A 115,343-nucleotide genomic window follows, 5' to 3' on the forward strand; every position below is an offset into this window, starting at 1 on the left:
GGACGCCGGTGTTGTATCCGGCGTTGGTCACGGCCGAACCGGCGGCCAGGGAGAGGTAGTTGCGGTTGCGCGCGTTGAGCCGGCCGTCGTCGTTCACGACCTGTCCGGTGCCGTCGACGGTCCAGGAGGTGAGGGGGGTGTACGAGCGGTTGTCGTCCGTGGAGTACTCGAAGGACCGGTTCTGGACGAGCTCGGCGTACAGGCCTCCGTCGGCGGCCCGGTTGATGTCCTCGAAGAAGACGCCGTACATCGTGTCGTCGATCTTCGCCCCCTTGGCGGTGGGGTCGACGGTGATGGCGTAGTCGGCGGTGTCCTCGGCATGGGCGGGGGCCGGCATGAGACCGGCCGTCACCAGGAACGCGGTGGCGGCGAGGCCGAATCTCCAGCGGGTGCGTGACATGGATGCTCCGCGGCTCGATCGGGGGTGCTGTTCGACATATCAGACGCTGATCAACACTTCGAACGGCAAGATAGGGAGGAGGATTCGCGAGGTCAACGGGTCGCGCGGTACCGAAAGTGTCGGAAGGGAGGAACGAGTGGGCGGATTCTGGCCAGTGCCGGAGGTACTGACGTACCTGGCCGGGAGTTGGCGGGTCGAACGTTCCGTGCGGGACCTGGCGAGCGGGGACGCCGGGCACTTCTCGGGCACGACGGTTTTCGGCCCATGGGACGGCGAAGGGCTGCTGCACCAGGAATCCGGCACCTTCACCTGGCAGGGCGTCACCCGCCCCGCCGAGCGCACCTTGCGCTTCCTGCCCGGGACTTCGCCGTCCGAGGCCGAGGTCCGCTTCACCGACGGCCGCTACTTCCACGACCTGGACCTGACCTCCGGCCACCACATCACCGACCACCCCTGCGCGGCCGACCTCTACCGCGGCGAGTTCACCGTCCTCGACCAGCACCACTGGCGCACGGTGTGGCGAGTGGGCGGCCCCACCAAGGACCTCGTCCTCACGACCGAGTACGCACGCGAGACGCGCGCCGGATCAGGCGAAGGCTGAGCGCTGAACTCACGGGCCACGGACACGCGTCGCGACCCGAGGGCAACGCCTGCGAAGGCCGGACCGCGAGCGCGCGGCACGCGTCACGTCCCCAAGGAAAGGCCGAGGCCACACTCACAAGCCTGGCTTCACACCCGCGAGGGCCGGGCCTGCACCGCACCGAACGGGGGATGCGGACCCCACCCACGACGACCCGAGCCACACCCGCAAGGCCCGGCTTCACGCCCGCGAGGCCAGGGCGCACAAGCCGTCGGGCGGAGTCAGAACCACATCCCCGAGGGCCCCAGCCACATCCCCGAGGCCTGACTTCACACCCGCGACGGCCGGGCCGGCTCCGCACCGAACGGGGCCCCGGACCCCACCCGCGACGACCCGAGCCACGCCCGCAAGGCCAGACTTCACGTCCACGAGGCCTGGGCGCACAAGCCGTCAGGCGAAGTCAGAACCACATCCCCGAGGGCCCGAGCCACGTCCCCAAGGAAGGGCCGAGGCCACACTCACAAGCCTGGCTTCACACCCGCGAGGACCGGCACCGCACCGAACGGGGCTACGGACGCCACCCGCGACGACCCGAGTCACGCCCGCAAGGCCTGGCTTCACGTCCGCAAGGCCTGGGCGCACGAGCCGTCAGGCGGAGTCAGAACCGCATCCCCGATGCGACGACTCGGGGCACGGCACCGCGGGCGGAGCACCCGCCGAGCTCACGCCCGTGTCGGCTGGGCCTGGGTGCCGTCGAAGCGCAGGTTCCAGCGGCGCGCGTGGCCGGTGACGGTGGTCGTGGAGAGGGGGCGGACGTCGATGTTCCAGTACGTCGACGGCGGCGCCTTGAGGGCGTACACCACCGCGGCGCGGACCACCGAGGGCTCGGCGACGGCGACGATACGGCCGCCGTCGTCCACGGGCCGGGTGTCGAGCCAGCCGCCGACGCGGGAGATGAAGGCCAGCAGCGACTCACCGCCGTGCGGGATGCCGCGCGGGTCGGCCAGCCAGGCGTCCACCGCCTCCGGTTCGCGCGCCATCGCCTCGCCCAGTGTCAGCCCGCGCCAGCGGCCCATGTCGCAGTCCCGCAGGGCGAGTTGCACGAGCGGGGCGTAGCCGAGCGCGTCCCCGGTCGCACGGCTGCGCGGGGTCGGTGAGCAGTAGCGCAGTTCGGCCGCGGCCAGCGGCAGCAGGTTCCCCGCGGCGCGCTGCACCTCGTCCCAGCCGGCCTGGTCGAGCGGCCGGTCGTCCTCGAAGCGCTCCGCGAGCAGCGGGGAGCTGCGGGCGGCTGCGACGAATGTGACCCGAAGTGACATGCGGCGATGGTGAGTGGAGAAAGTGCGCAGGTCAAGAGGTGTTACCCGGGAGTTACGCAGGGTTGGCGGAACCTTACTGCAAGGTCAGGACCTGCCGGACAACTCACCAGAAACGAGGGACCTTAGTAGAGGTAGGCCATCCAGTGATCGGGGTTCGCGAGCGGCGCGAAGCCGGCCTTCTCGTACACCCCGTGCGCGTCATGCGTGGCGAGCAGGATGCGGCGCAGCCCGTACGGCCGCAGCTCCTCGCGTACGGCATCGACGAGCGCGGTCCCGATCCCCTTGCCCCGCACGGACGGATCGACGTACACATCGCACAGCCACGCGAAAGTGGCCCGGTCGGTGATGATCCGGGCATACGCCACCTGCTCCCCCGAAGCCGTCTCATAGACCCCGAAGTTGAGCGATCCCCCGATCGCCCTGTCCTGCTTCTCCCGGGGGCGGCCGAGCGCCCAGTACGCGTCGGTGGAAAGCCAGTGGTGGACGCGGGCGGCGTCGATACGATCGGGGTCGGTGGAGATCTCGTAGCCGGCGGCGAGGTCGTTCATGCCGGGATCCTCGCAGGGCGGGAGGTCCGGGTCGAACGGTTTCCCGGGGGCGTTGTCAGTGCCGGATGCGAGGCTGAGTCCATGACCGAGATCACGGGCCCCGCCGACTACACGTGGCTGAAGGAGCGGTACGAGCTCCTGATGCAGGCGTACTGCGTCACCCTGGTCCGGGGGCTCACGGCCGACGAACTGCTGGAAGAGCTCAAGGCCGAGCCCGCGGGCCGGCTGACCGGCGTCGACCTGCTGGCCGACCCGTCTTATGACGCGTCCGACGACGGCGGGCTATTCGTGGGCGCGGCGACCCTGGACGGCTGGGCGCTGATGCTCGAGTTCAACGGCTACCTTGGCGTCACTCCCGAGGCCATGCTCCCCGTCTCGCGCGGGCGCCGAGTGGTCTCCCACTTCCGCAACGTCAACGCGGTGGACGACTTCTACTGGTTCGAGGACGGCGACATACGCCTGCACTTCCAGCCACTCTTCCCCAACGCCCGCGACGGCAGCCGTCCCGACGGACTCCTCGCGGAGATGCGGGAGTCGGGCTTCGACCTGCGCGACACCGACGACCGGGACTTCGGCCCGCACACCGAGGCGTCCTTCGCGCTGGCGCACCGCCTCACCGGCGTACGCCTGACGCCTGAGCTGTTCGCCTCCGCCGAGTTCAGGTGCGGTATCGCCCCGGTCGGCTAGAGCACCTCGTCCGCCGCCTGCCGCAACCGCCGTACCCCCTCCGCGATCTCCCCGACCCCCGCCACCGCCGCGAAGCTCAGCCGCACATGCCCCGCCGGTGGCTCCGCGCTGAAGTACGGGCGGCCGGGGGTGATCGCGACCCCCGCGCGCAGGGCGGCCGCCGTCAGCGCGGCCTCTCTCCTGGAGCCGAAAGCCTGGGTGCTCCCGGAACCGTCCGGCAGGCGCAGCCAGAGGTGGTAGCCGCCCGAGGGGACGTGCGGGAGGGCGAGTTCGGGGAGGTGGAGGCCGAGCGCCGTGGTCATGGCGTCCCGGCGCGTCTTCAAGTCCGTGGAGATCGCCCGCAGATGGCGCGGCCAGGCGGCCGACCCCACGAGTTCCAGCGCCGCCTCCTGCAAGGGACGCGGCACGAAGAAGGTGTCGACGACCTGGATCGCGCGCAGCCGTTCCAGCACCGGGCCCCGCGCGGCGAGCGCGCACACCCGGAAGCTGGGCGAGGTCGCCTTGGTCAGCGAGCACACGTGGACGACGACCCCGTCGGCGTCCTCGGCGGCCAGCGGACGCGGCAGTTCGCCCGCGTCCGCGTGCACGAGCCGTCGTACGAAGTCGTCCTCGACGACGAACGCGCCGGCCTCGCGCGCGATGCGCAGCACCTCGCCCCGGCGTTCGGGGGCGAGGACCGCGCCGGTCGGGTTCTGGAACAGCGGCTGGCAGACGAACACCCGGGCGCCGGTTGCCCGGAAGGCGTCGGCCAGCAGCTCCGGCTTGACCCCGTCCGGGTCGACCGGGACGGGCACGGGCCGCAGCCCGGCCGCTCGGGCGATCGCCAGCAGGCCGGGATAGGTGGGCGACTCGACGAGCACCGGGGCCCCGGGAGCGGCCAGCGCACGCAGCGCGATGGTCAGCGCCGACTGCCCGCCGGCGGCGATCAGCACCTCCGCCGCCGTGACGGAGCCGCCGATGCTCCGCGCGAACCACGAGCGCAGCTCCGTCAGCCCCTCCATGGGCGGCCGGCCCCAGGCGCCGGGACGGCGTGCGGCGCGGGAGAGCGCGGCGGCGAGTGCCTGCTCGGGCTGGAGCGAGGGGTGCAGATAGCCGCCGGTGAACTCGATCACCTCGGGCGGCGGCTCGGTGAGGGAGACCAGGACACCGCTCGCGTCCACCGAGCGCGGCACGAGGTCGGTGGCGGCGTCCGCGCTCAGCGCCACCTCCTGCCAGGAGGTGTCCCCCACCGGCGCGGCCGTCGTCCGCGGTACCGCCCGGAACACCCCGGCGCCGGGCCGGGTGACGACGAGCCCCTCGGCGGCCAGCTGCGCCAGCGCCCGGGAGACCGTCACCGGGCTCACCCGGTACTGCTCGACCAGGGTCCGGCTGGAGGGGAGCTTTCCACCAGCAGAGTAGCGGTTCAGTTCACTTCTCAGCCGTTCCGCCAGCTCATCGACGCTGCTACGCTCTTGCATGAGAGTACAGAGTAGCGCTACTGACCCGATCACGATAGCGGTCGGCACCAAGCCGAACACCACCGCCGGCACCCTGGTGGCCGCCCTCGGCGTCGTCGCCTTCTCCCTCACCTTCCCCGCGACGGCATGGGGTCTGGAGGGCTTCGGGCCCTGGTCACTGGTCGGGGTGCGAAGCGTGCTCGCCGCGCTGATCGCCGGATCCTGTCTGCTGGCGCTGCGTGTTCCCGTTCCCGCCCGCCGCCACTGGGCGGGGCTCGCGGTGGTCGCCGGCGGTGTCGTCGTCGGCTTCCCGATGCTCACCACTCTCGCGCTGCGGACCTCGACCACCTCCCACGCCGCCGTGGTGGTCGGCCTGCTCCCGCTCACCACGGCGGCGTTCTCCGCCCTGCGCATGGGCACCCGCCCGTCCCGTACCTTCTGGACGGCCGCCCTCGCGGGCGCGGCCGCGGTCCTCGCCTTCACCGTGCAGCAGAGCGGTGGCGCCCTCACCTCCGCCGACCTGTATCTCTTCGGCTCCCTGCTGGTGTGCGCGGCCGGCTACACCGAGGGCGGCCGGCTGGCCAAGGTCATACCGGGCTGGCAGGTCGTCGGCTGGGCGCTGGTGCTGTGCCTGCCGTTCTCCGTGCCCGCGACCGTGGTGGCCCTGTCGTACGAACCCGTGCACCTCACCGCGCACAGCGTGACCGGACTGCTGTGGGTCGCGGCGGGCTCGCAGTTCCTCGGTCTGGTCGTCTGGTACCGGGGCATGGCGATGATCGGCATCCCCAAGGCCAGCCAGTTGCAGTTGGCCCAGCCCCTGCTCACACTGGTGTGGTCAGTGCTGCTGCTGGGTGAGCACCTGACGGTGGCCGCCCCGCTGACGGCCGCGGCGGTACTCGTCTGCATCGCCGTCACCCAGCGGGCGCGAGGCTGAGCGGCGCGCACGGGACGGTCCAACCGGGCCGCCGCGCCGTAAACTCAAGGCCTCGGACCGCTGCTCCCGCACCTCGTGAGGAGGACCCGCAGATGCTTGCAACCGTGGGCGACCAGCTTGTGCAGCACGGCAGGGTGGTCGGACAGCACGACAAGATCGGCGAGATCGTCGAAGTGATGGGGCAAGGGGGCAACCCCCCGTTCCGCGTCCGCTTCGAGGACGGGCACGTGGGCGTGTGCTCGCCCGGCCCCGACACCGAGATCCGTCACAAGGACACCGCGCACTAGGTCAGCGTGAAGGCCTCGCCGGCTGCTGGTAGTGGTCGGCGACCACGCGCGCCATCGCGCCGACGGGATCCGCCGACACCTCCTTGGCCGCGAAGAAGACATGCCCGCACAGCTCCGGGTGGTCCTTGGCGAGGGTGAGGTGCCGGGACAGTTCGGCGGGGTCCTGCCAGGCGGCCGGCTGGGCCGGATCCCCCGCTTTGTACAGGGCCTCGCCCAGATACAGCTTCGTCCTGCTCCCCCGCGCCACCTCCGCCCACCAGGGCGCCAGTTTCGCGTAGTCGGCGGCGGCGAAGCCGATGTTCCAGTAGAGCTGCGGCACGAGGTAGTCGATCCAGCCCTCGCGGACCCACTTGCGGGTGTCCGCGTAGTTGTCGTCGTAGGACTGCACACCCGCCCGCGTCTCGGAGCCGAGCGGATCGGTGGCGACGTTGCGCCACACCCCGAAGGGGCTGATGCCGAAGCGGGTGGCGGGCCGGGTCTGCCGGATGCGGGCCGCGGTCTCCCGCACCAGTCGGTCGATGTTGTCCCGCCGCCAGGCGGCCCGGGTGGCGAAGCCGCCGCCGTGCTCGTCGTAGGCCGCGTCGTCGTCGAAGGTCTGGCCCGCCACCGGGTACGGATAGAAGTAGTCGTCGAAGTGGACCGCGTCCACCGGGTACTTCTCCACCGCGTCCAGGATCGCGTCCTGCACGAAGGAGCGGACCTCGGGCAGCCCGGGGTTGTAGTAGAGCTTCCCGCCGTACGCCACCACCCACTCCGGGTTCCGGCAGGCGGGGTGGGAGGCGACCAGTTTCGTCGGGTCCGCCTGGATGGAGACACGGTAGGGGTTGAACCAGGCATGCAGCTCCAGGCCCCGCTCGTGCGCCTCCCGCACGGCCGTGCCGAGCGGGTCCCAGCCGGGGGACGTGCCCTGGGTGCCGGTGAGGTACTGCGACCAGGGCTCGTACGGCGAGGGCCAGAGCGCGTCCGCGGTGGGCCGTACCTGGAGGATCACGGTGTTGAGACGGTCCGCCACCGCCTTGTCGAGGTGCGCGATCAGCTCGGCGCGCTGCTGGGCGGCGGTCAGCCCGGTCCTGGAGGGCCAGTCGCGGTTGGCCACGCTGGCGATCCAGACGCCCCGCGTCTCCCGGACCTCGCGCGGCCGGCGGGCCGGTGCGGCCGACGCGGTGCCCGACGCTGTCGTGACCGTGGACAGCACGGCCAGTCCGAACGCCCGGCGTGACAAACGCCCCATCCGTACACCCCGAAACACGGCGGATCCGCCCGACCGCGGACCGTTCGCGCCCAGGATGCCCGACCCCGCCGATCGATCATCGATACTTTCCAGTAACGTGCACGAACGGAGCAGGGCATCTCCACAAAGAGACCCCTGGACAGTCCGTAGACCAGCGAAAGGGACGATGTGACCGACATCGAGCGCGTCGGAGTAGTGGGCTGCGGCCAGATGGGGGCCGGCATCGCCGAGGTCTGCGCCCGTTCCGGACTGGACGTGAAGGTCGCCGAGACCACCGGTGAGGCCCTGGAGATCGGCCGGACCCGGCTGTTCAACTCGCTGACGAAGGCCGCCGAACGCGGCAAGATCAGCGAGGAGGAGCGCGACGCGACCCTGGCGCGCCTGTCCTTCACCACCGACCTCGGCGAGTTCTCCGAACGCGATCTGGTGATCGAGGCCGTCGTCGAGAACGAGCAGGTGAAGACCGAGATCTTCCAGGTGCTCGACCAGGTCATGACGCGCCCGGACGCGATCCTCGCCTCCAACACCTCCTCCATCCCCCTGGTGAAGCTGGCGGTCGCCACCTCGCGCCCCGATCACGTCATCGGCATCCACTTCTTCAACCCGGCCCCGGTGCAGAAGCTCGTCGAGCTGATCCCGGCGCTCACCACGTCCGAGGGCACGATCAGCCGCGCCCAGGCCTTCGCCGAGAAGCTGCTCGGCAAGCACGCGATCCGCGCCCAGGACCGCTCCGGGTTCGTGGTCAACGCGCTTCTCGTGCCGTATCTGCTCTCCGCCATCCGGATGTTCGAGTCGGGCATCGCGGGCCGCGAGGACATCGACAACGGCATGGAGATGGGCTGCGCCCACCCGATGGGCCCGTTGAAGCTGTCGGACCTGATCGGTCTGGACACGATCGTCTCCATCGCCAATTCGATGTACGACGAGTACAAGGAGCCGCTCTACGCCGCTCCCCCGCTGCTCCAGCGCATGGTCGACGCCGGCCGCCTGGGCCGCAAGACCGGCTCCGGCTTCTACACCTACGGCTGACCGCGTCGCCTGACATCTCCCGGCCGTGTGCACAGTGCCCGTTACAGGGTGCTGATGACACAGTGCGACGAACACGGGCCCGGCACTCTTCGGAGCGCCGGGCCCGCCGTATTCACACACCGTGTGCGCGCCGGGCCCGCATATGCCTGTCGCACACGCTCCCCACGCGCCCACCAGGCGAGTTGACTCCTCATGCGCATGCAAGGGATGTGACGACTACGGAAAGGAGCGGACCAGTGACCGCCGACCCGGAGCATCCCGTGGTCCATGGAGAACTCGCAGAGTTACGCCGCCGACTCGATGTCGCGTACGCGCGCGTCGAGGGAGGGCTCGCTCTGCTCAGCCATCGCACGGAGGAGACCGACAAGGAACTGGACGACCTCAGCGCACGCATCGTCGTACTGGAACACGCCCGTTGGCCCCTGCCCGCCGTCGCGGCCGTCACGGCCGTGGGCGCGCTGATCGCGACGGTCTGGCAGGCCATCGGACACTAGAGCGCGGGACGCGGTGGGGGGATTCAGGGCACAGCGTCCTGCCCGAGCCTGAGATGGTGCAGCAGGAGTAGTGCGGCCGCCATGTTGGCGGCCGGGACCTCCCCGCGGGCGACCATGTCGGGGACGAGCTTGAGGGGGACCCATTCCCGGCGGTCCGACTCGAAGTCGTCCACGGGGTGTCCGATGTACTGGCCCTCCTCGGCCCAGTAGATGTGGTGCCGGGCGTCGGTGAGTCCGTTGGACGGTTCCACGCTCATGAGGTGGTGCAGAGGTCCCGGTCGCCAGCCGGTCTCTTCCTCGAGTTCCCTGGCGGCCGCGCACACGATGTCCTCGCCGTCCTCGACGACGCCCGCGGCCAGTTCCCACCCCCAACTGTCGGTGATGAAGCGGTGGCGCCACAGGAGGAGGACCTCGTTGGCCTCGTTCACCACCGTGGCCACGGCGACGGGCCGCAGCCGTATCAAAAAGTGATCGAGATGCCGACCGTCCGGCAGCTCGACATCCGCGAGGTTGACGCTGAACCAGCGGTTTTCATACACAGTTTGTTCGTTCTGTTTCGTCCACTGCACGGTTCTGCCACCTTCCGCTGAGTAAGTGGCAATATCGCAGCAGGAGCAGTTCGGCAGCAGACGCAGAACGGCCTCGCACCGCCGCGGCGCAGTGTCTCGACAGGGGTTTACAGCGGTACGCGCAGAGCTCCGTCGATGAGCTCGGCCGCTTCGGAGGTGCCCGCACAGCCGCTGCGGACCAGGTGTTCGCGTACCGCGCGGAGTCTGTCGCGCAGACGCTGGGACTCCATCCCGCGGGCCTGTTCGGCCATCTGCACCGCGGTGGCCACCGCCTTGTCGGCGTTGCCCTGGCGCAGCTCGATCGTGCTGAGCATCGCGAGCCGGTGCACCCGGCCCCGGTCGTGGGCCGGATTGTCGACGGCCAGGGAGGCATGCTCGCGCGCCGCCACCAGCTCGCCGAGGCTGAGCAGCGCCTCCGCCACCTGGACATTGACCAACCCCGGCTGGACATAGCCGGTTTCGTCGGGTTCGTATCCCCGCCGGATGCGTTCGGCGGCCTGCTCGGCACGCCGGATGCAGGACAGCGCGCTCGTGCCGTCGCCGAGGTGCGCGTACGCCTTCGCCTGCATCGCGTACAGGTCGGAGGCGAGCGCGGGGGTGATGTGCCGGCCCGCTGCACGCAGCGCGGCCTCCGCGAAGGCGACGGCCTGCCGGTTCTCCCGCATGAACAGCGACTGGTTGACGAGGAGCGCAATCACATAGGCGCCGAGCCCCCTGTCCCCGCTGGCCTTCGCCAGGCGCAGCGCCTGATGGAAGTACCGCTGGGCGAGACCGTGCGCGTCGGAGTCGTAGGCACAGATCCCGGCGACGGCCACCAACCCGCCCGTGGCCCGGTGCAGTTGACGACCCGTCTCGTCGGTGTAGCTGCCGCGCAGCAGCGGGGCGGCCTCGGCGTTGAGGAAGCCGACGATCCGGGTGCGGGTCGCGATGCCGCCGGCCTTGCGGTACATCTGCTCGTAGTGCGTACGGGCGGCGCGCAGCATCTCCAGGTCGCCGGCGGTGACCCGGTGCCGCCCTCCGCGCGACACATCGACGTCCTCGGGCGGGTTCTCCCACTCCCACACCGGCATGACGGCGGGCGTGCCGGTGACGGCGGGGGCGCCCAGTATGTGCGGCCGCTGCTGCTCGTCGGAGCGCCACAGCGCGGTGGCCCGCTCCACGAACCCGGACAGCGAGGTGACGTGCGGGGCGGAGGGCTCACCGGGGACACCGAGGCCGATGTCGTCGAGGTTGACGGTGCGGTGCAGCCGGGCGGCGAGCACCTCGCAGATCAGGTCGGGCACCTGACCGCGGGGTCGCTGGCCCTTCAACCACCGCGCTACGGCGGTGTGTTCGTACCGGAGCGCGAGCCCGCGCGCACGTCCGGCCTGGTTCACGTGTGCGGCCAACCCCGCGTGCGAGATTCCCGCTTCGTCCAGGATCGCGTCGAGCAGAGTGTTGGGCTGCATATATGCCCCCCGGATGGCTCGGTGCCGTCAGAGTAGTGGGTGTGGCTTCACACGGGGTGTGAACGGAGTGCTCGAATCCGTAGCGTGCGCGCACTGTCGCGGAGAGTTTCCAGCCGGTTGACTGAAATGCCTCGCAAGAGGCCGGCCGGGCCGCCGGCTCCCCCTCGTACAGTGCGGCGGCCCGTCTCCGCGCCGTCCGCCCAGCTGCCTGCCCGACACTCCGTGGCAGGGCGGACGGCTGCCGCCGGCTTGGCCGCACGACTGATCGCCGGGTGCCTAAAGGTGCGTTGTCGGCTGCGGCTGTGATGTGGCTGGTCGCGCAGTTCCCCGCGCCCCTGGGGCATGCCCCTGGCAACGCTCGTTGCGCAGTACCAGTAGGGCGATGTCGTCCGTGGGGGTTCCCGCCGCATGGCGCAACAGGCCTGCGAAGACCGTACCGAGTACCGCCTGAGGAGCACCGTCGGCAGCTTTCGCCAAAGCCCCGGGCAGGGAGAAGAACCGGCCATGAGCGTCTCTCGTGTCCTCCGCCCCGTCCGTGTGGAGGACCAGGGTCTCGCCGGGGAGGAAGTATCCGCAGTGCACGGGCGGCAGTTCGGGTGGGAGGGGGAACGGTCCGAGTGGAGGGAGGGGGTCCGCTCGGGTCAGGGGGGCGACCCGGGCGCCGCTCAGCAGGTACGGCCACGGGTGGCCGCAGTTCAGTGCGCATACGTCGCCGTCCCGGCCGATCTCCAGAAGCAGTACGGTGACGAACTCCTCGGCGACCGGGTCGTCGTCCCGGGCCCGCTCGCGCAGATGTCTGCCCAGCGCGCGCTCCAACCGGCGCAGCACACCGCCGAGTTCGGGCTCGTCATGGACCGCCTCACGGAAGCTGCCGAGGACGGCGGCGACGGTGCCGAGAGCGGCGAGCCCATGCCCACGGACGTCACCCATGACGACCCGTACGCCGTACTCGGTGGCGATCACCTCGTACAGGTCACCGCCGACAGAGGCACCGCGGTCCGCGGAGAGCTGGGCGGCGGCGATGTCCAGCCCCTCGACGCGCGGCGGCAGCGGTCGCAGCAGGGCACTCTGCGCGGCACCGGCCACCTGCCGGATCTGCCGGAGTTCACGCAGCAGCGCGTGCCGGACGTGAAGGATCAGCCCGGTGCCGACGACGAAGAACACGGCACTGGTCGCGAGGCGTGCCTCGAAGCCGGTCTGCTGGGCGAGCGGACAGGTCAGCTTGTACGAGACCGCCACGGCCCCCCACGCGGTGGGTAACCCCAGCGAGAGCACCCTGCGGGGAAGCCGACCCCTGATACGGATCATGCCGATGGCCCCCAATAGGCCCAGACAGCACAGAAGGACCGACCCCGAAGGGCCGGTCCGATTCTGTCGACAGCATGACCCGGAAGGACCAGATCACCAGGAAATGTCACTCGATTGAGTGAGGTGACTGCACGCGCCGCGACCAGTCACAGCTCACCCGCACCCGGCACACGACATCAGCCGCGCAGGACCGCTCCCGTACGCTCACCCGCGAGGGCGACAGCCGCATCCCTCGCAGCCGAAGCCTCATCCACGGTCAGGGTGCGATCAGCCGCCCGGAACCGCAGCGCGTACGCGAGCGACTTCTTGCCGTCCCCGAGCTGCTCCGCGTTCTCGTACACGTCGAACAACCGGATCGCCTCGAGAAGCGGACCCGCACCCTCACGCAGCGCGTCCTCGACCTCGGCATGCGGCACGAACTGGTCCACGACCAGTGCCACATCCTGCGTGGCGACAGGGAACGTGGAGATGCCCGGCGCCCGGGGCGTGTCGTCGCCGACTGCCTCCAGCGCATCCAGGTCCAGCTCCATCGCGGAGGTGCGCGCGGGCAGCCCGAACGCCTTCACGACCCGCGGGTGCAGCTCGCCGGCGTGCCCGACGACCTTCTCGACGCCCTCGGCGACGACCACGAGCTCGGCGCACCGCCCCGGGTGCCACGGCCCGTACTGCCCACCGCGGACGACCAGTTCGGCACCGGCCTCGCGGGCGACGGCCCGGGCCGCCTCGACCGCGTCGGCCCAGTCCGCCGGACGGCCCTTGCCCCACCAGCCGGCCTGCTCACGGGCGCCCGCGAGAACGGCCGCCACGTGCCGCGGTTGCGCGGGCAGCGCGGCGTTCAGCGAGGCGAGCTCCTCGTCCGTGGGACGCCGGTCGACGGGCAGCGAAACGGCGACGCGCTGCTCCTCGCGCGGGTTGAAGACCAGACCCGTCTCGAAGAGGGCCAGGTCGTGCGAGCCCCGTCCGTCGTTGCGCCGCAGCGCACCGAGGAGACCCGGCAGCAGCGACGTACGCAGCGCGGGCTCCTCGTCGTTGAGCGGGTTGGTCAGCTTGACGACGCGGCGGGCCGGGTCGTCGGCCTCCAGCAGAAGCTGGTCGAAGACCTGCTCACCGAGGAAGGGGTAGTTCGGCGCCTCGACGTACCCGGCACCGGCCAGCGCCCGGCCGACGCGGCGGTGCAGCCGCTGCCGGTGGGTGAGGCCGCGGCCCGAGGGGGGCTTGGGCAGCGTGGAGGGCAGGTTCTCGTAGCCCTCCAGGCGGATGACCTCTTCGGCCAGGTCGTTGACCTCGGTGAGGTCGGGACGCCAGGACGGCACGGTGACGATCAGCTCGTCCTGCCCGTACACGTCGCAGCCGACCTGCTGGAGACGGCGTACGACGGTCTCTCGGCCGTACTCCACACCCGCGACCTTGTCGGGGTGGTCGGCCGCGACGGCGATGCTGTGCGGCGCCGACGGTGCGGCGACCTCGGTGACGCCGGCGTCGGCGGTACCGCCCGCGAGCAGCACGAGGAGGTCGACGGTGCGCTGGGCGGCGGCCGCGGCGGCCGCCGGGTCGACACCGCGCTCGAAGCGCCGGGACGCCTCGGAGGAGAGCTTGTGGCGCCGGGCCGTACGGGCGATGGAGACCGCGTCGAAGTGCGCGGCCTCGATGACCACGTCGGTCGTGCCTTCGGCTTCCTCGTGGTCGGCGATCTCGGTGTTCGCGCCGCCCATGACACCCGCGAGGCCGATCGGGCCGCGCTCGTCGGTGATGACCAGGTCCTCGGCGTGCAGCTTCCGCTTGACGCCGTCGAGGGTGACGATCTCCTCGCCCTCACCGGCCCGGCGGACGCCGATCGTGCCCTGGACCAGCTTGCGGTCGTAGGCGTGCAGCGGCTGGCCGAGCTCCATCATCACGTAGTTGGTGATGTCGACGGCGAGTGAGATCGGGCGCATGCCGACCTTCTGGAGCCGGCGCTGGAGCCAGAGCGGGGAGCGGGCCTCGGGGCTGAGACCGCTCACCGTACGGGCCGTGAAGCGGTCGCAGCCGAGCGGCTCGGAGACCTGCACCGGGTAGCCGTACGCGTTGGGCCCCGGGACGTCCAGGAGCGCCGGGTCGCGCAGCGGCAGACCGTAGGCGATGGCGGTCTCGCGGGCGACGCCGCGGATGGACAGACAGTCGCCGCGGTTGGCGGTGACGGCGATGTCCAGGACCTCGTCGACCAGTTCGAGGAGCTCGATGGCGTCCTTGCCGACCTCGGTCTCCGGCGGCAGCACGATGATGCCGTGGCTGCCGTCGTCGCCCATGCCCAGCTCGTCGCCGGAGCAGATCATGCCGTGGGACGTCTTGCCGTACGTCTTGCGCGCGGAGATCGAGAAGCCGCCCGGCAGGGTGGCGCCGGGGAGGACCACGACGACCTTGTCGCCGACGGCGAAGTTGCGGGCGCCGCAGACGATCTCCTGCGGCTCACCGGTGCCGTTGGCCTGACCGACGTTCACCGTGCAGAAGCGGATCGGCTTCTTGAAGCCCTCCAGCTCCTCGATCGTCAGCACCTGGCCGACGACCAGCGGGCCCTTGAGGTCGGCACCGAGGTGCTCGACGGTCTCGACCTCGAGGCCCGCCGAAATGAGCTTGGCCTGGACGTCACGGCCGGTTTCGGTCGCCGGCAGGTCGACGTACTCCCGCAGCCAGGAAAGCGGGACCCGCATCAGATCTCCATCCCGAACGGCCGAGTGAACCGGACGTCACCCTCGACCATGTCTCGCATGTCTTCGACGTTGTGGCGGAACATCAGCATCCGCTCGATGCCGAACCCGAAGGCGAACCCGCTGTACTTCTCGGGGTCGACACCGCAGGCGGTCAGCACCTTGGGGTTGACCATGCCGCAGCCGCCGAGTTCGATCCAGCCCTCGCTGGAGCAGGTACGGCAGGGGCGGTCGGGGTTGCCGACGGACTCGCCGCGGCAGACGTAGCAGACCATGTCCATCTCGGCGGACGGCTCGGTGAAGGGGAAGAAGTTCGGCCGCAGCCGGGTCTTCATGCCCTCGCCGAACAGGGACTGGACCATGTGGTCCATGGTGCCCTTGAGGTCGGCCATGGTGAGGCCCTCGTCGACGGCCAGCAGCTCGACCTGGCGGAAGACCGGGGTGTGCGTGGCGTCCAGCTCGTCGGTGCGGTAGACGACACCGGGGCAGATCACGTACACCGGCAGCTCGCGGTCGAGCAGCGAGCGGATCTGCACGGGCGAGGTGTGGGTGCGCAGCACGACGCCGGACTCGGTGCCGCCCTCGGGGCCCTGCACGAAGAAGGTGTCGGCCTCGCCGCGGGCCGGGTGGTCCGGGCCGATGTTGAGGGCGTCGAAGTTGAACCACTCCGCCTCGACCTGCGGGCCCTCGGCGACCTCGTAGCCCATGGCCACGAAGACGTCCTCGATGCGCTCCGACAGGGTGGTGAGCGGGTGGCGGGCGCCGGCCGGTACACGGTCGTACGGCAGCGTGACGTCCACCGACTCCTCGACCAGGACTCGCGCGTCGCGCTCGGCCTCGAGCTCGGTCTGACGGCCTGCGAGCGCCTTGTTCACGGCGCCGCGGGCCTGTCCGACGAGCTTTCCGGCGGCGGCCTTGGCCTGCGGGGGCAGGGCGCCGATCTCGCGGTTGGCGAGGGCCAGCGGCGAGGTGCCGCCGGTGTGGGCGACCTTGGCCTCCTGGAGCGCGTCGAGGGAGTCCGCGGCGGCGAAGGCGGCGAGCGCCTCGTCCCGCATGCGCTCGATCTCTTCTGGCTTCAACGCCTCGACCTCTACAGGGTCGTACGACTTGTTCGGTGCCGACATCTCTTCCCGTGCTTCCGATTGGCTGGCTGAAGGTCCCCGTCACCGACTCACACAGAGGTCAGAGGGCCGTCCATGGGACACAAAGGTGCCAAAGGCCGAGTCTAACGGGGTGGGGGTGTACGAATGCGCCCGTGGGCCGCTAGGCGAGATACGCCGGCGCCGCCACGGGCAACGTAAATCGGAACTCCGCGCCGCCCTCGGGGGCGCGGCCGACGGTGATGGTGCCGCCGTGGGCTTCGACGATGCCCTTGACGATGTACAGCCCGAGGCCCGTGCCGCCGCGCTTGCTGCCCCGCCAGAAGCGGGTGAAGACGCGGTTCATGGACTCCTCCGGGATGCCGGACCCCTCGTCGCTCACCGTGACCGACGTACCGACGTCCTCCCCTTCCCGGGGCGACGCCGAGGGCGTGACGTCAATCGTGACCGTTCCCTCGCCGTGGCGCACGGCATTTTCGAGCAGGTTGCTGAGCACCTGGTCGATCTTGTCGGGGTCGGCCCACAGCATGGGCAGCGGCTGCTCGATGCGCAGCAGGAACCGGTCGGCGGTCTGCCCGGCGGCGACGTAGGCCTGGATGTGCCGCCCCACCGCGGCGCCGATGTCGACGGGCTGGCGCCGCACCTCCAGGCGTCCGGAGTCGATGCGCGAGATGTCGAGCAGCTCGGCGATGAGCCGGGTGACCCGGTCGGCGTCGGCGTCGACGGTCTCCAGCATCAGCCGCTTCTGGTCGTCGGTGAACCGTTCCCACTTGGCGAGCAGTGTGGCGGTGAAGCCCTTGACGGAGGTGAGCGGTGAGCGCAGTTCATGGGCGACGGTGGCGATCAGTTCGGCGTGACTGCGCTCGGTGCGGCGCCTGGCCTCGGTGTCGCGGAGGCACACGACGACGCGGTGCACGGGCCCGAGGGGCTCGGTGCGTACGTACTGCGCGGAGACGAGGACCTCGTGTCCGCCGGGAAGGAGCAGATTCCGCTCGGGCTGGCGGCGCCGGATGGCGAGCCCCTCGTAGGGGTCCGTCACCTGCCACCAGCGCCGGCCTTCCAGGTCCTCTAACGGCAGCGCCTTGTCGAGCCGCTGTCCGAGGGCCTCGGCGGCGGGTACGGCGGTGATGCGCTGGGCGGCGGCGTTGAAGCAGACGACCCGGCCGTGCTCGTCGGCGACGACCAGTCCGTCGGGCAGGAGGTCGGGATCGATGCCGGGCCCGGCCAGGTCACCGGGGCCGGACGCGGACCCGTGCCGCATGTCCCGTGCTCCCGGTGCGCTGCTCGTGCCGACGCTCATATCCCCGTACCCCACCTCTTCGACGGAGGGCCCCCGAGCTGGTCACCCTACTAGCTCTCGGTGACGGAGCGGCACCCTCCGGAGGCGCGCTGTGCACGGGCCGACGCGTAGAGACATACGGCGGCGGCGGTCGCCAGGTTCAGGCTCTCGGCCTTCCCGTGGATCGGAACGCGCACGACGGCGTCCGCGAGCGCGCGGGTCTCCTGCGGGAGCCCCCACGCCTCGTTCCCGAAGATCCAGGCGGTCGGCCCGCCCATGGTCCCCTTGTCGAGCTCGTCGTCGAGGTCGTCGGTCCCGGCCCCGTCAGCGGCGAGGATCCGCACACCGGCGTCCTTGAGCCCCTGGACCGCCTGCTCCACGGGGACCCCGACGGCGACGGGGAGATGGAAGAGGGAGCCCACGGAGGCCCGTACGGCCTTGGGGTTGTAGAGATCCACGGACGCGTCGGTCAGGACGACGGCCTCGGCCCCGGCGGCGTCCGCGCACCGCAGCACGGTCCCGGCGTTCCCGGGGTCGCGGACGTTCGCGAGCACGGCGACGAGCCGGGGGCGGGCGGCGAGGATCTCCTCGAAGGGGGTGTCGAGGAACCGGCACACACCGACGAGCCCCTGCGGGGTGACGGTGGTGGAGATGTCGGCGATGACGTCCTCGGAGGCGAGGTGCACCCGCGCTCCGACGGCGCGGGCCTCCCCGATGATCTCCGCGTACCGTTCGGCGGCCTCGACGGTGGCGAACAACTCCACGAGTCCGTGCCCGGCGGCCTCCCGCACGGCCTGCGGCCCCTCGGCCAGGAACAGCCGCTCCTTGCCCCGGAAGTTCCGCTTGGCGAGCCGCCGGGCGGCGGAGACGCGGGGGGAACGGGGGGAGATCAGCTCGGGGGTTGCGGAGTGCATGAAGCTCACTTTCAGAACTACACAACAGGACCCGCAGGCCCAAGAGCCTGCGGGTCCCTCATGTCACGTCGGCGCAAAGCCAGGCGTCAGGCCGCCTTGGGGGCGTTGACGTCGGCCGGCAGGGCCTTCTGCGCGACCTCGACCAGCGCGGCGAACGCGGTGGCGTCGTTGACGGCCAGCTCGGCCAGGATCTTGCGGTCCACCTCGATGTTGGCGGCGTTCAGACCCTGGATGAGGCGGTTGTACGTCATGCCGTTCTGGCGGGCAGCGGCGTTGATGCGCTGGATCCACAGACGGCGGAAGTCGCCCTTGCGCTTCTTGCGGTCGTTGTAGTTGTAGACCAGCGAGTGGGTGACCTGCTCCTTGGCCTTGCGGTACAGGCGCGAACGCTGACCGCGGTAGCCGGAGGCCGCCTCGAGGATCGCCCGGCGCTTCTTGTGGGCGTTGACTGCCCGCTTGACGCGTGCCACTTGTTAACTCCTTGTAGCGGGGCCGTGGTGGGACTCACACGGCCCGGTATCGATGGGGTCCCGGTCCAGACGTACGGCGCTCAAGCGAAGCGCCGCGTACGTCACTTGCCGAGAAGCTTCTTGATCTTCGCGGCGTCGCCCGGGGCCATCTCGGCGGTGCCGGTGAGGCGGCGCGTCACGCGGGACGACTTGTGCTCGAGCAGGTGGCGCTTGCCGGCACGCTCGCGGAGCACCTTGCCGGAGCCGGTGATCTTGAAGCGCTTGCTGGCACCGCTGTGCGACTTGTTCTTCGGCATAGCGCCGTTCTCTCCTCTGGGTGGCGCTCCGGTGCCCGGTCGTGAAACCGGGCACGCGGTGGAGCGTCGCTCTTGTATCGGTTACGTCCTGGGGGACTCGCGTCCCCTGGGATCACGCCTCGGCGGGAGCCTCGGCAGGGGCCTCAGCAGGAGCCTCGGCAACAGCGTCAGCGACCTCGACGTCCTCGCCGTCAGCGTTCACGGCGTCGGGGTCCGCGGCGTTCTGCGACTTGCCGGGGTTGGCCTTCGCTTCAGCCTTGCGGGCTTCCTGCGCCTGGCGCGCCTCGGCCATCGCCTCGGTCTTCTTCTTGTGCGGACCGAGAACCATGATCATGTTTCGGCCGTCCTGCTTCGGGTTCGACTCAACGAAACCGAGGTCCTCGACGTCCGACGCGAGACGCTGCAGCAGTCGGTAGCCGAGTTCCGGCCGGGACTGCTCGCGACCACGGAACATGATCGTGATCTTGACCTTGTCGCCCTGCTTGAGGAACCGAACGACGTGACCCTTCTTGGTGTCATAGTCGTGCGGGTCGATCTTCGGCCGGAGCTTCATCTCCTTGATGACCGTGTGCGCCTGGTTCTTGCGCGCCTCACGGGCCTTCATGGCCGACTCGTACTTGAACTTCCCGTAGTCCATGAGCTTGCACACAGGCGGACGGGCGGTAGCCGCCACCTCGACCAGGTCCAGGTCGTACTCCTGCGCAAGCTCCAGTGCCTTGGCCAGCGGGACAATGCCCACCTGCTCGCCACTGGGACCGACAAGTCGCACCTCTGGAACGCGAATCCGGTCGTTGATGCGGGGCTCGGCGCTGATGGATCCTCCTCGGTTAGCACCACACGGCGGTCTGGCGGACAGCCGCGTTTGTCTCTTCTCGACAGACCTAACCGCGCCGAAGCACAAAAAATGCCCCGGACGATCACAAGACGGGGCTCCAAAACACTGCCGGAGCACCGCCGCGATGATCGCGGGGCGCGCATTCGGGCGACTCCATCGTCCGTACGGAACGATGGTGGCCGCCTGACCGGGGTGACCCGCCGTCCCGGGGGACGGTCAGGTGGGAGATCGGAGCCTCCACTTGTGGGCCGGGCACGCGAGTGTCCAGCCGGTCGTCAACCAGGTTAGCAGGATCGCTTGACAAGGACCAATTGGGGGAACGGCGGCACGGACCGCCTATCGTGTGGGCCATGAGTGACACCCCTCCTGAGTCCCCCGCCGACTTCGACGAGATGACCCGCGACATCGCCGAGGTCCCCGCCGTCGAGGTGATCGTGACGGTCGCCGTGAACCTGATGAGCGCCGCCGCGGTGAAGCTCGGTCTGACCGAGGAGGGCGACAAGTACAAGGACCTCGACGAGGCCCGCAAGCTGATCCACGCCCTGGCCGGTCTGCTGGACGGCAGCGCGACCGAGATCAGCTCCTTCCACGCGGCCCCGCTGCGCGACGGTCTGAAGTCCCTCCAGCTGGCGTTCCGCGAGGCGTCGGTCGTCCCGGACGAGCCGGGCCAGGGCCCGGGCGAGAAGTACACGGGCCCGGTCTACGGCTGAGTCCCTACCGCACGTACAAGGGCTCGCCCGGAGGCGTCGCCCCGGCCGGCAGCAGTGCCAGGTCGAGGCCGCGCACCAGGCGGGCCCTCAGCGTTTCGTCGGCGGCCAGCCGCCGGGCGACCGCGTGGACACCGGCGTCGTGCGGGACGACGGGGTCGAGGACCAGGGCGAGGGTGCCGTCCCCCTGGCCGGGTCCGAGATAGGCCCGCTCCACCGCGCGTACGTCGGCAACGGCGGCCCGTACCGCCGCCACGACCGCGGGGTCGGCGAGCGGGTCCGTCGTCGTACGCCCCTCGGCGAGGGCGAGCAGCGCCGGGCCGGTCAGCTCGAACGGCACCGGTCCGGCCAGGTCCAGGACGACCGTGTCCGCCTTCTCGTGCGCGGCGGCCTGGAGCGCCTGGTGCAGGGGTACGGCGACGGGGCGGGCCGCCGGGTCCCAGCGCGCCAGCGCGTCGGTGGACGTGAAGGCGGGCAGCGCGGTGCGGCCGCCGGCCTTCAGGGTCGGGACGGCCATGTCGCTGGTCTTCTCGCGGCGCAGTCCGTTCTCGTCCTCCTCGACCTCGCCGAGCACGGCCACGACGGGGACGAGCAGCCGGGCGCCCTTCAGCGCCTCCAGAACGGGTCCCACGGCGGTGCGGTCCTCGGCCCAGGCGGCGAGCGCCGCGCTCAGCCCGGGGTCGGCGGTGCCGTCGTCGTCGGAGAAGCCGGAGTCGGGAATGTTCTTGTTCGCCACGGTCACCGACCCTATAGGGGGGATGCTGCTGGGCTTGTGCGGCCCCGGAAACCTCTCCGTGACGGTCTTCACCGGAATCTCAGATTTCCCTGACACAGATCTAACTTTCGTCTAACGGCCCGCACAGCCGGGGGCCCGACCATCACGGTCATGGAGTCCTCCAGAGCCCGCCGAAGCCGTCGCTCGCGCCCGTCCCGGCGGCGCCCGCTGATGTACACCGCCCTCGCCTCCGTCGCGATCGTCGGTGCCACGGCCGGGGGCACCGTGTACGTGAAGGCGCAGGCGCACTCCGGCGCTCCCTCCGTATCGTCGGCCCCGTCGCCGGTCGCGGCGGCGAGGAGCGAGGAGGCATCGGTGGAGCCCGTGACGCAGTCGACGGTGGACCACGACAAGGCGCTCGCCACGGCCATGGAGTCGGTGACCGTGCCGGACCACGCGGACGTCTCGGTCGCCGTGCTCGACCTGGACTCCGGGGAGAGCGCCACGTACGGGGACGCCGCCTTCGACACGGCGAGCATCGTCAAGGTCGACATCCTGGCGGCGCTGCTGCTCCGGGCGCAGGACGAGGACCGGCATCTCACGACGGCCGAGAAGTCGTACTCCACCGCGATGATCGAGAACAGCGACAACGCCTCCGCGTCGGCGCTGTGGCGGATCATCGGGCAGGCCGAGGGGCTCGACGCGGCGAACGAGCGGCTCGGGCTCACCGGCACCGAGGGCGGTGACGGGATGCTGTGGGGGCTGACCCGGACCACGGCGGCGGATCAGCTCGCGTTGCTGCGGCAGGTGTTCGGCGACGACTCGGAGTTGAGCTCGGCGTCGCGGGAGTATGTGCGGGGGCTGATGGGGCGGATAGCCGTCGGCCAGGACTGGGGAGTCTCGGCCGCGGCGGACGGGTCCGCGTGGGCCTTGAAGAACGGCTGGCTGCCTCGCAGTACGACCGGTCTGTGGGACATCAACAGCATCGGGCGGGTCACGGCATCGGACGGGAGCGAATACCTCGTCGTCGCGCTGTCGAACGGCAACGCGACGAAGGAGAAGGGGATTTCACTCGTGGAGTCGGCGGCCCGGGCCGCGGTGTCGGTGTTCACGGGTTGAGCCTGGCCGGGTCGGCGGCTCAGAGTTCGTCGTGGTTTTCCCGACGGCCCCGCCACAGCACCACCGCCGCGATCAGCAGGACGCCGCCGGCGCCGCCCGCGAGCGGGGCCGCCCAGCCTGCCCCGTCGTCCTCCTCCTCGGCCGCGTCGGGGCCCGAGCCGAAGTACTTCTCGCCGTAGGACGCCGCTTGCAGGCCTTCCGGCTTCAGCTGGGCGGCTGCCTTGATCGCGGCGGCCGGGTCGACCAGGCCGTAGCCGCGGGAGTCGTCGCGGCCGCCGACGGGGGCGTCGCGGGCGGTGTCCTCCAGGAGCTTCTTGATCTGGGCCGGGGTCAGGCCGGGGTGGGCCGCCTTGACCAGGGCGACGGCGCCGGAGACGAAGGCCGAGGCGGCGCTGGTGCCCCAGCCCTCGTAGTACTTGTGGTCGGGGTCGGCGATGACGACCTTGTCGCCGGGGGCGCTGACCGTGGAGTACCAGCGGCGGGTGGAGAAGGCGGCGCGGGTGCCGTACCGGTCGACGGCGGTCGCGGCGATGACACCCGGGTAGGCGGCCGGGTAGGAGATGTGGTCGCCCTTCTCGCCGCCGTTGCCGGCCGAGGCGACGACGACGGAGCCCTTCTTGAGGGCGTACTGGACGGCCTCGTCCTCGGCGGGTTCGGGGTGGGCGGACTTGGAGTCGTCACCCAGGGAGAGGTTGATGACGTCGGCGCCGTGGTCGGCGGCCCAGCGGATGCCTTCGGCGAGGGCGTTGCCGCGGGTGTTGCGGGCCTTGCCGCGGGACGAGTCGCCGTCCTCCAGGATGACGCGGACGGGGAGGATCTTGGCCTCGGGGGCGATGCCCATCACGCCGTCGGCGTTGGCGTACCCGTGTCCGTGACCGGCGATGATGCCGGCCATCGCGGTGCCGTGGCGGGCCCAGGCGCGGTCGCCGCGGCTCGCTCCGAAGCCGACCATGTCCTTGCCTTCGAGGACGTTGCCGACGAGGTCGGGGTGGTCGTCCTCGACGCCGGTGTCGAGGACGGCGACGGTGATGCCCTTGCCCTTGGTGGTCTGCCAGGCCTCCTGGGTGTGCATGGCCTCGAGGGCCCACTGCTGAGCGCGGATGCCGTCGGCGTGCGCCGCGGTGGGCGGGACGAGGGCGAGACAGGCGGCGAGAAGGGCGCTGAGGAGGCCGGCGCGGCGGGTCATGGGGTTCACGACGGCTTCTCCGTGGCCGAGCTGACGGTCTTGCGGAAGCCGCGTTCGATGCGGTCGGCGAGGCCCTGGGCCTCGTGGCCGAGACCGGCCTGGGCGATGTCCGTGGTGGCGTCGGACGCCATGGCCTTCTCGGCGGGTTCCGGCTCGTCGACGCTGCGGCCGTCTGCCCAGCCGGAGACGGCGTAGGCGACGACGGGGGCGTCGGTGAGGACGGAGACGGCCCAGGAGGCCCGCTGCTTCCTGCCGAAGGCTGCGGCGACGGTGTTCTTGGCGGCGTAGGTCCGGGGCATGAGGTCGCTCCGGTCGCCGAGTTTCTCCTTGCCGAACCGGGTGTCGAGGGCGGTCATGCCGGCGGCGTCGGCCTTGGTGAAGAGGAGTCCGACGGTGGTGACGTAGCTCTGGGTGGCGTCGGTGTAGGTGGCGCGGAGCAGCCGCTGGCAGCCGACGGGGGCGAGTGCCTTGCGCAGCAGGGGGTCGAAGGCGTCCTTGCAGCCGCTGTCCGGGGCGACGGCGATCCGCGTCCAGGTCCGGTCTGCGCCGCCGGGGCCCGCGCCCTGTCCCTCGACGGTGGGCGGGAAGAGCTGGTCGACCGGAACGCCGTGCCACATCTCGGCCGCCGCCGCGAAGGCGTCCCCGGAACCGGCCGCGGCCGAGTCCCCGACGAGCCAACTCCCGGTCGCCGCACCGCCGATGAGCCCGAGCCCGAGCACGAGACAGACGGCCACACCGACGGCCCGCAGCCGGCCTCGCCCACGGAGGACGCGCGGCCGCGTCCGCTCGTCGTACCCCTCGGGCTGCCCGAACGACACGACGGGCCGCCCGGATCCAGGGGTGTCACCGGGTGCCGGCGGAGCGCTCCAGGAGAGAGAGGGATCGGGCTGCCGGGAGGACGGGCCCCCTCCTGGGGGTGCGGTACTGCCGAAGCCATCGGCAGCCACCGACTCCGACCGCAGCCCGGTCGCGGACGCACCGCCCGACGCCGAGCCCGGCCGGGAACCGGGCCGGGGCGAAACACCGGTCGGAGCACCGGGGGGCACCGCCGAGCCGGGCGCGGAGGACGGGCGGGGGCTTGTCCCAGCCGGAGAGCCGACGGGCGCCGCCGGGCCAGCCGCAGAGAACGGGCGGGTGCCTGGCCTCGGCGGTACGCCGGAGGACGCCGTCGGACCGTGCGTAGACGACGGGCGGGTGCCTGACCTGGGCGGTGCGCCGGAGGACGTCGTCGGACCGGGCGCAGACGACGGACGGGTGTCTGGCCTCGACGGTATGCCGGAGGACGTCATGGGACCGGGCGTGAAGGACGGCCGAGGGCTTGACCCAGGCGGTGAGCCGGCGGGCGCCGCCGGACCAGGCCCGGAGGACGGGCGAGGGCTCGACCCAGGCGGTGAGCCGGCGGGCGCCATCGGGCCGGGCCCGGAGGGCTGGCGAGGGCTTGACCCAGGCGGTGAGTCGGCGGGTGTCGTAGGGCCAGCCGCAGAGAACGGGCGGGTGCCTGGCCTCGGCGGTACGCCGGAGGACGTCGTCGGACCGGGCGCGGACGACGGGCCGCTGCCAGGCCCGGGCGATGAGCCGGCGGGCGTCGTCGGGCCAGGCGCGGAGGACGGGCGGGTGCCAGGCCCGGGCGGTGCGCCAGCGGGCGTCGTCGGGCTGGGCGCCGAGGATGCGCGGGGTGGTGTGGCGGGGGGTGCGGGGCGGCCCAGGGGGGTGACCGGTACCGGGCGGAGGCGGAAGGTGGTCTCGAAGGACGTTTCCGGGGGTGTCGCGGGGGTGTCCCGGCCGGGGGCCGGGGGCGTGTCCGGGAAGCGTGCGGAGGCCCTCGGCGGGGGCGGGGTCGAGGGGGCGGGGTCGCCGGAGGACGGGGCGCGCAGGCGGGGGAAGCGGGGAGGCGTGTCCAGGGAGGTGTCACGGGCCGGTTCCGCGGTCTCGCCGCTCGCGGGCACCGTACGCGCTTCCGTACCCGATGCCTGGGCCGGTGGCCGTGCCTCGGTGCTGCCCGGGGCGCGCCCGGGCTCCTCGGGGTCCGTCTTCGGAGGGGTCGTGGGGCGTGGGGGTGCCGTGGGGCGCGGAGGGATGGAGGCGTGCCGCGCTTCCGTGCTCATGCGCCCCCCGTTTCCCTTGTGCCCGGGTCCGTCGTGGTGCCCGGTGCGAACAGGCCCGCCCGGGCACGCATACCCGCACGGACGGACCGGCATCCCCTGACTCGGGCCCCTGCCGTCCTCACATGCGTGCGCGTCACTCTACGGGTTGTCCCCGGCCGGACGGGAACCAGTCCACGAGCCCGGGGCTTTAGCCCGGAACGTCCCCCTACCCTGCGGTAATCCTGTCTGGCAGGCTTCGTTCATGACTGCGCGCGCCGCCGACCGGGCCCGGTACGACCGGGCCACCGCTCATCTCGACGCTCCTTTGGCGATCGTGGATCTGGACGCCTTCGACGCGAACGCGGACGATCTCGTCCGCCGGGCCGGCGGGAAGCCGATCCGTGTGGCCAGCAAGTCCGTGCGGTGCCGGGCGCTGCTCGAACGCGTCCTCGCCAAGGACGGTTTCGCGGGCCTCATGTCCTTCACCCTGGCCGAATCCCTGTGGCTGGCCCGCTCCGGCTTCGACGACATCCTGCTCGCCTACCCCTCCGCCGACAGCACCGGGTACGCCGAGCTGACCTCGGACCCCAAGCTCGCCGCCGCCGTGGCCGTCATGGTCGACGACGTCGCACAGCTCGACCTCATCGACCGCTCCCGGGACGGCGGAGGTGAAGTCGTCCGCGTCTGCCTGGAGTTGGACACCTCCCTCAAGCTCCTCGGCGGCCGGGTGCGGGTGGGCGCGCGCCGCTCCCCGCTGCACTCCCCCGCCCAGGTCGCCGACCTCGCCCGCGCGATCGCCCGGCGGCCCGGGTTCAAGGTCGTCGGGATCATGGCGTACGAGGGTCATATCGCCGGTGTGGGCGACTCCGTCGCCGGGCATCCGTTCCGGTCCCGTGCCGTGCGGCTGATGCAGGCCACCGCCCGCAAGGAGCTCGCCGAGCGGCGGGCGGCGGTGGTGCGTGCCGTTCGGTCCGTCGTGCCCGACCTGGAGTTCGTGAACGGCGGCGGTACCGGCAGCGTCCAGACCACCGCCGCCGAGGACGCCGTCACGGAGATCGGGGCCGGGTCGGGGCTGTACGTGCCGCGGCTCTTCGACAACTACACGTCGTTCAGCGGGCGTCCGGCCGCGCTCTTCGCCCAGCCCGTCGTGCGCCGGCCCGGCGTCGGTGTCGTCACGGTGCTCGGGGGCGGCTATCCGGCCTCCGGCGCGCCCGGGCCCGACCGGCTCCCGGTGCCGTATCTGCCCGAGGGGCTGAAGTACGACCCCCAGGAGGGGCCCGGCGAGGTGCAGACGCCGCTGCTCGGCTCGCCCGCCGACGATCTCCTGCTCGGGGACAAGGTGTGGTTCCGGCACGCGAAGGCCGGGGAGCTGTGCGAGCGGTTCGACGTGCTGCATCTGATCGAGGGCGACACCGTCACCTCGACCGTCCCGACCTATCGGGGCGAGGGCCGGACGTTCCTGTAGGTCAGTCCGTGGGGCCGATGCTGCTGCCCACGCCGCCGCCGTTCGCGTCGCCGCTGGACCGGATGCCCTTGGTGATCCGGTCCATGTCGGCGAGCGGTGGCCCGTCCTCGCCGGCGTCGAAGACGTAGCGCACGACGACCGGGGACTCGGTGCCGACGCTGGACTGGAAGGCCATGGACTGGACGTAACCGCCGGGCCCCTTGGCCGTCCTGACGCGCCAGCGGACGAGATACCCGGCACGGCCCGCCACGGCGACCGGACCGGACTTCACGACCTCGTGCGACTCGATCCCGCCGAAGGGCCGCCTGCCGACGAGATCGCGGTCGTAGGCGTCGTCGGCCGCGTCGGAGATGTCGGCCTTGGCGAGGGCCTCGGGGGACGTCTCGTCGTTCGAGGTCACCGTGCGCGAGATGACGAGGCCGTGCCGGCACAGTCCGGAGTCGCCGGGGCAGTCGTAGGTGCCGTCGGTGGACATGAGGACGTCTTTGTCGACGATGTACTGCGGTCGCACCCAGCCGTCGAGCAGCGGCACGGTGATGCCGTTGAGCTGGTCCTCGACGACGGCCGGGTCGTCGGCGGAGGGCTCGCCGGTGGACGGCGTCGGCGTGGGCGTGGGCGTCCGGCTCGTCGGTGCGAAGGTGGGGGTGATGGACTCGGTCACCGTCGTGCTGTCCTCGGCGCCCTCGTCGTCCCGCAGGACGAACGCTCCCGTCACGATCGCCGCGACCAGGACCGCCCCGGCCGTGGCGAGGGCGATGACCTTCGCGCGCCCCGGGGCCTCGCCGCCCGGCGGCCGCCCCGGCACCGCGGGCACCGGCGGCGGGCCCACGGGTGCGGGCTCGCGCCGGTGCTCGGTCCAGGCCGTGCCGTCCCACCAGCGTTCCAGTTGCGGATGGCTGGGGTCGCGGTACCAGCCGGGCGGGGGCGTCATGCTCATCCCGGCACTCTAGGCCGACAGGTCCTGGGCCGCAGGCCTACAGGGGTGTGACGTAGGCCCCCGAGATTCCGCCGTCGACGAGGAAGTCGCTGGCGTTCACGAACGAGGAGTCGTCGCTGGCCAGGAAGGCGACGGCGGCGGCGATCTCCTCGGCCTCGGCGAAGCGGCCGAGCGGGATGTGGACGAGGCGGCGGGCGGCGCGCTCGGGGTCCTTGGCGAACAGTTCCTGAAGGAGGGGGGTGTTGACCGGGCCGGGGCACAGGGCGTTCACGCGGATGCCCTCCCGTGCGAACTGCACGCCCAGTTCACGGGACATGGCGAGCACACCGCCTTTGGACGCGGTGTAGGAGATCTGGGACGTGGCCGCGCCCATCCTCGCCACGAAGGACGCCGTGTTGATGATGGAGCCCTTGCCCTGGCGCCGCATGTAGGGGATCGCGGCCTTGCAGCACAGGTAGACGGAGGTCAGGTTGACCTCCTGGACGCGCTTCCAGGCCTCGAGGCCGGTCTCCAGGATGGAGTCGTCGTCGGGCGGGGAGATGCCCGCGTTGTTGAAGGCGATGTCGACGCTGCCGTAGGTGTCGTACGCCGTCTTGAACAGCGCCTCGACCTGTTCGGGGTCGGTGACGTCGACCTTCACGAAGATCCCGCCGACGTCGTCGGCGGCCGCCTTGCCGCGCTGCTCGTCGACGTCGCCGCAGACCACGTGCGCGCCCTCGGAGGCGAGCCGGCGGGCGGTGGCGAGACCGATGCCGCTGCCGGCCCCGGTGATGACGGCGGTACGGCCTACCAGGCGTCGGCAGACAATCTCTTCGGTCACTGTGTCGGGCCCTCCGTACTGATGAAGACGTTCTTGGTTTCGGTGAAGGCGGCCAGGGCGTCCGGGCCGAGCTCCCGGCCCACGCCGGACTGCTTGTAGCCGCCGAAGGGCGTCCAGTAGCGGACGCTGGAGTGGGAGTTGACGGACAGGTTGCCGGCCCGGACCGCGTGGGAGAGGCGGAGCGCGCGGCCGACGTCCCGGGTCCAGATGGAGCCGGAGAGGCCGTAGGGAGTGTCGTTGGCGAGCCGGATCGCGTCCTGCTCGTCGGTGAAGGGCAGGAGCACGGCCACGGGTCCGAAGATCTCCTCCCGGGCCGCGTCGGAGTCGTGCCGCTCCCCCGTGAGGACGGTCGGCGCGAACCAGAAGCCGGGCCCTTCGGGGGCGCTGCCGCGCAGGGCGGGGGCGTCGTCCGGCACGAAGGACCGTACGCGGTCCAGCTGCTGACGGGAGATCAGCGGCCCCATCTGGGTCTTCTCGTCGGCCGGGTCGCCCACGACGACGGCGGCCAGCGCGTCGGCGAGCAGCTCGCGGACCTCGTCGTACACGGACTCCTGGACCAGGATGCGGGTGCGGGCGCAGCAGTCCTGGCCGGAGTTGTCGAGGAAGGAGAAGGGGTCGACGGCGGTCTTGAGGTCGGCGTCGGCGAAGACGATGTTCGGGCTCTTGCCGCCGAGTTCGAGGGTGACCGGCTTGACCTGGTCGGCGCAGAGGGCCATGACGCGCTTGCCGACCCGCGTGGAGCCGGTGAAGACGATCTTGGCGACGCCGGGGTGCCGTACGAGAAAGTCGCCCGCGATGTCGCCGCGGCCCGGCAGGACCTGGAAGAGGTGTTCCGGGAGCCCGGCCTCCAGGGCGAGTTCGGCGAGGCGCAGCGCGGTCAGCGGGGTGGTCTCGGCGGGCTTGAGGATCACGGCGTTGCCCGCCGCGAGGGCCGGGGCGGTGCCCCAGGCGGCGATCGGCATGGGGAAGTTCCAGGGCGCGATCACCGCGACGACGCCCAGTGGTTCCAGGAGGGTGACGTCGAGGCCGCCGGGCACGGGGATCTGCCGGCCCGTGAGCCGCTCCACTCCGCCGGCGGCGTAGTCGAGGAGGTCACGGACGTTGCCGGCCTCCCAGCGGGCGTTGCCGATGGTGTGGCCTGCCTCGCGTACCTCCAACCGCGCGAGTTCCTCCACGTGTTCGTCGACGACGGCGGCGAAGCGGCGCAGCAGCCTGGCCCGGTCGGCGGGCGCGAGGGCCGCCCAGGCGCGCTGGGCCCGGTCGGCCCGGTGGACGGCGGCGTCGACGTCCTGCTCGACGGCGCCCGGGACGGTGGCGATGACCTCCTCCGTCGCGGGATTGAGGACGTCCAGTTCGTACGGTTGCGACAAGAGATGCCTCACATGCGTTCGAAGGAGCGGCGCAGCTCCCAGTCGGTCACCGCGGCGTCGAAGGCGTCCAGTTCGACGCGTGCCATGTTGCGGTAGTGGGCCACGACCTCGTCACCGAAGGCGGCCTTGGCGATGGGGCTGTTCTCCCAGAGCTCGGCGGCCTCGCGCAGCGTGGTGGGGACGTGGGCGTAGTCGGCGGTGTAGGCGTTGCCGGTACAGGCCTCGGGCAGTTCCAGCTTCTGCTCGATGCCGTACAGGCCCGCCGCCACCAGTCCGGCGACCGCGAGGTGGGGATTGACGTCACCGCCGGGCAGCCGGTTCTCGAATCGCATCGAGCGGCCGTGGCCGACGACGCGCAGGGCGCAGGTGCGGTTGTCGTGGCCCCAGGCGACGGCGGTCGGGGCGAAGGAGCCGGGCTGGAACCGCTTGTACGAGTTGATGTTGGGGGCGTAGAGCAGGGAGAAGTCCCGCAGGGCGGCGAGCTGTCCGGCGAGGAAGTGCCGCATGACCTCGGACATACCGCCGTTGTCGGCCATCACGTTGTTGCCGGCCGTGTCCGTGAGCGAGAGGTGGATGTGGCAGGAGTTGCCCTCGCGCTCGTTGTACTTGGCCATGAAGGTGATCGAGACGCCTTCCTGGGCGGCGATCTCCTTGGTGCCGGTCTTGTAGATGGCGTGCTGGTCGCAGGTGACCACGGCCTCGTCGTACTTGAACACGATCTCGTGCTGGCCCGGGTTGCACTCGCCCTTGGCGGACTCGACGACGAGGCCGGCGCCGGTCATCTCGTTGCGGATACGGCGGAGCAGGGGCTCGATGCGGCCGGTACCGAGCACCGAGTAGTCGATGTTGTACTGGTTCGCCGGGGTCAGCCCTCGGTAGCCCGCGTCCCAGGCCTGTTCGTAGGTGTCCTTGAAGACGATGAACTCCAGCTCGGTGCCGACCATGGCGGTGTAGCCGAGTTCGGCGAGGCGCTCCAGCTGGCGGCGCAGGATCTGGCGCGGGGCGGCGACCACGGGTGAGCCGTTGTCCCAGGCGAGGTCGGCGATGAGCATGGCCGTGCCGGCGTTCCAGGGGACGCGGCGCAGTGTGGACAGGTCGGGGTGCATGGCGAAGTCGCCGTAACCGCGGTCCCAGGAGGACATGGCGTAGCCGTCGACGGTGTTCATCTCGGTGTCGACGGCGAGGAGGTAGTTGCAGCCCTCGGTGCCGTGGTGGAGCACCTCGTCGAGGAAGAAGCGGGCGGCGAACCTCTTGCCCTGGAGCCGCCCTTGCATGTCGGGAAAGGCCAGGACGACAGTGTCGATCTCACCGCCGGCGACGAGGGCGTGCAGCTCCTCGACGCTGAGCGGGGGTGTGCGTTCTGCCACGGGAGGGCTCCTTCGGGCTTCTGCGCTTTTTTCGGCCGGGCCGGAAGCCATAAGGTATTGCGGAGAACCATTGCTTGGGAAGGGGGGACGACGGGATGTCGCTGGATCCGGAGGACGACCTGGAGGACCGGTTGACGCCGGTGCTGCGGCCGGTACGGGCGGGCAACGGCTTCGAGGAGGCCTTGGAGCAGATCCTGCAGGTCGTACGGCTCGGTCTGGTGCCGGGGGGAGAACGGCTGCCGGCCGAGCGGGAGCTGGCGGAGCGGCTCGGGATCAGCCGGGTGACGCTGCGCGAGGTGTTGAAGGTGCTCCAGGACCAGGGGCTGGTGGAGTCGCGGCGCGGGCGGTACGGCGGGACGTTCGTGCTGCGGAAGTCGGACGCCGGTGGTGAGGACGAGCTGCGGCGGCGGATCTCCGCGGTCGACATCGAGGACGTGCTGCGGTTCCGCGAGGTGCTGGAGGTGGGGGCGGCGGGTCTGTGCGCGGCGCACGGGCTCGCGGACGACCAGGCGGAGCGGCTGCGCGAGGCGCTGGCCCGCACGCAGGACGCTCCGCTGGCGGACTACCGGCGCCTGGACACGATGCTGCACCTGACGCTGGCCGAGTTGTGCGGCTCACCGTCGTTGACCGCGCAGTACGCGGCGGTCCGGGCCACGGTGAACGATCTGCTGGACTGCATCCCGCTCCTGGTCCGCAACCTCGAACACTCCCAACGCCAGCACACCGCGCTGGTGGAGGCGGTGCTGGACGGGGACGCGGACGGGGCGCGGGAGATGATGCGGGAGCACTGCGGGGGGACGGCGGCCCTGCTCAGGGGGTTCCTGGCGTGACGGCGGCCTCCGTGCGGCCCGGAGGTCTTGCCTCCGCGGGCACCTCTCGACAAAGGTATGGAAACAATCCTTTGCCGGACCGGGAGGGCGCATGGCGGGCAGACCGCTGATCGGCATCAGTACGTATCTGGAGGCCGGGGCACGCTGGGGCAACTGGGAGCTGGCGGCGGCGCTGCTGCCCGTCGGGTATCCGCGGCTCGTGCAGCGGGCGGGCGGGCTGGCCGCGATGCTGCCGCCGGACGCGCCCGGGCATGCCGCCGAGGCCGTGGCGCGTCTCGACGGGCTGGTGATCGCGGGCGGCCCGGACGTCGATCCGGTGCGCTTCGGCGCCGAGCGCGACCCCCGTACCGGGCCGCCGGCACCGGAGCGCGACGCCTGGGAGCTCGCCCTCATCGACGCCGCCCTCGCCGCGGGTATCCCCCTGCTCGGGATCTGCCGGGGCATGCAGCTGCTGAACGTCGCAGTCGGCGGCACCCTCGTCCAGCACATCGAGGGGCACGCGGAGGTGGTCGGCGCCTTCGGATGGCACTCCGTGAAACCGGTGCCGGGGACGCTGTACGCCGATGTCGTCCCGGAGGAGACATCCGTACCCACGTACCACCACCAGGCCGTGGACCGCCTGGGCACCGGCCTCCTGGAATCGGCCCACGCACCGGACGGAACGGTGGAAGCCGTCGAACTCCCCTCCTCCGACTGGGTGTTGGGGGTCCAGTGGCATCCGGAGATGGGCGAGGACCTACGAGTGGTACGAGGCTTGGTGCAGGCGGCGGGAGCCTGAACCGGGCCTACCGGATCCGACCTCGCAGCCATGCCGACGCCGCTGCCCCTACCCCCGCGTCAGCGACAGCAACTCCCGTGCCGGTCCCACCGGGCGGTGGCCCGTGGGCCATACCGCCCTCAAGTCCCGTGCCAGGGAGACTCCTTCCACCGGTACCCGGACCAGGCGGCGCATCGCCAGTTCCTCGCCCACCGCCAACTCGCTCAGGACCGCCGGACCGGCGCCGCTGACGGCTGCCGCCTTCACGGCGGTGGTGGAGGACAGTTCGATCAACGGGCGTGCCAGGCCGCCCAGTGCCGCGTCCAGGACCTGCCGCGTGCCCGAGCCCTTCTCCCGCAGGATCAACGGGGTCACCGCCAGTTCGTCCGCCGCCAGGGGGCGTCGGCGGCGGGCCCAGGGGTGGGCCGGGGCGGTCACCACGATCAGGTGGTCGTGGGCGATCACGACCGAGTCGAGGCCCGTCGGGACGTTCAGGCCCTCCACGAATCCCAGGTCGGCCTCGTCCGAGAGCAGCCGGGCGGCCACCGCCGCCGAGTTGCCGGCCAGCAAGGACACCGCCGTGTCCGGACGCTGGGCGCGCAGCGCCAACAGCCAGCCCGGGAGCAGATACTCCGCGATCGTCATGCTCGCCGCGACCCGCAGCCGCGAGTCCCGCCGGTCCCGCAACGCCTGCGCCCCCACGTCGAACGCCTCCGCGGCCTCCACGATCCGCCGTGCCCAGTCCGTCACCAGGGCGCCCGCGTCCGTGAGACGGGACCCGCGCGGTGAGCGGTCCACCAGCGCCACCCCCAGCTGACGTTCCATCGAGCGAATGCGGCTGCTGGCCGCCGGCTGGGTGATGCCGGTCTCCCGCGCCGCCGCGCCCAGGCTGCCGAGCCGGGCCACCGCCAGCAGCAGCTCCAGCGCCCCCAGGTCGGGGACGCGGTGCGCCAGCATGCCACCGGGGGTCGAGGGAGAGCCCTCCCGCTCACTGCTCATAAATCCAGTTTATGTCCTCATAGAGACGTCGTCCCTGGTGGCGGCCGCACCCTCACGGGATCGTCGAACCATGGTCACCGCAGCCCAGCCCCTTCTCCCCCGTGCCACCGCACGACCCCCGCGTGCCGTCGCCGTCCGTCACCTCGGACCCAACTGGTACGCCACCGTCATGGGCACCGCCGTCGTCGCCACCGCCGGAGCCGGACTGCCGGTCTCCGTCCCCGGTCTGCGCACCGCCCTCACCGGCGTCTGGGCGCTCTCCCTCGCCCTCCTCGCCGTCCTGCTCTGCGCCCGCGCCCTGCACTGGACCCACCACCGGGACCAGGCCCGCGCCCATCTCCTCGACCCGGCCATGGCGCCCTTCTACGGCTGTCTCTCCATGGCCCTCCTCGCCGTCGGCGGCGGCGCCCTCACCGTCGGCTCCGACTGGATCGGCACCCGGGCCGCGGTCGCTCTCGACGCCGTGCTGTTCACCGCCGGCACGGCCATCGGCCTCGCCGCCGCCGTCGCCGTCCCGTACCTCATGGCCGTACGCCATCGCGTCGAGCCGTCACAAGCCACTCCCGTGTGGCTGCTGCCGCTCGTCGCGCCCATGGTGTCGGCCGCGCTCGGTCCGCTGCTCGTGCCCCGTCTCCCGGCCGGGCAGGCGCGGGAGACCCTACTGCTCGCGTGCGTGGCCCTGTTCGGGATCAGCCTGCTCGCGACCCTGCTCATGCTGCCGCTGGTCTTCGGGCGGCTCGTCACCGGCGGTCCGCTGCCGCTCGCCCTCACCCCGACCCTGTTCCTGGTGCTGGGCCCGCTGGGGCAGTCCACCACCGCCGTCAACCACTTCGCGGACGTCGCGCCCGGTGTCGTACCGACGCCCTACAGCGGCGGCTTCGGCGTCCTCGCCGTGCTCTACGGCGTGCCGGTGATGGGGTTCGCGCTGCTGTGGTTCGCGCTCGCCACCGCGCACGTCCTGCGCGCCCGGCGGGAGGGCATGGGATTCGCGATGACGTGGTGGGCCTTCACCTTCCCGGTCGGCACCTGTGTCACCGGGGCGGAGGGACTGGCCCGGCACACCGGACTGCTCGCCTTCCAGTGGCTCGCGGTCGCGCTGTACGTCGTTCTCGTCGCCGCCTGGACTGTCGCCGCCCTGCACACCGTGCGCGGGCTGCTCAGCGGTGCGCTGCTCGCAGGGCCCGCGTCAGCAGCCGTGGCGCTTCGCTGAGGGAGGGGCCGTACCAGGTGAGGTGCCGGCCGCTGACGAGGGCGCAGGGCAGTCCCGGGAACGCCTCCGGGCCGTCGTGCGCGGTGAAGCGGTAGGGCTCGTCCGGGAGGACGACGACGTCCGGTGCCGCCGCGTTCAGGTCGTCGACCGGGATCCGCGGATAGCGCTCGGGGTGCGTCGCGTACACATGGTCCACGCCCAGGCGCGCCAGCACATCGCCGGCGAAGGTGTCGCGCCCCAGCACCATCCAGGGGCGGCGCCAGATGGGGACCACCGCCGTCATGGCGGACCCCGGTTCCGGCAGGGCCGACCACGTCCGCTCCGCCTCGTCCAGCCAGCGCGGCCGTCCCCGCGCACCGCACGCCTCAAGGACCCGTGCCAGTTCCCGGAAGGCCTGCGGGACGTCCCTCACCTCGGTCACCAGGACCTCGACGCCCGCCTCGCGCAGCGCGGCGAGGTCCGGCTCCCGGTTCTCCTCCTCGTTGGCGATCACCAGGTCGGGAGCGAGGGCGAGGACACGGTCGGTCCCGGGGTTCTTGGTGCCGCCCACGCGCACGACGTCGAGGTCCGCCGGGTGGGCGCACCAGTCGGTGGCGCCGACCAGAACACCGGGGACGGAACGGGCGACCGCCTCCGTCAGGGACGGGACGAGGGAGACGACCCTCACGGTGCGGCCCCCTCGTGGGCGGCCCTCTCGTGCGGGGCCCTCACGTGCGGGGCCGGTCCCGGACCGCCTCGATGTGCTCGGCCACCGCGACGACCACGACCCGGGTCTCGGGCACGGTCGCCCGCCACCGGTGCCGGACCCCGCCGGTGAGGTAGAGCGTGTCGGCGCGGCCGAGCCGGTACGCCCGGCCCTCCGCCTCGATCTCCACCGCGCCGTCGGCGACATACATCAACTGGTCGTTGCGGAACTGGAATTCGCGGCCGGCGTCATGGTCACCGGTGAACTCCTGGGCGTGCATCTGGTGGTGGCCGCGCACCAGGGAGCGCACCCGGGACCGGCACTCCGGCTCGGTGTCGTCGGCGCGGACGACGTCAACGCTGCACGCCGGGTCGGCGGCGGCGAGGAGTTCCACGGCGGTGGTGCGCAGGGCGTCGGCCACCTTCTCCAGGGAGCTCTGGCTGGGCCGCGCCCGCTCGTTCTCGATCTGGCTGAGGAAGGGCACCGACAGGCCGCTGCGTTCGGCCACGACGGCGAGGGTGAGCTCCAGCGCACGGCGTCGCCGCCTGACGGCCGCGCCGACCCGCAAGGGTTGTTCTTTGTGGTCGCCCATCGCTCCGGCTCCCTCCTTCGCTCGTCGGTCCGTTCACGCTCTCTGAGGAGTTGTCTGCACCCTACGCATGTTCGGCAAACCGTTTCACGCGCCCGTCACATTGCCGTAAACCCCGTGCGGTCCATCTCGCCAACTCAGGCCAGTAGATCAGCTCTCCACCCGCTCCGTGGGGGGTTTGCGCCGTCAGGACGAACCGGCTGACCACGAGCGCCCGATGAGGCTCAGGGGGCGGCGTAGCTCTATGTGGTTGTCCGGATCCTTTTCATGGACGGCGTACGGATGCGCGGGCCCCGGACATGCCCGGGGGGCGGGCCTCGCCACACGCCGTCAGGTCACGTGGGGAGCCCGCCCCCCGGGCGGCTTCGACAGGGCGGCTACCGCGGTGTCATCCGCTCCGCCACGTCCGGGTGCTCCTTCAGCCAGGCGGCGACGGCCTCTTCCTCGTGGCCCTGGCCCCGCTGGTTGATCTCGGCCTCCAGGGTGCCGAGCTCGTCCTCACTCATCCGGAAGCTTTTGATCCACTTGGTGAGCTGCGGATACTGCGCCGGGAACTTCTCGTTGGCGATGGTCCGGATCGTGTTGCCCTCGCCGAAGAGCTTCTTGTCGTCCTTGAGCTTGGTCAGGTCGTACTGGCTGTACGCCCAGTGCGGCGACCAGAGCACGACGGCCACGGGCTGCTTCTTGGCGTAGGCGCGCTTGAGCTCGGCCAGCATCGCGGGCGTGGAGCCGTCGACGACGTCGTACTCCTTGTCCAGGCCGTAGCCCGGCAGGACCTTCTTCTTGAGGAGGTTCATCTCGCCGGTGCCCGGTTCGATGCCGATGATCCTGCCGTCGAAGAGGTCGGCCTTGCCCTTGAGGTCCTCGTACGACTTGACGCCCTTGACGTACGAGGGGACCGCGATCTCCAGCGAGGTCGGCTCGTACCAGGTGCCGAGGTCGGCGAGTCTGTCCTTGTTCTTGTCCCAGTAGTTCGCCTGCGCGTACGGCAGCCAGGCGTCGAAGTTGAGATCGAGGTCCCCGGAGGCGAGGCCCGTGTAGACCGGGCCGACGTCCATCTGCTTCAGGTTCAGCTTGTAGCCGCGCCGCTCCAGGACGTTCTTCCAGAGGTAGGTGACGGCGATGTCCTCGTCCCAGGGGAACCAGGCCACGTCGACGGGCCGCTTCGCCTCGGCGGGGGCGGCGGTGTCCGCGACGGGTGCGAGCTTGTCGAGCACACCCGGGTTGGCCTTCAGCCAGGCGCGTACGGCGTCCTGCTGCCTGCCCTTGCCCGCCTTGTTGATCTCGGCTTCCAGACCGGTGAGCTGCTTCTCGCTCATCCTGAAGTTCTTCAGCCACTTCGCGACGACTGGGTTGTCGTCGGCGAAGCCCTTGCGGGCCACCGTGTGCACCCCGTCGCCCTTGCCCCAGGAGCCCTTGGGGTCCTTGAGCTTCTTCAGCTTGTAGTCGCTGTACGCCCAGTGCGGCGACCAGAGCGTGACGACGACCGGTTCCTGCTTGCTGTACGCCCGCTTCAGCTCGGCCAGCATCGCCGGCGTGGAGCTGTCGACGACCTTGTACTCCTTGTCGAGACCGTAGTCCTTGAGGACCTTGCTCTTGAGCAGACCCATCATTCCGGCGCTGGACTCGATGCCGGTGATCTTCCCGCCGAACTCGGCGGCCCGGCCCTTGAGGTCCTCCAGGGAGTCGACGCCCTTCATGTACGAGGGGACGCTCAGCTCCAGGGAGGTGGGGCCGTACCAGGAGCCCAGGTCGTCCAGCCGGTCGCCGTACTTCTTCCAGTACTCGGCGTGGGTGGTCGGCAGCCAGGCGTCGGTCTGGAAGTCGACGTTGCCGGAGGCCAGGGAGGTGTAGAGCGGGCCGGCGTCGAGCTGCTTGGCCTCCACCTCGAAGCCGCGTTCCTCCAGGAGCTCCTTCCACAGGAAGGTGGAGGCGACGCCCTCGTCCCAGGGGATGTAGCCGATGCTGACCTTCTTGCCCTGGCCGACGTTCTCGCCGACCGGGGTCGTGCTGTCGTCCTTGCCGCCGAACATCCCCATGCCGCCCGCGACGAGGGCGAGGACCACCACGCCGATGACGGCGACCTGCGGTCGGGGGCGGTACGACCAGATCTTCAGCCCCTGTGCGGCACGTGCCTTGGCGGCGGCGCGGCGGCCCAGCGGGGAGACCTGGGTGCCCAGGGCGCCGGTCATGCGGTCGAGGTAGATCGCGAGGATCACGATGGCGACGCCCGCCTCGGACCCAAGACCCACGTCGAGCTGGCCGATGGCCTCGTTGACGCGTCCGCCGAGGCCGCCGGTGCCGACCATGCCGGCGATCGCGGCCATGGACAGGCCGAGCATGATGACCTGGTTGACGCCGGCCATGACGGTGGGCAGGGCGAGCGGGAGCTGGACCCGCAGGAGGGTGTCCCTGGGAGTCGTGCCGAACGCCTCGGCCGCCTCGACCAGTTCCTTGTCGACCTGGCGGATGCCCAGCTCGGTCATGCGCACGCCGGGGGCGAGCGCGAAGATCAGGGTGGCGACGATGCCCGCGGGGGCGCCGGTGCCGAAGAAGAGGATCGCCGGGATGAGGTAGATCATCGCGGGCAGTGTCTGCATGAAGTCCAGGACCGGCCGGACCAGTCCGCTGACGCGGTCGGAGCGGGCCGCCCAGATGCCGACGGGCACGGAGATCACCAGGGCGATGATCGTGGCGACCAGGACCAGCGAGAGGGTCACCATCGCGTCGTCCCACAGTTCGAGGGAGTCGATGAAGGCGAAGCCCGCGAAGGTGAGGACGCCGGCCGTGGTGCCGCGCAGCCAGAAGGCGATGACGGCGAAGATGCCCGCGAGGAGCAGGGGCTGGGGCGCCTGGAGGACGGCGTCGATACCGTCGTAGGTGCCGGTGAAGACGGTCTTGAGGAAGTCGAAGAGCCAGGCCATGTGGCCGAGCAGCCATTCGACCGCGTCGTTGACCCAGTCGCCGAGCGGGATCCTAGGCACGGGCCACCACCTTGTCGCCGCCCTTGTCCCGGGGCGAGTCGCAGGCCACCGGGTCGGACTGCTCGTCGCCGAGGAACGCGACGAGGCGTTGTCTCGGGACGCGGCCGACGAGTTTGCCGGTCTTGTCGAGGACGGCGACGGGGTGCGTCAGCCGGGCGCTGATCGCGCAGAGTTCGGTGAAGGGGGTGTCCGGTGTCGCGGTCTCGCAGCGACAGCCGACCTCGTCACCGGCGACGTCCGGGTCCATGACGGCGCCCGCGGTCAGGACCCGCGAGCGGTCGACGTCCTGGGTGAAGGAGGCCACGTAGTCGTCGGCGGGCCGCACGAGGATGTCCTCCGCGCTGCCGATCTGGACGATACGGCCGTCGCGCATGACGGCGATGCGGTCGCCCAGGCGCATGGCCTCGTTGAGGTCGTGGGTGATGAAGACGATGGTCTTCTTCAGGGTCTTCTGGAGCTCCAGGAGCTGGTCCTGCATGTCGCGGCGGATCAGCGGGTCGAGCGCGCTGAAGGACTCGTCCATCAGGAGCAGGTCGGCGTCGGTGGCCAGCGCGCGGGCCAGGCCGACGCGCTGCTGCATACCGCCGGACAGCTCGTCGGGCCAGGACTTCTCCCAGCCGGCCAGACCGCACAGGGCCAGGGCCTCGGTGGCGCGCTTCTCGCGCTCGGCGCGGGGGACGCCCTGTACGGCGAGGCCGTAGGCGGCGTTCTCCAGGACGCTGCGGTGCGGGAAGAGCGCGAAGTGCTGGAAGACCATGCTGATCTTCCTCGCCCGGACCGCGCGCAGTTCGCGGTCGCCGAGCGCGGTCAGGTCCTGGCCGTCGAAGCGGACGTGTCCGGCGGTGGGCTCGAGGAGGCCGTTGAGCATGCGCAGCAAGGTGGACTTGCCGGATCCCGACAGGCCCATGACGACGAAGATCTGGCCGGGCTCCACGGTGAAGGAGGCGTCGACGACCGCGGCGGTGGTGCCGTCGGCGCGCAGCTCCTCCCGGTCGGCTCCATCGCGCAGTCTCTCGACTGCCTCACTCGGTCGTCTGCCGAACACCTTGTAGAGATGTTCGGCCTCTAGGCTGGCTGACACGCGTACCTCTTGACTCGGGGGCGGGGGTCAGTGGCGGCGCCTGCCCTCGACCGACCAGGGCAAACGCCGAAGTGGTTCAGTTCACAACCATTCCGTGGGATCGCCGTAGCGGCTTCACAACGCTGAGGACCGGTGACTGTCGGCGGCGTACGGCATGATGCGAGACGTGACCGGACGACTCATGCTCCTCGACACCGCCTCCCTCTACTTCCGCGCCTACTTCGGCGTCCCGGAGTCCGTGAAGGCCCCGGACGGCACGCCGGTGAACGCCGTGCGCGGGCTGCTGGAATTCATCGACCGGCTGGTCAGGGACCACCGTCCCGATGAGCTGGTGGCCTGCATGGACGCCGACTGGCGTCCTCAGTGGCGGGTCGACCTGATCCCCTCCTACAAGGCGCACCGCGTCGCCGAGGAGCGCGAAGTGGGGCCGGACGAGGAGGAGGTGCCGGACACGCTGTCGCCGCAGGTCCCGGTCATCGAGGAGGTTCTGGACGCGCTCGGCATCGCGCGCGTGGGCGTCGCGGGGTACGAGGCGGACGACGTGATCGGCACGTTCACCGCGCGGGCGAAGGGCCCGGTGGACATCGTCACCGGCGACCGCGATCTGTACCAGCTGGTGGACGACGCGCGCGGGGTGCGGGTGCTGTACCCGCTCAAGGGCGTGGGCACCCTCCAGCTCACGGACGAGGCGTGGCTGCGCGAGAAGTATGGGGTCGACGGGCCGGGGTACGCGGATCTGGCGCTGCTGCGCGGCGACCCGAGCGACGGTCTGCCGGGGGTGCCCGGCATCGGGGAGAAGACGGCCGCCAAGCTGCTGGCCGAGTTCGGCGATGTCGCCGGGATCATGGCGGCGGTCGACGACCCGAAGGCCAAGCTCACGCCGTCGCAGCGCAAGCGGCTGGACGAGTCGCGGCCCTATGTCGCGGTGGCGCCCAAGGTCGTGCGGGTGGCGGACGACGTCCCGCTGCCGGACGTCGACACGGTGGTGCCGCGCGGGCCGCGCGATCCGGCGGCGGTGGAGCGGCTGGCGGCGCGCTGGGGGCTGGGCGGGTCGCTTCAGCGACTGCTGACGACCCTGGCCCCGTAAATCATGTTCTCTGCCAAGTGAATGAGATTCTCTTCAGGAGGGATCCACACTCTCCACAATGGCTTAATCTTGCCCTCATACAAGGGGTGTTAAGTAGGGGGGAAATGCTAACTTAGGTAAGCCTAAGCGAAAAGCAGGGAGGCAGCCATGGCAGAACGACCGGGACGCAAGCCGCGGAAGCCGTATTCCGCTCAGGTCGTCCGCACCGAGCGGCTGACCCCCCACATGCACCGCGTGGTGCTCGGCGGTGAGGGGCTCGCCGACTTCGCGGCGGACACCTGCTCCGACCACTATGTGAAGCTGCTGTTCCCGGCCGGGGGTGCGACCTACCCGGAGCCCTTCGACATGGAGCGCATCCGCGAGGAGTTCCCGCGCGAGCAGTGGCCGGTGACGCGGACGTACACCGTGCGCCACTGGGATGCCGAACACCGTGAGCTGACCCTGGACTTCGTCATCCACGGCGACGAGGGCCTCGCCGGACCCTGGGCGGCGAACGTGCAGCCGGGCGAGACCGTGCGGTTCAGCGGCCCGGGCGGCGCCTACACCCCTGATCCGACCGCCGACTGGCATCTGTTCGCCGGGGACGAGAGCGCGCTGCCCGCGATCGCCCGCTCCCTGGAGGTGCTGCCCGCCGGTGCCACGGCGTACGCCTTCATCGAGGTCTCCGGGCCCGAGGAGGAGCAGAAGATCGACTCCGACGTGGAGGTCGTCTGGCTGCACCGCGGGGACCGGCCGGTCGGCGAGGCGCTGACCGAGGCCGTGCGGGCGCTGGACTTCCCCGAGGGCCGCGTGCACGCCTTCGTCCACGGCGAGGCGCACTGCGTGAAGCAGCTGCGGCACCTGCTGCGCGTCGAGCGCGAGATCGCCCGCGAGGACCTGTCGATCTCCGGGTACTGGCGGCTCGGCCACAACGAGGACGGCTGGCAGGCCTCGAAGCGGGACTGGAACGCGCGGATCGAGGCGGAGCAGGAGGGCACGCCCGCCTAGTCCCCCTCGGACGGACACGAAGTGTGGGAGGGCACGGCGGCGCCCTCCCACACGGCTACACGGACCGTTGGTACGACCGGAACGTCCGGATCGACAGCCACACCGCCGCCACCGCCAGCGCCAGCAGCCCACCGCCCCGGATCAGCACATCACCCCAGTCGGGGTCCCCGGACAGCGCCGAACGCCCCGCCACCATCGCCCAGTCGAGCGGGTTGAGGTCGGCGACATGCCGCATCCACCCGGGCATCTGGGCGGGCGCCATGAAGGCGGAGGACAGGAACGTCAGCGGCAGCAGCAGGAACGTGTTGATCCCGATGATCGACTCCCGCTCCCGCACCAGCATGCCGAGCGCGTTGGACAGCGCCCCGAAGACCGTGCCCAGCAGCACCGAGGCGAGCACCAGGACCGCGATCCCGACGATCCCGCCCGGGTAGTCCGCCCCGCCCAGCAGCCCGAGCAGCACGATGATCACCGACTGCGCGGCGGTGACCAGGCCGTTGTTGACGACGTTGCCGTTCATCAGCGCGGCCCGGCTGACCGGGGTGGTCAGAAAGCGGTCCAGGGTGCCGCGCTGGATCTCGTCGAGCGTGGTCATCCCGGCCCACATGTTGGAGCTCAGCGCGCTCATCACGACCACGCCGGGGACGAGGTAGTCGAGGTACGAGGTGGTGCCGAAGCCGCCGAGCTCGACGACCTCGCGGAACAGACTGCCGAACAGGAACAGCCAGATCACCGGCTGGATCAGGGTGATGACCGCGTACGCGGGCTGGCGCACGAACACCATGAGTTGACGCTGTGTCATGTACCAGGTCTGGGAGACGGCGGCGCTCATCGGGCACCTCCCGCGAGGGCGAGGTCGTCGGGCCGGCCGCCTTCCCCGGCCTCCCCCGCACCCTCGACCGCCCCGGCCTCGGAATAGCGGCGGCCGGTGTACCGCAGGTACACGTCGTCGAGCGAGGGGCGGGCCACGGTCGCGGCGGCGACACCGACTCCGGCGCGCTCGAGTGCGCCCAGGAGGGCGGGCACCGCCGCCGCTCCGTCGTCGGCGCGGACGCTGACCCGGCGCCCGTCGACCAGGACCTCGTGCACGCCCGGCAGTCCGCCGAGGGCGCTCCTGAGCAGCGTACGGCCGGCTTCGCCGACGCCGGTGCGGAGCTCCATGTGGACGGCGTCGCCGCGGAGTTCGCCCTTGAGCGAGTCCGGGGTGCCCTCGACCACGACCCGGCCGCGGTCCACGATGGCGACGCGTTCGGCGAGCCGGTCGGCCTCTTCGAGATAGTGCGTGGTGAGCAGGATGGTCAGTCCCTCCTCGCCGGAGAGGCGGCCGATCTCGTCCCACATCGCGCCGCGGGCCTGGGGGTCGAGACCGGTGGTGGGCTCGTCGAGGAAGAGCACCTCGGGTCGGTGCACCAGACCGAGGGCGACGTCGAGGCGGCGCCGCATACCGCCGGAGTAGCCCTTGACCCGGCGGTCCGCGGCGTCGGTGAGGGTGAAGCGGTCCAGCAGTTCGGCGACGCGCCGGTCGAGGCCGGTCCCCCTCAACCCGTGGAGCCTGCCCTGCAGTCGGAGGTTCTCGCGGCCGGTGGCCCCGGGGTCGGCGCCGGAGTTCTGCGCGACCACACCGATCGCGCGGCGCACCCGGTCCGGGTGGCGCAGCACGTCGTGACCGGCGACGGTGGCCGTGCCGGAGTCGGGGCGGGCCAGGGTGGTGAGGATCTTGACGGTGGTGGACTTGCCGGCGCCGTTGGGGCCGAGAAGGCCGAGGACGGTGCCGGGTTCGACGGTGATGTCCATGCCGTTGAGGGCCGTGACACCACCCGGGTAGGCCTTGATCAGCTGACGCGCCTCGACTGCGGGCGCACGGGTGTTCATGACAGGTGCTCTCCTGGGTGAGCGGATGACAGCTGATCCGCGTGAGGAGCACCGGGCTATCCTGGGTGTGCCGCACCTCGATCGCCCGGATGTGCCTCACGGCGGATTCAGCTCGGGGTTCGAGGCCCCGGCAAGGCTGCTCCAACAGCCTTGTCGGGGCCTGTTCTTTGTCAGATCACGGTTCGTGGAACGCCTTCCACTCGTCGATGCCGGACAGCTCGCCCTTCCTGATCTCGTCGAGGAAGCCGCGGACCCATGCCGCCTCCGCCTCGATCATGTGGAGCTGGTACTCGTTCTCCACGAGGAAGAGCCGGGGCAGCGTCTCGTACAGCTTCTCCAGTGCGCCCCGGCCGGAGGCGATCCGGACCTCCAGGGCGTCGAGCCGTTCCTCCAGCAGGAGGACCACGTCGTCGGGGTGCAGCACGCCGAGCAGCGAGAGCGCGGTCTCGAAGATCGGGTACTCCTTGGCCGGGAAGGCGACCAGGTCCGACATCCACTCGGTGGTCTCCCGGCGGCCGGCCTCGGTGATGCCGTAGACCGTCCGCTCGGGCCGGTTGCCCTGCCGCTCCACGTCCGTGACCTCGACGAAGCCATGCTTCTGGAGGTTCTGCACGACCGTGTAGAGCGAGCCGTAGTTGATCTTCGTGCTGGAGTCCTTGCCCTGGCGGCGCAGGGTCTGGGCGATCTCGTAGGGATGCATCGGCTTCTGCCACAGGGTCGCCAGCACGGCGAGCGCCAAGGGGTTGCGGAGCTTGCGACGCCTCATGGGCCGATTCACCTCGCATCTCTACTTCGTACCGAATATCCGTAGCCGAACATATCGCGATCTACGAGAGACCGTCAATAGACACGATGTATCGCGTTTCGATGGCCTGCGCAAGAGAGGTGAGGACTTGGGCCCATCTTCGACATGGCCGCGTCATGCGGGTGAAACAGCCGCTCCCTAATTTCTGTCGCCCGACAGGAATTCAGCGCCCGCACCGCTGTCCCGCTCTTCCGCCGCCGAAGGCAGGTGCCGCCGTGACGACAACCAGCCCCTCCGAAGTCCGCCCCGATCCACCGCACTCCCCCAGCGACCGCTCGCTCGCCGAGTTCGGCTACCGCCAGGAACTCCACCGCAGCCTGGGCCGGTACGCGTCGTTCGCGGCCGGGTTCTCCTTCATCTCCGTCCTGACGACGGTCTTCCAGTTCTTCGCCTTCGGGTACGCCTTCGGCGGCCCCGTCTTCTTCTGGGCCTGGCCGGCGGTGCTGGTCGGGCAGTTGCTGGTGGCCGCCTGCTTCGCGGAGCTGGCGGCGCGCTATCCGATCTCGGGCGCGATCTACCAGTGGTCGTCGCGGCTGTCGAACCTCACGTTCGGCTGGTTCGCCGGCTGGATCATGGTGATCGGGCAGATCGTGGTGGTCGCGGCGGCCGCGCTGGCCCTCCAGATGGTGCTGCCGGCGATCTGGTCGGGCTTCCAGCTGATCGGCACCGACCCGGCGCCGACGTCGGCGGACGGCGCGGCCAACGCGGCGCTCCTGGGCGTCTTCCTTCTCGCGCTGACGACGCTCGTGAACGTGCTCGACAACCGGGTCATGTCCGTGATCAACCGGGTCGGGGTGACGGCCGAGATCATCGGCGCGGTACTGATCGTCGTCCTGCTGCTCACCCACTCCGAGCGCACACCCGGCATCACCTTCCACACCGCGGGCGCGGCCCAGTCCGGCCTGTTCGGGGCCCTGTTGGTGGGTTCGTTCACGGCGGCGTACGTGATGATCGGCTTCGACAGCGCGGGCGAGATGAGCGAGGAGACCCGTGATCCACGGCGCACCGCCCCCCGCACGATCCTCACGGCACTCGGCGCGGCCGGCCTCCTGGGGGGTCTGATCGTGCTGGGCGGCCTGCTGGCGGCGCCCAGCCTGACCGACGGCCGCCTGGCGGTCGACGGGCTGAGCTACGTCCTCACGAGCAGCCTGGGCGACGGGGTCGGCAAGGCGCTGCTGGCGGACGTGGTGGTGGCGATCGCGGTGGCGACCCTCGCGATCCAGACGGCGGCCTGCCGGATGCTGTTCTCCATGGCCCGAGACGGCCGGCTCCCCTTCGCGGCACGCCTGGCACGCGTCCACCCCCGCACCGGCATGCCCACCGCTCCCGCCCTGGTGGTCGGTCTCCTCGCCGCGGCGCTGCTGCTCCTCAACTTCGCCTCCCCGGAGGCGTTCCTGGCGATCGGCACGACCTGCATCGTGATGCTGTACCTGGCGTACGCGATGGTCACCGGCCCCCTCCTGGTCGCCCGCCTCCGCGGCCGCTTCACCTCGGAGGGCACGGACGAGAGGGGCGGCAAGCTCTTCTCCCTGGGCCGCTGGGGAGTCCCGGTCAACGCCCTCGCCCTGCTCTACGGCCTGTTCATGACGATCAACCTGGCCTGGCCGAGGGCGGAGGTGTACGACCCGGCGGGCGGCCACTGGTACTTCCAGTGGTTCACGGTCCTGTTCCTGACAGCAACGCTGGTACTGGGCGCGGCCTGGCGGCTCCATTCCAGGCGCGGGGCCACTGCAACCCCCTAGGGGCGCGGGGAACTGCGCGACAAGCCACGACGGCGCAGCACCCGACCGACACCATACGGTGGCACCCCCTTAGTCGCCCCACCTGCTGACCGCCGGAGGCCCCCGTACCCTTGATCCCGATGAGACGCCGCACCGCTCCCCCGCCCTCCCCGCTGCCCCAGCGCGACGGGGTGGACCCGGTACGCGTGCGGCTGCCGGGGGAAGGCGACTGGGCCACCGTGCGGGAGCACCTGGTGGAGCGGCTCAGGGGGGCGGGCGCCGGAGTCGTCGAGGGGATGTTCGCCCGGGGGCTCGTCGTCGGGACGGACGGCACTCCCGTGGCACCCGATGCCGCGTACGTGCCCGGCATGTACGTGTGGTTCCACCGCGAGCTGCCGTACGAGGTGCCCGTGCCCTTCCCCCTGGAGCTGGTGCACCGCGACGAGCACATCGTCGTCGTCGACAAACCGCACTTCCTCGCCACCACCCCGCGCGGCAGCCATGTCACCGAGACCGCGCTCGCGCGGCTGCGCCGGGAGCTCGGTGTCCCGGCGCTCGGGGCCGCGCACCGGCTCGACCGGCTCACCGCCGGACTGGTGCTGTTCACGGTGCGGCCCGAGGAGCGGGGCGCCTACCAGTCGCTGTTCCGGGACCGGCAGGTGCGCAAGGAGTACGAGGCCGTCGCGCCCTACGATGCCGCGCTCCCCCTGCCCCGGACCGTGCGGAGCCGGATCGTGAAGGAGCGCGGGGTGCTGGCCGCCTATGAGGTCGAGGGCGAGCCGAATGCCGTCAGCCACATAGAACTCGTCGACCGGCGTGCGGGGTTGGGCCGGTACCGGCTCACGCCCACCACCGGCCAGACACATCAGCTGCGCGTCCACATGAGCACGCTCGGCGTACCCATCCTCGGTGACCCGCTGTATCCCGAGGTCGCCGCCCCCGTGCCGGCCGGTGAGTTCCGGCATCCGCTCCAACTGCTGGCGCGGGCGCTGGACTTCACCGATCCGGTCACGGGGGTGGAACACCGGTTCCGGAGCACTCGGGTGCTGGAGGCCTGGGCGCACCTCGGTGACCGGGCCGGTCAGTAACCCCTCCACCACCGCAGGAGGCGGCGCCAGGCACCCATCGGACGGGCCGGTTCGGGCGTCGGCGCGGTCTGCGGCGGGGCAGCGGGCTGAGGCTGGGGCTGGGGTTCGACGGCCGCGGGTTGCGGCCGCTCCGTGCCGACCTGCCAGCCGGGCCGCTGCTGCGGAACCGGGGCGTGGCCCGGCTGCTGCATGATGTCCTGCTGCGGCTTGGGCGCGAACCGCACGGGCAGCTCCACGAGGTGGCGCGAGGAGATCGACTGCCGCCACTCCAGCTCGTCCTCGTCGCAGTCGAGCTGGACGTCCGGCAGCCGCATCAGCAGCGCGTCGACACCGGTGTCGGCGATGCCACGGGCGATGTCCTGACCGGGGCACTCGTGCGGGCCGCCGCCGAAGGCGAGGTGCGAGCGGTTGCCCCGCATGTTGGCGGCCAGGTCGGGCCGGACCCGCGGGTCGACGTTGCCCGGCGCGATGCCGAACAGCAGACCGTCGCCCTTGCGGATGCGCTGGCCGCCCAGCTCCGTGTCCTGCTTGGCGTAGTAGGCGAAGACCGTGCTGAACGGCGGCTCGTCCCACAGCGACTGCTCGACCGCCTGCGGCACCGTCATCTGACCGCCGTTGAGCTGGGCCCGGAAGCCCGGGTTGGTGAGCACGGCGCGCAGGACGTTGCCGATGAGGTTCACCGTTGCCTCGTAGGCCGCGAGGAGGACGAGCCACAGGTGGGTGGTGACCTCGTCGTCGGTGAGCTTCGCCGGGTGCAGCACGAGGTGGCTGGCGAAGTCGTCCTCGGGCTGCTCCCGGCGGCGGGCGGCGAGCCCCTGGAGGACGCCCATGACGTACGCCTGGCTGGTGTTGGCGGTCTCGGTGCCCTTGAGGAGGTCGCGGGTGGCCTGCACGAGCCGGTCGTTGTACTCCTCCGGCATGCCGAAGATCTCGCACATGATGGCCATCGGCAGGTGCTCGGCGAACTGGCCGATGAGGTCGGCGTCGCCCTGCTCGCAGAACTCGTTGACCAGGCGCTGGGTGTAGCGGTTGATGTGCCGCCGGATCGCGCGGTAGTTGATGGTCGACATGGCGCCGGTGACGGCGCCGCGCAGCCGCAGGTGCTCGTCGCCCTCGGCGTAGGAGCAGATGGGCGCCCAGGCGATGTGCGGCATCATCGGGTGGTCGGGTTTGACCATGCCCTCGATCTGCGGCGTCCAGATGCGGCTGTCCCGGCAGAAGTGCGAGGGGGTGCCCACCATGTGGAGGTTCTCGGCGTGGCCGAGGACGATCCACATCGGCACGTCGTCGTGGAGCAGCACGGGCGCCACCGGGCCGTGTTCCTCGCGGAGTTGTTCGTAGAGGCCTTCGAGGTCCTCCGCCTCGGGGCCGTACAGCCGATGCAGCCCGCCGGGGCCACGGCCGTGGGCGGGGCAGCCCGGTGGCGGGCCGGCCGTGGGGTCGGCACCGGTCAGGGACTGAGGTTCAGGCGTCACTGTGATCGCTCCGAAGGGGATCCGGTTGCTGGGGAGTTGAGGCCGGGTGAGCTCGCCGGCCGGTCAGGTGAGCCGGCCCGTCAGCGCGAGCGAGTGCAGGAAGCGCATCAGGGTCATCAGGGTGTCGCGGCTGGAGGCCCGGCGGCGTGCGTCGCACTCCACGATGGGGATGCCCTCGTCCAGGTCGAGCGCGCCGCGCAGGTCAGCCATGGGGTAACGGGGCCCGTCGGGGAAGGAGTTGACGGCGACGATGAAGGGCACGCCGCGCTCCTCGAGCCGTCCTATGACGTCGAAGCTGACCTCCAGACGGCGGGTGTCGACCAGCACCACCGCGCCGAGCGCGCCCTCGAACAGGCCGTTCCACAGGAACCAGAAACGTTGCTGGCCGGGGGTGCCGAAGAGATACAGGACGAGCTGGTCGGTGATGCTGATGCGCCCGAAGTCCATGGCCACGGTGGTGGCGGTCTTGGTCTCGGAGCCGTAGTTGTCGTCGACCCCGATCCCGGCCTGGGTCATGGTCTCCTCGGTGGTCAGCGGCCTGATCTCGCTGACCGACCCGACCATCGTCGTCTTGCCGACTCCGAAGCCGCCCACGATCACGATCTTCACCGCGGCCTGGGCCGTGTGCGGCAGTTGATCCTCCGAGCGTGGCCCGGGGATGGTGTCAGAGCCTTTGAAGTCCATGCATCACCGCTTCGAGAAGGGAACGGTCGGGGAGCGCCTGACGGACGATCGGGGCGCGCGCCGTCACCAGTTCGGCCGTCAGCATCTCCGTGAGCACGACGGTCATCACACTGAACGGCAGGCTCAGATAGGCCGAGAGCTCGGCGACCGAGATCGGGGCCGCGCTGAGGCGGAGGATCGCCGTCTGCTCGGGGGTGGCGGAGGGCGGCGGGTCGGCGCGCGCCACGATTAACGCGACCAGGTCGAGGTCGGCTCGCTCCCCGTCCGGGCCCGCGACCACGTAGAGCCGTTCCGGGGGGCGCTTTCCGGTGCCTTCGCCCTCGGGCTTCGGGGGCGGTTCCTCCGGTGCCTGACTGGGGTATCGCCGCCGGCGTTGCGGAGGAGTCATACGGTCTGCCCGTTCCGCCGGGGCGGACTGGTGAGATGGGCGCCGATTCTGACGACCAGGTCACGCATGCGGTTGCTCATCAGGCCGGGTTCGGCGACCACGTCGGACAGCACCGCGAGATAGGCGTTGGCGCCCGCGGCCATCAGGTAGAAGTAGCCGCCGTTGATCTCGATGATGACCATCTTCATCCGGCCGTCGCTGTCCGGGATCTCGTGGGCGACGGCGTGGGCGAGGCTCTGGAGCCCCGCACAGGCCGCGGCGACACGGTCGGCGGCGTCCGGGTCACCGCCGTAGCGCGCGATGCGCAGGCCGTCGGCGGAGAGCACCACGATCATCTCGATGCCTGGTACCCCGTCGGCGAGATCCTTGAGCATCCAGTCGAAGTTGGCGCGCTGCTGGATCACGTGTGGTCCCTCTCGTCGTCGGCCTCGGTCCGGGCCGGCTCGGTGGTCTGCTGGGTGGGTGCGCTCGGGTCGGGATCGCCCTTGAGTCCGTTCCAGAAGGCCTCGACCCACAGTCCGGGCTCGGGCTCGTTCTTCTCCGGCTCGGGGTCGGGCGCGGGCGTCGACCAGATGGTCGGCCTGCCCTCCCGCTCGGCCTGCTCGATGGCCGCCTGCTCGGCGAACCGCTGGTGCAGCGGTGTCTTGACCCGGCTGCGGCGCTGCGGCAGCCCGCCGGCGGTCCACTCGGTGACCTCGGGGACGTCGTCCTCCATGGACACGCCGACGGGGATGCGCGGGCTGGTGGGGCGCCGTCGCTTCGGTGCGCGCTTGGGACCTTCGAGCGCACCTTCGGTCTTCGGCACGGCGCCGGCGCCGATGCCGTGGGCGAGTCCGGGGGCCGGATCGCTGGTCATCATCTCGCGCGGCACGATCAGGACGGCGCGGACACCGCCGTACGCCGAGGAGCGCAGCGAGACCTGCATGTTGAACTGCGTGCACAGGCGGCCGACGACGGCCAGGCCCAGGCGCGGGGAATCACCCAGGTCCTGGAGGTCGACACCGGCCTTGGCCCGCTCCAGCATGGACTCGGCCTTGGCCCGGGCCTCCTCGCTGAAGCTGACTCCGGCGTCCTCGATCTCGACGGCGACGCCGGTCTGCACCTCGCTGGCGGTGACGTGCACCTTGGTCTGCGGCGGTGAGTAGCGGGTGGCGTTGTCCAGGAGCTCCGCGACGGCGTGGATGACCGGCTCGACGGAGATGCCGCGGATGTTGACCTGGGCGATGGAGTCCAGCTTGATGCGGCGGTACTCCAGGATGCGGGACATGCCGCCGCGCAGCACGCTGTACAGCGGGACGGGGTCGGGCCACTGACGGCCGGGGCGGCCGCCGCCGAGGACGGAGATGGAGTCGGCGAGGCGGCCGATCAGGGCGGTGCCGTGGTCGATGCGCAGGAGGTCGTCGAAGACCTCGGGGTTGCGGCCGTGGTCCTCCTCCATCTCCCGGAGTTCGTTGTTCTGCTGGTGCACGATCGCCTGGACGCGGCGGGCGATGGAGACGAAGGAGCGCTGCGTGGAGTCGCGCAGGGCTTCCTCGCGGTCGATGATGTCGAGCACCGAGTGGATCAGGATGAGCTGCGACTCGGGGAGTTCGCGGTAGGAGGGGTCGATGTCGCCGAGTTGGCGAATCACCTCCCCGGGGGAATTTCCGGATCGCAACCGGTAGATGGCGGCGGGGGTGATCTCCTTCGCGAGGCGGAGCATCTCCTCCTCGTGCGCGCCGACCCGTCGTTCCAGATACGCGCTGTTACGGGCGTATTCGGCACGCAGCTCCCGCAGGGCCCGGCCGCGACGCACCACTTCGGAAGCCGCCGCGAGCACCAGGAGCGTGGCGACGGCGCCGCACCAGGCGACGGCCGTGCGGGCCGGCTCCTGGACCACGGCGGCTGCGGCTCCGGTGGCCGCGGCCATCAGTATCGCGGGGAACAACAGCACGCGCGCGTAGGGAAGTTCACGGCGTACGGGTGGGGATTGAACACTCACCATGTAAGGCCCTCGAAAACGAATCGGCTTGGATGCGCATACATAGGGAACAAGCGCACGAATACATCTCAACTCGGTGCGCCGCGGGCGAGCTTAGTCCGACCGGATCATCGCTGTGTCATATTCAGCAAGCGCCTGAAACGGGACGCGAACAAGGAGTACCCTCGGCTCCATTTACACGCAGAGGCGCCGTTCGCACACGGTGCGTCACGGCGTACGGGCATACGAAAACCACTCACCGTGACGGGTGAAGGTCAGGCGCCCGCGATCCTCAGCGCCGCGTCCGCGGTGGCTTCCGCAAACACCGCCACCGGACGGTCGGGGTCCGAGCGGTGGACGAGGATGACCCCCTCGATCAGCCCGAACAGCAGGTCCGTACGGAGATCGAGCTCGCTCTTGGCGAGCGCGCCACCGGCGCCGGTCGCGGCGAGCAACTGCCGGTAGGCGTCCTTGAGTTCGGCGCGCACGGCGTGGAAGCCGGCGAACCGCTCGGCGCGCACCTCGGGCAGCAGATAGAGGCCGCCCAGGTTGTAGGGGCCGCCGCACAGGAGCTCCACGTCCGCACGGCACAGCTCCCACAGCCGGTCCTCGGCCGCGGTCGCGTCGTCGGCGAGCAGCTCGCGGGCGTACCCGAGCGACGGGGTGACCGTGGACTCCAGGAGCCGGGCGAGCAGCTCCTCCTTGCCGGAGACGTAGTGGTACATGGACGCCTGGCGCATGCCCGCGCGTTCGGCGACGGCCCGGGTGGTGGTGGCCGCGTAGCCGCGGGTGGTGAACAACTCGGCGGCCGCGGCGAGCAGTTCGTCACGCGGCTCGAGCCCGCTGTCCGGCCGCTGCGCGGCACGCGGTCTGCCGACCCGCCGTCCACCCGTCGTTCCCATACGCCGATCCTCGCACAGGGCACCATCCGGTGATCTTCGGCAGCGCACCGCGGGGACGGGTGAGGGCTCGGTAACCACCCCGCAACTCCCGGGCAACGCCCGCGACCCACCCCGCTCCTAATTTCTGTCGCACGACAGAAATAGCACCGGAGCCGGAGGTCCCGCGATGGCGACATCGACCACTTACGGAGCCCGCGATCACGCCCGCGCCCAGGAGGGCGCCCACGCCGAGGCCATGCCCGTCGTGCCGGCCGCAAACTGGCCGCAGCCGCCCCGTGAGGCGGGGCCCCTGGTCTGGGCCGAGACGGTCGCGGGCGGAAACTACACCCACCGCGTACTCGCCCGCGGCACCGAGCTGCGCCTGACCGACCTGCACGGCGACGCCTGCGCGCATCTGCTGCTGTACGCCGCGGACCGGCCCTGGGAGCGGCTGAACGTGGCCGACACGGTGAAGGTGCAGTGGAACGCCTATCTGGGTGAGGGCGTGCTGCTCCTGTCCGACCAGGGCCGGGTCCTCGCCTCGCTGGTGGCCGACACCTCCGGCCGCCACGACGCCCTGTGCGGCACCTCCACCCTGGCGCGGAACACCGAGCGGTACGGCGACGGCACCCCGCAGTCCGGCTCCCCCGCCGGACGGGAGCTGTTCAAGCTGGCGGCCGCCAAGAACGGACTCGCCCCGCGCGATCTGCCGCCGTCGCTCTCCTTCTTCCAGGGCGTGGAGGTCCGCGAGGACGGCGCCCTCGACTTCACCGGCTCGGCGGGCCCGGGCGCAAGCGTGACACTGCGGGCCGAGCAGGACGTCACCGTGCTCGTCGCCAACGCGGCGCACCCCGCCGACCCGCGCCCCGACTACGTCAGCACCCCGCTGGAGGTGCTCGCCTGGCGGGCCGCCGCCACCGAGCCCGGCGACCCCCTGTGGAACGCCACCCCCGAGGGCCGCCGCGCCTTCCTCAACACCGCCGAATTCCTTGCCGCGAGGGGGCTCGTATGACCACCACCGTCGTTCCCGCCCGTGCCGCCTGGTCCTCAGTCGTCTGCGCCGGACAGACCCTCACCGTCACCGATCTGCACGGCAACCAGGCCGTCGACTTCCTCGTCTACGACGCCCACGACACCGCCGTCCGCTACAGCGCGCCCGACACCATCCACGCCCAGGGCAACGTCTTCCTCACCACGGGCACCGTGCTGATGTCGAACGAGCACACCCCGCTGATGACCGTGGTCGACGACGAGGTGGGCCGCCACGACACGGTCGGCGGCGCCTGCTCCAAGGAGTCCAACACGCTCCGGTACGGCCACCACACCTGGTCCCAGCACGCGTGCGTGGACAACTTCCTCGCGGAGGGCGCCCGTCATGGCCTGGGTAAGCGCGACCTGGTCTCCAACATCAACTGGTACATGAACGTGCCGGTCGACAAGGACGGCACCCTCGGCATCGTCGACGGCATCTCGGCACCCGGCCTGAAGCTGACCCTGCGCGCCGAGTGCGACGTCCTCGTCCTCGTCTCCAACTGCCCGCAGATCAACAACCCCTGCAACGGCTTCGAGCCGACCGCGGTGGAGATGACGATCGGGGCCACCGGATGACCTTCGACACCCTCCTCGTCGCCAACCGGGGCGAGATCGCCGTACGGATCATCCGCACCGCCCGCGAACTCGGTCTGCGCACGGTCGCCGTGTACTCCGACCCGGACCGCTCGGCACCCCATGTGCGGCTCGCGGACGAGGCCGTACGACTGGGTCCCGCGCCCGCCAAGGAGTCGTACCTGGACGCCGATCTGGTGCTGAGGGCGGCCAAGGACACGGGGGCGGGGGCCATCCACCCCGGATACGGCTTCCTGTCCGAGGACGCGGCCTTCGCACGGCGCTGCGAGGAGGCCGGGATCGTCTTCGTGGGCCCGACGCCGGAGCAGCTGGAGCTCTTCGGCGCCAAGCACACGGCACGCGCGGCGGCCGAGACGGCGGGGGTCCCGCTGGCGCCGGGCACGGGACTGCTGGCCTCGCTCACGGACGCCCTCGCGCAGGCGGAGGCCATCGGCTATCCGGTCATGCTGAAGGCGACCGGCGGTGGCGGCGGTATCGGCATGTCGGCATGTCACTCCGGCGACGAACTCGCGGACGCCTGGGAGCGCGTGCAGCGCGTCGCCGCCGCCTCCTTCTCCTCCGCGGGCGTCTTCCTGGAGCGCCTGGTCGAAGACGCCCGCCATGTCGAGGTGCAGGTCTTCGGCGACGGAGCGGGCCGGGTCGTCACCTTCGGCGACCGCGACTGCTCCCTCCAGCGCCGCAACCAGAAGGTGCTGGAGGAGGCACCGGCACCGGGACTGCCGGACCACGTGCGCCAGCAACTCGCCGGGGCGGCGCGCGACTTGTGCGCCTCGGTCGGCTACCGCTCCGCCGGAACCGTCGAGTTCGTCTACGACGCCGCCCGCGAGGAGGCGTACTTCCTGGAGGTCAACACCCGCCTCCAGGTGGAGCACCCGGTCACCGAGGAGATCTACGGCGTCGACCTGGTCGCCTGGATGCTGCGGCTGGCCCGCGGCGAGCGGGACGTCGTGCGCGAGCCGGACGCCCCCCGCGGCCACGCCGTCGAGGCCCGGATCTACGCCGAGGACCCGTCCCGCGAACACCGGCCCAGCGCGGGCCTGCTGACACGGGTCGAGTTCCCGCCGGGCGTACGCGTCGACGGCTGGGTGGAGACCGGTACCGAGGTGACGACGTCGTACGACCCGATGCTCGCGAAGGTGATCGCGTACGGCTCGGACCGGGCCCATGCGCTGCGCCGGCTCGACGAGGCGCTGGCCCGCACCCGCGTCGACGGCATCGAGACGAACCTGGGCCTGCTCAGGGCGGCGCTCGCGGACTCCCGCTTCACCGGGGCGACGCACTCGACGGCCACCCTCGCCGAGGTGCGCGACCGCACGCCCCGGATCGAGGTCGTCTCCGCCGGCACCCTCACCACCGTGCAGGACTGGCCGGGCCGCACCGGCTACTGGCAGGTCGGCGTGCCTCCGTGCGGCCCGATGGACGACCTGTCCTTCCGGCTCGGCAACCGGGCCCTGGGCAACCACGAGGGCGCGGCGGGACTCGAATGCACCCTCCAGGGACCGTCGCTGAAGTTCAGCCACGCCACCACCGTGTGTGTGACAGGCGCCCCCGCACCCGTGACCGTGGACGGCTCCGCCGTCGCCCAGTGGGAGCCGGTGACCGTGCCCGCGGGAGCCGTCCTGGACATCGGGGCGCCCCAGGAGCACGGTCTGCGGACCTATGTGCTGTTCGCCCGAGGGCTCGACGTACCCGCGTTCCTGGGCAGCGCGAGCACCTTCACCCTGGGCCGCTTCGGCGGCCACGGCGGGCGCGCCCTGCGCACCGGAGACGTCCTGCACGGCGGGGGCCTCGCCGAGGGCAGGCCGGTCGACGATCCGCCCCGGTTCACCCGGACCTGGCACATCGGCGCCGCCGAAGGCCCCCATGCGGCACCGGAGTTCTTCACCGAGGACGACATCCACGACTTCTACGCCGCCGACTGGAAGGTCCACTTCAACTCGGCCCGCACCGGAGTCCGCCTCATCGGTCCCAAGCCGCGCTGGGCCCGCACCGACGGCGGCGAGGCGGGCCTGCATCCGTCCAACATCCACGACACCCCCTACTCCGTCGGCGCCGTCGACTACACGGGCGACATGCCGGTGCTGCTCGGCCCGGACGGCCCCTCCCTCGGCGGTTTCGTGTGCCCGGCGACCGTGCTCAGCGGAGAGCGCTGGAAGCTGGGCCAGCTGCGGCCCGGCGACACCGTGCGGTTCGTTCCGGTGGACGCCGACGGAGCGCCCCGGCCCCCCATCGTCGACGGTGGTGTCCTCGCCCGCGACGGTGATGTCACCTACCGCCGCAGCGGCGACGACAACCTGCTCGTCGAGTTCGGCCCGATGCAGCTCGACCTGGCGCTGCGGATGCGCGTCCACGCGCTGATGGAGGCGGTCGCCGACGCCTGTCCGGACGGGATCACCGACCTCACCCCCGGTATCCGCTCCCTCCAGATCCGGACGGACCCACGGCGCCTCCCGCAACACGAACTCCTCGCCGCGGTACGGGAGATCACCGCGTCCCTCCCCCCGAGCGACGAACTCGTCGTGCCCTCCCGGACCGTCCACCTCCCCCTGTCCTGGGACGACCCGGCGACCCGCGAGGCCATCGCCCGCTACATGGCAGGCGTACGGGACGACGCGCCCTGGTGCCCGTGGAACATCGAGTTCATCCGCCGGGTCAACGGCCTGGACTCGGTCAACGACGTCTACGACACGGTCTTCGACGCGGAGTACCTCGTCCTGGGCCTGGGCGACGTCTACCTGGGCGCGCCCGTGGCCACTCCCCTGGACCCACGGCACCGTCTGGTGACCACCAAGTACAACCCGGCCCGCACCTGGACCGCGGAGAACTCCGTCGGCATCGGCGGCGCCTACCTGTGCATCTACGGCATGGAGGGCCCCGGCGGCTACCAGTTCGTGGGCCGTACGACCCAGGTGTGGTCGGGCTGGCAGCAGCGCGGCGCGTTCGAACCGGGAGCGCCCTGGCTGCTCAGGTTCTTCGACCGGATCAAGTGGTATCCGGTCGACGCCGACGAACTCCTGGAACTGCGGGCCGACATCACGTCCGGGCGGTTCGTACCACGCATCGAGGAGGGAACCTTCTCCCTCTCCGACTACCAGGCGTTCCTCGCCGAGAACGCCGAGTCCATAGCGGAGTTCAGGGTCCGCCAGCAGGCGGCCTTAGCGACCGAGCGGGACGCCTGGGAGGCGGCCGGCGAGTTCGCCCGGGCCGACGCGGTGAGCGCTCCGGCCCCTCCCGCGGCGTCCGTGGAGATCCCCGAGGGCGGCCGGATCGTCGAAGCGGAATTCACGGCTTCCGTGTGGCAGCTGAACGTCGAGCCGGGCGACGAGGTCACCGTCGGCCAGCCGCTGCTCGCGCTGGAGGCGATGAAGATGGAGTCCAGGGTGCACGCGCCGATGGACGGCGTGGTGACGGAGATCCTGGCGAGGCCGGGCGACCAGGTGGAGGCGGGGACGGCGCTGGTCGTGCTCGCTCCCGTGAACTGAAAGAGGAACCCATGCTGTCCAGAGTCCGAGCCGCCTACGCACGCATCGAGGCGGTGGACCGCCCCGAGATCTGGATCGACCTGCGCCCACAGGACGAGGTCGAGGCGGAGGCACACGCCCTGGCCGCACGCGTGGCCGCCGGTGAGCACCTCCCGCTGGCCGGTCGTCTCCTCGCCGCCAAGGGCAACATCGACGTCGCGGGGCTGCCCACGACCGCGGGCTGTCCGGCGTACGCCTACCACCCCGAGGCCGACGCACCGGCGGTGGCCCGGCTGAGGGCGGCGGGCGCGATCGTCCTGGGCACCACGAACCTGGACCAGTTCGCGACCGGCCTGGTCGGCACCCGCTCCCCGCACGGCGCGGTACGCAACGCCCACGACCCGGCCCGCATCAGCGGCGGTTCCAGCTCCGGCTCGGCCGTCGCGGTGGCCCTCGGCATCGTCGACCTGGCCCTCGGCACCGACACCGCGGGCTCGGGCCGGGTGCCGGCCGCCTTCAACGGCATCGTCGGCCTCAAGCCCACCCGGGGCCTGGTCCCGACGGACGGCGTCGTCCCGGCCTGTGCCTCCCTCGACTGCGTGACGGTCTTCGCCCGCACCCTCCCGGAAGCCGAACAGGCACTGTCGTTCATGACCTCACCGCCGGCCCGCGACCTCCCCCCGCTCCCCCAGCGACAGCCGGGACCGTGGCGCGTCGCGGTCCCGCCGCGCGACCAGCTCGGCGAGCTGGACGAGGGCTGGGCGGAGGCCTACGAGGCAGCGGTGGAGCAGCTCATCGCGGCCGGCGCGTCGATCCGCCCCCTCGATCTCGCCCCCTTCACCGAGGCCGCCGCGATGCTCTACGAGGGCGCCTTCGTCGCCGAGCGCTACACCGCGGTGGGGAGCTTTGTCGACAAGCTGACCTCGGAGGGCGGCGCCGGCCTGGACCCCACCGTCGCCGGCATCATCACCCGCGCCCGCGACATCCCGGCCCACCAGCTCTACGCCGACCAGGACCGGCTCGCGGCCCTGAGAGCCCGGGCCGAGGCCGAACTCGCCGACGCGGACGCCCTGTTGCTGCCGACCACGCCGGGCCACCCCACCCTCGCCGAGGTCGCCGCCGACCCTCTGGGCGCCAACGCCCGCCTCGGCCGCTTCACCAACTCCACCAACCTCTTCGACCTGGCGGCGGTGGCCGTCCCGGCGGGCGAGGTGACCGGCCTGCCCTTCGGCGTGATGCTGATCGGCCCGGCGTTCACGGACGAGCGACTGACACGGATCGCCGCGCTGCTCCAGCCCGAGACACGCCTGGCGGTGGTGGGCGCCCACCTCTCGGGCCAGCCGCTGAACCCCCAACTCCTGGCCCTGGGCGCCCGCCTGGACCGCACGACCACGACGGCCCCCGTCTACCGCCTGCACGCCCTGCGCACGACCCCACCGAAGCCGGGCCTGGAGCATGTCGGCGAGGGCGGGGCCGCGGTCGAGGCAGAGGTGTGGCGCCTGCCGGCAGCGGGCCTGGGCCGCCTGCTGGCCGCACTCCCCCGCCCGATGACCCTGGGCAGCGTGCAACTGGCAGACGGATCCACCGTCCCCGGCTTCCTGTGCGAACCCAGCGCCTTGGAGGCAGCCGAGGACATCACCCGGTACGGAGGCTGGCGATCATATGTGAACGCCGAGAAGGCATAACTCCCTAGGGGCGCGGGGCTGTATCGATATGCGGCTCCGCCGCGGAGCGCGACCAGCCACAGTCACCCCGCACCCGCCGACGCACCCGTCACCCCACCGACGAGTAGGCGACAACCCCCCGCAGCAACTCATCAACCGCCTTGCGCGCGTTCTTCGCGACCGTGGACCCCTGCCCACCGGAAACCGGCGCCGCGGCCGAGATCTGCCCCAGCACATCGATCACCTGCTTGCACCACCGCACGAAGTCCCCCGCCGGCATCTCCGCCTCACGCAGCACCTCGTCGAGCCCCTTCCCGGAAGCCCACATGTACGCGGCCCAGGCGAACCCGAGATCGGGCTCCCGCTGTCCCACGCCCTCGGTCTGCCTGATCCGGAAGTCCTCCTCCAGCGCGTCGAGCCGCCCCCAGATCCGCACCATCTCCCCGAGCGCGGCCTTCGCCTTGCCCGTCGGCAGCTTGGGCGTCATCGCATCGTCACCGACCCGCGCCTCGTACACCAACGCGGAGACGCACGCCGCGAGTTCAGCAGGGGACAGCCCCTCCCACACCCCGGCCCGCAGACACTCACTGGCCAGCAGGTCGAGCTCGCCGTAGAGCCGCGCCAGCCGCTTCCCGTGCTCGGTGACCTCGTCGCCCCGCAGATAGTCCAGCTCGGTCAGCAGCGCCACGATCCGGTCGAAGGTCCGCGCGATGGTGTTGGTACGGCCCTCGATACGCCGCTCCAGCTGCGAGGTGTCCCGCAGCAGCCGGTGGTAGCGCTCGGCCCAGCGCGCGTGGTCCTCACGGTCGTCGCACCCGTGGCACGCATGGGCCCGAATCGCCGTCCGCAACCGGGCGATCTCCCGGTCGTCCGCGGCCTGCGCCCGCTTCTTGCGCGCCCGCTCCGGCGGAATGTGCCCCGCCTTGGTGCGCAGTGCGGAGGCGAGGTCCCGACGCGACTGCGGGGAGCGCGCGTTGAAGGACTTCGGGATCCGCATCCGCTCCAACGCCTCGACGGGAACCGGGAAGTCCATCGAGGCGAGCCGCTTGACCTGCCGCTCGGCGGTCAGCACCAGCGGGCGCGGCCCGTCGTGGTGCTCGAACCCGCGGTGCCCGTTGGACCGCCCGGCGGGCAGTCCCGGGTCCAGTACCAGCGCCAGCCCGGCGTACTTGCCCGCCGGCACATGGATGACGTCACCCGGCTTGAGCTTCTCCAGCGCGACGGCCGCCTCGGCCCGCCGCTCGTTGGCGCCCTGCCGGGCCAGCTCGGTCTCGCGGTCCTTCAGCTCGCGCCGCAGTCGCGCGTACTCCTCGAAGTCGCCGAGGTGGCAGGTCATGGACTCCTTGTAGCCCTCGAGCCCCTCCTCGTTGCGCTGCACCTGCCGCGAGATCCCCACGACCGACTTGTCGGCCTGGAACTGCGCGAAGGACGTCTCGAGGAGCTCACGCGAGCGGTGCCGGCCGAACTGCTCGACGAGGTTGACCGCCATGTTGTACGACGGCTTGAAGCTGGACCGCAGCGGATACGTCCGCGTGCCCGCGAGCCCCGCCAGATGCTCGGGGCTGCTGCCGCGCTGCCACAGCACGACGGCATGACCCTCGACGTCGATACCACGCCGACCGGCACGCCCGGTCAACTGCGTGTACTCGCCCGGTGTGATGTCCGCGTGCTGCTCGCCGTTCCACTTGACGAGCTTCTCCAACACCACCGACCGCGCGGGCATGTTGATGCCCAGCGCGAGCGTCTCGGTGGCGAACACGGCCTTCACCAGGCCCCGGACGAACAGTTCCTCGACGACCTCCTTGAAGGTCGGCAGCATGCCCGCGTGGTGGGCCGCGATGCCGCGCTCCAGGCCCTCCAGCCACTCGTAGTAGCCCAGGACGTGCAGATCCTCGGTCGGAATGGCGGCGGTGCGCTCCTCGACGAGAGCACGCACCCTGCCCCGCGCCTCGTCGTCGTTGAGCCGCAGACCGGCGTACAGACACTGCTGCACGGCGGCCTCACAGGCGGCCCGGCTGAAGATGAAGGTGATCGCCGGCAGCAGCCCTTCGGAGTCGAGCCGCTCGATGACCTCGGGCCGCCCCGGGGTCCACACCCGCGAGCGCTGTCTGCGCTCCCGCTCCCGGTCGGCCTCGCGCATCGCACGGCCGCGTCTGCGGTCCTGGTAGGAGGGGCGCTGCGCCTCCATCCGGGCCAGCCGCGTGAGGTCGGGGTTGACGGCCTTCTTCTGGCCCTCGCCCTCCTCGAACAGGTCGTACATCCGCCGCCCGGCGAGCACGTGCTGGAACAGCGGCACGGGCCGGTGCTCGGAGACGATCACCTCGGTGTCGCCCCGGACGGTGTCCAGCCAGTCGCCGAACTCCTCGGCGTTGGACACGGTCGCCGACAGGGAGACCAGGGTGACCGACTCCGGGAGGTGGATGATCACCTCCTCCCAGACGGCACCGCGGAAGCGGTCGGAGAGGTAGTGCACCTCGTCCATGACCACGTACCCGAGCCCGAGCAGGGTCTGCGAACCCGCGTACAGCATGTTGCGCAGCACCTCGGTGGTCATCACGACCACCGGGGCATCGGAGTTGACGCTGTTGTCGCCGGTGAGCAGACCGACCTTGTCGGCGCCGTAACGACGCGACAGGTCGGCGTACTTCTGGTTCGACAGCGCCTTGATGGGTGTCGTGTAGAAGCACTTCTTGCCTTGCTGCAGGGCGAGGTGGACGGCGAACTCGCCCACGATCGTCTTGCCCGAACCGGTGGGGGCGGCCACCAGCACGCCCTTCCCCGTCTCGAGCGCCTGACAGGCCTCGATCTGGAAGGGGTCGAGGCCGAAGTCGTACATCTCGCGGAAGTCAGCGAGCGCGGTGGCCTGCTCCGCAGCGCGCACGCGCGCGGCCGCGTACCGCTCGGCCGGTGAGAGGTCCTCTGTCATCGTGCTTTCGAGCGTACCGGGCCCCACTGACAACAGGACGATCATTATCCGGATCCCGTCTTGTCAAACCCCGGGTCCGTGCACTTCACAGCCCCGCGACGCGCACCGCCCCCGGCACGCAACGCGCGGTCAGCGGCAGCGCCCCGAGCGGCTCCCCGTCGGCGTACCCCGTGATCCCCGCGGCGCTGATCTCGGCCTTCGCGGCCCGGTGCACGGTGACCTTGGCATGGTCGACATGCGTGCCCCGGTACACGCTCGGGAACACCTTGAGCAGCGTGGCCCGGCCGCAGTCCCCGACCACGGTGATGTCGAACAGTGCGTCGGTGAGGTCGGCGCCGGGACAGATCCGCATGCCCCCGCCGTACGACGATCCGTTGCCGACCGCGACGAGGGTCGCCTCGATCTCCCGGACCTCGCCGTCGTCCAGCCTGATCCGGTAGGGGAAGGGCTTGAAGGCGGCCAGTTCGGCGATCATCGCCAGGTCGTACTTGACGCGGCCCGTCGGCCATCGCATGCGGTTGCCGCGGTCGTTGACCCGGGAGTCGAAGCCGGAGGCCAGGACGGTGCCGAACCAGCGGCCCGCGGCCTGCCCCAGGTCGATGTCCCGCAGGTCGCCGCCCTTGAGCGCCTCGGCGATTCGTCGGCCCGCGGCGGCCGGGTCCCGCACGGGAAGGCCCAGGGCGCGGGCGAAGTCGTTGCCGGTGCCGACGGCGACCAGGCCGAGCGGGGTGCGGGTGCCGGCGACGGCCTGGAGGGCCAGGTGGGCCATGCCGTCGCCGCCGACGGCGACCAGGGCGCCGGTGCCGTCCGCGACGGCGGCACGCGCGCGTGTGAGGGCGTCCTCGGCGTTCTCCCCGAGGACCGTACGCACGGAGAATCCGGCCGCCCGCAAAGCGGAAGCGGCCGGCTGCGCCGCGTGGGCGCCCCGGCCGCGGCCCGCGGTGGGGTTGACGAAGAGGGTGATCTCGCTGGTCACGTCCCTGACCCTACGAGCGGCCACCCGATCTTCAGGTCACGTCGTCATAACCGTTGACCCGCTCCGGTGCCGACGCCTGCTCGGGCAGTGCCCGGCTGGCGGAGACCGTCTCGATCTCACCGATGTCCTCGGGGGTGAGGTCCAGATCGGAGGCCTCGTCGTCGGCGGGGCCCTCGGCATCGCGGCGGCGCCGACGCTTGTCGTTGACCAGGGAGAACAGCGTCGCGCCGAAGTACAGCACCCAGATGGGGCCGGCCAGCGCCAGCATGCTCAGCGGGTCGGTGCTCGGGGTCGCGACGGCGGCGAACACGGTGATACCCATGATCATCCCGCGCCACCAGCCGAGCATCCGCTTGCCGGTGATCATCCCGGTGAGGTTCAGGAAGATCAGCAGCAGGGGCAGCTCGAAGGAGAGACCGAAGACGATCACCATGCGCGTGACGAGCTGGAGCAGATCGTCCAGCGGGAGCTGGTTGTCGATGCTGCCGCTCGGCGTGAAGTCGATCAGCACCTTCGCGGTGGTGGGGAGCACCGAGTACGCGAAGTAGGCGCCGAGAAAGAACAGCGGGGCACCGGTGAAGACGAAGGCGTAGGCGTACTTCTTCTCGTGCCGGTGCAGACCCGGGGCGACGAACGCCCAGAGCTGGTACAGCCAGATCGGCGAGGCGACCACGATGCCGGCCATCAACGAGACCTGGAGAGCCAGGTTGAAGGGCGCGAGCAGACCGTTGATGGTGATCCGGGCGCACTTCTCAGCCGTCTGGTCGGCGGCGGACGACCTGGCGAGTTCCGCGAAGCTCTGCTCGCAACCGATCGAGTCGAGGATCGGCTTCGTCAGGAAGTTGATGATGTCGTTGTAGAAGAAGGCGGCGACGACCGTCACGACGACGATGGCCAGCAGTGCCTTCGCGAGCCGGTTGCGGAGCTCACGAAGGTGATCCGCAAGGGGCATCCGCCCCTCGGGATCCTTCTCCTCATTGCGGGCAGACTTCAGCAACCCACGTTCCCATCTCGTGCAGCGGGCCGGAGGTCACCGGCCCTGCGTCAGCGCTTGGTCGTGTCCGTCGGCTCGGTGACCGGGCGGGAGCTGGTCACATCGCCGGGGGCGGCCTGGATGGTGCGCTGGGACGGGGACTGCTGGTCGTCCTGGGGCGGGGCGGACGCGGCGGTCGTGTTGTCCTGGCCCTCGGACTTCATCGCCTTCGCCTCGCTCTTGAGGATGCGAGCGGACTTGCCGAGCGAGCGCGCCATGTCGGGAAGCTTCTTCGCGCCGAACAGCAGGATGATGACGACGAGGATGAGAATGATCTCGGGGGCGCCGAGCCTTCCGAACATAAGTCTTTACCTTCTCACCGAGGCGGCTGGGGTGGGGTGCTGTGCTGTCCGACCGGTCGGACAGGTGTCCGAACGATCGTGTTGTCAGCGATCGTAACGCTCAGGGGTGAACGTGAGGCAATCCCCGTGCGTACTCCCGGTCCGCGAGCCGGGCCTCGTTCTCCGGTCCGCGACCAGCAGCGTACCTGCCCGGCCCCCCGGGATGACAGGGCGAAGTGACCCAAAACGCTTCCGGCGCAGGACTCACATCCCGTGCACAGCGGGACTCACAGCGTGTCCACGGAGCGGGCGGTGCTCACCGCGGCCCGCTCCAGATCCTCCGCGGCCCTGCCGATGCGCTGCGCGGACTCCGCGACCTGCCGTCCCAGCCGCTGCGCCTCGAGGAACACCCGCACGGCGAGCACGCCGAGCACCACGAGACCCAGGAAACCCACAGCGATCGCGAACATCGGCCAGAACATGGTGCCGAGCCTAGAGGGTGGAGTGGAGCCGCAGGGTGCTGACCCCGCCCCCGGTCAGCAGCTCGACGATCCGCTCCCCCGCGGGCTTGCGGACGGAGGCGGCGCAGTCGGGGCAGGTGAAGGAGTAGAACGTGGTCCTGCTGGTGGCACCGACGACCAGCCGCAGGGCCCCGGCGGCGAGCTCGAACCGGCCGCGGCAGTCCGGGCAGCCCGCCCGGAACACCGTCGGGGACACGCTCCGCATTCCCGAGAACGCGGACGCCACCGACATCCCCTGCACACCAGACATCGCCGACTCGCTCAAAGCTCCTGCTCCTGCCTGTCGTCGTTCGTGTGAGTTGGGTGTGAACCCGGCGTCTCGACCCCGTCGTACGCCGCCAGCGCCTCGCGGGCCGCCTGCCGGGCGCTGTCGGCGAGCTCGGGCGGCGAGACGATACGGCCGTCGCGGCCGAGCCGCAGCGCCAGGCGCCGCAGGGACGTCGGATCGGGGGTGCGCAGGGTGATACGCAGTCCGCCGTCGGGGAGCTCATCCGCACTGTCGTGCGGGTAGTACTCGGCGACCCAGCGCCCGCCCGGGCTCACCTCGACCACGACCTCCGGGTCCTCGGCGGCCGGCTGCACCAGCGCCTCCGAGAGGTCCCGCAGTTCTATCTCGGGCGGCGCGGACGGCTCGTCGAGGATCTTGATCTCGGCGACCCGGTCGAGCCGGAAGGTGCGGCGCGCCTCGGAGCGGCGGCACCACGCCTCGACGTAGGTGTGACCGACGCTGACCAGGCGGATCGGGTCGATCTCGCGCTCGGTGACCTCGTCGCGGGCGGGCGAGTAGTAGCGGATCCACAGCCGGCGCCGCTCGGAGATCGCGCGGTCGACGTCGGCGAAGACCCCGCCCTCGGACTCGAAGGTCACCGACAGCCGGGAGCTGGCCCCCGCCTGCTCCCCCGCCGCGGTCTCCACCTTCGCCGTGGCCCGCAGCAGCGCCTGCCGGTCGCCCTCGCGCAGACCGGGCAGGGTCGAGACGGCCCGCGCGGCGACGAGCAGCGCGGTGGCCTCGTCGGCGGCGAGCCGCAGCGGCTCGGCGACGTCGTCGGGGTTGTGCCACCAGATGCGCTCGCCGTCGGTGTCGATGTCGAGGAGGTCGCCGCCGCGGAAGCTGGTGCCGCACATGGGCAGCACATCGAGGTCGGAGACGAGCTCGTCCTCGGTGATCCCGAAGGCCCGGGCGACGTCCTCGACACGGGCGCCGGGCCGCTCCTTCAGATACGTCACCAGGGAGAGCATCCGCCGGGTCTGGTCGATGGCGTTGACGGGCCTGACCGGTTTGCCTGCCACTGTGTTGCTCGCTCCCCCTCAGCCCTTGGCCACGGCACGCAGCCGGTCCACCACATCGGCCCGCAGTTCGGCGGGTTCCAGGACGACCACGTCCGGCCCGAACTCCACCAGCCAGGCGTCCAGCCCATGGCCGTACGGAATCTCCAACTCATCCCACCCGTCGCCCAGTTCCCGCACCGCGGTGGCCTTCGCCCGCAGCGGGTAGCCGGAGCCCGTGCGCAGCCGGATCAGCGCGCTGCGGTCGGCGCTCTCCCCCGCCCAGCTCGCGACGGTCTCACGGACGGTCACCACGTCGGGCACCTCGGCGGTGAAACGGGCACCGCGCGAACGGACCTTGCCGGTGATCCGGGACAGCCTGAAGACCCGCTCGGCGCCCCGGTCGCGGTCCCAGCCCGCCAGATACCAGTGGCCGCGCCAGCACTCCAGCGCCCACGGCTCGACATGCCGGGTCTCGGGGTGCGCGGCGGTGGCCTTGCGGTACTCGAAGACGACCGGACGGCGGTCGCGGCAGGCCAGCATCAGCGGCTCGAACGCGGCCTCGTGCACGGGGATCCGCGGCTCGAGGGCGCCATGCGCCTCGTAGGGGTCGAAGTCCTCCGGCAGCCCGGCCGCCCGCAGCTTCTGCAGGGCGCCGCTGGCCGCGCCCGCGAGCCGCGCCTGCTGCCACACCTTGGCGGCGAGACCGAGGGCGGCGGCCTCCTCGGCGTCGAGGGTGACGGGCGGCAGCCGGTTGCTGTCACGGCGCGCGAGGTAGCCGACGTCGCCGTCGAGGTTCTCCACGGTCTCGATGACCAGCCCGAGTTCGCGCAGATCGTCCTTGTCGCGCTCGAACATCCGGTTGAAGCTGTCGTCCGAATTCGCTTCCAGGTAGGCCTCGATGGACTGGCGCAGCTCACGCTTGCTCAGCGGCCTGCGCGTCCCCAGCAGACACAGCGCCAGGTTCATCAGCCGCTCGGCCTTGGCAATGGCCATCGACGCCCTTCGCCTCCCTATGGTGCTTACGGACGATGACCGTACCGCCCCGCGGTGGCGTGGCAAAAGCCGAGGGCCCATGCCCGGACAGGCATGGACCCCAGGTGATCGACAGTGATCGTACGACGATCAGACGCCGACCAGGTCGACGACGAAGATCAGCGTCTCGCCGGGCTTGATGGCCGGGGTCGGGCTCTGGTTGCCGTAGGCGAGGTGCGCGGGGATGGTCAGCTGACGACGGCCGCCGACCTTCATGCCCTGCACGCCGAGGTCCCAGCCCTTGATGACACGGCCGCCACCCAGCGGGAAGCGGAACGGCTGACCACGGTTCCAGCTGGCGTCGAACTCCTCGCCGGTGCTGAAGGCAACGCCCACGTAGTGGACGGTGACGGTCTGGCCCGCCTGCGCCTCGGCGCCGTCGCCCTCCCAGATGTCCTTGATCTCGAGGTCCGCCGGGGGCTCGCCACCGGGGAAGTCGATCTCGGGCTTCTCGATGCTCACGTCTCTAGCTCCTGCTTGTCTGCGGAAAGGCAACGCACACAGTCTTACACCCCGAAGCGGTCAGAGCTTCGCCAGGATGTCGACCGTGAAGACGAGCGTCGAGTCCTTCTCGATGCCGCTGCCGCTCGGCGGATTGTCGCCGTATCCCAGGGCCGGCGGGATGACGATGAGGACGCGGCTGCCGACCTTCTTGCCGGTCAGACCCTGCTTCCAGCCCTTGACGACCCCGTCGAGGGAGAACGACGTCAGGGTCTTCCTGGCATACGTCGAGTCGAACTCCTTGCCGGAGTCCCACAGCACGCCCTTGTACTGCACCAGCAGGCCGCTGTCGGCGGCGACCTTCTCGCCGTCACCCTCGATGATGTAGCTCGACACGAGCTTGCCCGGCGCGTCCTTCTTGGGGACCTCGATGGAGGGCGCCTTGCCGTCGGTGTTCGTCCCCACCTTGGGCAGATCCACGTCGTCCTGCGCCACGTTCGAGCCCTTGGCGGAGCTCGTGACCGGGTACACGCCCTTCATGTCCACCACGAACACCAGCGTGTCGGTGCCCTTGATGCCACCCTCCGCGTAACCCGCCTTGCCATAACCCCAGGTGGGCGGGACGGCGAACTCGACGCGGCTGCCGACCTTCTTGCCCGTGAGGGCGTACCGCCAGCCGTCGATGACACTGGCCGGGGCCAGCTGGATGGCGAGCGCGGAACCCCGGTCGAAGGAGTTGTCGAAGACCTTGGCCGTGTCCCAGATCTGGCCGAGGTAGTTCGCCACGAGGAAGTCGCCCTCCGCGGCCGTGCGGCCGTTGCCCGCGATGACCGTCTTCACCGCGAGCTGGCTCGACGGGTCACCGCTGCCCTTGGCGACGGTGGGCTTCTCACCGAACTTCGCGCCCGCGGTGATCGCCGGCAGCGGACCGTCCACGATCTTCGGCGCCGGCGCACCGGACGAGGCCGAGGCGGAGGGCGACGCGCTGTCGCCGCTCTCCGCGGAACTCGCCCCGTCGTCCTCGTTGCACGCGGCGAGCGTGGCCATTCCTGCGGGTACGGCAATCAGTAGTGAGCGTCGGCGCACGGTAAGAGCCTCGTAATCGGTCGATCTTGTGGATGGCGTGCGCGCAACTCTACGGCGTGAGAAGGGCGCCGTACGGATAACGTACGGCGCCCGTGTGGCGTTCCGGAAGGCGATCCGGAACGCATTGCTCACATACCGGCGATCAGCTTCTCGACCCGGTCGTCGACGGAACGGAACGGGTCCTTGCACAACACCGTGCGCTGGGCCTGGTCGTTGAGCTTGAGATGGACCCAGTCGACGGTGAAGTCCCGGCGCTGTTCCTGAGCCCGGCGGATGAAGTCACCGCGAAGCCGGGCCCGAGTGGTCTGCGGGGGCACGGACTTGCCCTCGAAGATCTTCAAGTCGTTGCAGATCCGGGCCGCTTGGCCCTTCCTCTCCAGCAGGTAGTAGAGACCACGACGACGGTGAATGTCGTGATACGCGAGGTCTATCTGCGCGACCCGCGGGTGGGACATGGTCATGTTGTGCTTGGCCCGGTACCGCTCGATCAGCTTGTACTTCATGACCCAGTCGATCTCGGTGCCGATCCGGTCGAGGTCCTCGGCCTCGATCGAGTCGAGCACCCGGCCCCACAGCTCCAGGACCTGCTCGACCGTTCCGGTACGGATACCGCGGCGCTCCACGAAGTCCACGGCCTTCTCGTAGTACTCGCGCTGCACCTCCAGCGCGGAGGCCTCCCGGCCACTGGCCAGACGCACCTTGCGCCGACCGGTGATGTCGTGGCTGACCTCGCGGATCGCCCGGATCGGGTTCTCCAGCGTCAGGTCGCGCATCACGGTGCCCGCCTCGATCATGCGCAGCACCAGGTCGGTCGCGCCGACCTTGAGGAGCATGGTCGTCTCGGACATGTTCGAGTCGCCCACGATCACATGCAGGCGGCGGTAGCGCTCGGCGTCGGCGTGCGGTTCGTCGCGCGTGTTGATGATCGGCCGGGAACGCGTCGTCGCCGAGGAGACGCCCTCCCAGATGTGCTCGGCCCGCTGGCTGACGCAGTACACGGCGCCCCGCGGGGTCTGCAGAACCTTGCCCGCGCCACAGAGCAGCTGGCGGGTGACAAGGAAGGGAATGAGGATGTCCGCGAGCCGGGAGAACTCCCCGTGGCGGGCGACGAGATAGTTCTCGTGGCACCCGTAGGAGTTGCCCGCCGAGTCGGTGTTGTTCTTGAAGAGGTAGACGTCGCCCGCGATTCCTTCCTCGTGCAGGCGTCGTTCGGCGTCCACCAGGAGTCCTTCGAGAATGCGCTCGCCTGCTTTGTCGTGCGTGACCAGTTCCGTCACGTTGTCACATTCGGGAGTCGCATATTCCGGATGTGACCCGACATCGAGATAGAGGCGGGCACCGTTTCGCAGAAAGACATTGCTGCTGCGGCCCCATGACACGACACGGCGGAAGAGGTACCGCGCCACCTCGTCGGGAGACAGACGTCGCTGTCCCCTGAACGTACACGTGACGCCGTACTCGTTCTCCAGCCCGAAAATGCGGCGGTCCATGACTGAACATTACGCCCGATCCCCTGTGCTGAAACGGGGTTCGACGGCACGGTTTGGATCATTTTCCGATGAAGCCGCAACCACCCCCCGCCCACCGGGAGCTGCGAGGACCGGCCCGGTCGCCAGCAGAACCAGCAGGGAGACACCCCCCGCCACACCCGGTACGGCGAAACCCCACACGGCCCCTCCGGCCTCTACGACCGGCCCCGCGACCCCCGTTCCCACCGAGGCACCCACCGTGAACGTCGTCACCAGCCACGAGAAAGCCTCCGTGACCGTGCCCCGCGGCGCATGATGGTCGACCAGCACGAAAGCACACGCGATGGCGGGCGCGAGGAACACCCCCGCGACCACCGTCAGCAGCACCATGGCGACCGCGCCGGGCATCAGCAGCAGCGGCAGATAACACACCGCCAGCAGCGCCACCAGCACCCGCAGTCGACGCGCCGGCTCACCCGTCCACTGCCGCGCGCCGTACACGGTGCCGCCGATGAGCGCGCCCAGACCGATCGCCCCCATCAGCCAGCCGTACACCACGTCACCACCGTGGTCGTCGGCGTACGGCACCGAGGCGACCGTGATGGACCCCAGTGCGATACCGACGAACAGGAACGCGCCCAGCAGCGCCAGCAGTCCGGGAGAGCGCAGCGCACCGAGCCAGTGCGCCTCACGCGGCGCCGAACGCCACGCGCGCGAGGGCCGCGACACGACCACGGAGAGCGCGCCGAGCACCCCGATGACGTTCAGGACCAGCAGCGCGGCCCGGGCCGACCACAGCGACGTGCACACCGTCACCAGCAACGGCCCGAGGGTGAACATGACTTCCTGCGCCACGGCGTCCATCGCGTACGCCGTGTGCACCTGGCCCTCCTTGCGCAGCACACTCGGCCACAGCGCCCGCAGACCGCCCTCCAGCGGCGGCGTGAAGAGCCCGGCGAGGGCCACGGCGGCACAGGCGGCCGCGAGCGCGTCCGGGCCGGTGAAGGCGAAGACCGCCATCGCCAGGGCGGAGGCGACCGCCGCGGGCAACTGGACGCGAGGCTGGCCGTACAGGTCCACCAGCCGGCCCAGCACCGGCTGACCGACGGCGTTGGCGACACCGTAGACCGCCGCGAGCGCTCCGGCGAGGCTGTACGAGCCGCCCTCCGCGCGCACGAACAGCACGATCGCGATGGCCGCGGTGGCGTTCGGCAGCCGGCCCACCAGGGTGCCGACCAGCAACCGCGTGGCATGCCTCGCCCTGAGGATCTCCAGGTATCCCGCGGCCATGTCCCGCCCTTCCCGTGCCGTGACGTGCGCCGGTGACGCATGAGGTTTTACGTATAACGTCCTCCGTCATACGTACCATGTGCGCTGTTGACGAGTCCAGACGAAGGAGCAGGCAGCCGGTGGCACAAGGCAGCGCACGCCCCACCAGCCGCGACGTCGCCCAAGCCGCCGACGTCTCCCAGGCCACCGTCTCCCTGGTACTCGGCGACAAATGGCGAGGCCGCGTCTCCCAAACCACCGCCGAACGGGTACGCCGAGCCGCCCACGAACTCGGCTACCGCCCCAACCTCGCCGCCCGCAACCTCCGCCTCGGCCGCACCCGCACCGTCCTGCTCGTCGTACCCGCCCTGACCACGGAATTCTTCGCCGGCGTCTACACCGGCGCCGCACGCATCGCCGCCGCACACGGCTTCGGCGTCCTCCTGTACCCCTCCCCCGAAGGCGTCGGCCCCGCCAGAAACCCCTTCGCCTCCGCCCAGGCCGCCCTGGACGGCGTCCTCGCCTCCTCCATGGCCGCAGACGCCCTCACCGCCATCCGCGGCGACCAACTCCCCCTCGTCATGCTCGACAGCGACCCCCACGGCAGCCTGGGCGCCGCGACCGTGAACCTCGACATCGCCGACGGCACCCGCCAGGTCGCCGACCACCTCCTGAACCAGGGACACCGCCGCTTCCTGCACCTGGCCGCCGACATCCCCTCCTGGACCTTCGAGGTACGCGCACGCGAACTCGCCGCACGCCTCGCAAAAGTGCCGGGCACCTCGCTCCGCACAGCACACACCCCCATGTCCATCGAAGGCGCCCTCACCGCCACCGAGACAGCACTCCACACACCCGGCCCCCACCCCACCGCCGTGGTCTGCGACGACGACAAACTCGCGGCCGGCGCCTACAAAGCCCTGCGCCGACGAGGCCTGCGCATCCCCGACGACGTCTCCGTCACCGGCGTCGATGACATCGCCCTCGCCGCCGCCCTCGACCCGGAACTGACCACCGTACGACTCGACGCCGAACTCTTCGGCGAACACGGCATGCGCGCCCTCCTGGCAGTCCTGGAAGGCCGGACACCCGACGCCGGCGACATCCCCGTCGAGTTGGTCGTACGAGGCTCCACGGCACCCCCCACCGCCCCCTGAACGCCCTGTGCCCCGGCCGAGTCATCGGCCGGGGCACACAAAGGGACGCAACGAGACGCCGGACTACTCCTCCTCGGAGCTCTCCGCCTCCGTGGCCGCGCCACCCGCCTCCAGAAGCCGGTCGAGCTGACGGCCCACAATGCGCTTGAACTTACGCTGCTGCGGACGCGTACGGTCCAGCACCGCCACCTCCAGACGCTCGGCGGGAATCTCCCGCTCCGTGCCGTTGGTGTCCCGGGACAAAGCCTGCACGGCCAGCTTCAGAGCCTCGGCGAGACTCATGCCGTCCTGATGACGCTGATCGAGGTACCCACTGATCTGCTCGGCATTGCCACCCACCGCGACCGAGCCATGCTCGTCCACGATCGAACCGTCATGCGGCAGCCGATAGATCTGATCACCCTCGGGCGTCTCCCCCACCTCGGCCACGACCAGCTCCACCTCGTACGGCTTCTCGGCCGCACTGGAGAAGATCGTGCCCAACGTCTGGGCATAGACATTCGCGAGACCACGAGCAGTCACGTCATCACGGTCATAGGTATAGCCACGCAGATCCGCGTAGCGCACACCACCGATCCGCAGATTCTCGTACTCGTTGTACTTACCAGCCGCCGCGAAACCGATCCGGTCATAGATCTCGCTGAACTTGTGCAGCGCACGGGACGGGTTCTCACCGACGAAGACAATGCCGTCGGCATACTGCAGCACGACCAGGCTGCGACCGCGAGCGATGCCCTTACGGGCGTACTCCGCCCGGTCGGCCATCGCCTGCTGGGGTGAGACATAGAACGGCGTCGACACCGGTTATCCGTCCCTTTCTGTCGAAGTCACTGCGATCACCTTGCAAGCACCTGATCCGCCGCTACAGCAGCGCGGCCCGCGGACCGTCAGGCTGCTCCAGACGCCGCTCCAGGATCGAACGGGCGATCTCGGAGGACTCCTCGTCCGTCAGCCGGCGGAAACCGTCCTCGGTGATCACGGTGACGATCGGATAGATCCGGCGCGCGACATCGGGACCACCGGTCGCCGAATCGTCGTCAGCCGCGTCGTACAAGGCCTGCACCACCAGCATCGTGGCCTCGGCCTCGGACAGACCGTCATGGAAGAACTTCTTCATCGCACCCCGGGCGAAGACCGAGCCCGAACCGGTGGCAGCGAAGTTGTGCTCCTCGGAACGACCACCCGTGACGTCGTAGGAGAAAATACGACCCCTGCCACGGTCCACGTCATACCCCGCGAACAGCGGCACCACGGCCAGACCCTGCATCGCCATACCGAGGTTGGAACGGATCATGGTCGACAGCCGGTTCGCCTTGCCCTCCAGCGAGAGCTGCGCCCCCTCGACCTTCTCGAAGTGCTCCAGCTCCAGCTGGAACAGCTTCACCATCTCCACGGCCAGACCAGCGGTGCCGGCGATACCGACGGCCGAGTACTCGTCCGCCGGGAACACCTTCTCGATGTCCCGCTGCGCGATGACATTGCCCATCGTCGCCCGCCGGTCACCGGCCAGCACGACCCCGCCGGGGAAGGTCACGCCGACGATCGTGGTGCCGTGCGGCGCCTCGATCACGCCCTGGGTCGGCGGCAGTTGGCGGTTGCCCGGCAGCATCTCCGGCTGATGCGCGGACAGGAAGTCCATGAAGGAGGCGGACCCAGGCGTCAGGAAGGCAGCTGGTAGACGCCCGGTGCTACGAGTGTTGGCTTCCACGCGATTCCTTCCACATACGTTGCAGCCCGCCTTATGACGTCGGGCCGATCCTTGAACTGCCCCAGCGCCGCGTTGCAGCTGAAGCACAGTACGCCTCGGACCCTACCCGTCTCATGGCAGTGATCCACATGTTCGGCGGGAGCAGCAAGACATATGCAGCAGATACCTTGTTGCTCCGCGATCAACAAGTCCAACTGATGCGGAGCAAGTCCGTACTTGCGCCTGAAGTAGCTGATCCGGTTGCGCTCCGCCCGACACTCTCGGCAGTAACTCGCCCAGCCGTCCGATGAGGTCTTGTTCCGCTCCCACTCGGAGTGCGGCTTCACCCCTTCGCACTGCGGGCACCGCTTGTGCCCTGAAGGGACGAGAACCTTCTCCCGGACCTTCTTCCCCTTGGCCTCCTGGCGCCGCCGATAGTGCGCGGCGCCGTACTGCGCCACGCACTCCCGGCAGTGCACCTGGAGGCCGTCCCGCCGATTCCTGTCCCGCGCGAACGCAGCAAGCGACAGATTGCGCTGGCACTTCCTGCACTGCTTCGAGTTCGGCTCGTCAACCACCCTGACCCCCCGCCACCTTCAGATCGAAGGCAAAGTGGCCAGACGACCGTTACTCTCCACCTTTTTGCACGAAGGACCTCACGAAATCCTCTGCGTTCTCCTCGAGTACGTCATCGATTTCGTCCAGAACCGAGTCGACGTCGTCGCTCAGCTTTTCCTGGCGCTCCTTGAGGTCGTCGGTGGCTGCCGCCTCCGGCGCCGCCTCCTCGACTTCCTCGGTGGAGCGTGTGGCCTTCTGCTGGCCGCCGCCGGTGTCCTTGGTTGACATAACCCTCACCCCGCTCGTTTCGCCCGACATGGTCGCCAGGTCGGCTATCCGCCGATCGGTGATGATCAGACCCTACAAGCCCGGTCTGACATCGGCCCCGCAGTTTCCTCAACGTACGGGGGCCATCTCGATGATTCCCGGACGTCGGGATTTCCACCCTGTCCGGAGGTCTCGTTCCGGGTACCCGCTCAGCCGCCGGACAGGACCCTGACCAGGTCTTCCGCGGTGCGACAGCGGTCCAGGAGCTCCTTGACGTGATTACGCGTTCCGCGAAGCGGTTCCAGGGTTGGAACGCGCTGCAGAGAGTCCCGCCCCGGCAGGTCGAAGATCACCGAGTCCCAGGAGGCCGCGGCGACGTCGTCGGCGTACTGCTCGAGGCAGCGGCCCCGGAAGTACGCGCGGGTGTCCTCCGGCGGCTTCGTACGGGCCCGCTCGACGTCGGACTCGTCCAGGAGGCGCTTGATCCTGCCGCGGGCGGCGAGACGGTTGTAGAGGCCCTTCTCGGCCCGTACGTCGGCGTACTGGAGGTCGAGGAGGTGGAGCTTGGCGGCGTCCCAGTCGAGGTCGTCGCGGCGCCGGTAGCCCTCCATGAGCTCGCGCTTGGCGACCCAGTCCAGTTCGCCCGCGAGGCTCATGGGGTCGTTCTCGAGCCGGTTGAGAGTGTCCTCCCAGCGGGCCAGGACGTCCTTGGTCTGTTCGTCGGCGTCCGCGCCGAAGCGCTCCTCCACGTACTTGCGGGACAGCTCGAAGTACTCCATCTGCAGTTGGACCGCGGTGAGTGTGCGGCCGCTGCGGAGGGTGACCAGGCGCTGGAGTGTCGGGTCGTGGGAGACCTGGTGGAGGGTGCGTACGGGCTGGTCCACGGCCAGGTCGACGGCGATGAAGCCGTCCTCGATCATGGACAGGACCAGGGCGGTCGTACCGAGCTTGAGGTAGGTGGAGATCTCCGAGAGGTTCGCGTCGCCGATGATCACGTGGAGGCGGCGGTACTTCTCGGCGTCCGCGTGCGGCTCGTCGCGGGTGTTGATGATGGGGCGCTTGAGGGTGGTCTCGAGGCCGACCTCGACCTCGAAGTAGTCGGCGCGCTGGCTGATCTGGAAGCCGTGTTCGTGGCCGTCCTGGCCGATGCCGACGCGGCCGGCTCCGGCGAAGACCTGGCGGGAGACGAAGAAGGGCGTGAGGTGGCGCACGATGTCCGAGAAGGGGGTTTCCCGCTTCATCAGGTAGTTCTCGTGTGTGCCGTAGGAGGCGCCCTTGTTGTCGGTGTTGTTCTTGTAGAGGTGGATCGGCTGGGCGCCGGGGAGCTGGGCCGCGCGTTCGGCGGCTTCGGCCATGATGCGTTCGCCGGCTTTGTCCCAGAGGACTGCGTCGCGTGGGTTGGTGACCTCGGGGGCGCTGTACTCGGGGTGTGCGTGGTCGACGTACAGGCGTGCGCCGTTGGTGAGGATGACGTTGGCGAGGCCGATGTCCTCGTCGGTGAGCTGGCTGGAGTCGGCGGTTTCGCGGGCGAGGTCGAAGCCCCGCGCGTCCCGCAGCGGGTTCTCCTCCTCGAAGTCCCAGCGGGCCCGTCGGGCCCGGTGCATCGCCGCCGCGTAGGCGTTGACGATCTGGGACGAGGTGAGCATGGCATTGGCGTTGGGGTGGCCGGGGACGGAGATCCCGTACTCCGTCTCGATGCCCATTACTCGCCGTACAGTCATGCGGCCCTCCTTGCCCGGCGGCGCCCTCGGTCGGGGGCGGCGCTCAAGTACCGCTGGCGCTCCGGTGCGTGTGCGGTGCCCGTCCCCGCACTGCGCGACTCGGCGGTACCGAAGAGCCTAGAACGGCTTTGCGCTGGTGGGGAGATCATTTGCGTCATTGCCTTGCACGCCTCTTGTTCCGGTTAGTTGCCTGAAAAACAGTCGGCTGCGGGTACCCGGTGAGGGCACCCGCAGCCGCCCTGCTTTTACAGGTACTGACCGGTGTTGGCCACCGTGTCGATGGAGCGTCCGGTGTCGGCACCCTGCTTTCCGGTGATGAGGGTACGGATGTAGACGATCCGTTCGCCCTTCTTTCCGGAGATCCGGGCCCAGTCGTCCGGGTTGGTGGTGTTGGGCAGGTCCTCGTTCTCCTTGAACTCGTCCACGCAGGCCTGGAGGAGGTGGGAGACGCGAAGGCCCTTGGCGTTGTGGTCGAGGAAGTCCTTGATCGCCATTTTCTTGGCGCGGCCCACGATGTTCTCGATCATGGCGCCGGAGTTGAAGTCCTTGAAGTAGAGGACTTCCTTGTCGCCGTTGGCGTAGGTGACTTCCAGGAAGCGGTTTTCCTCGGATTCGGCGTACATGTGTTCCACGGCGGTCTGGATCATGCTCTGGACCGTGGTGGTCCGGTTGCCGCCGTGCTCGCCGACGTCGTCGGAGTGCAGCGGGAGGCGTTCGGTCAGGTACTTGCCGAAGATGTCCTTGGCGGCCTCGGCGTCGGGACGCTCGATCTTGATCTTCACGTCCAGGCGGCCGGGGCGCAGGATGGCGGGGTCGATCATGTCCTCGCGGTTGGAGGCGCCGATCACGACCACGTTCTGCAGGCCTTCCACGCCGTCGATCTCGGCGAGCAGCTGGGGGACGATGGTGTTCTCCACGTCCGAGCTGACACCGGAGCCGCGGGTGCGGAAGAGGGATTCCATCTCGTCGAAGAAGACGATGACGGGGGTGCCCTCGGAGGCCTTCTCACGTGCGCGCTGGAAGACGAGGCGGATTTGCCGCTCGGTCTCGCCGACGTACTTGTTGAGGAGTTCGGGGCCCTTGATGTTGAGGAAGAAGCTCTTGCCGGTGGCTTGGCCGGTGACTTCGGCGACCTTCTTGGCCAGCGAGTTGGCGACGGCTTTGGCGATGAGTGTCTTGCCGCATCCGGGGGGCCCGTAGAGCAGCACGCCCTTGGGCGGCCGCAGTTCGTGCTCCTTGAACAGGTCGGGGTAGAGGTACGGGAGCTCGACCGCGTCGCGGATGGCCTCGATCTGGCCGCCGAGACCGCCGATCTGCTCGTAGCCGATGTCGGGGACCTCTTCGAGGACGAGTTCCTCGACCTCGCTCTTGGGAACGACTTCGTAGACGTATCCGGATCGGGGTTCGAGGAGCAGGGCGTCGCCGGGGCGGATGACTACGTCCAGGAGTGGCTCGGCGAGCCGGACCACCCTTTCCTCGTCGGTGTGTCCCTGCACGAGTGCGCGTTCGCCGTCCTCGAGGATTTCCTTGAGGGTGACGATGTCGCCGACGCTCTCGAACTCCATGGCCTCGACCACGTTGAGTGCTTCGTTGAGCATCAGTTCCTGGCCGCGCCGGAGTTCTTCGAGTTCGACGCTGGGGCTGACGTTCACGCGGAGTTTGCGTCCTCCGGTGAAGATGTCGGCGGTGCCGTCCTCGTTGGCCTGCAGGAAGACTCCGAAGCCGGCCGGGGGCTGTGCGAGCCGGTCGACTTCTTCCTTGAGGGCCACGATCTGGTCGCGGGCCTCGCGGAGCGTGTTGGCGAGTCGTTCGTTCTGGGCGGACACGCCGGCCAGATTGGTCTGCAGTTCGACGATCCGCTCTTCGAGAATTCTCGTGTGCCGCGGAGAGTCGGCGAGCTTGCGTCGCAGGACGGCGATCTCCTGCTCAAGGTAGGCAATCTGCCCGGCCGGGTCGTCGGACCCTCGTCCCGGGCGGATGCCGCGGTTCATGTCGTCGTCGTGGGCTGCCACGGTCCTCACCTCCTCCAAGGGGAGCTGGACGCTTCCAGACCCTACCTGGGTGGGTGTCGATTGAAACCCCTAGATCACTATGAGTGTCAAGGTGTGTCGTCGGTCACCCTGCGCCATCCCTCTACGCCGTGTGGATACCCAGTGAACGTGCTTCAGAAGCGGACTGTTCCAAGGTCGGAGTGCTCGAAATCTTCCACGGTGGGCTGGAGTTGCCCACAGCGTCGCCGGTCGGGGGCCCGTGGAACTGGGGCTCGGGCGTCCGCGGCGGGCTCCAGCGGGGCTGCGGTCCGGCTCGATCGCGTCTTGAGTTCGTTGACGGAGCGTGTACGGACGGGCGGGGCGTGTCACGGTCCGGGGCGCCTTTGGCGGGGCCGTCGGGCGCGGGTGGCCGGGGGTAGGGTCGTGGGTGTTCAGCACCCGATGGGGCAGGAGACATGAGCGTGCAGCAGGAAGCTGTGGCCGACGGTGAGGCTCTCGAGGTCTGGATCGATCAGGATCTCTGTACCGGCGACGGCATCTGTGCGCAGTACGCGCCCGAGGTGTTCGAGCTGGACATCGATGGTCTGGCCTATGTGAAGGGCGCGGGCGACGAGCTGCTGCAAGCAAAGGGCGCGACGACGCCGGTGCCGCTGCCGTTGCTGACCGACGTGGTGGACTCGGCCAAGGAGTGTCCCGGCGAGTGCATTCATGTGCGCCGGGTGTCGGATCTGGTCGAGGTGTACGGGCCCGAGGCGGACTGAGTCGTCGGGTGCCCCTCGTGCGTATCAGACGCTGTGGGCGCCTGCGGGTGTGGAGCGGAGGAAGGTGCCGTTCTTCCACTGCCACTTGGCGCTCGTGGTGACGTCGGGGCAGCAACTGGGTACGGAGTCCGAGGAGTAGCCGACCATGTCGGCGGTGACCGTCGCGTCGGAGACCGTGAGGGTGTTGACGGTGACGCGGTCCTTGGGGTTCACGAGGGTCGCCACGACGCGGGGGGTTGTGGCGTCGGCGGCCTGGGTGAGGACGTAGACGCCGTCGGGTGGGGTGCCCATGGGGGCGTCGCAGTGGACGACTGCCACGGTTTCGGGCCTGCCGTCGCCGTCGAGGTCGCCGGTGGCTTTCTTCATCACGAGTGCCTTGACCGGGCCGCATTCGATCGGGAAGTCGATGTGGGCGGGGTCGGGGGCGGTGACGGTGGCGGGGGCGCTGTGTGACTGGGGGCCGGCGGCCTGGGCGGCGGTGGCCGGATTCGGTTGGAGTACCGAGGAGAGGGCTATGACGCCGGCGACTGCTGTGGCGGTGGCGACCCAGTGGATGGGGCGGGTGTGGGTGTGAGCGAGTTCCGGGACCGCGGATTGCTGCACTGAGGGTGACTCCCGAGAGGGCTGGTGCCGGTGGGGGTGGCCAGCATGCTGCCACAAGGCTCGGCGTGGCGGAACGGCGGGGTCGGTGCTTGTCGGCTCGCGGCCTTGCGTTTTCTGGTGCGGTGTCAAGGAAAAAGCGCCGTGGCCGAGTTCCGGACGGCTGTCGGGAACTCGGCCACGGCGCGGTTGCGTTGTGTGGGGCTGGGGGCCGCCTCAGCGGCCGGAGCCGCCGTCGGCGTTCGGACCGGTGTAGTCCTCGCCGTAGGCGCCCTTTGCGGGGCGGCGGCGGCGCATGGGCGGCTCGACGCCGTCGGCGAGGCGGCGGGCGGTGAGGAGGAAGCCGGTGTGGCCGATCATCCGGTGGTCCGGGCGGACGGCCAGGCCTTCGACATGCCAGTTGCGGATCATCGTCTCCCAGGAGGTCGGCTCGTTGAAGCAGCCGATCTCGCGGATGGATTCGACGGTCCGGGCAAGCTGCGTGGTGGTCGCCACGTAGCAGCACAGGATGCCGCCGGGGACGAGTGCCTTGGAGACGGCCTCGAGGCATTCCCAGGGGGCGAGCATGTCGAGGATGACGCGGTCGACGTCGGTGTCGGACAGGTTGTCCTGGAGGTCGCCGACGGTGAGCTGCCAGGCGGGGTGCGGGCCGCCGAAGTAGCGCTCGACGTTCTGTTGGGCGATCTCGGCGAAGTCCTCGCGGCGCTCGTAGCTGTGCAGCATGCCCTGGTCGCCGATGGCGCGCAGCAGGAAGCTGCTGAGCGAGCCGGAGCCGACGCCGGCTTCGACGACGCGTGCGCCGGGGAAGATGTCGGCGAAGGCGAGGATCTGCCCCGCGTCCTTCGGGTAGACGACGGCTGCCCCGCGGGGCATGGACAGGACGTAGTCGGGGAGCAGGGGGCGCAGCGCGAGGTAGGCGACGTTCCCGGTGGTGCGGACAACGCTGCCCTCGGGAGCACCGATCAGTTCGTCGTGGGGGAAGGAACCCTTGTGGGTGTGGAAGTTCTTCCCGGCCTCGAGCGTGAACGTGTAGTGGCGGCCCTTGGGGTCGGTCAGCTGAACCTGGTCCCCGACCTTGAAGGGCCCGCGCCTGCGGGCGGCACCGGTCGGTTCGGACATGTGAACAGACTACCGGGGTTTGTGGGGGGCGCCGACCACGGGGAGTTCAGCTGGGGCGGGCCATGGCCTTGACGAAGGCGCGCTCGACGTCGGCGGCGGACAGGACGCCGTAGATCTCTCCGGTCTCCTCGACCACCAGGTATTCGGTGGCGGGGGTGGCGCGCAGGGTGTCCAGGAGGTCTTCGCCGGCGAGTTCGACGGAGACGCGCATGCCGTCGGTGAGGTCTTGGGCGAGGCCGCTGACGGCGACCCAGGGGCGGCGGTGTTCGGGGACGCCGACGATGGCGGCCTCGCGGACGAGGGAGAGGGGTTCGCCGTCGGCGTCGACGACGACGAGGGCGCGGGCGCCGGCTTCGTTGGCGCGGCGCAGGGCTTCCGAGAGGGGGGTATTGGTCTCGACGGGGACGGCGCGGCGGGTGAGGTTGCGGGCGCGCAGTTCGGGGAGGTGTTCGCGCAGGCGGGCCATGCGGAGGCTGTTGCCGGCGCCGGTCCAGATGATCGCGGCGAGGATGGCGGCGAGCAGGGCGTCCATCACGGTGTCCATGCCGACGTTGTCCTCGGCGTTGGAGCCGAGTGCCCCGGACTGGGTGAGCAGGGGGAGGCCGATGAGGACGCAGACGGCGAGGGCGCGGCCGACCCAGGCGGCGGCGATGGTGCCGCTCATGGGTTTGCCGGTGATCTTCCAGACGACCGCGCGGAGCATGCGGCCGCCGTCGAGGGGCAGGCCGGGCAGGAGGTTGAAGCCGGCCACGATGAGGTTGGAGATCATCAGGCCGGCCAGCAGGACGCCGGGGACGGTGCCGGGTTCCACGGGCTGCATGGCGAGGTAGAAGAGGCCGGCGAGGACGAGGGAGAGGAGGGGGCCGACGAAGGCCAGGACGAATTCCCGGCCCGGGGTCTCGGCTTCTTTCTCGATCTCGGAGACGCCGCCGAAGAACTGGAGCTGGATGCGGCGTACGGGCAGTTTGAAGCGGAGGGCGGCGACGGTGTGGGCGAGTTCGTGCACGAGCACGGAGGCGTAGAAGGCGACCGCGAAGAAGAGTGATACGAGGTAGCGGGCGGCTCCGAGTTCGGGCAGGACGCGGTCCAGTTGGCCGCCGAAGACCCAGGTGATGAGGGCGGCGACGAGGAACCAGCTGGGTGCGACGTACACGGGTACGCCGAAGGGGCGTCCCATGAGGAGTCCGCCGCCGGGGTCCTTCTGGCGGCGGGGCGGGCGGCCCTTGGCGGTGCCGGAGTGGGCGAGGGTGCGGTCGGGGTGGGTGTGGGGGGCGTCGGCGGGAGGGGCGTGGGGGTCCTCGGGGGCTCTTTCCGTGCCGTCTCCGTCGGCGGCGGGGTGCTCCGGGGTGTGCTGCGGCGGGGTGGCGTCGGTGGAGGGCCGTTCCGCCTCGTCGGGCGTGGTGTCCTCGCGTGAGGCGGGAGCCTTTGCGGAGGGTGTCGTCGCGGCGGTCTCCGCGGTCTCGCTGTCGTGCTTCGGCGTGTCCGCGGTGTCTTCCTCGGAGCGGACGGCGGCAGCGGCGGCCTTGGTGCCCTGCTCGGGGGCGTCCGCGTCGGGGTGTTCGGGGTCGGCAGTGGGGGCCGCAGGGCCTGCGTGGTGGTGGGCCGGCTCGTCGTTGCCGGACCGCGGGTGCCCGCTCCCGCCGCTCTCGTCCACGGTTTCCCCTCGTTCGAAGCGTCTTCCGCGCCTGCCGGCGGAAGGGTCTCGGGTCGATGGTATGCGGCGGTCGTCACGCGTTCCGCCTCGGCACCCCCTCTGTTTTCTCTGTTGTCGCGGGCGTCTCGGGCGCGACTGGGTCACTGTCAGTGGTGGGCCGTAAGGTCTGGGGTCATGGAGACGAGCACAGAGGGCGCGGCCGACACCCCCGGCGGCGGGATCGCGGAAGTGGTTCCGCCGGTCCCGGACGAGCAGGCGACGACGCGGGAGGCGGCGGGCACGGCGGCCGTCGTCGAGGCGCGTGTCGCCATAGCGCCCGCGTCGCTGTCGCCCTCGCGTGCCAGTGACTTCATGCAGTGCCCGCTGCTGTACCGGTTCCGGGTGATCGACCGGCTGCCGGAGAAGCCGAGCGAGGCGGCGACGCGGGGCACGTTGGTGCATGCGGTCCTCGAGCGGCTCTTCGACGCCCCGGCGGCGGAGCGGACGCCGCCGCGGGCCAAGTCGCTCATCCCGGGTCAGTGGGACCGGCTGCGGGAGACCCGGCCGGAGGTCGTGGAGCTGTTCGCGGACGATCCGGAGGGTGAGCGGCTGGCGCGGTGGCTGGGTGAGGCCGAGCAGCTCGTGGAGCGGTGGTTCGGTCTGGAGGACCCGACGCGGCTGGAGCCGGCCGAGCGTGAGCTGTTCGTGGAGGCCGTGCTGGACTCGGGGCTGAAGCTGCGCGGGATCATCGACCGGGTGGATGTGGCGCCGACGGGGGATGTCCGCATCGTCGACTACAAGACCGGCAAGGCGCCCAGGCCGGAGTACGCCGAGGGTGCTCTGTTCCAGATGAAGTTCTACGCCCTGGTGGTCTGGCGGCTGAAGAACGTGATCCCGCGCCGTCTTCAGCTCGTCTACCTCGGCAGTGGTGACGTGTTGACGTACGACCCGGTCCTCGCCGACCTGGAGCGTGTCGAGCGCAAGCTGCTCGCGCTGTGGGAGGCGATCCGGGAGGCGACGGAGACGGGTGACTGGCGCCCCCGGCCCACCAAGCTGTGCGGCTGGTGCGATCACCAGGCCCACTGCCCGGAGTTCGGTGGCACTCCCCCGCCGTATCCGCTGGCGGTGAGGGCGGCCGAGTCCGGTGACGGCTCACAGGGCAGAATGGGCCCGGACTAGGCGAAGGAGACTTACGTGGCCATCCGCGTCCTACTGGTCGACGACCAGCCGCTGCTGCGCACCGGCTTCCGGATGATCCTGGAGGCCGAGCAGGACATCGCTGTGGTCGGCGAGGCCGGTGACGGGCTCCAGGCGCTCGACCAGGTGCGGGCCTTGCAGCCCGATGTGGTCCTGATGGACATCCGCATGCCGCGGATGGACGGTGTGGAGGCGACCCGGCAGATCACCGGACCCGGGCGGGACGGCCCGGCGAAGGTGTTGGTGCTGACCACTTTCGATCTCGACGAGTACGTGGTGGAGGCGCTCCGGGCGGGGGCCAGCGGCTTTCTGCTCAAGGACGCCCCGGCCAACGAGCTGGTGCAGGCGATCCGGGTGGTCGCCGCCGGTGAGGCGATGCTCGCGCCGAGCATCACGCGCCGGCTGCTCGACAAGTACGCCACGCATCTGCCCTCGGGCGACGACCCCGTCCCGGACACCTTGCACACGCTCACCGACCGTGAGGTCGAGGTGCTGAAGCTGGTGGCGCGTGGGCTGTCCAATGCCGAGATCGCCGCGGACCTGTTCGTGAGCGAGACCACGGTGAAGACGCATGTGGGTCACGTCCTCACCAAGCTGGGGCTGCGCGACCGGGTGCAGGCGGCGGTGTACGCGTACGAGAGCGGTCTGGTGCGCCCCGGCGCGCAGTAGGAGCACGTCGTAGAACGGCTGAGGGCGCCTCTTGGCGAGAAGAGGCGCCCTTCGTCGTGTCCGGAGGTCCGGTGTCAGCCCTTGCTGATCTCCCAGAAGCGGAAGACCGTCGAGGCGTCGAGGCAGTACTCCAGGCCGTAGACGTTGTCGCGGACGACCGCGTACTGCTTGGCCTGCCAGAGCGGGAGGACCGGGAGCTCCTCGGCGACCAGGTCCTGGAGGCGGCCGTAGTCGTTGTCGGTCGCGGCGCGGTCGCTCTGGGCGGCTGTGCGCGGGATGAGGGCGCCGGTGATCGTTTTGTTGTCGTAGTTGTTGGCCAGCACGTTGCCCTTGCCGAAGAAGGGGGCCGTGAAGTTGTCGGGGTCCGGGTAGTCGGGCACCCAGCCCTTGACGTAGACGCCGTACTTGCCGTCGGCGATGTCCTTCTCGTACTGCTCGAAGTCGACGGACTTGACGTCGGCGTCGAACAGGCCGCTCTTGTTGAGCTGTCCGGCGATCGCCTTGAGTTCCTGGTCGGTGGCCGGGCCGTAGCGGGTGGGGGTGGACCAGAGGGTCAGTTTGACCTTGCCGGTGATGCCGTCGGCGTTCAGGGCCGCGGCGGCCTTGGTCTTGGACGGGTTGGCGCCGTAGGTGTCGAAGAAGGCCGTGTTGTGGCCCGCGATACCGGCCGGGATGATCGAGTACAGCGAGGTGGCGGTGCCCTGGTAGACCTCGGTCATGAGGGCGTCGCGGTCGAGCAGGTAGGCGATCGCCTTGCGGACGCCGAGCTGTCCGGCGACCGGGTCGTTCATGTTGAAGACCAGGTGCTGGACCTCGGCGCTGGTGCCGTCGACGAGTTCGACGCCCGCGTCGGTTCCGGCGGCCTCGATGTCGGCGATGTCGCTCGCGCTGAGGCCTCGGTAGGCGATGTCGATCTTGTTGTCGATCAGGGCCTGCTTGAGCTCGTCCTGTTTGCCGTGGAAGAACTTCAGGGTGACGCCGGAGTTCTGCACGTCGGCGGTGCCCTTGTAGTTCTCGTTGACGGAGAAGACGGCCTCGTCGTCGCCGAAGGAGTCCAGCTTGTAGGGGCCGGAGCCGACCGCCTCGCCGTCCTTGCGCAGTCCGTCGGCGTCGTACTGCTGGTGGTCGACGATGGAACCGGCACCGGAGGCGATCTTGCTCGGAAAGGTGGCGTCGGGCGTGTTCAGCTTGAAGACGACCGTCTTCTCGTCCGGCGTCTCGACCTTTTCGAGCATGGGGAACATGATCGCGGGACCGGCGTCGTCGTTGATCTTCAGCAGGCGGTCGAAGGAGAACTTCACGTCCTCCGAGGTGAGGGAGTCACCGTTGCTGAACTGCAGGCCGTCCTTGAGCGTGCATGTGTAGACCGTGGTCCCGGTGTCGCTGAACTCGCAGCTCTCCGCGGCCTCGGGCTCGGGCTCCGTGCCGCCCTTGGGGAAGCTCAGCAGCGACTGGAAGACGTTGTTGAACAACAGCCAGGATCCGGGGTCGTAGCCGGAGGCGGGGTCGGTGGCCAGGACGTCGTCCGACATCCCCATCACCACGCTGGAGCCGTCGCTCCCCGAGCCCCCGTTCTCCGTACCGCAGCCGGTCAGCAGGCCGGAGGCCAGCCCCGCCAGCATCGGCAGGACCGGCCACTGGTTACGCATGTTCACTTGCGGATGCCTTGTCGTCGGTTGGCGAATCCCGGGGCCGTCGTCCACGGCCCGGGCAGGGGTCGGATCAGCCGCTCACGCCACGGCTGAGCTCCCACAGCTGAAGGGTCGAGGAGGAGTTGAGGACATAGGCGGTGCCGGTGACGTCGTCGCGGGCGGCGACGTACTGCTTGCCCTGCCACAGCGGCAGCACGGGGACGTCGTCGGCGACGATGTCCTGGATGTCCGTCAGGCTGCTGGTGGCGGACAGCCGGTCGGCCTCGCGACGGGACTCCGGGATCAGGGTGTTGCGGATCTCGCTGTTGGCGTACGGCGAGCCGAGGAAGTTGTCCTTGTCGAGGAACGGCGCGATGTAGTTGTCGGCGTCCGGGAAGTCGGGGAACCAGCCCATCCCGTAGACGTCGTACTTGCCCTTCTGCTCGGCGGGGCGGAAGGTCGCCCAGGGCGCGCCCTTGATGCTGACGTCGAACAGGCCGCTGTCGTTGAGCTGCTTCTGCAGCTGCTCGAACTCGTTCTTGGTGGCGGCGCCGTAGTGGTCCGTCGTGTAGTGCAGGGTCAGCTTGACCGGGGTGGTGATGCTCGCCCTTGTCAGCAGCGCCTGGGCCTTGGCCTTGCTCGGGTCGCCGTACTTGTTGAAGAACGAGTTGGAGTGGCCGGTGATGCTCGCCGGGACCAGCGAGTACAGCGGCTCGGCCTCGGAGCCGTAGACCTTGGAGACGAGTTCGCTGCGGTTGACGATCTGGGCCATCGCCTGGCGCACGGCCTTGGTCTTGACGGTCGCGGCGTTGGTGTTGAAGGCCAGGTAGCGGATCTCCAGGCCGGGCATCTCGACGAGGTCGACGTCGTCGTCCGAGGAGAGGGAGAGCTTCTCGATCTGTTCCGGCGACATGGTGCGGGACATGACGTCGATGTCACCGTCGTTCAGGGCGGTGCCCATGGCGTCGGCGTCCTCGAAGGAGCGCAGCTCGACCTTGTCGTTGTTCACCTTCAGCGTCCCCGTGTAGTGGGGGTTCTTGGTGAACACGGCGTCGACGAGTTCGTCGTTCTTGACGTCGGCCGACATGGTGTACGGGCCGGAGCCGTCGACGTCGAAGCCGTCGCGCAGCTTGCCGCGCTGGTAGTCGTCAGGGTTGACGATGCCGGCGACGGGGGTCGACAGCTTGTACGGGAACGTGGCGTCGGCCGTCTTGAGGTGGAAGATCACCTCGCGGTCGCCCTTGGTCTCGACGGTGTCGATGGTGGACAGCAGGGCGAAGACACCGCTGTCGGCCTTGAGGGAACGGGCGCGGTCGATGGAGTACTTGACGTCCTCGGCCGTGATGGCGTCGCCGTTCGCGAACTGCAGGTCCTTGCGCAGGGTGCAGGCGTAGCGCTCGTTGCCGGTGTCGGTGAAGCGGCAGCTCTCGGCGGCCTCGGGCACGGGTTCGCCCTCGCCGCGCGGCTGGATCATCAGGGTCTGCACGGTCTGGCGCAGGATGTTCCAGGTGCCGACGTCGTAGGCGTACGCCGGGTCGAGGGGCGCGGGGGCTTCCTGCGAGGCGGTGAACCGGTCCGTGGTGCCGACGACGATTCCGTCCCCGCCGCCACTGCCGCCGTCGGACCCGCCGCACGCGGCGAGTACCGGCGCGAGCAGACCGATGACGGCCGGCAGCACCAAAGTCTTGCGGTTCATGCTCGAGTTTCTCCAGAGCTGTTGAGTCCGTGTACCCGGCATGCATGGGTGGTGCGGCGGATCACGGGGGTTTCGTCGATGTTCTCGCGACGAGATTAGTCCGCGCCCGCACGAGGGTTGGCGGCCACCGGAGTTGAGCTGCCATCACGCAGCGAAACCGGGCGTGGACGCATTGAAAACCCGACAGGGGAAGGATTCGTGCACGGTCCCATCAATCGGGACACAAGGGCACGCGCAAGCCGCCCGAACCGGGCGTCGATGCACACACCTCATCGAGTGTCGATCCCCCGTCGCGTGGGGAACGTCACATCATCAACGGTTTGTTCCCGTACCGGAATTCGGCCATCCATCGAGCCGCGAATTCCTTTGCGTGCGGGCCTGGGAAATGCGGCCTCTATCGGTGCCGCACGCTGGGTGAACGCTCAGCGCATTTCCGTCATCAGACCGCGCAGAAATGCCAGGTCCACCTCCTCGAGGGAGGTGACGACGGTGCGCCGGGCGGCCGGGGCGATGGGGGCGACCGAGGGCACGGCCACGACATGGCAGCCCGCGGCCTCGGCCGCCGCGATACCGGTAGCGGTGTCCTCCACGACCGCGCATCTGGCCGGATCGGCGCCGAGACCGGCGGCGGCGAAGAGGTACGGGTCGGGGTGCGGCTTGGTCCGGGCCACCTCGTCCCCCGCCACCGTGAGGGCGAAGTTCTGCGGGCCGAGCGTGGTGAGCACCCGGTCGATGATGCGCCGGTGCGAGGCGGAGACCAGGGCCGTGGGGATCTCGTACTCGGCGAGCTCGGCCAGCAGCCGGGCGGCGCCCGGCATCAGCGGCAGGTGGCGGCCGATGCGGTCCTCGAACCCCTGGTTGAGCAGCACGGACAGCTCGGCGAGGGTGATGTCGGCGCCGGTGGCCTCGATCAGGAACCCCGCGCTGCGGGTCATGGGGCCGCCGACCACGACATGGCGCCATGAGTCGTCGAGGGTGTGGCCGAGGCCGGCGAAGACTTCGACCTCGACGTCCCACCAGAACCCCTCGGTGTCCACGAGGGTGCCGTCCATGTCGAGGAGCACCGCCTGCAGGGCTGAGCCTTCGGCCGTACGGGTTACTGGCGCGGGGACCGTGCTGGTCATCCTGGCGCACCTCCTTGAGGGACGATCAGGCCGGCTCCCACGAAGGGAGCCGGCCTGCGGTGGACCGACCAGTGTACGTCGCGGTACGACGACATGCCTTGTTTAACCGGTGTGCCCAGGGGCACACCGGAGTCACGGTCGAGGGGTGCCTCAGCGTGCGTTGAAGTACTTCGCCTCGGGGTGGTGGATCACGATCGCGTCCGTGGACTGCTCGGGGTGCAGCTGGAACTCCTCGGACAGCTGGACGCCGATGCGCTCCGGCTGGAGCAGGTCGGCGATCTTCGCGCGGTCCTCCAGGTTCGGGCAGGCGCCGTAGCCGAGGGAGAAGCGGGCGCCCCGGTACTTCAGGGCGAACATGTCCTCGATCTCGCCCGGGTCCTCACCGGCGAAGCCCAGTTCCGAACGCACGCGCGCGTGCCAGTACTCGGCGAGCGCCTCCGCCAACTGCACGGACAGGCCGTGCAGTTCGAGGTAGTCGCGGTAGGCGTTGGCCTCGAACAGCTTCGCCGTCTCCTCGCCGATCCGGGAGCCGACGGTGACGACCTGGAGGCCGACGACGTCCGTCTCCCCCGACTCCTCCGGGCGGAAGTAGTCCGCGAGGCACAGTCGGCGGCCGCGGCGCTGGCGCGGGAAGGTGAAGCGGGTGCGCTCGTTGCCCTGGTCGTCGAGGATGATCAGGTCGTCGTCCTTGGACACGCACGGGAAGTAGCCGTAGACGACGGCCGCTTCGAGCAGGTTCTCCGTCTGGAGCTTGTCCAGCAGTCCCCGCAGCCGGGGCCGGCCCTCGGTCTCGACGAGCTCCTCGTACGTCGGTCCGTCGCCCGCGCGGGCCTGCTTGAGGCCCCACTGGCCCTTGAAGAGGGCGCCCTCGTCGAGCCAGGTCGCGTACTCCTTGAGCTGGATGCCCTTGATGACGCGGGTGTCCCAGAACGGCGGGGCGGGCACGGGGTTGTCGACGGCGACGTCGGAACGGACGTGGCCCTCCTCGGGGCGCTCCTCGACCTCGACGGCAGCGGTCGCACGTACCCTGCGCTGCTTCAGCTCGGGGAGCTTCGCCCCGGGCACGCCGCGCTTGACGCCGATCAGGGCGTCCATGAGGCGCAGGCCCTCGAAGGCGTCGCGGGCGTAGCGGACCTCGCCCTCGTAGATCTCGTGCAGGTCCTGCTCGACATACGCACGCGTCAGGGCCGCGCCACCGAGGATCACCGGGAAGTCGGCCGCCAGCCCGCGCTGGTTGAGCTCCTCCAGGTTCTCCTTCATGATCACCGTGGACTTGACCAGGAGCCCCGACATGCCGATGACGTCGGCGCGGTGCTCCGCGGCGGCTTCCAGGATGGCGGAGACCGGCTGCTTGATGCCCAGGTTGACGACGGTGTAGCCGTTGTTGGACAGGATGATGTCGACGAGGTTCTTGCCGATGTCGTGGACATCGCCGCGGACCGTGGCCAGCACGATCGTGCCCTTGCCCTCGTCGTCCGTCTTCTCCATGTGCGGTTCCAGATGGGCGACGGCGGTCTTCATCACCTCGGCGGACTGAAGGACGAACGGCAGCTGCATCTGGCCGGAGCCGAACAGCTCGCCGACGACCTTCATGCCGTCCAGGAGAATCTCGTTGACGATGTCCAGGGCCGGACGGGACTGGAGTGCCTCGTCGAGGTCGGCCTCCAGGCCGTTCTTCTCGCCGTCGATGATGCGGCGCTTGAGGCGCTCCTCCAGCGGCAGGGCGGCCAGTTCCTCGGCCTTGCCCGCCTTCAGCGACTTCGCGGTGGCGCCCTCGAACAGGGCCATCAGCTTCTGCAGCGGGTCATAACCCTCGGCGCGCCGGTCGTAGATCAGGTCGAGGGCGGTCTGCACCTCTTCCTCGCTGAACCGGGCGATCGGCAGGATCTTGGAGGCGTGCACGATCGCCGAGTCCAGACCGGCCTTCGTGCACTCGTCCAGGAACACCGAGTTGAGCAGGATCCGGGCGGCCGGGTTGAGGCCGAAGGAGATGTTCGACAGACCCAGCGTGGTCTGCACATCCGGGTGGCGGCGCTTGAGCTCGCGGATCGCCTCGATGGTGGCGATGCCGTCCTTGCGGGACTCCTCCTGACCGGTACAGATGGTGAAGGTCAGGGTGTCGATGAGGATGTCCGACTCGTGGATGCCCCAGTTCCCGGTCAGGTCCTCGATGAGCCGTTCGGCGATGGCGACCTTGTGCTCCGGGGTGCGGGCCTGGCCCTCCTCGTCGATGGTCAGCGCGATCAGCGCGGCACCGTGCTCCTGGGCGAGCTTGGTGACCTTGGCGAAGCGGGACTCGGGGCCGTCGCCGTCCTCGTAGTTGACGGAGTTGATGACCGCACGCCCGCCGAGCTTCTCCAGCCCGGCCCGGATGACCGGGACTTCAGTGGAGTCCAGCACGATCGGCAGGGTGGAGGCGGTGGCGAACCGGCCGGCCAGCTCCTCCATGTCGGCGACACCGTCACGGCCGACGTAGTCCACGCACAGGTCGAGCATGTGCGCGCCCTCGCGGATCTGGTCCCGGGCCATCTCCACGCAGTCGTCCCAGCGGCCCTCCAGCATGGCCTCACGGAACTTCTTCGACCCGTTCGCGTTCGTCCGCTCACCGATCGCCAGGTACGACGTGTCCTGGCGGAACGGCACCGTCTGGTACAGGGAGGCGGCGCCCGGCTCGGGGCGCGGGTCGCGCTCGGTGGGTGCGAGGTCGCGTACCCGCTCGACGACCTGGCGCAGGTGCTCGGGGGTGGTGCCGCAGCAGCCGCCGATGAGGGACAGGCCGTACTCGCGGACGAAGTTCTCCTGCGCGTCGGCCAGTTCGGGCGCGGTCAGGGGGTAGTGGGCGCCGTCCTTCGTGAGGACCGGGAGGCCGGCGTTGGGCATGCAGGACAGCTGGATGCGGGAGTGGCGGGCGAGATAGCGCAGGTGCTCGCTCATCTCGGCGGGCCCGGTCGCGCAGTTCAGGCCGATCATGTCGATGCCGAGCGGTTCCAGCGCGGTCAGCGCGGCGCCGATCTCCGAACCCAGCAGCATCGTGCCGGTCGTCTCCACCGTGACCGAGACGATCAGGGGGACGTCGTATCCGGCCGCCTCCATGGCCCGGCGGGCGGCGATGACGGAGGCCTTGGTCTGGAGGAGGTCCTGGGTGGTCTCCACCAGGAGCGCGTCGGCGCCGCCGGCGAGCAGGCCCTCGGCGTTCTGCTGGTACGCGTCTCGGATGGCGCCGAAGGTGGTGTGGCCGAGCGTGGGCAGCTTGGTGCCGGGACCGATCGAGCCGAGGACCCAGCGCTGGCGGCCGTCCCGGGCGGCGTACTCGTCGGCCGTCTCGCGGGCGATGCGGGCACCGGCCTCGGAGAGTTCGTGGATGCGCTCGGGGATGTCGTACTCGCCGAGGGCGCTCAGGTTGGCGCCGAAGGTGTTGGTCTCGACGCAGTCGACGCCCGCGTCGAAGTACTCGGCGTGCACCGAGCGCACGATGTCGGGCCGGGTCACGTTGAGGATCTCGTTGCAGCCCTCGAGCTGCTGGAAGTCCTCCATCGTGGGGTCCTGGGCCTGGAGCATGGTGCCCATCGCCCCGTCGGCGACCACCACACGGGTGGCGAGTGCCTCGCGGAGGGCGGACGCGCGGGTCCGGCTGTCGGCGGAAGGGGTCGGTGGCAACGAGGCCATGAAAGGGCTCCCTGTGGGTGCGACGGCTGTCGGCTTTGCGTCCTGCTGCGGGGCTTCCCACAGCGGACGCACGCCGTCAGGGTAGCCGGGACCCGACCCGGACGGTCGGAGCGTCCACGGGACGGACGAGGATGACGGGCAGATCGTTCGCGGGATACGAGTGACGCGCGCGTGCAGCAGGAGTGACTTAAAGGTGTCGTACGACCATTGGCGGTTGGTCGGCATGGACTAGTAGTGTTCGACATTGCCGAACGGCGGCAGCGACGTCGCGGGTCGACGGCGAAGGGGACGGAGGCAGTACGGCGATGGCACGGAACATCCAGTCGCTCGAACGGGCGGCCGCGATGCTGCGCCTGCTCGCGGGCGGCGAGCGGCGGCTCGGCCTCTCGGACATCGCCTCGGCCCTGGGCCTCGCCAAGGGCACCGCGCACGGCATCCTGCGCACTCTGCAGCTGGAGGGGTTCGTCGAGCAGGACGACGCGTCCGGGCGGTACCAGCTGGGTGCCGAGCTGCTGCGCCTGGGCACCACCTATCTCGACGTGCACGAGCTGCGGGCGCGTGCCCTGGTGTGGACCGACGATCTGGCCCGGTCCAGCGGCGAGAGCGTCTATCTGGGCGTCCTGCACCAGCAGGGCGTGCTGATCGTGCACCACGTCTTCCGGCCCGACGACAGCCGGCAGGTGCTGGAGATCGGGGCCATGCAGCCGCTGCACTCCACGGCGCTGGGCAAGGTGCTGTCGGCGTACGACCCGGTGGCGCACAGTGAGGTCATCGAGGCGGACCGCAAGGCGTTCACCGATCGCACGGTGTCCGAGCTGGACGCCTTCGAGAACGTCCTCGACATCACCCGCGCGCGTGGCTACTCCGTGGACGTGGAGGAGACCTGGGAGGGCGTGGCCGGTGTGGCCGCCCCCATCCACGACCGGCGGCGGATGCCGGTGGGCGCGGTCGGCATCACGGGGGCCGTGGAACGGCTGTGCAGGGACGGCGAGTTGCGTCCCGAGCTGATCGCGGCGGTACGGGACTGTGCCCGCGCGGTGTCGCGGGACCTGGGTGCCGGGCGCTTCTAGAAGTCGGTAAGAGCACCGGGACGCCCTGACGGCGTTCCGGTTCTGGTCGTACCCTGAAGCGGACATATCGGACGGGGCCCCATAGCAGCCCCCTGTGAAGATCGACAGCTCACAGCATCAATAACGATCGTGCTTTCGATAACAGAACCCTTGACGCACATGTAACGCCGGAGCGAGACTCCCGTCCATCGGTCGGCATTGTCGAACACCTACCGGCAATACGCGCTAGAGTGTGACAACGCCAAGGGCCGGCACAGCTCTCATCCGAGAGCAGCTCGAACCTCCGGAGGGACCCGGGGTTCGGTCCCCTGGACGAAGGACAAAGGAGTCGCGGGTGTCCAGCTCCGACATCTTCATCGGCGAGACCATAGGTACCGCCATACTCATCCTGCTCGGCGGCGGCGTCTGTGCCGCCGTCACGCTGAAGGCCTCCAAGGCCCGCAACGCGGGCTGGCTCGCCATCACCTTCGGGTGGGGTTTCGCCGTACTGACGGCCGTCTACACCTCCGCGCCGCTCTCCGGCGCGCACCTGAACCCGGCCGTCACCCTGGCGCTCGCGCTCAAGGACAACGGCATCCCGTGGAGCCAGGTTCCGACCTACTGGGGCGGACAGCTCCTCGGCGCCATGATCGGCGCAGCCCTGGTCTGGGTCGCCTACTACGGCCAGTTCCACGCGCACCTCACCGACAAGGAGATCGTCGGCGGTCCGGGCGCGCAGGCCACCAAGACCAAGGCGGTCGAAGCCCAGGAACAGGGCGCGGGCCCGGTCCTCGGCATCTTCTCCACCGGTCCGGAGATCCGGAACGTGGTGCAGAACCTGGCCACGGAGATCATCGGCACCATCGTGCTGGTGCTCGCCGTCCTCACGCAGGGCCTCAACGACGGCGGCAACGGCCTGGGCACCCTGGGCGCTCTGATCACCTCGCTGGTCGTCGTCTCGATCGGTCTGTCTCTCGGTGGCCCGACCGGCTACGCCATCAACCCGGCCCGTGACCTCGGTCCGCGTATCGTGCACGCCCTCCTGCCGCTGCCCAACAAGGGCGGCTCGGACTGGAGCTACGCGTGGATCCCGGTGGCCGGTCCGCTGATCGGCGGCGCGATCGCTGCGGGTATCTACAACGTCGCTTTTGCTTAGAAAAACCTCGCAGCACAAGCCTCGCAGCACGCGGTACCCACAGCTTTCCGACCTAGGACCTCCCAGGAGCACACCGTGACCGACGCGCACACCGCCGGCCCCTTCATCGCCGCCATCGACCAGGGCACCACCTCCAGCCGCTGCATCGTCTTCGACCGCGACGGACGTATCGTCTCCGTCGACCAGAAGGAGCACGAGCAGATCTTCCCGAAGCCGGGCTGGGTCGAGCACAACGCCAACGAGATCTGGACCAACGTCGAGGAGGTCGTCGCCGGGGCCATCCAGAAGGCCGGCATCACCCGCGACGACATCAAGGCCATCGGCATCACCAACCAGCGTGAGACCACGCTGCTGTGGGACAAGAACACCGGTGAGCCCGTCCACAACGCCATCGTCTGGCAGGACACCCGCACCGACGCGCTCTGCAAGGAGCTCGGCCGCAACGTCGGCCAGGACCGCTTCCGCCGCGAGACGGGCCTGCCCCTCGCCTCGTACTTCGCCGGCCCGAAGGCCCGCTGGCTCCTCGACAACGTCGAGGGTCTGCGCGAGCGCGCCGAGAACGGCGACATCCTCTTCGGCACCATGGACAGCTGGGTCATCTGGAACCTGACCGGCGGCGTGAACGGCGGCCGCCACGTCACCGACGTCACCAACGCCTCCCGCACCATGCTGATGAACCTCCACAGCATGGAGTGGGACGAGAAGATCGCCGAGTCCATCGGCGTGCCGCTGGCGATGCTGCCCGAGATCCGCTCCTCCGCCGAGGTGTACGGCGAGGTCACCGGCGGCAAGCTCGGCGACATCCTCGGTGGCATCCCCGTGGCGTCCGCGCTCGGTGACCAGCAGGCGGCCCTGTTCGGCCAGACCTGTTTCGCCGAGGGCGAGGCCAAGTCGACGTACGGCACCGGCACCTTCCTGCTGATGAACACCGGCGAGAAGCCGGTCAACTCGTACAACGGCCTGCTCACCACGGTCGGCTACCGGATCGGCGACCAGAAGGCGGTCTACGCCCTCGAGGGCTCGATCGCCGTCACCGGTTCGCTGGTGCAGTGGATGCGCGACCAGATGGGCCTGATCTCCACCGCCGCCGAGATCGAGACGCTCGCGCTCTCGGTCGAGGACAACGGCGGCGCCTACTTCGTGCCGGCCTTCTCCGGTCTGTTCGCCCCGTACTGGCGCTCCGACGCCCGCGGCGTGATCGCCGGCCTGACCCGGTACGTCACCAAGGCGCACCTCGCGCGCGCCGTCCTGGAGGCCACGGCCTGGCAGACCCGTGAGATCACCGACGCCATGACGAAGGACTCCGGTGTCGAGCTCGCGGCCGTCAAGGTCGACGGCGGTATGACCTCCAACAACCTGCTGATGCAGACCCTCGCCGACTTCGTGGACGCCCCCGTGGTCCGCCCGATGGTCGCCGAGACGACCTGCCTCGGTGCCGCCTACGCCGCCGGTCTCGCCGTCGGCTTCTGGACCAGCACCGACGACCTGCGCGCCAACTGGCGCCGAGCCGCCGAGTGGACCCCCAACATGGCCGCGGAGAAGCGCGACCGTGAGTACAAGAGCTGGCTCAAGGCCGTCGAGCGGACGATGGGCTGGCTTGAGGACGAAGAGAGCTGACGAGAGCCACTCGTAGGCTCAGCACGCTCTGATGAGGAGTAAGAACCCGAAATGACCAGTCAGACCACCCTGCAGTCCGTGCCTGCCCTCGGTACGCGCCCGGCCTCCGGCTCCAACCCGAGCCGCGCCGAGACCCGGGAGCAGCTCTCCAAGGCGTCGTACGACCTTCTCGTGATCGGCGGCGGCATCCTGGGCATCTCCACTGCCTGGCACGCCGCGCAGTCCGGCCTGCGGGTGGCCCTGGTCGACGCCGGCGACTTCGCCGGCGCCACCTCTTCCGCCTCCTCCAAGCTTCTCCACGGCGGTCTGCGCTATCTGCAGACCGGCGCGGTGAAGCTGGTGGCGGAGAACCACTTCGAGCGCCGTGCGGTCTCCCGCCAGGTGGCCCCCCACCTGGCGAACCCGCTCACGTTCTACCTCCCCGTGTACAAGGGCGGGCCGCACGGCGCCGCGAAGCTCGGGGCGGGCGTCTTCGCCTACTCCGCGCTCTCCGCGTTCGGTGACGGCGTCGGCCACCTCCTCTCGCCGGCCAAGGCGGCGCAGGACGTGCCGGAGCTGCGCACCGACAACCTCAAGGCCGTCGCCGTGTACGGCGACGACCAGATGAACGACGCGCGCATGGCGCTGATGACGGTCCGCGCGGCCGTCGAGTCGGGCGCGGTGGTCCTGAACCACGCCGAGGTGACCGGTCTGCGGTTCACCAAGGGCCGGGTCACGGGCGCCGAGCTGCGCGACCGTCAGTCGGGCGACGAGTTCGGCGTCAGCGCCCGTCTCGTCCTCAACGCGACCGGCCCGTGGGTGGACCACCTGCGCAAGCTGGAGGACCCGAACGCGGCCCCCTCGATCCGTCTGTCCAAGGGCGCGCACCTGGTCCTGAAGCGGACGGCGCCGTGGAAGGCCGCGCTGGCCACCCCGATCGACAAGTACCGCATCACCTTCGCCCTCCCCTGGGAGGACATGCTGCTGCTCGGCACCACGGACGAGGAGTTCGAGGGCGACCCGGCGGACGTCTCGGTCACCGAGAAGGACACGGCCCAGATACTCGACGAGGCCGCGTTCTCCATCCGGGACCAGCAGCTCGACCGTGACCTCATCACGTACGCCTTCGCGGGTCTGCGGGTGCTGCCGGGTGGCCCCGGCGACACCGCGAAGGCCAAGCGGGAGACGGTGGTGACCGAGGGCAAGGGCGGCATGCTGTCCGTCGCGGGCGGCAAGTGGACGACGTTCCGGCACATCGGCCGTACGGTCATGAAGCAGCTGGAGTCGCTGCCGGGCGCTCCGCTGGGTGACGACTACGAGCCGATCTCCTCGCTGCCGAAGAAGCTGCCGCTGCCGGGTGTCGCCAACCCGCGCGCGGTCGCGCACCGGCTGCTGGTCGACAACCCGGCGCCGGGTCCGCGGATGGCGGCGGACACGGCGAAGCACCTGGCCACCCACTACGGCTCGCTGGCCTTCGACATCGCCCGGCTGGCGAACGAGAACCCGGAGCTGGGTGAGCGTGTGCACCCGGACGCCCCGGAGATCTGGGCGCAGGTCGTGTACGCGCGGGACAACGAGTGGGCCGAGACGCAGGACGATGTGCTGCGTCGGCGTACGACGCTGACGATCCGGGGACTTGCCACGGACGACGTCCGCGCCAAAGTCCAGGACCTGCTCGACAAGAAGTAGACCTCGGGCCGGCCCCTCCCTGACCTGGCCGGCACCAGGAAACGGCCCCTCTCCCCTATGGGGGCCTGAACGCGAAAGGGGCGGCTCCGCGCCGACGGAGCCGCCCCTTTCGTGTGCCCGCGTTGTCAGTGCCGGGTGTTCTCATGGACGTATGAACGTGGAACAGGCCGCACCTGAGGATCTCGACGCGCTCCACAAGGCGTTCGGCGTGGACGACGACGGCGCGTCGGCGCTCGGGTGGGAGGCGGTGCACGCCTTCGAGGCGGAGCACGGAATCGTGCTGCCGGAGCCGTACCGGACGTTCGTGGCGGAGATATCGGACGGGTCGTTCCAGGGACCGCCGGAGTACGGGCTGGTGGGGCTGGCCGAGCTGCCGTCCGACTGGGGCCGCGACGGTGCGGAGCGGAGCCTGGCCGAGCCGTTCCCGCTGACGGAGCCGTGGCTCTGGGAGGAGGACGAGGGGCCCTACGAGGACCCCGAGGCCGTCACCGACCAGGTCTTCGACCACGGTTCGATCGTGCTCGGGACGGACGGGTGCGCGATGAACTGGCACCTCGTCGTCACCGGCCCGCACCGAGGGCACATCTGGCACGTCACGGATGTCGGCGCCATGCCCTTCGGCGCGGAGTTCGGCTTCACGACCTCCGCACCCGGGTTCGCCGGCTGGGTGGGGCACTGGGCTGCCGGCAAGGAGTGGTTCGACGCCGAGTCAGCCGAGTGAGGCCACCACGTCGCGCACGGCCTGCGGTGACGTCAGCTCCTCGCGCCGCACGACGAGTTCGCGGCCCAGCAGCAGTGCCCGGCGGGACGCCGGTACCGGGTCCGCGAGAGTCGTCAGGTCGGTCAGGTGGGCGAAACCGATGATGCGGCGGATGATCTCCGTGCCGGCGTAGCCCACGGACTCGGTCCACACCCTGCGCAGGAAGCGGTCCAGGTACGCGTCGTCGAAGAAGGTGTCGACGCGGGTCGGCCACAAGCGGCGGAACTCCGTCTCGAACGCCTCCCAGGACAGGCGGAGTTGGTCGGGGTGGTCCGACAGCGTGCCCAGTGCTCGCGCCCGTTCCTCCGAGACCAGCGCGTTGGCCCAGTACAGGCCGAGGTCGTAGCCGATCGGGCCGACGAAGGAGAACTCGGGGTCGAAGACCCGTATGACGGGGGCGCCTTCGCGTTCGCCGACCATGATGCTGCCGGTGTGCAGGTCGCCGTGGAGCAGGGCCTGGGCGCTGGTCATGAAGGTGTGGCGGAGGTCGGCGACCTCCGTGCGCAGCCGCGTGTCGGCGCGGAACTCCCGCGCCAGGTCGTCCAGGCCCTCGTGCCAGTGGTTGTGCTCGTGCTCGATGTACGGCTCCGACAGGACCACGTCCTCCGTGATCTTGCAGAGCTCGGGGCTGACCGAGGCGGCGATCAGCGCCTTGCGGTCGGCCGACGCCATGCCGAAGTCACTGGTCGCGAAGGAGAACTGGGCGACGAACTCGCCGGTCCTGGCCGAGGTGTGCGGGCCGTAGGGCGCGCCCTGGTTCAGCAGGGTCCGCAGCACCTCCAGGTCCGACATGTCCTCCATGACGAGGGCGTAGTTCTCGGGGTCGTAGCCGTGGATCGCCGGGATCTTGTCCGGGGCGACGCGGGCGACCTGCTCGTACGCCCGCGCCTCGGCGTCGGCGCGGTCCGGGTTCATCGGCCAGGAAGGGCCGGCGACGCGGACCCAGGGCAGGGCCTGCTTGAGGGCGAGGCTGCGGGTGCCGTCGGCGTTCGACGCCAGGAACACCCGGTTCATGTTGCCGTCCGAGACCTCGCGGACCTGCGGATCGGCCGTCTCGTCCCAGTGGCCCCGCTCGCGCAGGTACGCGGGGATGTCGTCGGTCTCCAGGATGCGGTAGCCCATGGTCGGTGAACTCCCCTATGCGGTGCGGCGCTTGGACAGGGTGAAGCTGAAGACGAGGGCGAGGATGAGGACCGCGCCCTCGACGACGTCCTGCGTGTAGTACGGCAGGCCCTTGATGGTCAGACCGGTCGTGATGATGCCGATCAGGACGGCGCCGAGGGCGGTGCCCCAGACGTTCGGGCGGCCGCGGCCGAGGACCGAGGTGCCGACCAGCGCGACCGCCACCGCCTCCAGCAACTGGGAGGTTCCGGCGCTGACATCGCCCTGGCCGATGCGGGACGCCAGGATCAGGCCGCCGATCGAGGCGAGGACGCCGGAGATGACGTAGGCGAGGGAGCGGTACGCGCCGACGCGGATGCCGGCCAGCCGGGAGGCCTCGGGGTTGGCGCCGATGGCGTACAGGACGCGGCCCCAGCGGGTGCGGGCGAGGAAGACCCAGGCGGCGATCGTCAGGCCGCCGAAGACGAGGACCGAGATGGGGATGCCGAGGACCGTGCCCCGGTCGATCTTCAGGAAGCCCGCGGTGAACTTGCCGGGCGCCGTGGAGCCGTCGTCCAGGGTCATGCCGGGGGTGATGGACTGGCCGTCGACCAGGATGAGCTTGGTGCCCTGGATGACGAACATCGTGCCGAGTGTGGCCAGCATGTCGGGGATCTTCAGCACCACGATGAGGAGCGCGTTCAGCAGCCCTGCCACCGCGCCCGCCGCGATCACCGCGATGATCGCGACCGTGCCGACCTGGTTGTGGACGACCATCGTCTGCGCGGCGACGGAGACGCCCAGGCCGGCGACCGCGCCGACGGACATGTCCATTCCGCCGACGGCCATGGTGAGGGTGACGCCGAGGCCGAGGATGGCGGCGACGGAGACGTACCGCAGGGTGTCGAGGAGGGTGGCCGACTCGCGGAAGGAGCCCTCGCTCAGCGCGAAGTACAGGAAGAGCGCGACCGTCACGAAGATGAAGCCGTACTTGATGACGGCGTTCTGGACGCGTACGGCGGTGGTGGCGGCGGGCGGGAGCGCCGCCTTCACCGGGACCTCGGTGCTCTGCTGGGTGGTCATGAGGGGGACTGCTTCCTTCGGCGGCCGGTGTCAGCCGGGGCTAGACGGACACGGCGATGGTCTGGATCACGCGGTCGCGTTCCGCGGCTTCGCCGTACGCGTCGAGGTGGATCTCACCGGACGCGAGGACGACGACCCGGTCGGCGATCTCGAGGATCTCGTCGACGTCGGCGGACAGGACGAGGACGGCGGCTCCCTCGGCGGCGAGGGAGCGGGCCCGGCGGCCGATGTCGCGCCGGGCACCGATGTCCACGCCTCGGAACGGCTCGTCCAGGATGAGGACACGGGGTGGGTGGGCCAGCCAGCGGCCGACGACGACCTTCTGCTGGTTGCCGCCGGACAGTTCCTCGACGGTGCTGTGCTCGTCGCGGGCGACGACGCCGAGGGCCTCGATGGTGGCGCGGCCGAGGGCGTCCTCCTTCCCGCGCTGGACGAGCCCTCCTCTGGACAGGGACTTCAGGAACGGCAGCGAGATGTTCTGGGCCAGCGACCAGCCGGGCACGAGGGCGTCGGCGTGCCGGTCCTCGGGGACCAGGTGGATGCCGGCCCGGATCGCGTCGGCGGGCCGCCGGGGTGCGAAGTCCTTGCCGTCGAGCTGGACGGAGCCGGACGTGAACGGCTCGGCGCCGAACAGGCCGCGGGCCAGCTCGGTCTTGCCCGCGCCCAGCAGGCCCACGACACCGGTGACTTCGCCGGCGCGGATGTCCAGGTCGAGGGGGGCGCGGCCCGCGAAGAGCCGTACGCCCCGAAGGGACAGCACGGCGGCGCCGGACGTCCCCTCGCGGACCGGGCGGGCCGTGGTCGTCTCCTGGGCCTGGGCGAGCATCGCCCGCAGGGCCGCGTCCCAGTCGAAGGGCTTGGTCTGGTCCTCGGTGAGACGTCCGTCCCGCAGGACGACCAGACGGTCGGCCAGCGCGTCGATCTCGCCGAGCCGGTGGGAGACGTAGAGCACCGCGATGCCGTCGTCGCGCATCTTCTCGACCAGCGCGAACAGGCGCTCCGCCTCGGCGGCGGACAGGGCGGAGGTCGGCTCGTCGAGGATGAGCAGGCGCGGGCGGGTGGCCAGGGCGCGGGCGAGGATGAGCAACTGGCGGTCGGAGATGCCGAGTTCGGTGACGTCGCGCTTGAGCAGGCTGTCGCTCCAGTCCAGGCCGAGGCCGGCCTGGATCTCGCGGGCGCGGGCGAGCAGCCTGCCCCCGTTCAGGAACGGGTTGCCCCGGCTCTGCGCCAGCTCCTCGAAGACCAGGTTCTCGGCGACCGTGAGGCCGGGCACGATGCCCTCGCTGATGCGCTGGTGGACGGTCTGGATGCCCAGCTGGCGTGCGGCCAGCGGCGACTGGAGAGCCGCGGGTTCACCCGCGACCCGCACCTCGCCGCCGTGGTCGGTGTGCACGCCGGACAGGATCTTGATCAGGGTGGACTTGCCGGCGCCGTTCGCACCGAGCAGCGCGACCACGCTGCCCGGTGCGATGTCCAGGGAGACGGAGGCGAGGACGGTCTTGCCTCCGAAGGCCATGCTGACGTCGGTGAGGCCGACCGCGGGCGTCTCGGTCGTCTCAGTGGGCGACATTCGAGATCCAGTCCGCGGTCGAGACCTGGGACAGGTTCAGCGCGGGCAGCGCCGTGCGGAGCTGGTCCATGTTCTCGATCTTGTTCTTGTTCAGGAAGTCCTGGGTGATGGCGACGGCCGGGAACTCGACGGAGGTCTTGTTCAGCTGTCCGGCCAGCTCCAGTGCGGTCGTCCGGACGACGGCGGCGCCCACCGCGGACGGGTCGGTGCCGGCGGTGGCGACCCACGGGCTGTCGGCGGCGGTCATCTGCTGGATGTCGGCGTTGGAGACGTCCGCGCCGAAGACCTTCACCTTGTCCTGGAGCTTCTTGTTCTGGACGGCGAGGACGGTGCCCTTGGCCAGCTCGTCGTAGGGGGCGAAGACGCCCGCCACGTCGGCGTGCTGGGTGAGCGCGGCGGAGACCAGGGGAACGTTGTCGGTGGCCGTGGAATCGGTCACCTTGCCGACCTTGAACTCCTGCTTCCAGCCCTGCGCGGCGAGTTCCTTGGTCCAGACGGTGTTCCGCTTGTCGAGGGCCGCGTAGCCGGCGACGTTGACGTAGCCGACCTTGGCGTCCTTGCCGACCTCCTTGGCCATCACGTCGAGGACGGCCTGGGCCATGCTCGCGTCGTCCTGCTTGGTAGAGACGACACCCTTCGTGGCCGTCTCGACGTCGTAGACGACGACCTTGATGCCCTTCTTCACGGCCTTGTCGATCTCCGGCTGGATGGTCGCCGGGAAGCCGTGGTCGATGATGATCGCCTTGGCGCCCGAGTTGATCGCCGAGGAGAGGTCGGTGGCCTGCTTGGCGTTGTCGGCCTGCGCGTCGTACACGGTCAGGTCGATGCCGAGGGCCTTGGCCTGGGCCTTGGCTCCGTTGCCCCACTGCTCGAAGTAGTCGCCGGCGCCGCTCTGCCGGACCAGGGCGACCTTGACCGCGCCGTCGCTGAAGGGGGCGGGCTTCTTGCCGGTGGCGGCCGACGCGGCGGCGGCGGTGCTGCCGGTGTTCTTCGAGGCGTCCGTGGACTGCGAGCAGCCGGCGAGCAGGAGCGCGGAGACGGAGGCCAACGAGAGCGCGGCAAGGGGGAGGCGGACACGGGGCATGAGGGGCTCCAGGTGCAGGGTGGTGCGAAGGGGGGTGAAGCGGGAGGGGAACGCGCGACCCGGAGCGAGGGAAAGGAATGCGCCACCTCAAGCAGGGGCGGCGGCCCACGGCGACAAGGGCGTACGGGGCTCCGGGTGGGGTCAGCGACAGCTGGCCGTGGCCGTCCGGAGCAGATCCACGTGCAGCCGCCGCACGAGCAGCAGCGTCTTCATGCACAGATCATGGGAACGATTCCGGCCATTCGTCAAAGCACTGAACACGCTTTCTCACTGCTTGAGACAACAACTTCGTCACACCGGGTCGACCTGCCGTGTCGAGTTACCATCGCCGAACCGGCACCCCACCCGGACCAGTGAGGCCCTGATGACGACACCACACGCGACAGCGCTGCGCATGCCCCGCATGCCCCGCCGCTGTCCCGGCGCCGCGTGTCGCGGCTGACCGGTTGTCCGTCGCCGCCCCTCTTCCTGCCCCGCCCGTCCGGTGCTTGTCTCGGTATCCGGACATCCCTTTCAGACGCCTGGAGTTGTTCCCATGACCCTGCTGACGACCTGGTCCGAGTCCGGCCCCGAGACGCTGGTCCGCCGTACCTCGGACCCCGCCGAGATCGCCGAGGCCCTCAAGCCGCTCGGTGTGCGCTACGAGCAGTGGCCCGTGCGTGAGGACGTCCCGTTCGACGCCGACAGCGACACGGTGTTCGCCGCGTACGGCCCGGAGATCGACAAGCTGAACGCCGAGGAGGGCTTCACCACCGTCGACGTCCTCGGTCTGCACCCCAGCGACGACCCGGAGTTCCCGGCGAAGGCCGCGGCCGCGCGCGCGAAGTTCCTCCAGGAGCACACGCACGACGACGATGACGAGGTCCGCTTCTTCGTCTCCGGCTCCGGGATCTTCTATCTGCACGTGAACGGCGAGGTCCACGCGGTCTTCTGCGAGAAGGGCGACCTGCTGGGCGTGCCGCGCGGCACCACCCACTGGTTCGACATGGGCACCAGCCCGTCGTTCACCGCGATCCGCTTCTTCCACGAGGAGGACGGCTGGATCGGCAACTTCACCGGCTCGACGATCGCCTCCCGTTTCCCGGACTACGACACGATCGCGGCGGGTTACGCGGCCGGCAAGGGCGCGGCGTGACGCAGCGGGGCCTGACGTACGACGTGGACGCCGTGGTGCTCGACATCGAGGGGACCACGAGCGCCACGGGCTTCGTCGTCGACGTGCTGTACCCGTACTCACGCGCGCGCTTCGGCGCGCTGCTGACCGAGCGGGCCGACGATCCGGACGTGGCGCGGGCCGTCGCGCAGGTGCGCGAGGAGCTGGGCGATCCGCGGGCCGACGCGGCCGCGGTCGAGAAGGCCCTGAACACCTGGCTCGACGAGGACCGCAAGGCCACGCCGCTGAAGACGCTCCAGGGGATCATCTGGTCCGAGGGCTTCGCGCGCGGCGACCTCGTCTCGCACTTCTACGACGATGTCGTACCGCGGCTGCGTGTCTGGCACGCGGCGGGGACGAGGCTGTACGTCTACTCGTCCGGGTCCGTGGCCGCCCAGCGGGCGTGGTTCACGAACAGCCCGGAGGGCGACCTCACCTCGCTCGTCTCCGGTCTGCACGACACCGAGAACGCGGGACCCAAGCAGGAGCCGGAGTCGTACCGCCGTATCGCGGAGTCGGCCGGTGTCGAGCCCTCGCGGCTCCTCTTCCTCTCCGACCGCCCCGGCGAGCTGGACGCGGCCCGCACGGCCGGCTGGCACGCGGTGGGCATCCGGCGGCCCGGGGAGCCGTACTACGAGCAGGGCGTCGGCGACCACGCCGAGGCGGGGGCGTTCGACGAGATCACCATCAGCACCACCGGGAGCACCGTATGACCGCCGAGATCACCGAACTGGACCTGGAGGAGGCGGGGGCGGTTCTCGCCGCCGAGTCCGCGCGCTTCGCGGGCTTCGGCTGGATGCGGGGCACCTCCGGCAACCTGTCCGTCGTGCTCACCCGGGAGCCGCTGCGGCTCGCGGTCACCGCGAGCGGGCACGACAAGGGTGAACTGACCCCCGCGGACGTGGTGTTGGTGGACGGCCGGGGCGCCGCGGTGCGGGGCGGCAAGCCGTCCGCGGAGGCCGAGCTGCACGCGCGGGTCGCCGCGCTGACGGGGGCCGGGGCCGTGGTGCACGTCCACACGGTCGCCTCCGTGGCGATGGGCCGGCGGGAGCCGGGCGGGATCGTCTTCAAGGACGTGGAGATGCTCAAGGGCGTCGGCCAGCCGGCGCACGACGTCGAGGTGACGCTGCCGGTGATCGCCAACAGCCAGGACATGAAGGTGCTCGGGGACCGTCTGGAGGCGGCTCGCGACCCGCGGATGCCGGCCGTGGTGGTCGCGGGGCACGGCCTGTACGTGTGGGGCGCCGATCCCCGTCAGGCGCGCCACCACACCGAAGTGGTCGAGTGGCTGCTGGAGTTGGAGCTGTCGCAGCGCTGAGCGGCGCCGGGAAGAAGGGGACCTCCGGGCTCGGGGGTCCCCTTCCCCGTGCCGCGGGTTCTACTGCAGGTGGTCGCCGGGCAGTTGGCCGGACGCCACCTCCAGCACGCCCCGCTCCGTCACCAGTCCCGTCACCAGCCGCCCCGGCGTCACGTCGAAGGCGGGGTTGTGGCCGCGCGACTCGGCGGGCGCCGTCCGCACCCCGCCCCACTCCAACACCTCGGCCTCGCCGCGCAGTTCGATGTGGATGTCGTCGCCGGTCTTGGTCGACAGGTCCACGGTCGTCGTCGGCGCCGCCACCAGGAACGGGATCCCGGCGTCCGCGCACGCGAGCGCCACGCCCACCGTGCCGACCTTGTTCGCGGTGTCGCCGTTGGCGGCGATGCGGTCCGCGCCGACGATCGCGGCGTCGACCTGGCCGCGCAGGATGGTGCCGGCAGCGGCGCCGTCCGCCTGGACGTAGTGCGGTATGCCCTCCTGGACCAGCTCCCAGGCGGTGAGGCGGGATCCCTGGAGCAGGGGGCGCGTCTCGTCGGCGTAGACCACCTCGAGGCGTCCGCGCGCGTGGAGTTCGCGGATGACGCCGAGTGCCGTGCCCCATCCGGCCGTCGCCAGGGCGCCCGTGTTGCAGTGGGTCAGGACGCGCAACGGCCGCTCCACGCCCACCCTTTCGAGCAGCCAGTCGGCACCGTGGGCGCCCATCGCCCGGTTCGCCTCGACGTCCTCGCGCTGGACGGCGACGGCCTCCTCCAGCACGGCGTCGAGGCCCTCGTCGAAGCGGGTCATCACGCGGTCCACGCACACCATCAGGTTGACGGCGGTCGGCCGGGCCTCCCGGACGCGTGCGACGGCGGCCCGCACCTCGTCCACCGACCAGCCCTCGCGCTCGCCCTGCACCAGCGCGAGCGCGACGCCGTACCCGCCGGCCGCACCGATCGCGGGCGCGCCGCGCACCACGAGCCGCTGGATCGCGTCGACCAGGGTGTCCACATCGCGGACAATCCTCGTCTCGTTGCGGTGCGGGAGCAGTGTCTGGTCGATGAGGGCGAGGGCGTCTCCGGTCCAGTCGACGGCACGCAATTCCTGGGGCATTTCGGGACACTCCTGCTGTTCCGGTGGTGTCCGGCCACGGTACATGACCTGGTAGAACCACAGTTCGAGACAGTCGGGCAGGTGTCCGGAAACGGATGCTACTGTCCGCCAATCAGTCCGCAGACCGAGACGAAGGAGGAAGCCCGTGCTGCTGACCAAGCGCCGTTTCCTCGACTTCGGCCGGTGTGCCGGTGACGGCTGTCGACGCTGACCCGTCCCCGTTCCAGCGTCCCCTCTCACCTCATCGCCGCTCCCGCCGAGCGTGCCTCGCCGTACCCGGAAGGTCTCCCGATGTCCCGTAGACACCACCGTTCCCTCCAACTCGCCGCCGCCACCGCCCTCATGGTCACCGCGGCCACCGCCTGCAACGCCGCCGCGAAGAGCGACGCCTCCGACAGTGCGAGCGGCGGCAGCGGCAAGACCTTCACCCTCGTCACGCCCGACGCGGTCGGTCAGAACGAGTTCCTGAAGCTCGCCGTCAGCGGCGTCAAGGCCGCGGCGAAGCAGCACGACGGCTCGCAGAAGGTCTACGAGTCCACGGACACCGCCTCCCAGCAGCAGAACGTCCAGGCCGCGGTGGACGCCAAGCCGGACGTCGTCGTACTGGTCGGCTTCGAGTTCGCCGACCTCGTCGCGCAGCAGGCTCAGAAGAACCCGAAGCAGCAGTTCCTGATCATCGACGCCTGCACCGCCAAGACCTTCGAGAACGTCAGCTGCGCGGTCTTCCGCGAGCACGAGGGCGTGTACCTCGCGGGCGTCGAGGCCGGTCTGCTCAGCGAGTCGGGCAAGGTCGGCGCGGTCGACGTCCTCGACACCCCCCAGTTCCGCCGCTACAGCGACCCGTTCGCGGCCGGCGCCAAGAAGGTCGCCGCCAAGACCGAGACGGGGACGCGCTTCGTCGGCGGCCAGTCCCCCTTCGACGACTCGGCGCGTGCCAAGGAGCAGGCGAACACCCTGCTCTCCAAGGGCTACGACCAGATCATGGCCGCCGCCGCGGCCGGCAACTACGGCGTCTTCGAGGCCGCGAAGGCCAAGGGCGCCTACGCGTACGGCGTCGACGTCAACCAGTGCGTCTCGGCGCCGGGCACAGTCGTCGACAACGTGATCAAGCGCACGGACGTCGCCGTGGAGAAGGGCGTCGAGTCGGTCCTGGCCGGTAAGACGGGCACCGTCTCCTACGGCCTCAAGGAGGGCGGCATCAGCCTGACCGGCCTGGAGGCCGGCGTCGACGCGTCGAAGTGCGTGATCGCCGACCACAAGGACGTCCTGGCGAAGGTCGAGGCACTGCGCGACCAGATCGTCTCCGGAGAGCTGAAGGTCGATGACCCCGCCGCGAGCTGACGCCGAGGGCCTGGCCGTCGAGCTCCGGGGAATCACCAAGCGGTTCCCCGGCACGCTCGCCAACGACTGCGTCGACCTGACCGTCCGCCACGGCGAGATCCACGCCCTGATGGGCGAGAACGGCGCGGGCAAGTCCACGCTCATGTCGATCCTGTACGGCATGGAGCGCGCCGACGCGGGTTCGGTTCGGGTCGGCGGCCGTGACGCGCACTTCGCCAGCCCGGGCGACGCGATGGCCGCCGGGCTCGGCATGGTCCACCAGAGCTTCAAGCTGTTCGACTCGCTGACGGTCGCCGAGAACGTCGTCTACGCCGCCGAGCCGCGCCGCTTCGGCCTGGTGGACCGCGCCGCGGCCCGCCGCCGGGTACGTGAACTCGCCGAGGAGCACGGCCTCGCCGTGGACCCGGACGCGCGCGTCGGTGATCTGCCCGTGGGTCTGCGCCAGCGTGTGGAGATCCTCAAGTTGGTGCACCGCGGGGCCCGCACGCTGATCCTCGACGAGCCGACGGCGGTGCTCACCCCGGCCGAGGCGGACGCCCTGTTCGCGGTGCTGGGGTCGCTGGCCGCACAGGGCCGTACGGTGATCCTCGTCACGCACAAGCTCCGCGAGGTGCTGGAGGTGAGCGACCACGTGACCGTCCTGCGGGACGGCAGGGTGGTGGCCCGTCTGGTCACCGCGGAAACCTCCGCCGACGAGATCGCGGCGGCCATGACCGGCCGCGCGGTCGAACTCGACCGCGTCCACGCCCGGGGCACACCCGGTGACGCCGTACTGGAGGTGACCGGTCTCGCCACCGACGGGGTGCGCGGCGCCGGACTCACCGTCCGCGCCGGCGAGATCGTCGGCATCGCGGGCGTCGCGGGCAACGGCCAGAGCGAGCTGATCGAGGCGCTGGCCGGTCTGCGGCCGGTCACCGCCGGGCGGGTGACCCTCAAGAACGAGGACATCACCCACGCCTCCGCCACCGAACGCCGCCTCAAGGGCCTGGCGTACGTCCCCGAGGACCGTCACGCGGTCGGTACGGCGCCCACGGCGTCCGTCGCCGACAACCTCGCGATGGGCCACCACCGTACGTCCCTGTCCTCCCGCGGCCTGCTGCCGCCGACCGCCGTCCGGGCGCACGCGCGGCGGCTGATCGAACGGTTCGGCGTCAAGGCGTCGAGCCTCGAGGTCCCCGCCTCCGCGCTGTCCGGCGGCAACCTCCAGAAGCTGCTGATCGGCCGCGAACTCGCCCACGACGCACCGCTGTTGCTCGTCGAGCAGCCCACACGCGGTGTCGACATCGGCGCCATCCAGAACATCCACGACCAGATCGTCGCCTACCGCGACGCCGGTCACGCCGTCCTCCTCGTCTCGGCCGAACTGAGCGAGATCCGGGGTCTGGCGGACCGGGTGCTGGTGATGTACGAGGGCCGGATCACGGCGTCGTACGACAAGGACGAGGCGGACGAACGGACGCTGGGCCTCGCGATGGCGGGCGCCCGGGTCACGGTGGAGGCCGTCGACTGACATGACCAACCGGATATCCGGAGCCCTGCGCTCCCCCATCACCTTCTCCGTGCTCGCCGGCGTCCTCATCGGCGCGCTCTTCCTGCTCGGCACCGGCGCGGACCCCATAGCGGCGTACGAGGCGGTCCTCACCGGCTCGCTCGGCGCCGACGGCATCGGCTCCACGCTGACCACCCTCACCAGCGTGCTCGGCATGGCCCTCGCGCTGGCGATCCCGCTGCGTGCCGGGCTCATCAACCTCGGCGGCGACGGCCAGATGGTCCTCGGCGGCATCACCGCCGCCGTGACCGGCCTGTACTCCCCACTGCCGGCGCCCCTCACCGTCGTCCTCGCGCTGCTCGCGGGCATGGCGGCGGGCGCCGCGTACGCCACCCTGGCCGCCCTGTGCGAGAACCACCTCGGCGTCCCGCTCCTGGTCAGCAGCCTGCTGCTGAGCTACCCGGCGGTCTCGCTCGCCTCCTACCTGGCGCGCTACCCGCTCAAGGAGCCCGGCTCCAGCCTGCCGCAGACCCGGGCGATGCCCGACGGCGTGGCGCTGCCCTCCTTCGGTGACTCCACGGTCACCCTCGGTCTGGTGCTGGTCGTTCTCGCGGCGGCCGCGTACGGGTTCACGGACCGGCGGACCGCCTTCGGGTACGAGATACGCATGACCGGTCTCAACGCGCGCTTCTCCGCGTACGCGGGTGTCGAACGCCGGGGCCTGACCCTGAAGTTGATGTCCGTGTCGGGAGCGATCGCCGGACTCGTGGGCGCCATCGGGGTGTTGAGCTTCCCCTACCGTTTCGTCGACGGTTCGCTCACCGCCCCCGGCTACACCTGGACGGGCCTCACCGCCGCCCTGCTGGCCACGGCAGCCCCGCTCGGTACGGTGATCGCGTCGTTCTTCTTCGCCGTCCTCGCGGTCGGCGGTCTCGCGATGGAGCGGACGACCGAGGTGCCGCGTGAGCTGACGCAGGTGCTCCAGGCGATCGTGATCGTGTTCCTCGCGGCCCGGCTGACCTTCCCGCGTCTCCCGCGCCGCAAGGCCGAGGTCAAGGCCAAGGAGGCCGTGTGATGTTCCTCGACTCCGACCTCCTCATGTCGGCGCTGCGCGCGCTGACGCCGATCCTGCTGGCCGCGCTCGGCGGAGCCGTCTGCGAACGGGCGGGCGTCTTCAACATCGGCCTCGAGGGCATGATGCTGATGGGCTGCTTCACCGCGGTCGCCACGAGCTGGTTCACCGGCAGCCCCTGGCTCGGCGTCCTCGCGGCGGCGCTCGCCGCGGCGGCGTACTCGCTGATCCTCGCGGTCGGGACGGTCACTCTGCGCGGGGACGCGGTGGTTCTCGGCATCGCGATGAACCTGCTGGCCGTGGGCCTCACAAGCTTCCTGCTCCGTACGGTCTTCGGCGTGCAGGGCACCTTCGACGACCCGTCCCTCCTCGGTCTCCCCCTGATCGGCGGCCTCAGCCCGCTCGCCTATCTGTCGTGGGCGGCGGTCGCGGTGGCCTCGGTGATGCTGTCCCGGCACGTGTGGGGGCTGCGCCTGCGCGGGGTCGGCGAGGCACCGGACGCGGCGGCCACGCTCGGGGTGAGCCCGGCGAAGTACAAGTACGCGGCCGTGCTGGTCTCGGGTGTCCTGTGCGGTCTCGCCGGGGCCCAACTCGCCCTCGGCAACGTCACGTTGTTCACCGAGAACATGACCGCGGGACGCGGCTGGATCGCCGTCGTCGCCGTGATGCTCGGCCGCGCCCTGCCTCTCGGGGTGCTGCTCGCCGCGCTGCTCTTCGGCCTCGCCGAGGCGGCCGGCTTCCGCCTCCAGGGCCTCGGTCTGCCGCAGCAGGCGACCGACGCCGCGCCGTACGTCGTCACGCTCGGCGCCCTCTTCCTCACCACGGCGCGCCGTCGCCGTACCCGTCCGTCCACCGGAGCCGCCGTATGACGCAGGACCTGCTGCCCATCACCCGCATACCCCGCACCGGCCTGCCGGCGCACGCGGTCGTCGTCGGCGACCCGGCGCGCGCCGCGGCCGTCGCCGCACTGCTCGACGGGGCCGAGGAGGTCTCGTACCACCGCGAATACCGTGCGTTCAGCGGCAGTTGGAAGGGCCTGCCGGTCGTCGTCGCCTCGCACGGGGTGGGCGGTCCGGGCGCGATCCTGCTGTTCCAGGAGCTCGCGGACGCGGGGGTCCGCACCATCCTGCGGTTCGGCACGGCGGGCGCGATGAAGCCCGGGATCGGCGACGGCGACCTCGTCATCGCGGAGGCGGCCGTCCGCGACGACGGTGTCACCCAGCAGCTGCTCCCGCCCGAGTACCCCGCGGTCTCCTCCCCCGAGGCGGTCATCGCGCTCCAGCGTGCGGCCCGCGAGGCGAACGCCCCGCACCACCGCGGCATCGTCTGGACCCGGGCGGCCTTCCAGCCCGGCCTCCTCCCGCTCTTCTCCTACGACGGTGCCGGCCTCGCCGCCATCGAGATGGAGCTCTCCGCCCTGCTGGTCACGGCATCGCTGCGCGGACTGGTCGCGGGCGGCGTCCTCGTCATCGACGGGGCGAACGCGGACGAGCTGGTGGACGAGGAGGGCGCCAGCGCCTACGACCCGCACCGCGATGTCGTCGCGGCCGGCGTCGAGCGGGGCGCGCTGGTGTCGCTGGAGGCGCTGCGGCTGCTGGCGGAGGAGTACCGGGCGTGAGCATCGACCTGCTGATCCACGGCGGTGACGTCCTGACCGTGGACGACGAGGGAACCGTCGTACGGGACGGGGCTGTTGCCGTACACGAGGGCGAGATCGTCGCCGTGGGGCCCGCCGACGAGCTGCGTGCGCGCTTCCCGGCCACCGAGTCCATCGACGCCGCGGGCTGTCTCGTCCTTCCGGGGCTGGTGAACACCCACACCCACCTCGCGATGACCCTGCTGCGCGGTCGCGCCGACGACGTCACCCTCCAGGGCTTCCTGGAGCGGGTGCTGACGTGGGAGGCCGAGCTGCTGACGCCGCGGAACGTGGCGGCGGCGGTGCGCCTCGCGGTCGCCGAGAGCGTACGGGCGGGGGTGACGTCGGCGCTCGACATGTACTGGTTCCACGAGGCGGCCGAGCAGGCGGCCCGTGAGGCGGGCTGGCGGCTGCACACCGGGCCCACCTTCATGGACGTGCCCGGCCCGCCCGACGGCATCCCCTACGAGGACCGCCTGGACTGGGCGCGCCGGGATCTGGAGGCCCGCGGCACGGCCCGCCCCGGCACGCGTCCGGTGCTCTTCGCGCACTCCACGTACACCCTGAGCCCGGACCAGCTCACCGAGATCTTCGCGCTGGCCCGGGAGTTCGGGGCGCTGCTGCACATCCACGCCTCGGAGAACGCGACCGAGGTCGCCACCGTCGAGGTCAAGTACGGCAGGCGTCCGGTGGGGTTGCTCGACTCGCTCGGTCTGCTCGGCCCTGATGTGCTGCTCGCGCACGCCGTGGACCTCACCGGTCCGGAGATCGCGGCGCTGGCCCGCACCGGCACGTCGGTCGCCCACTGTCCGGTGTCCAACCTGAAGCTGGGCTGCGGGATCGCGCCGGTGCCTCGGCTGCTGAGCGCCGGGGTGACGGTCGGGCTCGGTACGGACGGGGCCGTCAGCTCCAACACGCTGGATGT

Annotated in this window: 103 protein-coding genes and 1 pseudogene (2 of these 104 running past the window's edge); 38 read left to right on the forward strand and 66 right to left on the reverse strand. The window is 70.4% G+C overall.

All coding sequences use genetic code 11. The features are described from left to right. Positions 1-400: the 5' end (the start) of an alpha-L-arabinofuranosidase C-terminal domain-containing protein gene (locus OG381_RS11440; RefSeq protein WP_327716003.1), read on the reverse strand. The gene continues 2,075 nt to the left of window position 1, outside the view; the window shows 400 of its 2,475 coding nt (coding positions 1-400); the start codon lies at positions 398-400; its stop codon lies beyond the left edge, outside the window. A gap of 136 nt (positions 401-536) precedes the next feature. On the opposite strand from OG381_RS11440, the gene OG381_RS11445 reads away from it, so the two are divergent. Further along, entirely contained in the window at positions 537-1,001 is a 465-nt protein-coding gene (locus OG381_RS11445; protein WP_327716004.1) for a DUF6314 family protein, read from the forward strand. A 701-nt stretch (positions 1,002-1,702) separates the two neighbouring features. Here OG381_RS11445 and OG381_RS11450 read toward each other — a convergent pair. Together OG381_RS11450 and OG381_RS11455 are read right to left on the reverse strand one after the other, a co-directional pair. Next, positions 1,703-2,296 (reverse strand): histidine phosphatase family protein, encoded by a 594-nt coding sequence (locus OG381_RS11450; protein ID WP_327716005.1) that lies wholly within the window; start codon positions 2,294-2,296, stop codon positions 1,703-1,705. Between the two features lie 122 nt (positions 2,297-2,418). Beyond that, a complete protein-coding gene (locus OG381_RS11455; protein ID WP_327716006.1) occupies positions 2,419-2,844 on the reverse strand; it encodes a GNAT family N-acetyltransferase in 426 nt (141 codons plus the stop codon). Between the two features lie 81 nt (positions 2,845-2,925). Here OG381_RS11455 and OG381_RS11460 point away from each other — a divergent pair, with 81 nt between their 5' ends. After that, positions 2,926-3,531 carry a DUF6461 domain-containing protein gene (locus OG381_RS11460; RefSeq protein ID WP_327716007.1) on the forward strand — a complete coding sequence of 202 codons (606 nt, stop codon included), beginning with the start codon at positions 2,926-2,928 and terminating at the stop codon, positions 3,529-3,531. Here OG381_RS11460 and OG381_RS11465 read toward each other — a convergent pair. Beyond that, positions 3,528-4,988 carry an aminotransferase-like domain-containing protein gene (locus tag OG381_RS11465; protein WP_327716008.1) on the reverse strand — a complete coding sequence of 487 codons (1,461 nt, stop codon included), beginning with the start codon at positions 4,986-4,988 and terminating at the stop codon, positions 3,528-3,530. The genes OG381_RS11460 and OG381_RS11465 overlap by 4 nt on opposite strands. Here OG381_RS11465 and OG381_RS11470 point away from each other — a divergent pair. Both OG381_RS11470 and OG381_RS11475 read left to right on the forward strand, forming a co-directional pair. Further along, the gene (locus tag OG381_RS11470; RefSeq protein ID WP_327716009.1) at positions 4,987-5,901 is read left to right on the forward strand and encodes a DMT family transporter; all 915 of its coding nucleotides are present in this window, start codon (positions 4,987-4,989) and stop codon (positions 5,899-5,901) included. The two genes, OG381_RS11465 and OG381_RS11470, sit on opposite strands and share 2 nt — an antisense overlap. Positions 5,902-5,993: 92 nt before the next feature. Then, a complete protein-coding gene (locus tag OG381_RS11475) occupies positions 5,994-6,188 on the forward strand; it encodes a DUF1918 domain-containing protein (protein WP_327716010.1) in 195 nt (64 codons plus the stop codon). Between the two features lies 1 nt (position 6,189). Here OG381_RS11475 and OG381_RS11480 read toward each other — a convergent pair whose 3' ends face one another. Then, a complete protein-coding gene (locus OG381_RS11480; protein WP_327716011.1) occupies positions 6,190-7,419 on the reverse strand; it encodes a glycoside hydrolase family 10 protein in 1,230 nt (409 codons plus the stop codon). Positions 7,420-7,587: 168 nt separating this feature from the next. Between OG381_RS11480 and OG381_RS11485 the strand changes: the two genes are divergently transcribed. Both OG381_RS11485 and OG381_RS11490 read left to right on the forward strand, forming a co-directional pair. Then, the gene (locus OG381_RS11485) at positions 7,588-8,448 is read left to right on the forward strand and encodes a 3-hydroxybutyryl-CoA dehydrogenase (protein WP_327716012.1); all 861 of its coding nucleotides are present in this window, start codon (positions 7,588-7,590) and stop codon (positions 8,446-8,448) included. Positions 8,449-8,684: 236 nt separating this feature from the next. Then, a complete protein-coding gene (locus OG381_RS11490) occupies positions 8,685-8,942 on the forward strand; it encodes a hypothetical protein (protein ID WP_307033096.1) in 258 nt (85 codons plus the stop codon). A 23-nt stretch (positions 8,943-8,965) separates the two neighbouring features. On the opposite strand, the gene OG381_RS11495 is transcribed toward OG381_RS11490, so the two are convergent. From OG381_RS11495 to infC, 10 genes and pseudogenes are all read right to left on the reverse strand, one after another. Then, positions 8,966-9,511, reverse strand: a complete 546-nt coding sequence (locus OG381_RS11495) for an NUDIX hydrolase (protein ID WP_327716013.1) — start codon at positions 9,509-9,511, stop codon at positions 8,966-8,968. Positions 9,512-9,618: 107 nt separating this feature from the next. Then, positions 9,619-10,959 (reverse strand): transcriptional regulator, encoded by a 1,341-nt coding sequence (locus tag OG381_RS11500; protein ID WP_327716014.1) that lies wholly within the window; start codon positions 10,957-10,959, stop codon positions 9,619-9,621. Positions 10,960-11,235: 276 nt separating this feature from the next. Further along, positions 11,236-12,267, reverse strand: coding sequence for a PP2C family protein-serine/threonine phosphatase (locus OG381_RS11505; protein WP_327716015.1), 1,032 nt, complete (start codon positions 12,265-12,267; stop codon positions 11,236-11,238). A 176-nt stretch (positions 12,268-12,443) separates the two neighbouring features. Next, complete coding sequence (gene pheT, locus OG381_RS11510; protein WP_327716016.1) at positions 12,444-14,954, reverse strand: phenylalanine--tRNA ligase subunit beta; 2,511 nt, start codon at positions 14,952-14,954, stop codon at positions 12,444-12,446. After that, entirely contained in the window at positions 14,954-16,075 is a 1,122-nt protein-coding gene (gene pheS, locus OG381_RS11515; RefSeq protein ID WP_266833369.1) for a phenylalanine--tRNA ligase subunit alpha, read from the reverse strand. Before pheS ends, pheT begins: the two co-directional genes overlap by 1 nt. A gap of 139 nt (positions 16,076-16,214) precedes the next feature. Continuing rightward, positions 16,215-17,351, reverse strand: coding sequence for a sensor histidine kinase (locus OG381_RS11520; RefSeq protein WP_327716017.1), 1,137 nt, complete (start codon positions 17,349-17,351; stop codon positions 16,215-16,217). Between the two features lie 50 nt (positions 17,352-17,401). Continuing rightward, positions 17,402-18,244, reverse strand: coding sequence for a TrmH family RNA methyltransferase (locus tag OG381_RS11525; RefSeq protein ID WP_327716018.1), 843 nt, complete (start codon positions 18,242-18,244; stop codon positions 17,402-17,404). Positions 18,245-18,330: 86 nt separating this feature from the next. Then, positions 18,331-18,714 (reverse strand): 50S ribosomal protein L20, encoded by a 384-nt coding sequence (rplT, locus tag OG381_RS11530; RefSeq protein WP_171142660.1) that lies wholly within the window; start codon positions 18,712-18,714, stop codon positions 18,331-18,333. 101 nt (positions 18,715-18,815) lie between these two features. Beyond that, positions 18,816-19,010: a 50S ribosomal protein L35 gene (rpmI, locus tag OG381_RS11535; protein ID WP_006374321.1), complete on the reverse strand. Its 195-nt coding sequence runs from the start codon at positions 19,008-19,010 to the stop codon at positions 18,816-18,818. 112 nt (positions 19,011-19,122) lie between these two features. Next, a pseudogene (infC, locus tag OG381_RS11540) lies at positions 19,123-19,849 on the reverse strand (translation initiation factor IF-3). A 346-nt stretch (positions 19,850-20,195) separates the two neighbouring features. Here infC and OG381_RS11545 point away from each other — a divergent pair. Next, the gene (locus OG381_RS11545; protein WP_327716019.1) at positions 20,196-20,555 is read left to right on the forward strand and encodes a DUF1844 domain-containing protein; all 360 of its coding nucleotides are present in this window, start codon (positions 20,196-20,198) and stop codon (positions 20,553-20,555) included. 4 nt (positions 20,556-20,559) lie between these two features. On the opposite strand, the gene OG381_RS11550 is transcribed toward OG381_RS11545, so the two are convergent. After that, positions 20,560-21,288 carry an SseB family protein gene (locus tag OG381_RS11550; RefSeq protein WP_327716020.1) on the reverse strand — a complete coding sequence of 243 codons (729 nt, stop codon included), beginning with the start codon at positions 21,286-21,288 and terminating at the stop codon, positions 20,560-20,562. A gap of 150 nt (positions 21,289-21,438) precedes the next feature. Between OG381_RS11550 and OG381_RS11555 the strand changes: the two genes are divergently transcribed. Further along, positions 21,439-22,386, forward strand: a complete 948-nt coding sequence (locus OG381_RS11555) for a serine hydrolase (protein ID WP_327716021.1) — start codon at positions 21,439-21,441, stop codon at positions 22,384-22,386. Between the two features lie 19 nt (positions 22,387-22,405). On the opposite strand, the gene mycP is transcribed toward OG381_RS11555, so the two are convergent. Together mycP and OG381_RS11565 are read right to left on the reverse strand one after the other, a co-directional pair. Then, a complete protein-coding gene (mycP, locus tag OG381_RS11560; RefSeq protein WP_327722440.1) occupies positions 22,406-23,572 on the reverse strand; it encodes a type VII secretion-associated serine protease mycosin in 1,167 nt (388 codons plus the stop codon). Between the two features lie 5 nt (positions 23,573-23,577). Then, positions 23,578-24,390 (reverse strand): hypothetical protein, encoded by an 813-nt coding sequence (locus OG381_RS11565; RefSeq protein ID WP_327716022.1) that lies wholly within the window; start codon positions 24,388-24,390, stop codon positions 23,578-23,580. 1,528 nt (positions 24,391-25,918) lie between these two features. Between OG381_RS11565 and OG381_RS11570 the strand changes: the two genes are divergently transcribed. Further along, entirely contained in the window at positions 25,919-27,121 is a 1,203-nt protein-coding gene (locus OG381_RS11570; RefSeq protein WP_327716023.1) for an amino acid deaminase/aldolase, read from the forward strand. Position 27,122: 1 nt separating this feature from the next. Here OG381_RS11570 and OG381_RS11575 read toward each other — a convergent pair whose 3' ends face one another. The 4 genes from OG381_RS11575 to OG381_RS11590 are packed head-to-tail and all read right to left on the reverse strand — an operon-like array spanning position 27,123 to position 31,615. Continuing rightward, on the reverse strand, positions 27,123-28,052 hold the full coding sequence (locus OG381_RS11575) for a DUF2510 domain-containing protein (protein ID WP_327722441.1): 930 nt from the start codon (positions 28,050-28,052) through the stop codon (positions 27,123-27,125). A gap of 43 nt (positions 28,053-28,095) precedes the next feature. After that, positions 28,096-28,878, reverse strand: a complete 783-nt coding sequence (locus tag OG381_RS11580) for a 3-oxoacyl-ACP reductase (protein ID WP_327716024.1) — start codon at positions 28,876-28,878, stop codon at positions 28,096-28,098. After that, positions 28,875-30,248, reverse strand: coding sequence for an aldehyde dehydrogenase family protein (locus OG381_RS11585; protein ID WP_327716025.1), 1,374 nt, complete (start codon positions 30,246-30,248; stop codon positions 28,875-28,877). The genes OG381_RS11580 and OG381_RS11585 overlap by 4 nt, the downstream gene beginning before the upstream one ends. An 8-nt stretch (positions 30,249-30,256) precedes the next feature. Then, on the reverse strand, positions 30,257-31,615 hold the full coding sequence (locus OG381_RS11590; RefSeq protein ID WP_327716026.1) for a glutamine synthetase family protein: 1,359 nt from the start codon (positions 31,613-31,615) through the stop codon (positions 30,257-30,259). A gap of 95 nt (positions 31,616-31,710) precedes the next feature. Between OG381_RS11590 and OG381_RS11595 the strand changes: the two genes are divergently transcribed. Together OG381_RS11595 and OG381_RS11600 are read left to right on the forward strand one after the other, a co-directional pair. Beyond that, complete coding sequence (locus OG381_RS11595; protein ID WP_307033069.1) at positions 31,711-32,445, forward strand: FadR/GntR family transcriptional regulator; 735 nt, start codon at positions 31,711-31,713, stop codon at positions 32,443-32,445. Positions 32,446-32,536: 91 nt separating this feature from the next. Then, complete coding sequence (locus OG381_RS11600; RefSeq protein WP_327716027.1) at positions 32,537-33,223, forward strand: gamma-glutamyl-gamma-aminobutyrate hydrolase family protein; 687 nt, start codon at positions 32,537-32,539, stop codon at positions 33,221-33,223. A 48-nt stretch (positions 33,224-33,271) separates the two neighbouring features. On the opposite strand, the gene OG381_RS11605 is transcribed toward OG381_RS11600, so the two are convergent. After that, complete coding sequence (locus tag OG381_RS11605; protein WP_307033063.1) at positions 33,272-34,201, reverse strand: LysR family transcriptional regulator; 930 nt, start codon at positions 34,199-34,201, stop codon at positions 33,272-33,274. A 70-nt stretch (positions 34,202-34,271) separates the two neighbouring features. Here OG381_RS11605 and OG381_RS11610 point away from each other — a divergent pair, with 70 nt between their 5' ends. Next, positions 34,272-35,411 carry a TDT family transporter gene (locus OG381_RS11610; protein ID WP_327716028.1) on the forward strand — a complete coding sequence of 380 codons (1,140 nt, stop codon included), beginning with the start codon at positions 34,272-34,274 and terminating at the stop codon, positions 35,409-35,411. Here the strand turns inward: OG381_RS11610 and OG381_RS11615 are convergent. From OG381_RS11615 to OG381_RS11630, 4 genes are all read right to left on the reverse strand, one after another. Continuing rightward, positions 35,359-36,078 carry a helical backbone metal receptor gene (locus OG381_RS11615; RefSeq protein WP_327716029.1) on the reverse strand — a complete coding sequence of 240 codons (720 nt, stop codon included), beginning with the start codon at positions 36,076-36,078 and terminating at the stop codon, positions 35,359-35,361. The genes OG381_RS11610 and OG381_RS11615 overlap by 53 nt on opposite strands. Positions 36,079-36,118: 40 nt before the next feature. Beyond that, a complete protein-coding gene (locus OG381_RS11620; protein WP_327716030.1) occupies positions 36,119-36,688 on the reverse strand; it encodes a helix-turn-helix domain-containing protein in 570 nt (189 codons plus the stop codon). 374 nt (positions 36,689-37,062) lie between these two features. Then, a complete protein-coding gene (locus OG381_RS11625; protein WP_327716031.1) occupies positions 37,063-39,669 on the reverse strand; it encodes an ABC transporter permease/substrate binding protein in 2,607 nt (868 codons plus the stop codon). Then, positions 39,662-40,750 carry a quaternary amine ABC transporter ATP-binding protein gene (locus OG381_RS11630; protein WP_327716032.1) on the reverse strand — a complete coding sequence of 363 codons (1,089 nt, stop codon included), beginning with the start codon at positions 40,748-40,750 and terminating at the stop codon, positions 39,662-39,664. Before OG381_RS11630 ends, OG381_RS11625 begins: the two co-directional genes overlap by 8 nt. Positions 40,751-40,907: 157 nt before the next feature. Here OG381_RS11630 and OG381_RS11635 point away from each other — a divergent pair, with 157 nt between their 5' ends. Both OG381_RS11635 and OG381_RS11640 read left to right on the forward strand, forming a co-directional pair. Further along, positions 40,908-41,837: a 5'-3' exonuclease gene (locus tag OG381_RS11635; protein WP_327722442.1), complete on the forward strand. Its 930-nt coding sequence runs from the start codon at positions 40,908-40,910 to the stop codon at positions 41,835-41,837. Between the two features lie 147 nt (positions 41,838-41,984). Continuing rightward, positions 41,985-42,824, forward strand: a complete 840-nt coding sequence (locus OG381_RS11640; protein ID WP_327716033.1) for a siderophore-interacting protein — start codon at positions 41,985-41,987, stop codon at positions 42,822-42,824. Between the two features lie 55 nt (positions 42,825-42,879). On the opposite strand, the gene OG381_RS11645 is transcribed toward OG381_RS11640, so the two are convergent. From OG381_RS11645 to OG381_RS11655, 3 genes are all read right to left on the reverse strand, one after another. Further along, positions 42,880-43,656 (reverse strand): ABC transporter permease, encoded by a 777-nt coding sequence (locus OG381_RS11645; protein ID WP_327716034.1) that lies wholly within the window; start codon positions 43,654-43,656, stop codon positions 42,880-42,882. Next, positions 43,653-44,696: an ATP-binding cassette domain-containing protein gene (locus OG381_RS11650; protein ID WP_327716035.1), complete on the reverse strand. Its 1,044-nt coding sequence runs from the start codon at positions 44,694-44,696 to the stop codon at positions 43,653-43,655. Before OG381_RS11650 ends, OG381_RS11645 begins: the two co-directional genes overlap by 4 nt. A 175-nt stretch (positions 44,697-44,871) precedes the next feature. Beyond that, entirely contained in the window at positions 44,872-45,462 is a 591-nt protein-coding gene (locus OG381_RS11655) for a PadR family transcriptional regulator (RefSeq protein ID WP_327716036.1), read from the reverse strand. Positions 45,463-45,716: 254 nt separating this feature from the next. On the opposite strand from OG381_RS11655, the gene OG381_RS11660 reads away from it, so the two are divergent. Together OG381_RS11660 and OG381_RS11665 are read left to right on the forward strand one after the other, a co-directional pair. Next, on the forward strand, positions 45,717-47,243 hold the full coding sequence (locus OG381_RS11660) for an amino acid permease (RefSeq protein ID WP_327716037.1): 1,527 nt from the start codon (positions 45,717-45,719) through the stop codon (positions 47,241-47,243). A 119-nt stretch (positions 47,244-47,362) separates the two neighbouring features. Beyond that, complete coding sequence (locus tag OG381_RS11665; protein ID WP_327716038.1) at positions 47,363-48,310, forward strand: RluA family pseudouridine synthase; 948 nt, start codon at positions 47,363-47,365, stop codon at positions 48,308-48,310. On the opposite strand, the gene OG381_RS11670 is transcribed toward OG381_RS11665, so the two are convergent. The 6 genes from OG381_RS11670 to OG381_RS11695 form a co-directional block, all read right to left on the reverse strand. Beyond that, positions 48,304-49,785, reverse strand: coding sequence for a cytochrome P450 (locus OG381_RS11670; RefSeq protein ID WP_327716039.1), 1,482 nt, complete (start codon positions 49,783-49,785; stop codon positions 48,304-48,306). The two genes, OG381_RS11665 and OG381_RS11670, sit on opposite strands and share 7 nt — an antisense overlap. A gap of 63 nt (positions 49,786-49,848) precedes the next feature. Continuing rightward, a complete protein-coding gene (locus tag OG381_RS11675; protein WP_327716040.1) occupies positions 49,849-50,469 on the reverse strand; it encodes a GTP-binding protein in 621 nt (206 codons plus the stop codon). Next, positions 50,450-50,857 (reverse strand): DUF742 domain-containing protein, encoded by a 408-nt coding sequence (locus OG381_RS11680; RefSeq protein ID WP_327716041.1) that lies wholly within the window; start codon positions 50,855-50,857, stop codon positions 50,450-50,452. Before OG381_RS11680 ends, OG381_RS11675 begins: the two co-directional genes overlap by 20 nt. Then, entirely contained in the window at positions 50,854-51,261 is a 408-nt protein-coding gene (locus OG381_RS11685) for a roadblock/LC7 domain-containing protein (protein ID WP_046261836.1), read from the reverse strand. The genes OG381_RS11680 and OG381_RS11685 overlap by 4 nt, the downstream gene beginning before the upstream one ends. Next, on the reverse strand, positions 51,258-52,841 hold the full coding sequence (locus OG381_RS11690) for a sensor histidine kinase (protein ID WP_327716042.1): 1,584 nt from the start codon (positions 52,839-52,841) through the stop codon (positions 51,258-51,260). Before OG381_RS11690 ends, OG381_RS11685 begins: the two co-directional genes overlap by 4 nt. Positions 52,842-53,092: 251 nt before the next feature. Next, positions 53,093-53,719 carry a TetR/AcrR family transcriptional regulator gene (locus tag OG381_RS11695; RefSeq protein WP_307033030.1) on the reverse strand — a complete coding sequence of 209 codons (627 nt, stop codon included), beginning with the start codon at positions 53,717-53,719 and terminating at the stop codon, positions 53,093-53,095. A gap of 166 nt (positions 53,720-53,885) precedes the next feature. On the opposite strand from OG381_RS11695, the gene OG381_RS11700 reads away from it, so the two are divergent. From OG381_RS11700 to atzF, 4 genes are read left to right on the forward strand one after another with little or no spacing between them, the layout of a single operon-like run. Beyond that, entirely contained in the window at positions 53,886-54,710 is an 825-nt protein-coding gene (locus OG381_RS11700; protein ID WP_327716043.1) for an urea amidolyase associated protein UAAP1, read from the forward strand. After that, positions 54,707-55,306 (forward strand): urea amidolyase associated protein UAAP2, encoded by a 600-nt coding sequence (locus OG381_RS11705; protein WP_327716044.1) that lies wholly within the window; start codon positions 54,707-54,709, stop codon positions 55,304-55,306. Before OG381_RS11700 ends, OG381_RS11705 begins: the two co-directional genes overlap by 4 nt. Then, complete coding sequence (locus OG381_RS11710) at positions 55,303-58,806, forward strand: 5-oxoprolinase/urea amidolyase family protein (RefSeq protein WP_327716045.1); 3,504 nt, start codon at positions 55,303-55,305, stop codon at positions 58,804-58,806. The genes OG381_RS11705 and OG381_RS11710 overlap by 4 nt, the downstream gene beginning before the upstream one ends. An 11-nt stretch (positions 58,807-58,817) precedes the next feature. Beyond that, a complete protein-coding gene (gene atzF / locus OG381_RS11715; protein WP_327716046.1) occupies positions 58,818-60,470 on the forward strand; it encodes an allophanate hydrolase in 1,653 nt (550 codons plus the stop codon). Positions 60,471-60,558: 88 nt separating this feature from the next. On the opposite strand, the gene OG381_RS11720 is transcribed toward atzF, so the two are convergent. The 12 genes from OG381_RS11720 to OG381_RS11775 form a co-directional block, all read right to left on the reverse strand. Continuing rightward, the gene (locus tag OG381_RS11720; protein ID WP_327716047.1) at positions 60,559-63,420 is read right to left on the reverse strand and encodes a DEAD/DEAH box helicase; all 2,862 of its coding nucleotides are present in this window, start codon (positions 63,418-63,420) and stop codon (positions 60,559-60,561) included. 40 nt (positions 63,421-63,460) lie between these two features. Continuing rightward, a complete protein-coding gene (locus OG381_RS11725; protein WP_327716048.1) occupies positions 63,461-64,351 on the reverse strand; it encodes a diacylglycerol kinase in 891 nt (296 codons plus the stop codon). 31 nt (positions 64,352-64,382) lie between these two features. Further along, positions 64,383-65,348 carry a twin-arginine translocase subunit TatC gene (tatC, locus tag OG381_RS11730; RefSeq protein WP_327716049.1) on the reverse strand — a complete coding sequence of 322 codons (966 nt, stop codon included), beginning with the start codon at positions 65,346-65,348 and terminating at the stop codon, positions 64,383-64,385. Between the two features lie 47 nt (positions 65,349-65,395). After that, the gene (gene tatA / locus OG381_RS11735; protein WP_327716050.1) at positions 65,396-65,686 is read right to left on the reverse strand and encodes a Sec-independent protein translocase subunit TatA; all 291 of its coding nucleotides are present in this window, start codon (positions 65,684-65,686) and stop codon (positions 65,396-65,398) included. Between the two features lie 266 nt (positions 65,687-65,952). Beyond that, positions 65,953-66,147: a hypothetical protein gene (locus OG381_RS11740; protein WP_327716051.1), complete on the reverse strand. Its 195-nt coding sequence runs from the start codon at positions 66,145-66,147 to the stop codon at positions 65,953-65,955. A gap of 10 nt (positions 66,148-66,157) precedes the next feature. Further along, positions 66,158-66,451, reverse strand: coding sequence for a hypothetical protein (locus tag OG381_RS11745; protein ID WP_307033010.1), 294 nt, complete (start codon positions 66,449-66,451; stop codon positions 66,158-66,160). After that, on the reverse strand, positions 66,448-67,476 hold the full coding sequence (locus tag OG381_RS11750; RefSeq protein WP_327716052.1) for a helix-turn-helix transcriptional regulator: 1,029 nt from the start codon (positions 67,474-67,476) through the stop codon (positions 66,448-66,450). The genes OG381_RS11745 and OG381_RS11750 overlap by 4 nt, the downstream gene beginning before the upstream one ends. 18 nt (positions 67,477-67,494) lie before the next feature. Continuing rightward, complete coding sequence (locus OG381_RS11755) at positions 67,495-68,448, reverse strand: helix-turn-helix transcriptional regulator (RefSeq protein ID WP_327716053.1); 954 nt, start codon at positions 68,446-68,448, stop codon at positions 67,495-67,497. 129 nt (positions 68,449-68,577) lie between these two features. Beyond that, a complete protein-coding gene (locus OG381_RS11760; protein WP_307033004.1) occupies positions 68,578-68,949 on the reverse strand; it encodes an FKBP-type peptidyl-prolyl cis-trans isomerase in 372 nt (123 codons plus the stop codon). Between the two features lie 60 nt (positions 68,950-69,009). Continuing rightward, positions 69,010-70,014 (reverse strand): FKBP-type peptidyl-prolyl cis-trans isomerase, encoded by a 1,005-nt coding sequence (locus OG381_RS11765; RefSeq protein ID WP_327716054.1) that lies wholly within the window; start codon positions 70,012-70,014, stop codon positions 69,010-69,012. Between the two features lie 128 nt (positions 70,015-70,142). Beyond that, complete coding sequence (gene pafA / locus OG381_RS11770) at positions 70,143-71,504, reverse strand: Pup--protein ligase (protein ID WP_046261820.1); 1,362 nt, start codon at positions 71,502-71,504, stop codon at positions 70,143-70,145. Between the two features lie 9 nt (positions 71,505-71,513). Continuing rightward, entirely contained in the window at positions 71,514-72,773 is a 1,260-nt protein-coding gene (locus OG381_RS11775; protein WP_327716055.1) for an MFS transporter, read from the reverse strand. 77 nt (positions 72,774-72,850) lie between these two features. Here OG381_RS11775 and OG381_RS11780 point away from each other — a divergent pair, with 77 nt between their 5' ends. Next, complete coding sequence (locus OG381_RS11780) at positions 72,851-73,909, forward strand: LacI family DNA-binding transcriptional regulator (RefSeq protein ID WP_443061891.1); 1,059 nt, start codon at positions 72,851-72,853, stop codon at positions 73,907-73,909. Positions 73,910-73,972: 63 nt separating this feature from the next. Here the strand turns inward: OG381_RS11780 and prcA are convergent, their stop codons facing one another. The 6 genes from prcA to arc all read right to left on the reverse strand — a co-directional run bounded on the left by prcA (position 73,973) and on the right by arc (position 80,154). After that, positions 73,973-74,710 carry a proteasome subunit alpha gene (gene prcA, locus OG381_RS11785; protein WP_046261817.1) on the reverse strand — a complete coding sequence of 246 codons (738 nt, stop codon included), beginning with the start codon at positions 74,708-74,710 and terminating at the stop codon, positions 73,973-73,975. Positions 74,711-74,771: 61 nt separating this feature from the next. After that, positions 74,772-75,617 carry a proteasome subunit beta gene (prcB, locus tag OG381_RS11790; RefSeq protein ID WP_307032996.1) on the reverse strand — a complete coding sequence of 282 codons (846 nt, stop codon included), beginning with the start codon at positions 75,615-75,617 and terminating at the stop codon, positions 74,772-74,774. Next, positions 75,569-76,174 carry an endonuclease VII domain-containing protein gene (locus OG381_RS11795; RefSeq protein ID WP_327716057.1) on the reverse strand — a complete coding sequence of 202 codons (606 nt, stop codon included), beginning with the start codon at positions 76,172-76,174 and terminating at the stop codon, positions 75,569-75,571. Before OG381_RS11795 ends, prcB begins: the two co-directional genes overlap by 49 nt. 49 nt (positions 76,175-76,223) lie before the next feature. Then, positions 76,224-76,442, reverse strand: coding sequence for a ubiquitin-like protein Pup (locus OG381_RS11800; protein ID WP_327716058.1), 219 nt, complete (start codon positions 76,440-76,442; stop codon positions 76,224-76,226). A 188-nt stretch (positions 76,443-76,630) separates the two neighbouring features. Next, a complete protein-coding gene (gene dop / locus OG381_RS11805) occupies positions 76,631-78,142 on the reverse strand; it encodes a depupylase/deamidase Dop (protein ID WP_351686644.1) in 1,512 nt (503 codons plus the stop codon). Between the two features lie 245 nt (positions 78,143-78,387). Further along, on the reverse strand, positions 78,388-80,154 hold the full coding sequence (arc, locus tag OG381_RS11810) for a proteasome ATPase (protein ID WP_307032994.1): 1,767 nt from the start codon (positions 80,152-80,154) through the stop codon (positions 78,388-78,390). A gap of 434 nt (positions 80,155-80,588) precedes the next feature. Here arc and OG381_RS11815 point away from each other — a divergent pair, with 434 nt between their 5' ends. After that, on the forward strand, positions 80,589-80,894 hold the full coding sequence (locus tag OG381_RS11815; protein WP_046261812.1) for a ferredoxin: 306 nt from the start codon (positions 80,589-80,591) through the stop codon (positions 80,892-80,894). 24 nt (positions 80,895-80,918) lie between these two features. Here OG381_RS11815 and OG381_RS11820 read toward each other — a convergent pair whose 3' ends face one another. The 3 genes from OG381_RS11820 to OG381_RS11830 all read right to left on the reverse strand — a co-directional run bounded on the left by OG381_RS11820 (position 80,919) and on the right by OG381_RS11830 (position 84,267). Continuing rightward, positions 80,919-81,497 carry a hypothetical protein gene (locus OG381_RS11820; RefSeq protein WP_327716059.1) on the reverse strand — a complete coding sequence of 193 codons (579 nt, stop codon included), beginning with the start codon at positions 81,495-81,497 and terminating at the stop codon, positions 80,919-80,921. 213 nt (positions 81,498-81,710) lie between these two features. After that, the gene (locus tag OG381_RS11825) at positions 81,711-82,613 is read right to left on the reverse strand and encodes a tRNA (adenine-N1)-methyltransferase (protein WP_327716060.1); all 903 of its coding nucleotides are present in this window, start codon (positions 82,611-82,613) and stop codon (positions 81,711-81,713) included. Positions 82,614-82,659: 46 nt separating this feature from the next. After that, positions 82,660-84,267, reverse strand: a complete 1,608-nt coding sequence (locus OG381_RS11830) for a site-2 protease family protein (protein ID WP_327716061.1) — start codon at positions 84,265-84,267, stop codon at positions 82,660-82,662. A gap of 174 nt (positions 84,268-84,441) precedes the next feature. Between OG381_RS11830 and OG381_RS11835 the strand changes: the two genes are divergently transcribed. Further along, positions 84,442-85,425 (forward strand): RecB family exonuclease, encoded by a 984-nt coding sequence (locus OG381_RS11835; protein WP_327716062.1) that lies wholly within the window; start codon positions 84,442-84,444, stop codon positions 85,423-85,425. 15 nt (positions 85,426-85,440) lie between these two features. Continuing rightward, entirely contained in the window at positions 85,441-86,112 is a 672-nt protein-coding gene (locus tag OG381_RS11840; protein WP_046263744.1) for a response regulator, read from the forward strand. A 74-nt stretch (positions 86,113-86,186) separates the two neighbouring features. Here the strand turns inward: OG381_RS11840 and OG381_RS11845 are convergent, their stop codons facing one another. The 4 genes from OG381_RS11845 to metH all read right to left on the reverse strand — a co-directional run bounded on the left by OG381_RS11845 (position 86,187) and on the right by metH (position 94,229). Then, positions 86,187-87,767, reverse strand: a complete 1,581-nt coding sequence (locus OG381_RS11845; RefSeq protein WP_327716063.1) for an ABC transporter substrate-binding protein — start codon at positions 87,765-87,767, stop codon at positions 86,187-86,189. A 67-nt stretch (positions 87,768-87,834) separates the two neighbouring features. Beyond that, positions 87,835-89,439 carry an ABC transporter substrate-binding protein gene (locus OG381_RS11850; protein WP_327716064.1) on the reverse strand — a complete coding sequence of 535 codons (1,605 nt, stop codon included), beginning with the start codon at positions 89,437-89,439 and terminating at the stop codon, positions 87,835-87,837. Between the two features lie 422 nt (positions 89,440-89,861). Beyond that, positions 89,862-90,563: an HAD family hydrolase gene (locus OG381_RS11855; RefSeq protein WP_327716065.1), complete on the reverse strand. Its 702-nt coding sequence runs from the start codon at positions 90,561-90,563 to the stop codon at positions 89,862-89,864. A gap of 150 nt (positions 90,564-90,713) precedes the next feature. Then, positions 90,714-94,229, reverse strand: coding sequence for a methionine synthase (gene metH, locus OG381_RS11860; protein ID WP_327716066.1), 3,516 nt, complete (start codon positions 94,227-94,229; stop codon positions 90,714-90,716). Positions 94,230-94,534: 305 nt separating this feature from the next. On the opposite strand from metH, the gene OG381_RS11865 reads away from it, so the two are divergent. The 5 genes from OG381_RS11865 to OG381_RS11885 all read left to right on the forward strand — a co-directional run bounded on the left by OG381_RS11865 (position 94,535) and on the right by OG381_RS11885 (position 100,440). Then, the gene (locus OG381_RS11865) at positions 94,535-95,299 is read left to right on the forward strand and encodes an IclR family transcriptional regulator (RefSeq protein ID WP_327716067.1); all 765 of its coding nucleotides are present in this window, start codon (positions 94,535-94,537) and stop codon (positions 95,297-95,299) included. Between the two features lie 334 nt (positions 95,300-95,633). Beyond that, a complete protein-coding gene (locus tag OG381_RS11870) occupies positions 95,634-96,434 on the forward strand; it encodes an MIP/aquaporin family protein (protein WP_327716068.1) in 801 nt (266 codons plus the stop codon). 75 nt (positions 96,435-96,509) lie between these two features. Next, complete coding sequence (glpK, locus tag OG381_RS11875; protein WP_307032969.1) at positions 96,510-98,051, forward strand: glycerol kinase GlpK; 1,542 nt, start codon at positions 96,510-96,512, stop codon at positions 98,049-98,051. Positions 98,052-98,102: 51 nt separating this feature from the next. Further along, entirely contained in the window at positions 98,103-99,719 is a 1,617-nt protein-coding gene (locus OG381_RS11880; protein ID WP_327716069.1) for a glycerol-3-phosphate dehydrogenase/oxidase, read from the forward strand. Between the two features lie 151 nt (positions 99,720-99,870). Then, a complete protein-coding gene (locus OG381_RS11885; RefSeq protein WP_327716070.1) occupies positions 99,871-100,440 on the forward strand; it encodes an SMI1/KNR4 family protein in 570 nt (189 codons plus the stop codon). Here OG381_RS11885 and mtnK read toward each other — a convergent pair. The 4 genes from mtnK to OG381_RS11905 are packed head-to-tail and all read right to left on the reverse strand — an operon-like array spanning position 100,429 to position 105,317. Continuing rightward, a complete protein-coding gene (gene mtnK / locus OG381_RS11890; RefSeq protein ID WP_327716071.1) occupies positions 100,429-101,601 on the reverse strand; it encodes an S-methyl-5-thioribose kinase in 1,173 nt (390 codons plus the stop codon). The two genes, OG381_RS11885 and mtnK, sit on opposite strands and share 12 nt — an antisense overlap. Positions 101,602-101,616: 15 nt before the next feature. Continuing rightward, positions 101,617-102,663, reverse strand: a complete 1,047-nt coding sequence (locus OG381_RS11895; protein ID WP_327716072.1) for an ABC transporter permease — start codon at positions 102,661-102,663, stop codon at positions 101,617-101,619. A gap of 40 nt (positions 102,664-102,703) precedes the next feature. Continuing rightward, a complete protein-coding gene (locus OG381_RS11900; protein ID WP_327716073.1) occupies positions 102,704-104,233 on the reverse strand; it encodes a sugar ABC transporter ATP-binding protein in 1,530 nt (509 codons plus the stop codon). Beyond that, positions 104,220-105,317, reverse strand: a complete 1,098-nt coding sequence (locus OG381_RS11905) for a substrate-binding domain-containing protein (RefSeq protein ID WP_327716074.1) — start codon at positions 105,315-105,317, stop codon at positions 104,220-104,222. Before OG381_RS11905 ends, OG381_RS11900 begins: the two co-directional genes overlap by 14 nt. A gap of 535 nt (positions 105,318-105,852) precedes the next feature. On the opposite strand from OG381_RS11905, the gene OG381_RS11910 reads away from it, so the two are divergent. From OG381_RS11910 to mtnB, 3 genes are read left to right on the forward strand one after another with little or no spacing between them, the layout of a single operon-like run. Beyond that, positions 105,853-106,452 carry a 1,2-dihydroxy-3-keto-5-methylthiopentene dioxygenase gene (locus OG381_RS11910; RefSeq protein WP_327716075.1) on the forward strand — a complete coding sequence of 200 codons (600 nt, stop codon included), beginning with the start codon at positions 105,853-105,855 and terminating at the stop codon, positions 106,450-106,452. Continuing rightward, positions 106,449-107,183, forward strand: a complete 735-nt coding sequence (gene mtnC / locus OG381_RS11915) for an acireductone synthase (RefSeq protein ID WP_327716076.1) — start codon at positions 106,449-106,451, stop codon at positions 107,181-107,183. Before OG381_RS11910 ends, mtnC begins: the two co-directional genes overlap by 4 nt. After that, positions 107,180-107,788, forward strand: a complete 609-nt coding sequence (gene mtnB, locus OG381_RS11920; RefSeq protein WP_327716077.1) for a methylthioribulose 1-phosphate dehydratase — start codon at positions 107,180-107,182, stop codon at positions 107,786-107,788. Before mtnC ends, mtnB begins: the two co-directional genes overlap by 4 nt. 60 nt (positions 107,789-107,848) lie before the next feature. On the opposite strand, the gene mtnA is transcribed toward mtnB, so the two are convergent. Then, positions 107,849-108,880, reverse strand: a complete 1,032-nt coding sequence (gene mtnA, locus OG381_RS11925; RefSeq protein ID WP_327716078.1) for an S-methyl-5-thioribose-1-phosphate isomerase — start codon at positions 108,878-108,880, stop codon at positions 107,849-107,851. A gap of 291 nt (positions 108,881-109,171) precedes the next feature. Here mtnA and OG381_RS11930 point away from each other — a divergent pair, with 291 nt between their 5' ends. The 6 genes in view from OG381_RS11930 to OG381_RS11955 are tightly spaced (at most 1 nt apart) and all read left to right on the forward strand, a layout consistent with a single transcriptional unit that may run on beyond the window. Continuing rightward, positions 109,172-110,221: a BMP family ABC transporter substrate-binding protein gene (locus OG381_RS11930; protein WP_327716079.1), complete on the forward strand. Its 1,050-nt coding sequence runs from the start codon at positions 109,172-109,174 to the stop codon at positions 110,219-110,221. Beyond that, entirely contained in the window at positions 110,202-111,731 is a 1,530-nt protein-coding gene (locus OG381_RS11935) for an ABC transporter ATP-binding protein (RefSeq protein ID WP_327716080.1), read from the forward strand. The genes OG381_RS11930 and OG381_RS11935 overlap by 20 nt, the downstream gene beginning before the upstream one ends. Before the next feature lies 1 nt (position 111,732). Next, positions 111,733-112,785, forward strand: coding sequence for an ABC transporter permease (locus OG381_RS11940; protein ID WP_327716081.1), 1,053 nt, complete (start codon positions 111,733-111,735; stop codon positions 112,783-112,785). Beyond that, entirely contained in the window at positions 112,785-113,651 is an 867-nt protein-coding gene (locus tag OG381_RS11945; protein WP_327716082.1) for an ABC transporter permease, read from the forward strand. The genes OG381_RS11940 and OG381_RS11945 overlap by 1 nt, the downstream gene beginning before the upstream one ends. Further along, on the forward strand, positions 113,648-114,400 hold the full coding sequence (locus OG381_RS11950) for a nucleoside phosphorylase (protein WP_327716083.1): 753 nt from the start codon (positions 113,648-113,650) through the stop codon (positions 114,398-114,400). The genes OG381_RS11945 and OG381_RS11950 overlap by 4 nt, the downstream gene beginning before the upstream one ends. Beyond that, on the forward strand, positions 114,397-115,343 hold the 5' portion of the coding sequence (locus OG381_RS11955) for an amidohydrolase (protein ID WP_327716084.1). 349 nt of this gene lie beyond the right edge of the window; only the first 947 of its 1,296 coding nucleotides appear in the window; it begins with the start codon at positions 114,397-114,399; its stop codon lies off the right edge, out of view. The genes OG381_RS11950 and OG381_RS11955 overlap by 4 nt, the downstream gene beginning before the upstream one ends.

The organism is Streptomyces sp. NBC_00490 (assembly GCF_036013645.1).
Lineage (GTDB): Bacteria > Actinomycetota > Actinomycetes > Streptomycetales > Streptomycetaceae > Streptomyces > Streptomyces canus_F.

Coding starts and splice junctions, on each gene's coding strand:
- OG381_RS11450 (WP_327716005.1), bottom strand. CDS start 2,296: ATGTCACTTCGGGTCACATTCGTCGCAGCCGCCCGCAGCTCCCCGCTG.
- OG381_RS11455 (WP_327716006.1), bottom strand. CDS start 2,844: ATGAACGACCTCGCCGCCGGCTACGAGATCTCCACCGACCCCGATCGT.
- OG381_RS11460 (WP_327716007.1), top strand. CDS start 2,926: ATGACCGAGATCACGGGCCCCGCCGACTACACGTGGCTGAAGGAGCGG.
- OG381_RS11470 (WP_327716009.1), top strand. CDS start 4,987: ATGAGAGTACAGAGTAGCGCTACTGACCCGATCACGATAGCGGTCGGC.
- OG381_RS11465 (WP_327716008.1), bottom strand. CDS start 4,988: ATGCAAGAGCGTAGCAGCGTCGATGAGCTGGCGGAACGGCTGAGAAGT.
- OG381_RS11475 (WP_327716010.1), top strand. CDS start 5,994: ATGCTTGCAACCGTGGGCGACCAGCTTGTGCAGCACGGCAGGGTGGTC.
- OG381_RS11480 (WP_327716011.1), bottom strand. CDS start 7,419: ATGGGGCGTTTGTCACGCCGGGCGTTCGGACTGGCCGTGCTGTCCACG.
- OG381_RS11500 (WP_327716014.1), bottom strand. CDS start 10,959: ATGCAGCCCAACACTCTGCTCGACGCGATCCTGGACGAAGCGGGAATC.
- OG381_RS11505 (WP_327716015.1), bottom strand. CDS start 12,267: ATGATCCGTATCAGGGGTCGGCTTCCCCGCAGGGTGCTCTCGCTGGGG.
- pheT (WP_327716016.1), bottom strand. CDS start 14,954: ATGCGGGTCCCGCTTTCCTGGCTGCGGGAGTACGTCGACCTGCCGGCG.
- pheS (WP_266833369.1), bottom strand. CDS start 16,075: ATGTCGGCACCGAACAAGTCGTACGACCCTGTAGAGGTCGAGGCGTTG.
- OG381_RS11520 (WP_327716017.1), bottom strand. CDS start 17,351: ATGAGCGTCGGCACGAGCAGCGCACCGGGAGCACGGGACATGCGGCAC.
- OG381_RS11525 (WP_327716018.1), bottom strand. CDS start 18,244: ATGCACTCCGCAACCCCCGAGCTGATCTCCCCCCGTTCCCCCCGCGTC.
- rpmI (WP_006374321.1), bottom strand. CDS start 19,010: ATGCCGAAGAACAAGTCGCACAGCGGTGCCAGCAAGCGCTTCAAGATC.
- OG381_RS11545 (WP_327716019.1), top strand. CDS start 20,196: ATGAGTGACACCCCTCCTGAGTCCCCCGCCGACTTCGACGAGATGACC.
- OG381_RS11555 (WP_327716021.1), top strand. CDS start 21,439: ATGGAGTCCTCCAGAGCCCGCCGAAGCCGTCGCTCGCGCCCGTCCCGG.
- mycP (WP_327722440.1), bottom strand. CDS start 23,572: ATGACCCGCCGCGCCGGCCTCCTCAGCGCCCTTCTCGCCGCCTGTCTC.
- OG381_RS11570 (WP_327716023.1), top strand. CDS start 25,919: ATGACTGCGCGCGCCGCCGACCGGGCCCGGTACGACCGGGCCACCGCT.
- OG381_RS11575 (WP_327722441.1), bottom strand. CDS start 28,052: ATGACGCCCCCGCCCGGCTGGTACCGCGACCCCAGCCATCCGCAACTG.
- OG381_RS11595 (WP_307033069.1), top strand. CDS start 31,711: ATGTCGCTGGATCCGGAGGACGACCTGGAGGACCGGTTGACGCCGGTG.
- OG381_RS11600 (WP_327716027.1), top strand. CDS start 32,537: ATGGCGGGCAGACCGCTGATCGGCATCAGTACGTATCTGGAGGCCGGG.
- OG381_RS11605 (WP_307033063.1), bottom strand. CDS start 34,201: ATGAGCAGTGAGCGGGAGGGCTCTCCCTCGACCCCCGGTGGCATGCTG.
- OG381_RS11610 (WP_327716028.1), top strand. CDS start 34,272: ATGGTCACCGCAGCCCAGCCCCTTCTCCCCCGTGCCACCGCACGACCC.
- OG381_RS11620 (WP_327716030.1), bottom strand. CDS start 36,688: ATGGGCGACCACAAAGAACAACCCTTGCGGGTCGGCGCGGCCGTCAGG.
- OG381_RS11635 (WP_327722442.1), top strand. CDS start 40,908: ATGCGAGACGTGACCGGACGACTCATGCTCCTCGACACCGCCTCCCTC.
- OG381_RS11640 (WP_327716033.1), top strand. CDS start 41,985: ATGGCAGAACGACCGGGACGCAAGCCGCGGAAGCCGTATTCCGCTCAG.
- OG381_RS11645 (WP_327716034.1), bottom strand. CDS start 43,656: ATGAGCGCCGCCGTCTCCCAGACCTGGTACATGACACAGCGTCAACTC.
- OG381_RS11650 (WP_327716035.1), bottom strand. CDS start 44,696: ATGAACACCCGTGCGCCCGCAGTCGAGGCGCGTCAGCTGATCAAGGCC.
- OG381_RS11655 (WP_327716036.1), bottom strand. CDS start 45,462: ATGAGGCGTCGCAAGCTCCGCAACCCCTTGGCGCTCGCCGTGCTGGCG.
- OG381_RS11665 (WP_327716038.1), top strand. CDS start 47,363: ATGAGACGCCGCACCGCTCCCCCGCCCTCCCCGCTGCCCCAGCGCGAC.
- OG381_RS11675 (WP_327716040.1), bottom strand. CDS start 50,469: ATGGACTTCAAAGGCTCTGACACCATCCCCGGGCCACGCTCGGAGGAT.
- OG381_RS11680 (WP_327716041.1), bottom strand. CDS start 50,857: ATGACTCCTCCGCAACGCCGGCGGCGATACCCCAGTCAGGCACCGGAG.
- OG381_RS11690 (WP_327716042.1), bottom strand. CDS start 52,841: ATGGTGAGTGTTCAATCCCCACCCGTACGCCGTGAACTTCCCTACGCG.
- OG381_RS11695 (WP_307033030.1), bottom strand. CDS start 53,719: ATGGGAACGACGGGTGGACGGCGGGTCGGCAGACCGCGTGCCGCGCAG.
- OG381_RS11700 (WP_327716043.1), top strand. CDS start 53,886: ATGGCGACATCGACCACTTACGGAGCCCGCGATCACGCCCGCGCCCAG.
- OG381_RS11705 (WP_327716044.1), top strand. CDS start 54,707: ATGACCACCACCGTCGTTCCCGCCCGTGCCGCCTGGTCCTCAGTCGTC.
- OG381_RS11710 (WP_327716045.1), top strand. CDS start 55,303: ATGACCTTCGACACCCTCCTCGTCGCCAACCGGGGCGAGATCGCCGTA.
- atzF (WP_327716046.1), top strand. CDS start 58,818: ATGCTGTCCAGAGTCCGAGCCGCCTACGCACGCATCGAGGCGGTGGAC.
- OG381_RS11720 (WP_327716047.1), bottom strand. CDS start 63,420: ATGATCGTCCTGTTGTCAGTGGGGCCCGGTACGCTCGAAAGCACGATG.
- tatA (WP_327716050.1), bottom strand. CDS start 65,686: ATGTTCGGAAGGCTCGGCGCCCCCGAGATCATTCTCATCCTCGTCGTC.
- OG381_RS11740 (WP_327716051.1), bottom strand. CDS start 66,147: ATGTTCTGGCCGATGTTCGCGATCGCTGTGGGTTTCCTGGGTCTCGTG.
- OG381_RS11755 (WP_327716053.1), bottom strand. CDS start 68,448: ATGGCCATTGCCAAGGCCGAGCGGCTGATGAACCTGGCGCTGTGTCTG.
- pafA (WP_046261820.1), bottom strand. CDS start 71,504: ATGGACCGCCGCATTTTCGGGCTGGAGAACGAGTACGGCGTCACGTGT.
- OG381_RS11775 (WP_327716055.1), bottom strand. CDS start 72,773: ATGGCCGCGGGATACCTGGAGATCCTCAGGGCGAGGCATGCCACGCGG.
- OG381_RS11780 (WP_443061891.1), top strand. CDS start 72,851: ATGTGCGCTGTTGACGAGTCCAGACGAAGGAGCAGGCAGCCGGTGGCA.
- OG381_RS11800 (WP_327716058.1), bottom strand. CDS start 76,442: ATGTCAACCAAGGACACCGGCGGCGGCCAGCAGAAGGCCACACGCTCC.
- dop (WP_351686644.1), bottom strand. CDS start 78,142: ATGACTGTACGGCGAGTAATGGGCATCGAGACGGAGTACGGGATCTCC.
- OG381_RS11815 (WP_046261812.1), top strand. CDS start 80,589: ATGAGCGTGCAGCAGGAAGCTGTGGCCGACGGTGAGGCTCTCGAGGTC.
- OG381_RS11825 (WP_327716060.1), bottom strand. CDS start 82,613: ATGTCCGAACCGACCGGTGCCGCCCGCAGGCGCGGGCCCTTCAAGGTC.
- OG381_RS11835 (WP_327716062.1), top strand. CDS start 84,442: ATGGAGACGAGCACAGAGGGCGCGGCCGACACCCCCGGCGGCGGGATC.
- OG381_RS11850 (WP_327716064.1), bottom strand. CDS start 89,439: ATGAACCGCAAGACTTTGGTGCTGCCGGCCGTCATCGGTCTGCTCGCG.
- OG381_RS11855 (WP_327716065.1), bottom strand. CDS start 90,563: ATGACCAGCACGGTCCCCGCGCCAGTAACCCGTACGGCCGAAGGCTCA.
- metH (WP_327716066.1), bottom strand. CDS start 94,229: ATGGCCTCGTTGCCACCGACCCCTTCCGCCGACAGCCGGACCCGCGCG.
- OG381_RS11865 (WP_327716067.1), top strand. CDS start 94,535: ATGGCACGGAACATCCAGTCGCTCGAACGGGCGGCCGCGATGCTGCGC.
- OG381_RS11880 (WP_327716069.1), top strand. CDS start 98,103: ATGACCAGTCAGACCACCCTGCAGTCCGTGCCTGCCCTCGGTACGCGC.
- OG381_RS11885 (WP_327716070.1), top strand. CDS start 99,871: ATGAACGTGGAACAGGCCGCACCTGAGGATCTCGACGCGCTCCACAAG.
- mtnK (WP_327716071.1), bottom strand. CDS start 101,601: ATGGGCTACCGCATCCTGGAGACCGACGACATCCCCGCGTACCTGCGC.
- OG381_RS11895 (WP_327716072.1), bottom strand. CDS start 102,663: ATGACCACCCAGCAGAGCACCGAGGTCCCGGTGAAGGCGGCGCTCCCG.
- OG381_RS11900 (WP_327716073.1), bottom strand. CDS start 104,233: ATGTCGCCCACTGAGACGACCGAGACGCCCGCGGTCGGCCTCACCGAC.
- OG381_RS11905 (WP_327716074.1), bottom strand. CDS start 105,317: ATGCCCCGTGTCCGCCTCCCCCTTGCCGCGCTCTCGTTGGCCTCCGTC.
- OG381_RS11910 (WP_327716075.1), top strand. CDS start 105,853: ATGACCCTGCTGACGACCTGGTCCGAGTCCGGCCCCGAGACGCTGGTC.
- mtnB (WP_327716077.1), top strand. CDS start 107,180: ATGACCGCCGAGATCACCGAACTGGACCTGGAGGAGGCGGGGGCGGTT.
- mtnA (WP_327716078.1), bottom strand. CDS start 108,880: ATGCCCCAGGAATTGCGTGCCGTCGACTGGACCGGAGACGCCCTCGCC.
- OG381_RS11930 (WP_327716079.1), top strand. CDS start 109,172: ATGTCCCGTAGACACCACCGTTCCCTCCAACTCGCCGCCGCCACCGCC.
- OG381_RS11935 (WP_327716080.1), top strand. CDS start 110,202: ATGACCCCGCCGCGAGCTGACGCCGAGGGCCTGGCCGTCGAGCTCCGG.
- OG381_RS11940 (WP_327716081.1), top strand. CDS start 111,733: ATGACCAACCGGATATCCGGAGCCCTGCGCTCCCCCATCACCTTCTCC.
- OG381_RS11945 (WP_327716082.1), top strand. CDS start 112,785: ATGTTCCTCGACTCCGACCTCCTCATGTCGGCGCTGCGCGCGCTGACG.
- OG381_RS11950 (WP_327716083.1), top strand. CDS start 113,648: ATGACGCAGGACCTGCTGCCCATCACCCGCATACCCCGCACCGGCCTG.